This window comes from Bradyrhizobium ontarionense (genome assembly GCF_021088345.1).
Lineage (GTDB): Bacteria > Pseudomonadota > Alphaproteobacteria > Rhizobiales > Xanthobacteraceae > Bradyrhizobium > Bradyrhizobium ontarionense.
This window is the reverse complement of sequence record NZ_CP088156.1, coordinates 4,055,559-4,167,439: the sequence shown is the minus strand read 5'-3', so window position 1 is coordinate 4,167,439 and position 111,881 is coordinate 4,055,559. Positions and strand designations below refer to the sequence as shown.

107 protein-coding genes, 2 tRNA genes and 4 pseudogenes (2 of these 113 cut by a window edge) are annotated in these 111,881 nt (G+C 62.9%); 41 read left to right on the top strand and 72 right to left on the bottom strand.

Translation table 11 applies throughout. The annotated features are described in order from the left end of the window. A protein-coding gene (gene asnB, locus LQG66_RS18545) for an asparagine synthase (glutamine-hydrolyzing) (RefSeq protein ID WP_231327612.1) crosses the window boundary here: on the bottom strand, positions 1-108 show its 5' end (the start). It extends 1,758 nt beyond the left edge of the window; the window shows 108 of its 1,866 coding nt (coding positions 1-108); the start codon lies at positions 106-108; its stop codon lies beyond the left edge, outside the window. A gap of 99 nt (positions 109-207) precedes the next feature. After that, positions 208-1,275, bottom strand: a complete 1,068-nt coding sequence (locus tag LQG66_RS18540; RefSeq protein WP_231327611.1) for an LLM class flavin-dependent oxidoreductase — start codon at positions 1,273-1,275, stop codon at positions 208-210. 525 nt (positions 1,276-1,800) lie between these two features. Between LQG66_RS18540 and sbnA the strand changes: the two genes are divergently transcribed. The 3 genes from sbnA to thrC are packed head-to-tail and all read left to right on the top strand — an operon-like array spanning position 1,801 to position 5,201. Then, positions 1,801-2,910: a 2,3-diaminopropionate biosynthesis protein SbnA gene (sbnA, locus tag LQG66_RS18535; RefSeq protein ID WP_231327610.1), complete on the top strand. Its 1,110-nt coding sequence runs from the start codon at positions 1,801-1,803 to the stop codon at positions 2,908-2,910. Next, positions 2,911-3,912 carry a 2,3-diaminopropionate biosynthesis protein SbnB gene (gene sbnB / locus LQG66_RS18530; protein ID WP_231327609.1) on the top strand — a complete coding sequence of 334 codons (1,002 nt, stop codon included), beginning with the start codon at positions 2,911-2,913 and terminating at the stop codon, positions 3,910-3,912. It begins immediately after the preceding gene. Positions 3,913-3,947: 35 nt separating this feature from the next. Beyond that, complete coding sequence (thrC, locus tag LQG66_RS18525) at positions 3,948-5,201, top strand: threonine synthase (RefSeq protein WP_231327608.1); 1,254 nt, start codon at positions 3,948-3,950, stop codon at positions 5,199-5,201. A 249-nt stretch (positions 5,202-5,450) separates the two neighbouring features. On the opposite strand, the gene LQG66_RS18520 is transcribed toward thrC, so the two are convergent. Beyond that, the gene (locus LQG66_RS18520) at positions 5,451-5,738 is read right to left on the bottom strand and encodes a hypothetical protein (protein ID WP_231327607.1); all 288 of its coding nucleotides are present in this window, start codon (positions 5,736-5,738) and stop codon (positions 5,451-5,453) included. A gap of 252 nt (positions 5,739-5,990) precedes the next feature. Then, positions 5,991-6,205, bottom strand: a pseudogene (locus LQG66_RS18515) (helix-turn-helix transcriptional regulator). 1 nt (position 6,206) lies between these two features. Here LQG66_RS18515 and LQG66_RS37440 point away from each other — a divergent pair. Continuing rightward, positions 6,207-6,388 (top strand): annotated as a pseudogene (locus LQG66_RS37440) (conjugal transfer protein TraA); the annotation flags it as partial. 658 nt (positions 6,389-7,046) lie between these two features. On the opposite strand, the gene LQG66_RS18505 reads toward LQG66_RS37440, so the two are convergent. From LQG66_RS18505 to LQG66_RS18425, 17 genes are all read right to left on the bottom strand, one after another. Continuing rightward, the gene (locus LQG66_RS18505) at positions 7,047-7,490 is read right to left on the bottom strand and encodes a 2Fe-2S iron-sulfur cluster-binding protein (RefSeq protein ID WP_231327606.1); all 444 of its coding nucleotides are present in this window, start codon (positions 7,488-7,490) and stop codon (positions 7,047-7,049) included. A gap of 3 nt (positions 7,491-7,493) precedes the next feature. Continuing rightward, positions 7,494-8,048: a luciferase domain-containing protein gene (locus tag LQG66_RS18500; RefSeq protein WP_231327605.1), complete on the bottom strand. Its 555-nt coding sequence runs from the start codon at positions 8,046-8,048 to the stop codon at positions 7,494-7,496. Beyond that, a complete protein-coding gene (locus LQG66_RS18495) occupies positions 8,032-9,021 on the bottom strand; it encodes a 2Fe-2S iron-sulfur cluster-binding protein (RefSeq protein WP_231327604.1) in 990 nt (329 codons plus the stop codon). The genes LQG66_RS18500 and LQG66_RS18495 overlap by 17 nt, the downstream gene beginning before the upstream one ends. Before the next feature lie 57 nt (positions 9,022-9,078). Continuing rightward, complete coding sequence (locus LQG66_RS18490; protein WP_231327603.1) at positions 9,079-10,104, bottom strand: aromatic/alkene monooxygenase hydroxylase subunit beta; 1,026 nt, start codon at positions 10,102-10,104, stop codon at positions 9,079-9,081. Positions 10,105-10,125: 21 nt separating this feature from the next. Further along, positions 10,126-10,425 carry an MmoB/DmpM family protein gene (locus LQG66_RS18485; protein WP_231327602.1) on the bottom strand — a complete coding sequence of 100 codons (300 nt, stop codon included), beginning with the start codon at positions 10,423-10,425 and terminating at the stop codon, positions 10,126-10,128. A gap of 9 nt (positions 10,426-10,434) precedes the next feature. Continuing rightward, entirely contained in the window at positions 10,435-10,815 is a 381-nt protein-coding gene (locus tag LQG66_RS18480; protein WP_231327601.1) for a monooxygenase system ferredoxin subunit, read from the bottom strand. Then, positions 10,808-11,053 (bottom strand): toluene-4-monooxygenase system B family protein, encoded by a 246-nt coding sequence (locus LQG66_RS18475; protein ID WP_231327600.1) that lies wholly within the window; start codon positions 11,051-11,053, stop codon positions 10,808-10,810. The genes LQG66_RS18480 and LQG66_RS18475 overlap by 8 nt, the downstream gene beginning before the upstream one ends. Before the next feature lie 96 nt (positions 11,054-11,149). After that, on the bottom strand, positions 11,150-12,634 hold the full coding sequence (locus tag LQG66_RS18470; protein WP_231327599.1) for an aromatic/alkene/methane monooxygenase hydroxylase/oxygenase subunit alpha: 1,485 nt from the start codon (positions 12,632-12,634) through the stop codon (positions 11,150-11,152). Positions 12,635-13,093: 459 nt separating this feature from the next. Further along, positions 13,094-13,417, bottom strand: a complete 324-nt coding sequence (locus LQG66_RS18465) for a 2Fe-2S iron-sulfur cluster-binding protein (RefSeq protein ID WP_231327598.1) — start codon at positions 13,415-13,417, stop codon at positions 13,094-13,096. A gap of 16 nt (positions 13,418-13,433) precedes the next feature. Further along, positions 13,434-14,195 (bottom strand): SDR family NAD(P)-dependent oxidoreductase, encoded by a 762-nt coding sequence (locus tag LQG66_RS18460; RefSeq protein WP_231327597.1) that lies wholly within the window; start codon positions 14,193-14,195, stop codon positions 13,434-13,436. Beyond that, positions 14,192-14,809 carry an HD domain-containing protein gene (locus tag LQG66_RS18455; RefSeq protein WP_231327596.1) on the bottom strand — a complete coding sequence of 206 codons (618 nt, stop codon included), beginning with the start codon at positions 14,807-14,809 and terminating at the stop codon, positions 14,192-14,194. The genes LQG66_RS18460 and LQG66_RS18455 overlap by 4 nt, the downstream gene beginning before the upstream one ends. Then, positions 14,806-16,251 (bottom strand): aldehyde dehydrogenase family protein, encoded by a 1,446-nt coding sequence (locus tag LQG66_RS18450; RefSeq protein ID WP_231327595.1) that lies wholly within the window; start codon positions 16,249-16,251, stop codon positions 14,806-14,808. The genes LQG66_RS18455 and LQG66_RS18450 overlap by 4 nt, the downstream gene beginning before the upstream one ends. Positions 16,252-16,267: 16 nt before the next feature. Then, entirely contained in the window at positions 16,268-16,870 is a 603-nt protein-coding gene (locus LQG66_RS18445; RefSeq protein ID WP_231327594.1) for an HD domain-containing protein, read from the bottom strand. Positions 16,871-16,926: 56 nt separating this feature from the next. Continuing rightward, the gene (locus LQG66_RS18440; RefSeq protein ID WP_231327593.1) at positions 16,927-18,735 is read right to left on the bottom strand and encodes a PEP-utilizing enzyme; all 1,809 of its coding nucleotides are present in this window, start codon (positions 18,733-18,735) and stop codon (positions 16,927-16,929) included. A gap of 42 nt (positions 18,736-18,777) precedes the next feature. Continuing rightward, complete coding sequence (locus LQG66_RS18435; protein ID WP_231327592.1) at positions 18,778-19,857, bottom strand: PEP/pyruvate-binding domain-containing protein; 1,080 nt, start codon at positions 19,855-19,857, stop codon at positions 18,778-18,780. Positions 19,858-19,941: 84 nt separating this feature from the next. Continuing rightward, positions 19,942-21,198, bottom strand: a complete 1,257-nt coding sequence (locus LQG66_RS18430) for a cytochrome P450 (protein ID WP_231327591.1) — start codon at positions 21,196-21,198, stop codon at positions 19,942-19,944. A 199-nt stretch (positions 21,199-21,397) separates the two neighbouring features. Next, positions 21,398-22,897, bottom strand: a complete 1,500-nt coding sequence (locus LQG66_RS18425) for an AfsR/SARP family transcriptional regulator (protein ID WP_231327590.1) — start codon at positions 22,895-22,897, stop codon at positions 21,398-21,400. A gap of 1,070 nt (positions 22,898-23,967) precedes the next feature. Between LQG66_RS18425 and LQG66_RS18420 the strand changes: the two genes are divergently transcribed. Next, complete coding sequence (locus LQG66_RS18420) at positions 23,968-24,645, top strand: ParA family protein (RefSeq protein WP_231327589.1); 678 nt, start codon at positions 23,968-23,970, stop codon at positions 24,643-24,645. A gap of 115 nt (positions 24,646-24,760) precedes the next feature. Here the strand turns inward: LQG66_RS18420 and LQG66_RS37265 are convergent, their stop codons facing one another. From LQG66_RS37265 to trxB, 4 genes are all read right to left on the bottom strand, one after another. After that, positions 24,761-24,895, bottom strand: a complete 135-nt coding sequence (locus LQG66_RS37265) for a hypothetical protein (RefSeq protein ID WP_256460630.1) — start codon at positions 24,893-24,895, stop codon at positions 24,761-24,763. A gap of 210 nt (positions 24,896-25,105) precedes the next feature. Next, positions 25,106-26,029, bottom strand: a complete 924-nt coding sequence (locus LQG66_RS18415; protein WP_231327588.1) for a 4-hydroxy-tetrahydrodipicolinate synthase family protein — start codon at positions 26,027-26,029, stop codon at positions 25,106-25,108. A gap of 486 nt (positions 26,030-26,515) precedes the next feature. Then, positions 26,516-27,439: a LysR family transcriptional regulator gene (locus LQG66_RS18410; protein WP_231327587.1), complete on the bottom strand. Its 924-nt coding sequence runs from the start codon at positions 27,437-27,439 to the stop codon at positions 26,516-26,518. A gap of 7 nt (positions 27,440-27,446) precedes the next feature. Then, the gene (gene trxB / locus LQG66_RS18405) at positions 27,447-28,412 is read right to left on the bottom strand and encodes a thioredoxin-disulfide reductase (RefSeq protein ID WP_231327586.1); all 966 of its coding nucleotides are present in this window, start codon (positions 28,410-28,412) and stop codon (positions 27,447-27,449) included. A gap of 284 nt (positions 28,413-28,696) precedes the next feature. Between trxB and LQG66_RS18400 the strand changes: the two genes are divergently transcribed. Next, the gene (locus LQG66_RS18400; protein ID WP_231327585.1) at positions 28,697-29,176 is read left to right on the top strand and encodes an Lrp/AsnC family transcriptional regulator; all 480 of its coding nucleotides are present in this window, start codon (positions 28,697-28,699) and stop codon (positions 29,174-29,176) included. 127 nt (positions 29,177-29,303) lie between these two features. Here LQG66_RS18400 and LQG66_RS18395 read toward each other — a convergent pair whose 3' ends face one another. The 4 genes from LQG66_RS18395 to LQG66_RS18380 all read right to left on the bottom strand — a co-directional run bounded on the left by LQG66_RS18395 (position 29,304) and on the right by LQG66_RS18380 (position 35,414). After that, positions 29,304-29,708 (bottom strand): DoxX family protein, encoded by a 405-nt coding sequence (locus tag LQG66_RS18395; protein WP_231327584.1) that lies wholly within the window; start codon positions 29,706-29,708, stop codon positions 29,304-29,306. Between the two features lie 243 nt (positions 29,709-29,951). Beyond that, positions 29,952-30,428, bottom strand: a complete 477-nt coding sequence (gene greA, locus LQG66_RS18390) for a transcription elongation factor GreA (RefSeq protein ID WP_231327583.1) — start codon at positions 30,426-30,428, stop codon at positions 29,952-29,954. Between the two features lie 208 nt (positions 30,429-30,636). Next, on the bottom strand, positions 30,637-34,101 hold the full coding sequence (gene carB, locus LQG66_RS18385; RefSeq protein WP_231327582.1) for a carbamoyl-phosphate synthase large subunit: 3,465 nt from the start codon (positions 34,099-34,101) through the stop codon (positions 30,637-30,639). 152 nt (positions 34,102-34,253) lie between these two features. Continuing rightward, positions 34,254-35,414, bottom strand: a complete 1,161-nt coding sequence (locus LQG66_RS18380; protein ID WP_231327581.1) for an MFS transporter — start codon at positions 35,412-35,414, stop codon at positions 34,254-34,256. Between the two features lie 117 nt (positions 35,415-35,531). Between LQG66_RS18380 and LQG66_RS18375 the strand changes: the two genes are divergently transcribed. Beyond that, the gene (locus tag LQG66_RS18375) at positions 35,532-35,900 is read left to right on the top strand and encodes an ArsR/SmtB family transcription factor (protein ID WP_231327580.1); all 369 of its coding nucleotides are present in this window, start codon (positions 35,532-35,534) and stop codon (positions 35,898-35,900) included. A 42-nt stretch (positions 35,901-35,942) separates the two neighbouring features. On the opposite strand, the gene LQG66_RS18370 is transcribed toward LQG66_RS18375, so the two are convergent. Next, positions 35,943-36,019 (bottom strand) — tRNA-OTHER (locus tag LQG66_RS18370). An 87-nt stretch (positions 36,020-36,106) separates the two neighbouring features. After that, positions 36,107-36,811 carry a class I SAM-dependent methyltransferase gene (locus LQG66_RS18365; protein ID WP_231327579.1) on the bottom strand — a complete coding sequence of 235 codons (705 nt, stop codon included), beginning with the start codon at positions 36,809-36,811 and terminating at the stop codon, positions 36,107-36,109. A gap of 110 nt (positions 36,812-36,921) precedes the next feature. On the opposite strand from LQG66_RS18365, the gene LQG66_RS18360 reads away from it, so the two are divergent. After that, positions 36,922-37,449 carry a Dps family protein gene (locus tag LQG66_RS18360; RefSeq protein WP_231327578.1) on the top strand — a complete coding sequence of 176 codons (528 nt, stop codon included), beginning with the start codon at positions 36,922-36,924 and terminating at the stop codon, positions 37,447-37,449. A gap of 300 nt (positions 37,450-37,749) precedes the next feature. Here the strand turns inward: LQG66_RS18360 and LQG66_RS18355 are convergent, their stop codons facing one another. Both LQG66_RS18355 and LQG66_RS18350 read right to left on the bottom strand, forming a co-directional pair. Beyond that, entirely contained in the window at positions 37,750-38,202 is a 453-nt protein-coding gene (locus LQG66_RS18355; protein WP_231327577.1) for a DUF6691 family protein, read from the bottom strand. A gap of 7 nt (positions 38,203-38,209) precedes the next feature. Then, a complete protein-coding gene (locus tag LQG66_RS18350) occupies positions 38,210-38,632 on the bottom strand; it encodes a YeeE/YedE family protein (protein ID WP_231327576.1) in 423 nt (140 codons plus the stop codon). An 88-nt stretch (positions 38,633-38,720) separates the two neighbouring features. On the opposite strand from LQG66_RS18350, the gene LQG66_RS18345 reads away from it, so the two are divergent. The 3 genes from LQG66_RS18345 (at position 38,721) to LQG66_RS18335 (ending at position 42,067) form a co-directional block, all read left to right on the top strand. Next, entirely contained in the window at positions 38,721-39,047 is a 327-nt protein-coding gene (locus LQG66_RS18345) for an ArsR/SmtB family transcription factor (RefSeq protein WP_231327575.1), read from the top strand. Between the two features lie 188 nt (positions 39,048-39,235). Further along, positions 39,236-40,405 (top strand): ROK family transcriptional regulator, encoded by a 1,170-nt coding sequence (locus LQG66_RS18340; RefSeq protein WP_231327574.1) that lies wholly within the window; start codon positions 39,236-39,238, stop codon positions 40,403-40,405. Between the two features lie 141 nt (positions 40,406-40,546). Next, the gene (locus LQG66_RS18335; RefSeq protein WP_231327573.1) at positions 40,547-42,067 is read left to right on the top strand and encodes an ABC transporter substrate-binding protein; all 1,521 of its coding nucleotides are present in this window, start codon (positions 40,547-40,549) and stop codon (positions 42,065-42,067) included. A gap of 16 nt (positions 42,068-42,083) precedes the next feature. Here the strand turns inward: LQG66_RS18335 and LQG66_RS18330 are convergent, their stop codons facing one another. Next, a complete protein-coding gene (locus tag LQG66_RS18330) occupies positions 42,084-42,578 on the bottom strand; it encodes a PaaI family thioesterase (protein WP_231327572.1) in 495 nt (164 codons plus the stop codon). Positions 42,579-42,712: 134 nt separating this feature from the next. Then, positions 42,713-43,909, bottom strand: a complete 1,197-nt coding sequence (gene carA / locus LQG66_RS18325) for a glutamine-hydrolyzing carbamoyl-phosphate synthase small subunit (RefSeq protein WP_231327571.1) — start codon at positions 43,907-43,909, stop codon at positions 42,713-42,715. A 188-nt stretch (positions 43,910-44,097) separates the two neighbouring features. Here carA and LQG66_RS18320 point away from each other — a divergent pair, with 188 nt between their 5' ends. The 4 genes from LQG66_RS18320 (at position 44,098) to LQG66_RS18305 (ending at position 48,274) form a co-directional block, all read left to right on the top strand. Then, on the top strand, positions 44,098-44,553 hold the full coding sequence (locus LQG66_RS18320) for a GatB/YqeY domain-containing protein (RefSeq protein ID WP_231327845.1): 456 nt from the start codon (positions 44,098-44,100) through the stop codon (positions 44,551-44,553). Between the two features lie 273 nt (positions 44,554-44,826). Further along, positions 44,827-46,434 carry an acyl-CoA synthetase gene (locus tag LQG66_RS18315; protein WP_231327570.1) on the top strand — a complete coding sequence of 536 codons (1,608 nt, stop codon included), beginning with the start codon at positions 44,827-44,829 and terminating at the stop codon, positions 46,432-46,434. A 481-nt stretch (positions 46,435-46,915) separates the two neighbouring features. Next, positions 46,916-47,692, top strand: a complete 777-nt coding sequence (locus tag LQG66_RS18310) for a DUF2189 domain-containing protein (RefSeq protein WP_231327569.1) — start codon at positions 46,916-46,918, stop codon at positions 47,690-47,692. A 159-nt stretch (positions 47,693-47,851) separates the two neighbouring features. Next, positions 47,852-48,274: a hypothetical protein gene (locus LQG66_RS18305; RefSeq protein ID WP_231327568.1), complete on the top strand. Its 423-nt coding sequence runs from the start codon at positions 47,852-47,854 to the stop codon at positions 48,272-48,274. 36 nt (positions 48,275-48,310) lie between these two features. Here LQG66_RS18305 and LQG66_RS18300 read toward each other — a convergent pair whose 3' ends face one another. The 4 genes from LQG66_RS18300 to LQG66_RS18285 all read right to left on the bottom strand — a co-directional run bounded on the left by LQG66_RS18300 (position 48,311) and on the right by LQG66_RS18285 (position 50,561). After that, positions 48,311-49,186, bottom strand: a complete 876-nt coding sequence (locus LQG66_RS18300; RefSeq protein ID WP_345778951.1) for a DMT family transporter — start codon at positions 49,184-49,186, stop codon at positions 48,311-48,313. A gap of 90 nt (positions 49,187-49,276) precedes the next feature. Then, positions 49,277-49,789 carry an SRPBCC family protein gene (locus LQG66_RS18295; RefSeq protein ID WP_231327566.1) on the bottom strand — a complete coding sequence of 171 codons (513 nt, stop codon included), beginning with the start codon at positions 49,787-49,789 and terminating at the stop codon, positions 49,277-49,279. Positions 49,790-49,792: 3 nt separating this feature from the next. Beyond that, positions 49,793-50,254 (bottom strand): SRPBCC family protein, encoded by a 462-nt coding sequence (locus LQG66_RS18290; protein WP_231327565.1) that lies wholly within the window; start codon positions 50,252-50,254, stop codon positions 49,793-49,795. After that, the gene (locus LQG66_RS18285; protein ID WP_231327564.1) at positions 50,247-50,561 is read right to left on the bottom strand and encodes an ArsR/SmtB family transcription factor; all 315 of its coding nucleotides are present in this window, start codon (positions 50,559-50,561) and stop codon (positions 50,247-50,249) included. The genes LQG66_RS18290 and LQG66_RS18285 overlap by 8 nt, the downstream gene beginning before the upstream one ends. 132 nt (positions 50,562-50,693) lie before the next feature. Between LQG66_RS18285 and LQG66_RS18280 the strand changes: the two genes are divergently transcribed. Beyond that, positions 50,694-51,314: a LysE family translocator gene (locus LQG66_RS18280; RefSeq protein ID WP_231327563.1), complete on the top strand. Its 621-nt coding sequence runs from the start codon at positions 50,694-50,696 to the stop codon at positions 51,312-51,314. Positions 51,315-51,363: 49 nt separating this feature from the next. Here the strand turns inward: LQG66_RS18280 and LQG66_RS18275 are convergent, their stop codons facing one another. The 3 genes from LQG66_RS18275 to LQG66_RS18265 all read right to left on the bottom strand — a co-directional run bounded on the left by LQG66_RS18275 (position 51,364) and on the right by LQG66_RS18265 (position 53,059). Further along, positions 51,364-51,948, bottom strand: coding sequence for a Uma2 family endonuclease (locus LQG66_RS18275; protein ID WP_231327562.1), 585 nt, complete (start codon positions 51,946-51,948; stop codon positions 51,364-51,366). A 105-nt stretch (positions 51,949-52,053) separates the two neighbouring features. Then, positions 52,054-52,890 carry a PhzF family phenazine biosynthesis protein gene (locus LQG66_RS18270; protein ID WP_231327561.1) on the bottom strand — a complete coding sequence of 279 codons (837 nt, stop codon included), beginning with the start codon at positions 52,888-52,890 and terminating at the stop codon, positions 52,054-52,056. Between the two features lie 25 nt (positions 52,891-52,915). After that, the gene (locus LQG66_RS18265; RefSeq protein WP_231327560.1) at positions 52,916-53,059 is read right to left on the bottom strand and encodes a DUF1127 domain-containing protein; all 144 of its coding nucleotides are present in this window, start codon (positions 53,057-53,059) and stop codon (positions 52,916-52,918) included. Positions 53,060-53,145: 86 nt separating this feature from the next. Between LQG66_RS18265 and LQG66_RS18260 the strand changes: the two genes are divergently transcribed. After that, positions 53,146-54,555 carry an aminotransferase-like domain-containing protein gene (locus LQG66_RS18260; protein WP_231327559.1) on the top strand — a complete coding sequence of 470 codons (1,410 nt, stop codon included), beginning with the start codon at positions 53,146-53,148 and terminating at the stop codon, positions 54,553-54,555. Positions 54,556-54,660: 105 nt separating this feature from the next. Here the strand turns inward: LQG66_RS18260 and LQG66_RS18255 are convergent, their stop codons facing one another. Then, positions 54,661-55,464, bottom strand: a complete 804-nt coding sequence (locus LQG66_RS18255; RefSeq protein WP_231327558.1) for an N-formylglutamate amidohydrolase — start codon at positions 55,462-55,464, stop codon at positions 54,661-54,663. Positions 55,465-55,670: 206 nt separating this feature from the next. On the opposite strand from LQG66_RS18255, the gene LQG66_RS18250 reads away from it, so the two are divergent. The 6 genes from LQG66_RS18250 (at position 55,671) to LQG66_RS18225 (ending at position 63,407) form a co-directional block, all read left to right on the top strand. Beyond that, the gene (locus tag LQG66_RS18250; RefSeq protein WP_231327557.1) at positions 55,671-56,483 is read left to right on the top strand and encodes a transglutaminase-like domain-containing protein; all 813 of its coding nucleotides are present in this window, start codon (positions 55,671-55,673) and stop codon (positions 56,481-56,483) included. A gap of 55 nt (positions 56,484-56,538) precedes the next feature. Continuing rightward, positions 56,539-56,937, top strand: a complete 399-nt coding sequence (locus LQG66_RS18245; RefSeq protein WP_231327556.1) for a gamma-glutamylcyclotransferase family protein — start codon at positions 56,539-56,541, stop codon at positions 56,935-56,937. A gap of 135 nt (positions 56,938-57,072) precedes the next feature. Then, on the top strand, positions 57,073-59,094 hold the full coding sequence (gene dnaG / locus LQG66_RS18240) for a DNA primase (protein WP_231327555.1): 2,022 nt from the start codon (positions 57,073-57,075) through the stop codon (positions 59,092-59,094). A 412-nt stretch (positions 59,095-59,506) separates the two neighbouring features. Continuing rightward, entirely contained in the window at positions 59,507-61,618 is a 2,112-nt protein-coding gene (gene rpoD / locus LQG66_RS18235) for an RNA polymerase sigma factor RpoD (RefSeq protein WP_231327554.1), read from the top strand. Between the two features lie 117 nt (positions 61,619-61,735). Next, on the top strand, positions 61,736-62,002 hold the full coding sequence (locus LQG66_RS18230; RefSeq protein ID WP_231327553.1) for a hypothetical protein: 267 nt from the start codon (positions 61,736-61,738) through the stop codon (positions 62,000-62,002). Between the two features lie 463 nt (positions 62,003-62,465). After that, positions 62,466-63,407, top strand: coding sequence for a DUF817 domain-containing protein (locus LQG66_RS18225; protein ID WP_231327552.1), 942 nt, complete (start codon positions 62,466-62,468; stop codon positions 63,405-63,407). Between the two features lie 157 nt (positions 63,408-63,564). Here LQG66_RS18225 and LQG66_RS18220 read toward each other — a convergent pair whose 3' ends face one another. Next, entirely contained in the window at positions 63,565-63,801 is a 237-nt protein-coding gene (locus LQG66_RS18220; RefSeq protein WP_231327551.1) for a hypothetical protein, read from the bottom strand. 218 nt (positions 63,802-64,019) lie between these two features. Here LQG66_RS18220 and LQG66_RS18215 point away from each other — a divergent pair, with 218 nt between their 5' ends. Beyond that, positions 64,020-64,394 carry a thiol-disulfide oxidoreductase DCC family protein gene (locus tag LQG66_RS18215; protein WP_231327844.1) on the top strand — a complete coding sequence of 125 codons (375 nt, stop codon included), beginning with the start codon at positions 64,020-64,022 and terminating at the stop codon, positions 64,392-64,394. Between the two features lie 381 nt (positions 64,395-64,775). Here the strand turns inward: LQG66_RS18215 and LQG66_RS18210 are convergent, their stop codons facing one another. From LQG66_RS18210 to LQG66_RS18200, 3 genes are all read right to left on the bottom strand, one after another. After that, complete coding sequence (locus tag LQG66_RS18210; RefSeq protein ID WP_231327550.1) at positions 64,776-65,093, bottom strand: hypothetical protein; 318 nt, start codon at positions 65,091-65,093, stop codon at positions 64,776-64,778. A gap of 544 nt (positions 65,094-65,637) precedes the next feature. After that, positions 65,638-66,150, bottom strand: coding sequence for a hypothetical protein (locus LQG66_RS18205; RefSeq protein WP_231327549.1), 513 nt, complete (start codon positions 66,148-66,150; stop codon positions 65,638-65,640). A gap of 333 nt (positions 66,151-66,483) precedes the next feature. Then, entirely contained in the window at positions 66,484-67,428 is a 945-nt protein-coding gene (locus tag LQG66_RS18200; RefSeq protein ID WP_231327843.1) for an OmpA family protein, read from the bottom strand. 512 nt (positions 67,429-67,940) lie between these two features. Here LQG66_RS18200 and LQG66_RS18195 point away from each other — a divergent pair. Continuing rightward, entirely contained in the window at positions 67,941-68,747 is an 807-nt protein-coding gene (locus LQG66_RS18195; RefSeq protein WP_231327548.1) for a lytic murein transglycosylase, read from the top strand. Positions 68,748-69,636: 889 nt separating this feature from the next. Here the strand turns inward: LQG66_RS18195 and LQG66_RS18190 are convergent. Next, entirely contained in the window at positions 69,637-70,476 is an 840-nt protein-coding gene (locus tag LQG66_RS18190; RefSeq protein ID WP_231327547.1) for an SDR family NAD(P)-dependent oxidoreductase, read from the bottom strand. Between the two features lie 152 nt (positions 70,477-70,628). Between LQG66_RS18190 and LQG66_RS18185 the strand changes: the two genes are divergently transcribed. The 4 genes from LQG66_RS18185 to LQG66_RS18170 all read left to right on the top strand — a co-directional run bounded on the left by LQG66_RS18185 (position 70,629) and on the right by LQG66_RS18170 (position 73,516). Then, positions 70,629-71,036 (top strand): response regulator, encoded by a 408-nt coding sequence (locus LQG66_RS18185; protein WP_231327546.1) that lies wholly within the window; start codon positions 70,629-70,631, stop codon positions 71,034-71,036. An 18-nt stretch (positions 71,037-71,054) separates the two neighbouring features. Then, positions 71,055-71,411, top strand: coding sequence for a hypothetical protein (locus LQG66_RS18180; protein WP_231327545.1), 357 nt, complete (start codon positions 71,055-71,057; stop codon positions 71,409-71,411). 219 nt (positions 71,412-71,630) lie between these two features. Then, entirely contained in the window at positions 71,631-72,866 is a 1,236-nt protein-coding gene (locus LQG66_RS18175) for a GGDEF domain-containing protein (RefSeq protein ID WP_231327544.1), read from the top strand. Positions 72,867-72,886: 20 nt separating this feature from the next. Beyond that, positions 72,887-73,516 carry a peptidoglycan recognition protein family protein gene (locus LQG66_RS18170; RefSeq protein WP_231327543.1) on the top strand — a complete coding sequence of 210 codons (630 nt, stop codon included), beginning with the start codon at positions 72,887-72,889 and terminating at the stop codon, positions 73,514-73,516. Between the two features lie 81 nt (positions 73,517-73,597). Here LQG66_RS18170 and rpoH read toward each other — a convergent pair whose 3' ends face one another. Further along, positions 73,598-74,497, bottom strand: coding sequence for an RNA polymerase sigma factor RpoH (gene rpoH, locus LQG66_RS18165; RefSeq protein ID WP_231327542.1), 900 nt, complete (start codon positions 74,495-74,497; stop codon positions 73,598-73,600). A gap of 218 nt (positions 74,498-74,715) precedes the next feature. Continuing rightward, complete coding sequence (locus tag LQG66_RS18160) at positions 74,716-75,696, bottom strand: RluA family pseudouridine synthase (RefSeq protein WP_231327842.1); 981 nt, start codon at positions 75,694-75,696, stop codon at positions 74,716-74,718. Positions 75,697-75,727: 31 nt separating this feature from the next. Here LQG66_RS18160 and LQG66_RS18155 point away from each other — a divergent pair, with 31 nt between their 5' ends. Together LQG66_RS18155 and LQG66_RS18150 are read left to right on the top strand one after the other, a co-directional pair. Next, positions 75,728-76,066, top strand: a complete 339-nt coding sequence (locus tag LQG66_RS18155) for a hypothetical protein (RefSeq protein ID WP_231327541.1) — start codon at positions 75,728-75,730, stop codon at positions 76,064-76,066. 410 nt (positions 76,067-76,476) lie between these two features. Continuing rightward, positions 76,477-76,551: transfer RNA gene (locus tag LQG66_RS18150), tRNA-Glu, on the top strand. On the opposite strand, the gene LQG66_RS37435 is transcribed toward LQG66_RS18150, so the two are convergent. Next, complete coding sequence (locus tag LQG66_RS37435) at positions 76,511-77,215, bottom strand: tyrosine-type recombinase/integrase (RefSeq protein WP_425601344.1); 705 nt, start codon at positions 77,213-77,215, stop codon at positions 76,511-76,513. The genes LQG66_RS18150 and LQG66_RS37435 overlap by 41 nt on opposite strands. Positions 77,216-77,634: 419 nt before the next feature. Then, positions 77,635-77,892 (bottom strand): helix-turn-helix transcriptional regulator, encoded by a 258-nt coding sequence (locus tag LQG66_RS18145; RefSeq protein ID WP_231327540.1) that lies wholly within the window; start codon positions 77,890-77,892, stop codon positions 77,635-77,637. On the opposite strand from LQG66_RS18145, the gene LQG66_RS18140 reads away from it, so the two are divergent. The 6 genes from LQG66_RS18140 to LQG66_RS18115 all read left to right on the top strand — a co-directional run bounded on the left by LQG66_RS18140 (position 77,891) and on the right by LQG66_RS18115 (position 89,910). Further along, positions 77,891-78,220 (top strand): hypothetical protein, encoded by a 330-nt coding sequence (locus tag LQG66_RS18140; protein WP_231327539.1) that lies wholly within the window; start codon positions 77,891-77,893, stop codon positions 78,218-78,220. The genes LQG66_RS18145 and LQG66_RS18140 overlap by 2 nt on opposite strands. A 329-nt stretch (positions 78,221-78,549) precedes the next feature. After that, entirely contained in the window at positions 78,550-82,065 is a 3,516-nt protein-coding gene (locus tag LQG66_RS18135) for a helicase-related protein (RefSeq protein ID WP_231327538.1), read from the top strand. 88 nt (positions 82,066-82,153) lie between these two features. Next, on the top strand, positions 82,154-85,027 hold the full coding sequence (locus LQG66_RS18130; RefSeq protein WP_231327537.1) for a DUF1156 domain-containing protein: 2,874 nt from the start codon (positions 82,154-82,156) through the stop codon (positions 85,025-85,027). An 11-nt stretch (positions 85,028-85,038) separates the two neighbouring features. Then, the gene (locus LQG66_RS18125) at positions 85,039-88,335 is read left to right on the top strand and encodes a DUF499 family protein (protein WP_231327536.1); all 3,297 of its coding nucleotides are present in this window, start codon (positions 85,039-85,041) and stop codon (positions 88,333-88,335) included. 350 nt (positions 88,336-88,685) lie between these two features. Continuing rightward, complete coding sequence (locus LQG66_RS18120) at positions 88,686-88,991, top strand: hypothetical protein (RefSeq protein ID WP_231327535.1); 306 nt, start codon at positions 88,686-88,688, stop codon at positions 88,989-88,991. Between the two features lie 76 nt (positions 88,992-89,067). Then, the gene (locus LQG66_RS18115; RefSeq protein ID WP_231327534.1) at positions 89,068-89,910 is read left to right on the top strand and encodes a 2OG-Fe(II) oxygenase family protein; all 843 of its coding nucleotides are present in this window, start codon (positions 89,068-89,070) and stop codon (positions 89,908-89,910) included. A gap of 14 nt (positions 89,911-89,924) precedes the next feature. Here LQG66_RS18115 and LQG66_RS18110 read toward each other — a convergent pair whose 3' ends face one another. Beyond that, positions 89,925-90,863: a hypothetical protein gene (locus LQG66_RS18110; protein ID WP_231327533.1), complete on the bottom strand. Its 939-nt coding sequence runs from the start codon at positions 90,861-90,863 to the stop codon at positions 89,925-89,927. Then, a complete protein-coding gene (locus LQG66_RS18105; protein ID WP_231327532.1) occupies positions 90,842-91,312 on the bottom strand; it encodes a GNAT family N-acetyltransferase in 471 nt (156 codons plus the stop codon). The genes LQG66_RS18110 and LQG66_RS18105 overlap by 22 nt, the downstream gene beginning before the upstream one ends. Before the next feature lie 187 nt (positions 91,313-91,499). On the opposite strand from LQG66_RS18105, the gene LQG66_RS18100 reads away from it, so the two are divergent. Next, positions 91,500-92,399: a tyrosine-type recombinase/integrase gene (locus LQG66_RS18100; RefSeq protein WP_231327531.1), complete on the top strand. Its 900-nt coding sequence runs from the start codon at positions 91,500-91,502 to the stop codon at positions 92,397-92,399. Positions 92,400-93,466: 1,067 nt separating this feature from the next. Here the strand turns inward: LQG66_RS18100 and LQG66_RS18095 are convergent. The 3 genes from LQG66_RS18095 to LQG66_RS18085 all read right to left on the bottom strand — a co-directional run bounded on the left by LQG66_RS18095 (position 93,467) and on the right by LQG66_RS18085 (position 95,698). After that, a complete protein-coding gene (locus LQG66_RS18095) occupies positions 93,467-94,468 on the bottom strand; it encodes an SH3 domain-containing protein (protein ID WP_231327530.1) in 1,002 nt (333 codons plus the stop codon). Between the two features lie 18 nt (positions 94,469-94,486). Next, entirely contained in the window at positions 94,487-95,356 is an 870-nt protein-coding gene (locus LQG66_RS18090; protein ID WP_231327529.1) for a hypothetical protein, read from the bottom strand. 135 nt (positions 95,357-95,491) lie between these two features. Then, the gene (locus LQG66_RS18085) at positions 95,492-95,698 is read right to left on the bottom strand and encodes a hypothetical protein (RefSeq protein WP_231327528.1); all 207 of its coding nucleotides are present in this window, start codon (positions 95,696-95,698) and stop codon (positions 95,492-95,494) included. Positions 95,699-95,942: 244 nt separating this feature from the next. On the opposite strand from LQG66_RS18085, the gene LQG66_RS18080 reads away from it, so the two are divergent. After that, positions 95,943-96,464: a hypothetical protein gene (locus LQG66_RS18080; protein ID WP_231327527.1), complete on the top strand. Its 522-nt coding sequence runs from the start codon at positions 95,943-95,945 to the stop codon at positions 96,462-96,464. Positions 96,465-96,744: 280 nt separating this feature from the next. Then, a pseudogene (locus tag LQG66_RS18075) lies at positions 96,745-97,044 on the top strand (zincin-like metallopeptidase domain-containing protein); the annotation flags it as partial. 96 nt (positions 97,045-97,140) lie between these two features. Here LQG66_RS18075 and LQG66_RS18070 read toward each other — a convergent pair. The 7 genes from LQG66_RS18070 to LQG66_RS18040 form a co-directional block, all read right to left on the bottom strand. After that, the gene (locus LQG66_RS18070) at positions 97,141-97,875 is read right to left on the bottom strand and encodes a hypothetical protein (protein ID WP_231327526.1); all 735 of its coding nucleotides are present in this window, start codon (positions 97,873-97,875) and stop codon (positions 97,141-97,143) included. A 31-nt stretch (positions 97,876-97,906) separates the two neighbouring features. Beyond that, a complete protein-coding gene (locus LQG66_RS18065) occupies positions 97,907-98,578 on the bottom strand; it encodes a hypothetical protein (protein WP_231327525.1) in 672 nt (223 codons plus the stop codon). A 560-nt stretch (positions 98,579-99,138) separates the two neighbouring features. After that, entirely contained in the window at positions 99,139-100,662 is a 1,524-nt protein-coding gene (locus LQG66_RS18060) for a DUF2235 domain-containing protein (RefSeq protein ID WP_231327524.1), read from the bottom strand. A gap of 33 nt (positions 100,663-100,695) precedes the next feature. Then, positions 100,696-101,274: a hypothetical protein gene (locus LQG66_RS18055; RefSeq protein WP_231327523.1), complete on the bottom strand. Its 579-nt coding sequence runs from the start codon at positions 101,272-101,274 to the stop codon at positions 100,696-100,698. A 160-nt stretch (positions 101,275-101,434) separates the two neighbouring features. Further along, positions 101,435-103,204: a serine protease gene (locus LQG66_RS18050; RefSeq protein ID WP_231327522.1), complete on the bottom strand. Its 1,770-nt coding sequence runs from the start codon at positions 103,202-103,204 to the stop codon at positions 101,435-101,437. Between the two features lie 62 nt (positions 103,205-103,266). After that, a complete protein-coding gene (locus tag LQG66_RS18045; RefSeq protein WP_231327521.1) occupies positions 103,267-104,061 on the bottom strand; it encodes a hypothetical protein in 795 nt (264 codons plus the stop codon). Between the two features lie 15 nt (positions 104,062-104,076). Then, positions 104,077-104,976, bottom strand: a complete 900-nt coding sequence (locus tag LQG66_RS18040) for a S1/P1 nuclease (RefSeq protein ID WP_231327520.1) — start codon at positions 104,974-104,976, stop codon at positions 104,077-104,079. A gap of 378 nt (positions 104,977-105,354) precedes the next feature. On the opposite strand from LQG66_RS18040, the gene LQG66_RS18035 reads away from it, so the two are divergent. Then, positions 105,355-106,044, top strand: coding sequence for a ParB/RepB/Spo0J family partition protein (locus tag LQG66_RS18035; protein ID WP_345778950.1), 690 nt, complete (start codon positions 105,355-105,357; stop codon positions 106,042-106,044). A 63-nt stretch (positions 106,045-106,107) separates the two neighbouring features. Here LQG66_RS18035 and LQG66_RS18030 read toward each other — a convergent pair whose 3' ends face one another. The 8 genes and pseudogenes from LQG66_RS18030 to LQG66_RS17995 form a co-directional block, all read right to left on the bottom strand. Further along, positions 106,108-106,329 (bottom strand): transposase, encoded by a 222-nt coding sequence (locus LQG66_RS18030; RefSeq protein ID WP_256460629.1) that lies wholly within the window; start codon positions 106,327-106,329, stop codon positions 106,108-106,110. Positions 106,330-106,398: 69 nt separating this feature from the next. Then, on the bottom strand, positions 106,399-106,752 hold the full coding sequence (gene tnpB / locus LQG66_RS18025) for an IS66 family insertion sequence element accessory protein TnpB (protein ID WP_231327519.1): 354 nt from the start codon (positions 106,750-106,752) through the stop codon (positions 106,399-106,401). After that, positions 106,749-107,129: a transposase gene (locus LQG66_RS18020; protein ID WP_231327518.1), complete on the bottom strand. Its 381-nt coding sequence runs from the start codon at positions 107,127-107,129 to the stop codon at positions 106,749-106,751. The genes tnpB (LQG66_RS18025) and LQG66_RS18020 overlap by 4 nt, the downstream gene beginning before the upstream one ends. Next, positions 107,110-107,658 carry an IS66 family insertion sequence element accessory protein TnpA gene (tnpA, locus tag LQG66_RS18015; RefSeq protein ID WP_231327517.1) on the bottom strand — a complete coding sequence of 183 codons (549 nt, stop codon included), beginning with the start codon at positions 107,656-107,658 and terminating at the stop codon, positions 107,110-107,112. Before tnpA (LQG66_RS18015) ends, LQG66_RS18020 begins: the two co-directional genes overlap by 20 nt. 106 nt (positions 107,659-107,764) lie before the next feature. Next, positions 107,765-109,291: pseudogene (gene tnpC / locus LQG66_RS18010) on the bottom strand (IS66 family transposase). Between the two features lie 90 nt (positions 109,292-109,381). After that, a complete protein-coding gene (gene tnpB, locus LQG66_RS18005; protein ID WP_231327516.1) occupies positions 109,382-109,711 on the bottom strand; it encodes an IS66 family insertion sequence element accessory protein TnpB in 330 nt (109 codons plus the stop codon). After that, positions 109,708-110,604, bottom strand: coding sequence for an IS66 family insertion sequence element accessory protein TnpA (gene tnpA, locus LQG66_RS18000; RefSeq protein ID WP_231327515.1), 897 nt, complete (start codon positions 110,602-110,604; stop codon positions 109,708-109,710). Before tnpA (LQG66_RS18000) ends, tnpB (LQG66_RS18005) begins: the two co-directional genes overlap by 4 nt. 873 nt (positions 110,605-111,477) lie before the next feature. Then, positions 111,478-111,881, bottom strand: partial view of an FAD binding domain-containing protein gene (locus tag LQG66_RS17995; protein ID WP_231327514.1) — the end only. It continues 517 nt past the right edge of the window; 404 of the gene's 921 nt are visible here — the last part of the coding sequence; its start codon lies off the right edge, out of view — the gene reads right to left on this strand; the stop codon is at positions 111,478-111,480.

Sequence of the window (111,881 nt, the reverse complement as noted above, 5' to 3'; positions counted from 1 at the left end):
GCGATCGTCAGGGCCGCGATGGGCAAGCGTCTGCGTCATCGCCTCGATGACGTCGGACGAGACGCGCTGGTCGCCTGATATCCGGAAGATTCCGCAGATTCCGCACAATGTCGTGAGCCCAATAGCCGCGACGTCGACGCCGCCGCGATTCCAACCTTGCAGTTCAGTTCAGTGTCCATCGGTCCGAGCCGGCGCCAGGGGAGATGCCTAGGAGAATTGCGGCATCACCTCCTCGCCGAAGGTGCGTATCGACTCCATTGTAATCTCGTGGGGCGTGGTCCCGGTCTGCATCACCAGAATCAGCTCGTCGACTCCAACATCGACGAAGCGCTGGACCATCTCCCGCGCGGAGCTGGGATCGCCGATGATCGAGGAAAGCTGCGACTGCGGCGTGTTGCGCTGATCCATGAAGCGCTGCAGCTGATCGTCGGGAAGAAAGTCCCTGGAGATGTTGATCCTGCCGACGGGCCTGTTGACGCCGTAGTAATGCACCATGGCTTTCAGGAAGAAGAGCGCGCCCCGGAAGCCGTACTGGCAGGCCCTGCGGTCATCCTTGAGAACCAGCGTAGCCGGATTGCAGGCAAAATGATTGTTGAGCTGCCGGCCGAGCGGCTTCGCCCGGGCCATTGCCGCGCGATACGCCGACACCCTTTTTGCCAGCATCTCGTCCTGATAGATCGCCAGGTTGAGGGCGCCGAGACCGAGCTCGCCCACCTCCACCGCCTGCTCGGGCTTCGAGCAGGCCGCGAAGATCGGAGGGTGCGGCTTCTGCACCGGCTTGGGGACGATGCAGGTCGGTGGAATGTCGAAGAAGCGCCCCTTGTGGCTGAAGACATCCGTTTCCCACATCCGCGGGATCATTTCGACGGCCTCGCGCCACTGCGCGTGAAGACTGTCCGCGTCGATCTCGAAGGCCTCGCGCTCGACCCTGGTGCCGGATTTCGCCGTTCCCCAGTTCACGCGCCCCTGCGAGAGGATGTCGAGGGTCGCGATGCGCTCGGCGATCCTGATCGGATGATTGTAGCGATGGGGCAGCAGCGTGCAGCCATGGCCGATGCGGATCCGCTTGGTCTGCGCTGCAACGTAGGCCAGGAAGATCTCCGGTGCCGACGAGTGCGAATATTCATACAGGCCGTGATGCTCGACCCCCCAGATGCAATGATAGCCGAGTTCATCGGCGAGCTTCGCCTGCTCGACGCAATTGCGGAAGACCGCGACTTCCCTGTCCGGCGTCGGGTCGGGGACCTGCATCTCGAAGAACAATGAGAACTTCATTGTCAACGACCATCGGGTGAGAGAAACAGAACGTCAGAAGAGCAACAGTGGGAAAAGCGGACGAAACGCACGTGTGCCGGTTGCCGGTGGTTGATCTTGTAGATAATTGCAAATTGTCAAAATTGTCTATTTCAGGTTGTTTGGCAATGCGCATTGCTGCGCGTTGACTTGAATTTCCAATGAGTGACGGTTCGCGACCGGCAGCTGCAACGTACGTGAAGCTACGCCGGCCGCCGTGTTCGAATGCAGGCGATCGAAACATCGTTGCGACATCCTGCGTCGCGTACGCTGAGCAAATTACATAAATACATCTTTACGTTGTTATTGAACAATGCAATACTTTTGTGAAGTTGTGCTGCGAAGTTGATTGGTGGCATAGGCGTTCGGGCTTGTTTCAATTCAGATTTGTTTCAGTGAAGGCTGAGGGGAGGCCGCCTCTGCGCGAGGCTTTAACGGCCGGGGATTTGCCGCGTTCAACGTGTCTCAAAGTTCAACGTGTCTCGAATCAGAGTGAATAGTGGAAGCATGTCGATCCTCACCAATCCACTTGATCTGCTGGTACAGAATCTCTTCTTCGAACTTCCCGGACTGGTCGACAGGGGCCGCGTGGTTCTGAAGATGGAAGGCTATAACGTCACCGGATCAATCAAGATCAAACCCGCTCTGTTCATGATCGCGGAGCTGGAGCGGCGGGGACTGATCGAGCCGCATCGCTCGACCATCATCGAGTCATCTTCCGGGAATCTCGGCATCGCGCTCGCGCTGATCTGCAGCTTGCGCGGATACGCGTTCATCTGCGTGACGGATCCCAATGTCTCCGCGGTCAACCTGCGCAGCATCGAGGCCTATGGTGGCCGTACGATCATCGTCGATTCCAAGGACGCCAATGGCGGCTATCTGGAGACGCGGATCACATGCATCCGCGATCTCCTGCGAGACAACAGCGACTATGTCTGGCTGAATCAATACGCCAATGAGTTCAACGCGCGCGCGCACGAGGAATGGACGGCGCTCGAAATCCTCGATGAGATTCCGGAGGTGAGCCATCTCTATGTCGGCTCCGGTACGACCGGAACGGTCATGGGACTGGCAAGGCGTTTTGCCGAGCTCTCGCCTGACACGATGGTGGTGGCGGTCGAGCCGGAAGGATCGGTGACGTTCGATCCGAACCGGAAGGGACGGCGGCTGATCCCGGGGATCGGGACCAGCCGGCGGCCGGAGCTGGCCGATCCCGAGCTTCTGGACCGCATTGTCTACGTCCCCGAAATCGATGCCATCAGGATGTGCCATCGCCTGGCGCGGCGGCAGGGGCTGCTTCTGGGCGGATCGACCGGCTCGGTGCTGGCGGCAATCGCCGCCGATGCAGCATTCTTCGACGCCGATAGCACCGTCGTCGCGATCTCTCCCGATCTCGGTGACAAATATATGGATACCATCTATTCGCCGGACTGGGTCAGGTCATCCTACGGGACCGGCGCCACCATGCCCGATGATGGCCAGGCGCCGTTGCCATGCGAGCCATTGAAGGAGATCGTGGCGCGGCACAGCCGTGAAGTGACGATCATCGCAAACCGCTGTCGGGAGGTTGCGAGCTATCGGCGCGATCAGGCGAAGCAGCAGCAGACGGGGACGTAAATGGACTCGCGACAGCGCTTCGACGTGATCGGCGGCCCGGCGATCTCCGCCATCCTGTCGGAGAGCAAGCCCGAGATTCTGGCGCTCGTGCGCGATACCTATTTGCTTCATCACGCAGCCCGGACGACCAATCCGGACAGCTATTTCTTGCGGTTCGACGACAAGCCGACGGCCCGCATCATCGCACTGCCCGCACGCTTGCGCGGCGCGGACGACATCGCCGGCATCAAATGGATCGCAAGCTTTCCGGAGAACAGGGACATTCCGCTCGCGCGCGCCTCGGCGGTGGTTGTGCTGAACGACATGGCCACCGGCTTTCCCTATGCGTGCCTCGAGGGATCACAGATCAGCGCGGCGCGGACGGCGGCCTCGGCGACCCTGGCGGCCGGGATCCTGCATCGCGGCAAGCGGGCGGAACGGGTTGCCGTCATCGGCGCCGGTCCGATCGCGAAGACCATCGTCGACTTCATGCTGGCGACGGGATGGAGCGTGGAGCAGTTCCAGGTGCACGATCTGATCGCCGCACGTGCGCGGGAGCTCTGCGAGAGTCTGCAGCAGTCAGGAATGCGGGCCGAGTCCGCAGCCAGCGCGCGGCATGCGATCGAGGGCGCGGATCTCGTGGTGTTCGCCACCACCGCCGCCAGGCCCTATATCGACGATCCCGCGCTGTTCACGCCGGAGCAGACCGTGCTCCATGTGTCGCTGCGCGATCTCGGTGTCGACGTCATCCTGTCGGCGCAGAACGTCGTCGATGATGTCGAGCATTGCCTGAAGGCGCAGACGTCGGTCCATCTCGCCGAGCAACGCACGGGGTCGCGGTCTTTCGTGAACGGAACGATCGGTGACCTGATCTCCGAGCGCCTGCAGCCCGACCGCAGCCGGGCCCGGATATTTTCTCCGTTTGGCCTTGGCGTCTTGGACATTGCACTCGCGCACTTCGTGCATGAGCGCGCGGTCGCCGGCGGACGCGCGCGCATGATCGACGACTTCTTCGTTTCTTGATTACGAGGTCGCAGGGGCGTCGTGAGCGGATCGAGATGCAGGGACCGGATCGGGCGCGTCACGCCAATCGTCTTCGTTGGAAACAGGCGAATTGCGTCGGCTGTGGGCGATGGCATGACATCGGTCCGGACAGCAGCCTGTGTGATTGCGCGAAGCAGGAGAACCTGTCCGTCAGCTGCGACCTGCAGCCGGCGACGCGTGCGGCCCTGCTGGCGAGCGTGGAGGACAACGCGCAGTCGCTCTGGCGCTACGCACCGCTGCTGCCCGTCGATCGTGCTTTTGGCACCCGGCTCGGTGTCGGCTGGACCCCGCTCTATGATTTCGGCGACTATCGCGGAACGCGGTTCTTCCTGAAGGATGAGGCCCGCAATCCCAGCGGGTCGCTCAAGGATCGCGCCAGCGAGGCCGTCGTTGCGGTCGCGGCGGCGCATGGCGTGACCGATGTGATCGTGGCCTCGACCGGGAATGCGGCTGCATCGCTGGCCTGCATCGGGGCTGCCGCCGGCATCAAGGTGACTGTGCTGGTTCCGCGCACCATTCCTGGCGCCAAGCTCACCCAGATCATGGCCCATGGCGCCTCGATCTATCGCGTCGACGGAAGCTACGATGATGCCTATGCGCTGGCCCGGACGGTTTCGCTCGCGAAGGGACTCTATAATCGCAGCACCGGGCTCAATCCGTTCACGAGGGAAGGCAAGAAGACCTGTGCGTTCGAAATTGCCGAGCAACTGGGATGGCAGGCGCCGGACTGGGTGATCGTCCCGACCGGCGACGGCAATATCCTGAGTGGCATATGGAAGGGCTTCCATGAGCTGGTCGCGCTGGATCTGTTGTCCTCCATGCCCCGCCTGGTCGCCGCCCAGTCCGCCGCCTCGGACCTGATCACCAGGCGCTTTGATCCGGAATGGGCCAGGCATGCGAACAACCCGCCGCACCATACGATTGCGGACAGCATCACCGTTGCACAGCCGCGCGATCTGACCGCGGCGCTGGCGGCGCTCTCGGCGTCCAGGGGCACGGCCGTTGCCGTCGATGACGACGAGATCGTCGCGGCGACACGGATGATGGCGTCGCGCTTCGGCGTGTTCTGCGAACCATCCAGTGCGGCGGGATTTGCTGCCTTCGAGCGCTTGCGGGAGCGCGGCGTCATTGCGCCGCAAGACCGCGTCGTTTGCCTGTCTACGGGAACCGGCCTGAAGGATTTGAGGGCGGTTCCCGCACCGGACAATTTGCCGGTGATCTCCCCTGATGCGTGGCAGGAAATCTCGATCGGCGGAGACAGGCAATGACATCGTAGCTGAAGCCACTGCACTGAAACCAATACAATGCAGCCAATACAGAGCTAGACGCGATCGACCGACAAAATGCGCCGGTGGAACGAAGTCGCAACGAAATAGACTTTGCCGAAATGCAGTGCAGCGACCGATCGCCACGATGACATGCGCGACAAATTTCCACGCCGCACGTCGATGTTCTGCAACAACTTGCTACATTTTCTCTGCAGCGTGTGATGTGCAGCGTGGCGCCGATCGCACCGATCAGCTCCGGCCCGCCGCGAGCGCGTCGCGTTGAGCCTTTTCCTTGTTGACCAATTTGTACTCGGTCTTGGCCTTGGCCTTCTGTTCATCCTTGGCTTTCGCCTTGTGCTCGGCCTTGGCCTTGGCCTTGTGTTCAGCCTTCGCCTGAGCCTTGTAGTCGGCCTTGGCCTTGGCCTTGTACTCGGCCAGCGCCTTTTTCTTTTCTGCGTCCTTGTACTGGGCCTTGGCTAAGGCCTTTTGCTCTTCCAAAGCCCGCTCTTTTGCATCGTCCTTAGGATCTTTGGCCACGTCTGCCTCCTCGGAATCGGTTTGAACGGAATGCCTCGTAACGTGTGACAAAGTAGCTATTAAGATAAAACGTGTCAACGCGATGTGTTGCAACCTGTGATGAATGTTCGCCGGAATGTTGAAGTTGCGCAATCAGGCCATCGATGCTCTCGAGGCTGATCCTATCAGACGGCAAAGCCATCGTCTGCGTGCCAGCCTTTGCGGCCTGCCGCGGCCCGGCCCACGGCCTCTTGGAAGGACAAGTCACAGGGCTCACCGGACTTCCTCGAACTCCGTTCGGACGCCATGCGACTGGATCTGGGATCCACCGGTTGATGTCGGATTCATGCCAGCTGGTCCCGTTGGTGCTGATTTTGAGCTGAGCCGGGAACGTGCCCTCGGCGATCTCGCGGGAGATGGTGGACCGGGACAGCCCGGTCCTTGCGAGGACGGGTTTTCAAACGGATGATACGGTCTGGTTCGCGCATGGCCAATCAGGATCGTCTTGTCCGCCACCTGTCGCGCGATCGCGCCAAGGATATGACCTCGGACTACGGGCGTGCCGATCCGGTACGGCATTATGCCGAACGGCGCGGGTCACCTTCTGCGAGCGCGTGGCCGAGATCGTGTGCAAGGTCGTGCCGGAAAAGCTGCGCGACATGTTCCACGGCCGATGTGGGGGAGCACACCAGGCCGGTCGGCCATCACAGTCGCTGCGGTGCGGCGTAGATCGTGCAGCCACCAATCCAGTAGCGGAGTCGTCGTCTCACCCGCCCTTGCGATCGCTTGACGGTTGGCGAGTAAGCGGGCGTCCAGCATGGCCTTCGACTTCGACCATCCAAGAAGCCACGCTCTTGGTCGCCCGTCCGGCGCGGGTCGTCCCCAAAAACATGCTCTCGGCGGGTTCCGGGGATGGTCCAAACGCGCTTAGACGAGTCGAGTTCGGCCCAACGCATTCCGCCAACTTCGTCCCTGCGTTGGGCTGTCAGAATGAGCAACTTTACGATCCGTCCATAGTCGTCATCATTCGAGCCCACCAAACTGTACCAGCAGGATCAAGAACTTATACGAAGTTGAGCAGCCGACGGCCTGGAATAGCCCCCTGGCAACCGCGGCGGTTCGAAGATGGCGTCGGCTCTCGATCTACTCTTGATCACCTGCAATGGTGTCGAGCCGTTTCCGCCGATCGGCGCTCAGTCGGGGTGAAAATCGACACAAGCCTTCGAACCGGATTGGTCGCTCGCCGGCAGAGCACGAATCTGAGGGGCGGACGTTCGAATTGTTCCAGCGCGCCCGATGCGATTCGAACGTGTGACCTTCGCCTTCGGGCTAAGGATCGTCACGTGCTTCGATCCGCGCTGCGGCCCGTCCGCGGCGGAACCGGAAGCGTGCGCCGGGCGGATAGGCCCGTGCCAGCCGATTGTGCTCGATCCGGTGCTGCATCATGTCTCTGCGGGTCTGACGCTCATCCTGGCTCAGGATCAGATCCGAACGTGGCTTGGTCGAGCACAGCAGCAGAAAGCCGGCTTCGACGTCCTCCGGATACACCGTGAGCGCGTCGGAGCGATCGACATCGCCCGCCAGTAGGCGCGCTGCGCAGGCGATGCACCAGCCCTGCTCGCAGATGTAGGGACTGTCGATGCCGGCATCGAGCATGCCGTAGAGCAGATACTCGTCGGCCGCCGCGTCGAAGCTGACAATGCCATCCGGCCGTTCGAGCCGGATGCGAAACCGCGTGGCGCTGGTTTCATCGCTCGTGGTCGTGTTCGGCATCGCTCACCACCGGCTGTCGGGCAGCGCGACCTCGCCGATGCGGCCGCTCGCGTAGCAATGAGCGGCCGCGATGATGCGCGCGACCACGGCGAGCTCGTGTGAATCCCGCGGCGTGTAGATGACGAGGCTCTGCGGCGGCACGGCGCCGGCCATGTAGCGCGCGAACGGATGCACCGTGCCCCAGCCCTTGGCCGCGACCTTCTGTGCCCATTCCGGCCGCAAGGTCAGGTGCAGCGATCCGTCGAGGCGAATGATGAGCCACACCGGCGCGAACACAAAGGCCTCAGGCTGGCCCATGGCATGGAGGTCATCGAGCGCGAAGGCGCGGCCTGCGGCACTCAGCGGCGCAGCGACCTCTTCGACTCCGGCCAGCGCGCCTGCGCATGATGCGAGCTGCGCGGCGTATCCGGCAGGTGAGGGGTCGTCGAGCTGGTGGCAGGGCCATGTCGGTGCGAGCCGCGGGGCGGCACCTTGGCGCGTGGCGAGACGGCGCAACCCCGGCGCCATCGCCCAGATCGGTGGCGCGCTGCGCAAGCTTGCCCTAGCCGAAGGCGTCATAGTGAACCTGCGTGATCGGAACATCGGCGCTGCGCAGCAGTGATTTGACGGCGCCGACCATGACCGGCGGGCCAGCCACGTAGAATTCTGCCGCGGTCGGATCGGCGATGGTTGTCCTGATCGCATCGGTGACAAAGCCGGCCGCATGCGGCCAGCCTGACGGCGCGTTTTCGACCACTGCTAGATAACGCGCCTGGGGAACGCGCGCGATCGCCGCTTCCAGCATGTCGTCGGCCGCGAGATCGGCCGGCGTGCGCGCACCGTAGATGACATCTACAGGCGATCCGAAATCGAGCTGCGCCTCCGCTGCCTCGCGCATCATCGCCAGAATCGGCGCGACGCCCGTGCCTCCAGCCACGAACACCTTGCGGCCCGGCTTGCGTCGGAGCGTACAGGTGCCGAAAGGGAGCTCGATCGTGATGCGCGCGCCAGGACTCAAGCCTGCAAGCACATTGCTGCCTTTGCCGTCGTCGTAGCGCTTGGCAATGAATTGCAGGACGTTGCTGCCCGGCAGATTGCACATCGAATAGCTGCGGCGCAGGTCCACGCCGAGTTGCAGGATCGCATACTGACCCGGCCGGAAGTCGATCGGCTCGATCGTCTCGAAGCTGAACTGGCGAACCTCCGGCGCGAGATCGACGACGTCGCGCAGGATCGCCTGTTGCTCGACGCAACGGGGCACTGGCGCCGACCATTCGCCGGGACCGCGCGCGATGGTGACGTCCGAGATCGCGCGGGACTGGCACGCCAGGATGCGGTTGCGCCGCGCGTCGCGCGGATTGACGGCCGGCGCACCGGGAAAGATCAGATCGACCTGGCCGTTGACGAGGGTCACCTTGCAGGCGCCGCAACTGCCCCAGCCGCATTCGTAAGGCAGCGCAACGCCCCCGCGTCGCGCTGCCTGAAGGATGGTTTCGTGGTCGGCGGCATCGATTGCGACACCGTCGGGCTCGACGCGAAGTTGCCGGGTCATCAACGCCATCCTTTCGGCCTGGGCGGTCAGCGCAGCGCGCCGATCGCACCCGCCAAACTACAAGCCGCAATCCGCGATCAGCCGCGCCTGGGCCGTCATGGTTCGCTCGAGGATCGCCTGTGCACCGTCCGCGCCTGGCGCGGCCGAAAGTGCCTCGCTCAGGCCGCGCGCGGCGCGTTCGCCGAGCGGCATCCACTTCGCGACCCACTCCCGCAGCAGAACCGCATGCGCGGGGACCTTGCCGGTGGCGTAGCGCACCAGGGCCTTGGTGGTCTCGACGGCATAGGCTTCGTCGTAGTTGCGGAAGTCGTCGTGCAGCAGCGCCAGCAGGTCGTCGTCGTTCGCCCGTGCCAGATCGGCGATCTCGCGATTGAAGACGTGATCGAAGATCGGCCGCAGCACCAGATTGCGAGAGACGAACGCTTCGCCCCAATCGTAGGCGATCAGCTGCTTCTCGATCAGCTCGCGCAGGCCCTGCCATTGCGGCGCCAGCGTCCAAATCGTCCGCGTGATGTCGCTGTCGGCGAGCTCCGGGCGTCCGGTGTCGAGCGCGAGCGCCTTCGCCAGATAGGCCTGGCGCTGCACGCGGCGCATTTCATTGCCCATCTGGAAATAGAAGGTGTTGGTGACAAAGGCCGACGGCGCCATCTGCGCGACATAGGCGGCGCTCATCTGCATCGCATGGCCGGGAAACCGCACCGGCAGATAGGCTTGGCCGAGGAAGTCGAGCCACGCCGCGGAAAGCTTGCGGGAGCTGTCCTGGCGTTCGAATTCGTCGATCAGATTGTCGCAATAGACCTCGCGATCCTTCTGATCGGTGACATAGCGGCGATAGGTGTAGGTGAGGGGATCGCGATAGCCCTCCCAATCGTCCAGCGTGAGCTTCGAGCCTTCACGATTCCTGAGATAGAACTGGTTGATCGACCAGTTCTCGGACAGCTCGAACGGTGCCGGCGCCCGCCGGAAATGGCTGTGGAACTTGTAGGTGACGGCCTCGTATTCCGAAGGCAGCCGGCGCTCCGTCCACAGGCTCCAGGTCTTTTTCTGCTTGCGCGCAGCCGGCTTCGCGGTCATTGCGGTCATGACGTGTCCTCCCGGGATTTTCTATGTGTGGATGGTCCAGACCCACTCGTCGTCCATCGATTCGAGCCGTCCACCGAACGACACCAGGCTCGGCTCGATCTCGGCGAGCCGGAACGGTCGCCCCAGCGCGGCCTGCATGCTCTTCTGCGTCAGGCGGAAGTTCCGGTCGGCCTGGACGCGGACGTAGCCGCCGCGGTCCTCGATGACGATCTCGACGTCCGGATTGTCCTGCTCGCTCGCCGCGATCACGGCGTCGATGATGTCTTCGTCGACGCCTCTGATGACGGGGCCGACCAGTTTCGGTGCTGCTGTCATGGTCATGAGCTTGTCCTATGCGTCCTGCTCGGTCTTGTGGCGCAAGCGGCGCAGCCGGCCGTCGTTCGGCACGCCGACCAGAATGGCTTCGCCGTCTTTCTTCACCGCGTAGCGGAAAAGCCGGCAGTCGCGCGGGTTGAGGCCGCGGCCGTCATCCATGCTGAATTCCCATTCATGGGCCGAGCAGGTGATGGTGCCGGCTTCGAAATCGACCTTGCCGTCCGCCAGCAGGATCTCCTGATGCGGGCACATGCCCTGGAAGCAGCGCAGCTCGCCGCCCGGCAGATGCACCACGATCACCTCCTCGCCGTCGACCTCGACGCTGATGAAATCGCCTTCCCAGAGATCGTCAAAGGTTGCGACCTGCCTCCACGTCACATCGGCATCGTCAGACATAGGCCACCTCGATCCAATCCATCGGCTGGATTCCGGACTGCGCAATCGTCATCGCGGATGGCAGCTCCTTGCCGTTGTAGTAGACGGATTTTGACGCGTTCTTCTCGGCGACGCGCAGTCCGACCGTGTGCTGGGCGACCTTGTCGGCCACGATGCTCATGCTGTCGCCGTCGTCGACGGGGATCAGCAGGACGACGAAGTCGCCGCGGAAGTTGGCTTGGAGCGGGAACAGGGCCACGCTTACCTCCCATGTCTGTTTGTTGTGTAGGCTGGGCGAGCCGCTCGTGAGCGGCGCCTCTCTACGTGATGCTCGTTCGTCGCGGCCGCGGGCGGCTCACTCGGCCGCGAGGCGAGATGCGCCATTCCAGGCATAGTTTTGCGCGTCGTTGCCGGCCACGTCGGGCGTGATGCCCATGTATTGCAGCGCGCCCTCCAGCGTCGGCGGCTGGATATGACCGGCGAGGAAGCGGTCGACCACCGAGAGATGGGTGTCGTAGCGCTCCGGCTGGCTCTTCCACACCCATTCGCAGACCTCGCAGCAGAAGTTCAGCTTGCGCCCGTTGTGCGTGGTGATGCGCGGCGCCTTGCCGATGCTCGGGCTGCAGATCGGGATGTGGCAGCAGTTGCAGACGATCGGCAGCGTCGCCGGATAGGTCTTCTCGATCTGGCCTGCGCGGACATTGTCGTCGATCACGTCCCACAGCTTGCCGAACCGGTCGTTCCAGCCGGGATATTTCTGCTCGAGCCAGTCGCGCTCGGCGGTGGACACGCCCGCGTCCGGATTCCACCATACCGTCGGTCGCCAGAACCAGACGCCCATGTGATAGGCGTGATGGACCCAGTCGAGCTCGGGCAGGAAATGCTCTTCCCAGTACCACGGCACGTTCATGCCGAGATCCTTGAACTGGTCCATGAACTGGCGACAGATCCAGTCCTGCATGAACTCCTTGAACGACATCGTCCGGCTTTCCAGCGGCGTGTAGTAGTCCATGGAGATACCGGTCAGCAGCGCGAACAGCTTCCACGATCGCCAGAACATCTGGTCGACCATCTTCTGCGCTTCGGCCTTCTTGCCGTTGTTGATCATGATCTTCAGCGTCGGCTCGCCCTGCTGCGAATGCCGCGCCTCGTCGGTCTGGATCGAGGAGATCAGCGCGCCGAACTCGATGTCGCCGACATGCAGCGCATCGGAGGCCATGCCGAGGAACTGCAGGTTGGTGAATCCGGTCTCGAAGGTGAAGGTCAGCTGGATCGCCGTCGACACCGCATCATTGGCGGTGAACATGTCGTCGAACAGGCTGCGCGCCGCGATGACGCCCCACTCGTTGGTGTGCATTGCCTTATGGGCCCAGTCGAATTGCGGGTCCTTAGCCAGCAGGCAATAAGGGAAGTAGATCTGCGCCTGGCCGTGGCGGCATTCGTCGAGCGTGCCGAACGTAGCCATGTTGCGCCAGGCGGCGGCGCGGCCGAACCGGGCCATGCGCGCCTCGCCGATCGAGGCGAAGTATTCCGGAACCGGAATGGCGCCGTAATGCGCCTTGATCGCCGACTTCCAGCCGGCGTCGAGATTGTCGTACAGATTGGAGCGCGCGATGGTCGAGCGGATCGAGTAGATGCCGTCGTCCTTGCCGGCCTGGTTGTGAACGTATTCGCGGTAGGTCAGCTTATACGGCTCGTCCCAGCCCCACCACTGCTCGCCATGGATGCCGAAGCTCTTCGAGAGCTCCTCGGGAAAGACCTCGTCCTCGCTGACATAGGAGAAAGCCCAGTTCATGTCGCGGGCTGTGTCGTAATAGTCCCGCCGCTGCAGCTTCGGCATGCGTTGCTCCTCCCGAGCTATGTGATCGCGTTCGTTCTTCTTGGTTGCGTTCCGCGCCGCCGCTCTTGGATGGACGGACTTTGCGCGGCTCGTGTCGATGACGTACGATCTTCAGCAACAGAGGCGGAGAGATCGTTGCTCGATGCATTGAGGGCCAGTCTAGGGGACGTTCTTTGGTTTTTCTTTGGTCGCGATCGCGCGCGCAAATCGCCACGCAACAACGGACTTGCGATCGAGTGCGGACCCGTGCGTACGGCCACGCAAGCGCGCAGATGATCGATGCGGTGCGGAAGGAGGATCGACTATGTCGGACGTCAACGCTTCGGTGTCGTGCTTCAAGCGAGAAGCTCGATGCGCCTCATGACCGAAGCTATGAAAGCGCCGCGAGGTACGCTTTAGCCTGCCGCGCCGCCGACAAACGACGGAGTGGACGCGAGGCCAGCGCAGGCTTGCCGCTGATCAGCGGCTGCGGCCGACGACGTGCAGCAGGAGGCCGTCCAGCGCCTCGGTGATCGGGATCTGGCAGGCCAGGCGGCTTTCGGCGCGGACGTCCGCGGCCTCGAACTCGAGCAGGTCGGCCTCGATGTCACCAGCCGGGCCGACGCGATCGAGCCAGGCCTTGTCGACGTGGCAATGGCAGGTGGCGCAGATGCAGGAACCGCCGCATTCGCCGATGATGCCGTCGACGCCGTTGCGCTTCGCCGCCTGCATGGCGCTCTCGTCGGGCTCGGCATCGACGAGACGTTCGGTGCCGTCGGGCTCGATGAAGATGATCCTGGGCATGGGTCGTTGCGTATCCCTAGATGAACTGCCGGCCGCCATCGACGATCAGGGTCTGGCCGGTGATGAAGGCCGCGGCTGACGAAGCGAAGAACAGTGCGCCGCCGACCATGTCGTCGACGTCGGCCGCGCGCTTCAATGCGCCGCGGGAAACGCCATATTCGGCGGCGTTCTCCATCAGGCCGAGGCTGGCCTCGGTGAGCGTGAAGCCGGGCGCGATGACATTGACGGTGATCTTGTCGTCGCCGAGCTCGCGCGCCAGAGCGCGGGTCATCGCGATGACGGCGCCTTTCGACGACACGTAGTGAAGCCACATCGGTGAGCCGCTCATGACCGTGGCGGACGAGACGTTGACGATCGCGCCGCCGCCGGCGCGCCGCATCAGCGGCGCGGCCGCCTTGCTCATCATCCACACGCCCTTGACGTTGACGCGCATCACGCGATCCCACTCGGCTTCGGGGATCGCCTCGAAGCTACGGCGCGCGAGTCCGGCATAGATAGCGGCATTGTTGACCAGCACGTCGAGGCCACCCATGCGCGCAAGCGCGAATTGTGCTAGCGCCGTAGTGGACGCCTCGTCGGCGACGTCGACCTCGGCCGCGTGCGCCTTGCCGCCGCGGTCGCGGACCAGTCGCGCGGTGTCCTCGGCGCCGCCAAGACGGATGTCGGCGGCGACGACCTCGGCACCGGCCGCAGCGAAGGCGAGCGCAAATCCGCGGCCGAGCCCGCCGGCGGCGCCGGTGACGATGACGCGCTTCCCTTGCAGTTGGATCGGACTCATGCGGGAACCTCGATGTGCAGCAGATCCGTCATGAACGCGGATGCGACGCCCTCCGCGATCAGCGCCTGGGCCATGGTCGTACCGGCCTCGGTCAGCATCGATGGCAGCACGAAGCTCTCCAGCATCGCGAGCGTCTCCTTTGGCGGCGTATCGAACCAGCCGCCGATCGTCGCGACCCCATGGCCGGTGAAGCGCCACAGCTTGTCGGCATCCTTCATCAGCGCATCCTCGCGCGAGATCGCCTTCTTGCGGGTGTCGTGGCCGTCGATGATCGCCAGGATGGTCTCGACCTGCAGCCCAGGGATCGCCAGCCGTGCGAACGTTTCGGCCGCGATCTTCACACCCTCGATCTCGTGGGCGCGCTGCAGCTCGGGATATCTGGGATTGGGGCCGACGGCGGCGGCGAGCTGCTCGGGCGGGAATTTCTTCCAGCCGACGTCGTGCATGAGGATCGCGGGCAGCACCACGGAGGCGTCCGCGTCGGGATGGATCCGCAGCAGCGCCTGGCCGAGACGATAGGAGATCAGCGTATGTTCGTCGTTCGAGCGCACGTCCAGCCACGGCCGCGCAGCAAGCCAGATCGGCAGATCCTGTTCGCGCAGAAAATGCGTCATCGCAGCTCCGCGTCGTAGCTGAGATAGATCGTCTTGTATTCGAGATAGTCCTCGATGCCGTAGCGGCCCTTTTCGCGGCCGATCCCGCTCTGCTTCATGCCGCCGAACGGCGCGCGCTGGTTCGATCGCTGGATGTCGTTGACCCAGACCGAGCCGGCTTCGAGGCGCTCGGCCAATGTCAGCCCTACCGCGAGGTTGCGCGAGAACACGAAGGCCGCCAGGCCATAGACCGTCGCATTGGCGAGCCGCAGCGCTTCAGTGCGGTCGTCGAATGCGGCAACGCCGAGCACCGGCCCGAACGTTTCCTCGGTCATGACGAGAGCGGAAGGATTGGCATCGGCAATTACCGTCGGCGGCAGGAACCAGCCCTTGTCGTAGAGGCCGCCAGTCAACCGGGCTCCGCCGGTCAGCACGGTCGCGCCGAGGGCGCGGGCGTCCGCAATCTGTCGCTCGCTGTTGCGGTAGATCTTCTCGTTGACCAAAGGCCCGAGCGCGCAATTCGAGGTCAGGCCGTTGCCGATTTCGAGCTGCGCGACCTTGCCGGCGAGCGCGTCGAGGAACGCCGCATAGGCGGGGCGCTCGACATAGACGCGATTGACTCGGTAGCAGAACTGACCGGAATTGGCGAAGGCGTGACGGGCGATCGCCGCAGCGGCTGCGCCGATGTCGGCGTCGGCGCAGACGATGGCCGGACATTGGCCGCCGAGCTCGAGCGTGACGCGCTTCATCGTTCCTGCTGCCGCGGCGGCAATCGCCTTGCCGGCCCTGGTGCCGCCGGTGAAGGCGATCTTGCGCGGCGTCGGATGCTCGATCATCTGCATGCCGAGGTCGGGGCCGCGGCCGGTCACGACGTTGAAGCAGCCGTTTGGATAGCCCGCCGTTCGGAACAGTTCGGCGAGCCGCAAGGTCGACAGCGGCGTGTCCTCGGCAGGCTTGGCGACGACGGTGCAGCCGGCCATCAGCGCGGCGCCGAGCTTGAAGCAGAGCAAGGTCACCGGATAGTTGAACGGCGTGATCGCGACCACGACGCCGACCGGCTCGCGCGTGATGATGATCTTCTCGCCGGCCACGCCCGTCAGCGGCATCTCGGCGTGCAGGCGCAGGCCTTCTTCGGCATAGACGTCGAGCAATTCGGCCGAGCGCTGGATTTCGCCGATCGCGCCCGCCAGCGGACGGCCGAGCTCCCTGGTCAGCAGACGGCCGAGCTCCTCGGCGTTCGCGCGCATCAGCTGCGCCGCAGCCTTTTGCAGGCGCGCGCGTTCGGCGACGGGTGTCGCCTTCCAGGCCTGGAGCGCCGTCTCGGCCGACCGGATCGCGGCATCGACATCCGCACGGCCCGCATCCGGAACGCTGTCGATCGTCTCGCCGGTCGCCGGATCGAGAACGTCGAAGGTCGCTCCGCCTTGGGCTGCAACCCGGCGGCCGTCGATGAACATGTCCATGTCCGCCGTCCGTTGTTCAGATCAGGTCGAGCATCAGCGCTGCCCGGGTCTTGTTCAGCGCCTCCTCGGCCATCAGCCGTCCGGCTTCGGTCTCGAGCACGGCAAGCTGGGTTGTCAGGCGCGACGCATATTGGCGCGGCGTCATCTTGAACCAGTCGCAGGCAACCGCGACGCCCGTGGTCGTGTAGCGCCACAGCTTGTCCGCGTCGCGCACGACCCGGTCGTTCAGCGAGCGCGGGTAGGGGCGGGTATCGTGGCCATCGATGATCTCGCCGACCGCGACGATCACCGGCTCCGGCCAGTCGGCCTGCTCCAGGACCTCGCGCGACATGCGAACGCCTTCGCTTTCGTGCAGAAAGCGCACGTCGGACTTCATCATGTTGGCGCCGAATCCCTTCTCGATGATGTCCTTCATGTCGATCGAGTACCAGCCGATATCGTGCAGGATGATTGCGAGGGAGACGATGTCCTCGTCTGCATCCGGATAGTGCGACAGCAGCTTGCGGGCGTAGGCATAGGACAGCGGAATGTGGACGTCGTTCTTGCGCGCGCGCATGTACGGCTCGCTGATGCGCCATACCTCGTCATAGCGATTGCCGACGTCGGACTTATCGAGCATTGCAGTATTCCATATGCGGCAGCAGAGGCCGGCCCTGCCGGCCTCTGCTGGTTGGTTCAAGACAGAATGGTCACTTCGCCGGTCGAGCCGTTGACGCGCAGCATCTGCCCGTTCTTGATCGAGGAGCTTGCGCGCCCGGTGCCGGTGACGGCCGGCAGGCCGTATTCGCGGCACACGATCGCGGCGTGGGACATCATGCCGCCGATGTCGGTGACGATCGCGTTGATCTTGCCGAAGATCGGCGCCCAGCTCGGCGCGGTGACCGGCGCGACCAGGATCTCGCCCTGCTCGATCTGGCCGAGCTCATCGGCCGAGCGCACCACGCGGGCGCGGCCCTCGACGATGCCGGGCGAGGCCGCCATGCCGGACAGCTTGGTCGTGTTCGCAGCGCCATCGAGCCAGCGGCCAATGCTCTCGGTGGTGATGCCCCAGAGCATGATCGTGAACGGCTCCGTGATCACATCCGGCGGATTGTTGAGCGCGGGCTGCGGCGGCGTCGTCGCGAGGGCGGCCAGGATTGTCTTGCGACGCTCGATCTCCGGCGGCCAGTAGGTCGGACCGATCGCGGGTGCGCCGACCGCCCAGCCATTGCCGTAGTCGAACAACGCGTCGCGGACTTCCTGACGGTTGAGATAGAACAGGTCGTCGGCGTCCTTCCAGAAGCCGGCGTCACGGAAGATGGCGCCGAGCTCGCGCATCTTGCGCCAGAACACGCTCATCGACCAATGCTCGATGTAGAAATTGTGGTTCTCGACATAGGGGAAGACGGTGCGGGCGAGCCCGAGCTTGCCCTCGAAGGCGGCGCGGGCGTCGGCATCGAGCAACTCGGCATATTCGGACGTGATCCGGTCGCGCTCTCTCGCGATGGCCTCCGTCGGCCGGTCGATGTCCTCGCCCCGCTGCACGCGGACGACGTAGTCCCTGATGTAGCCGAGCGGGATATCGAGATGCTCGATCCAGTACTTGTCGGTCGAGTAGAAGCCGTTACCGGAGGTGAAGTTGAACCAGGGATCCTGGGCCTCCTTCCAGGCCTTCAGCCATTCGGCGCCGTTCGGCGCACGGCCGACTGCAGCAAGTGCCTCGTCGACCGATCCGCTCTTCAGGGCATCGGCGACACCGAGCTTCACGGCGAGCTTGGCGAGCTTCTTCAACTCGTCGTCGGGACGGAACAGGTCCACCTCCACGCCCTGCACCATCTTGGCGATGGCCTGGTCGGGAATGGTGGGGAACTGCCCCTTCATGAAGCTGAAGAAGTCGAGATAGGCGGCGTAGCCGAGATTCAGGAACTCGAAGTGATACTGCCAGGTCTTGTAGAGCAGCTGGATCGCCCGATCATAGGTCTCCATCAGCGCGTAGGTGTTGTCGAGGCCGACGCCCCCCGTGATCCACTCCAGCGGCACGGCTTCGGGCAGCGGCTCGAAGTTGAGCGCTTCGAGATCGGCGATGTTGGCGCGAACCTTCTTGTCCCAGTTCGCCAGCAGGCGGTCCCAGTTCTGGAAGTAGTAGCCGGCGCGCTCCATGAAATGCGGCACGCGGCCGCCGATCAGCTCGGGCGCGACGGCGACCGGGCTCATGTAGCAATAGCCGTTGTGAATGCGGTATTCGACGCCGTTGGCCGGCGGGATCAGATAGTGCCGCGTGTTGTACTGGCCGAGGCACTTGACCGCGAACTCGACGGTGACGGCGTCGAACGGCTTGAACGGGCTTGGCCAGTGCTGCGAGTCGCAGAACCAGAACTTGCCGTCCTCCTTGTCGCGCAGGCTGTTCTGGAACTGCAGATAGTAGGGATAAAGCTTTTCCCAGCCCTCGGCGCCGACAGGAGTCTTCAGGTCATAGGGACTTGGGAATTTCGCATGCGCTGTCATCGTCGTTTCCCCTCGTTTTCTCTGTTGTTCATTAGGTGATGCTCACCGCTTGGCCTGAACCGGGGCCAGCAGCGTTCCCAGCACGCCCGCGATCCCGGTTTCATAGATCGCGCTCGTTTGCTTCTTCTTCCGGCTCCAGACGGTTTCCGGCCGGCTCTGCAGCGCGACGAGATTCTCGTCCTCGGGGAGATCGGCATCGATCGCCCATTCGACGTCCTGTGGGCAGCCCATGCTGCGCTCGAGCGACTTGGCGAGCCTGGCGACGGCGAGGACCTGCGCGTTGGTCAGGGAGGGCAGGGTGCGACGTTCCGGCGCGATCACGCGCTCGACCGTGCGGCGCTCGGCGCGATCAGCGACGAGCTCGAAATCCTTCTCGGCGATCCGTTGTTTGATCACCTGGAGAAGCACCTTCTCGACGACAAAATTATCCGGCGTAATTTCGCCGGAGACCACGGGCTCGCCGAGCCCGAAGGCGGAATCGATCACGATCTTGGTGCGGTCGCCATTGATGGGATCCAGCGTCATCGCCACGCCCGCGGCGGTGGCATTGACCATCTTCTGGACGCCGACCGACATCAGCACGTCGATCTGGCCGAGCCCGTTCTCGGCGCGATAGGAGATCGCGCGGGCATTGAACAGGCTGGCCCAGCACGCCTTGACCTTCTCGACCACGATGTCCTCGCCGACCACCCAGAGATAGGTGTCCTGCTGGCCGGCAAAGCTGGCATCGGGCAGGTCTTCCGCTGTTGCCGACGAGCGCACCGCGACCGGCAATTGGCCGTCGGGCGACATCCGGCGATAGGCCTCGCGGATCGACTGCTCGACCGAGCCCGGCATCGGCTGCGCGATGATTGCGTCGCGGATCTCGTGCGAAAGCTTCTCTTCGTCGTCGACATCGTCGAGCACGATCCGCGACAGGCGCTCACTGATCGTCGCCTCGAGCCCGTTGCTTCGAAGATGCAAGGCGTAGGCGTCGGTCGCGACCGCAAATCCCGCCGGCACGCGCACGCCTTGTGCGATCATGCGCGCCAGGCTTGCGCATTTTCCGCCGATCCTCGGGAAGTCGTCTTCGCGTGCGGCTTCGAACGGCACGATGAAAGATGCGGCTGCGTTGGCGCCCATGCGTCTGTTCCCCACCTTGTGGTCCGGATCGATTCCGGACTTGTTGTTGCTTGTGAAACGCGTCCTGCTGACGAACGTGTCGCGTCAGGTGACGTCCCATTCGATCCGAAGCGTGGTCGGCACGCGAAACGAGATGTTGTGAACGAAGTCGATGGTCTGATCCGCAGCCAGCCGGAGGCCCGGAAGCCTGCGTGTCAGCTCGCCGAGCGCGATCGCGAACTCAATGCGGGCGAGTTGTTGTCCGACGCAGGTGTGGATGCCGTAGCCGAAGGCCAGATGGCTTCTTGCGTCGGTGCGCCGGACGTCGAAGCGGGTCGGCTCGGAGAACACGGACTCGTCGCGATTGGCGGAGCCGATCAGCAGGAGGATGTTGGAGTCCTTCGGCACCGGCACACCGCCGATCTGGGCGTCCTTCAGGGCACGCCGGCGCCAGGCCACGATGGATGGGCTGAAGCGCAGCGATTCCTCGACCGCATTCGGAATGAGCTGGGGCTCCGCGATGATGGCTTCCCAGTTCTCGCGCCGCTGCAGCAGCTCGCGCATGCCGTTGGCCATCAGCGTCGTCGTGGTCTCATGGCCGGCGAACAGCGCGCTGTAGAGAACGCCGGCGATTTCCTCGTCGCTGATCTCGGCGCCCTCCTTCTGCAGCCGGACCAGATCACCCGGAAGATCGTCGGTCGGATCGTCGTGGCGCAGGCGAACGAGCTCGCGGCAGTAGTTCCAGTATTCGACCATGTTGCGCGCATGCTCGACCTGCTCGTCGTCGCTGAGGTCGCCCCAGGTCAGCAGCGCGCGGCTCACCGCCCATGACTTCACGCGCGGCACGTCCATGTTGGGGATGCCGACCAGCTTGAACAGCACCAGCGCCGGGACGTCATAGGCGAATTCGCGGAAGAAGTCGGCATGTCCGCGATCGGCAAAGGCATCGATCGCCTGGTTGACGATCGCCTTGATCTCCGGCTCGATCGCCCTGAACCGGCGCGGTCCGAAGCAGCCCTGGACGAGCTTGCGGATGCGGGTGTGATCTGGCGGCACGCGGGCCGACAGGCCGGAATAGGCGGTGAAGCCGCCCTCGCGCATGATGCGCTTGCCTTCGTCGCACATCGGGCGAAGCGGCGCCTGTGCATTCTCCGATGAGAACGTGCGCCAGTCTTCGAACACCGCCTTGATGTCGGCGTGGCGCGCGACGACGTAATATTTCAGCTCGTTGGAGAAGAAGACCGGTGCCTCAGCGCGCGCCCATTCGTAGAACGGGAACGGATCGCGCATCTCGAAGGGATCGAAGTCTTTTGCGGCGTCGCCATAGGGACACCGCGCCAGCTGAGCTGCCGAACCTGGCATGTCGTCCTCCCATTCGCCGCTCTCGACGGCGACATTGTTATGGGCTCACTCTAAGCGGCGGCCTTTGGGTTTTCTTTAGCTTGTAACTCTATGATAATTTTGAAGAAAATGTAGAATTTGCCGAGGGTTGTGCCGTTGCGCCGTGTTCGCCGGGCAGGTCGTGCACCGACCAGCTTTGGCTCGTGGCGAACGAGCGTTCTCAAGCCGTCAGCTTGCGATGCAGCTCCTGAAGCGAGGCGCTCTTCGGCCGGTTGTCGAAATGCTTGAGCGAGTCGAGATAGAGCTTGAACTGGCGGTCGATCGCCTCGCGCCGTCCTTGCGCCTTGAACACCTGCATCGCCTCGGCATGCGCCATCTCGCACAAGGGATCAATCGCGAGCGCCTTCTGGCAATGCGCGAGCGCGGCCGAGTAGTCGCTGCGTTCGAGATAGATGCGCGCCGCGTCGCGCTGTACCTTGAAGAACATATCGCGCAGCCAGTAGCGCTTGCTCCAGCACCAGTCGCGCTCGCCATCATCGGCGTACTCGACCGGAATGTCTTCGAACAGGTCTCCGGTGTAGAGACGATCCGCCGCCTGCAGGCAGATCAGCGCCTCGTCGCTGGCGCCGGCCTTGATGTGTCCCTGGGACTGGCGGCACAGCTGCTCGAAGGTCGAGATGTCGAGCCAGCTGCGCTCCGGCGGCACCAGCACGTAGCGCGAGCCCTCGCGCCGGACGTAGTTGCGGCCGCCGTCGCGTCGGTCGGACTGGCCGAGCGCCAGCCGAAGATAGCGCACGGTGTGATAGAGGCGGTTACGCGCAGCCTCGATGTCGTCGGCGTTGGGCCAGAGCAGATCGGCGAGTTCATCGGTACCGGCGCCGTGGCCGCCCTTTTGCAGCAGATAGGCGAACAGCGTCTTGGTCTTGCGGGTCGCGCCGCCCGGCGGGTCCCAGTTCACTTGGCTGCCGTCGTTGCGATAGATCCGCAAGCGTCCGAAACAGCGGATCTTCCAGCGGTCGCGGCTGTCGAGATAAACAGTGCCGGGCTCCTCCGCCGATCGGCGCAGCAGCCACATCGGGTCGGCGCCTTCGGCCGCGTGCAGGGCCGCCGCCGATGTGCCGATCCGCAGCTCCGGCGCGATCGCGCCGAGCCAGAAATCCACCTGCTCGCGCAGCGCGCCGCGCGTCTGCAGTCGCGACGGGAGCCAATGCGGGTTGCTGACCAGTCCGCTGCTGGTGAGAATTTGCGGATGGCCGCGCAGCGCGACGAGCAGCTGCTCGTCGATCAGCACCCGACGGTTATAGAGCGAGGCGATCGAGAGCTCTGACTGCTGGGCGAGCGCTTCCGCAAGTGCGGGCCAGCCCTCAAAATTCGCTGTCGCCGAGTTGGTCTCCAGGCCCCAGCTCATGTCCACGACGAGCAGGGCCGGTCCTTCATCGCGGGTTGGCGACACCCACTTCTCGATTCGGCTTGCGACGTCGCGAAACGAGATCGGCACCCGCAGCAGTGCCATCTCGACGAAGCTCTTGCCCTCCACGAATCCGGTCTTGTTGATGCGTCGTCCGAGCTTCTCGACGCGCGCGACCGCGTTTGCGTCTGCCGCGATCACGAAGATCCGGCGGGGTCGTGCAACGGTCTGGTAAAGCTTGAAGAAGTCCGCAAAGAGCAGTTTTTGCTGCGTCGCGAATAGCGCGAGGTTGACACTACTGTTCTCGGCCATGAGCACTCACCCGCTCCAACCTCATCATTGGAGGCGGCAGACGAGCGGTAGTCTAAGAGCGGCCGTCCGAAACATGCAAGGCCTTGTTTCGCAAGCATTCCTCACGAACCTTGAAGTGGTTGCCGCCCTCGTTCTCGACAGCTGCATTTCCATCCTGATCGCGAGCTCGAGCTGCATGTGGGCATCGCGAGTTGGCCCTGGAGCCGCGGCATGCGGCACGTCTGATCGTTCGACGTCGTGTGCACGACGCTGATTGCATCGCGCGGGCGCAATCATGCCCCCCGTATTTCAACGGATATATCGCCGGCATTGTCTTCGGCTTCAAATTCGCGAGCGAACGCGGCGCGGCTTGATAGAACTTCCGACGTTGAGCGCCAGCTTGCGAATCCCGCCTCCTTCAATCACATTTGCGGTAGCGAGGGGAGGAAACCATGAGGGGGGTAGGCTTCGGTTCAGGCGTCGCCGCTGTGCTGGTCGCGACAGCTGCGCTGTTAGTGCCCGGAGTAGCATCCGCCTATACCGCCGAGCAGGAGCAGGCGTGCACGGGCGATGCCTTCCGGCTTTGTAGTTCCGACATTCCAGATGTCGATCGCGTGACTGCCTGCATGGTTCGTCGCAAGGCGGAGCTGTCACCGCCGTGTCGCGCCCAGTTCGGACCACAGCCGCGCGAAGCCGCGAGTTCCGGGCGCGTGGACAGGCCGATGAGCATCCGTCCCGCTGTCGCAAAGAAGTCGGCGACCACGCGTGCGGGTGAGACCAGGAGAGCAGGCCGCCCGGACGCGACCGAGTGATTCATCTTGCCGCATCAGGCAGCACTCGAAAGAGCTCGATGAGCGGACCAGTTCGGTTCGCGCGTCGTTTGCGCAGCCTCAACATGCAAACGCGATCGGGCATGACCGGATGTTGTCGAACAATGCGGCCTGATCCGCCGTTTTCCTCGTCTCGGTGTGACTCAAAAACCAATGCGTTTCAGCAATCAGGGGTTACGCCTTAATGATCGCTAAATTTATCTTCCGCGAATCAGCGCGCTGATTCATTTTCGCTGCCGGGGTCAATCTGGAGGCCAAGGTATGAACGTTATTGTTTTCGCTTCGCGTAAGGGCGGATCAGGCAAGAGCACCCTGGCCGCCCATCTCGCCGCGCAGATCAAGTCGAGCAAGTCCTGTCTGCTGATCGATGCCGACCCTCAGGGGTCGCTGACGCTGTGGCACAAGCTGCGCGGCACCAACGAGCCGCCGATCAAGACGGCCGTGAACTCGGTGAGCGCAATCGTGTCCGCCGCGCGCCGCGACGGCGTTGAGTGGGTGCTGATCGATACGCCGCCGACCATTTCGGCCGTCGTCGAGGATGCGATCAAGAACGCGACCATGGTCATCATTCCGGCCCGTCCCGGTGTGTTCGACGTCAACGCGGTTCAGGAAACCATCCAGACCTGCCGTGCCGCGCGCAAGCCCTACGCGGTCGTGCTCAATGGCGCGCCGGCGCGCCGCGACGATGCCGAGAGCCCGATCGTCACCATCGCTCGCGAGGCGCTGGCGAAATTCAAGGCACCGGTGTGGGGCGGACAGATCACCAATCGTGCGGATCTTCTGATGGCGCTGGGACAGGGCGAAGGCGTGCGCGAATATTATGCGGAAGGCCGTGCGGCTGCCGAGATCGCCCGGCTGTGGGCTGCGATCGAGCGTTCGGTAAGGGCGATTCGCGGCACGGTGTCGGCCAATGGCGCCATGCACAAGCAGGCAGCCTGATCTCAGCACGGGGATCAGCATGCACGCGCGGGGTTCCGCGCGTTCGTCGTGTTCGGCCGGTCCGTCAACCGGTCGAATTGGAGCATGATTAGGCCTTCCAGATCGCGCGGCGGGGTCAGGCGATCATCAGAAGATAGATGGCGATTGCCGGCGTCAGGGTCAGGATCACGGACCAGATCCCGACCGCCCAGACGATGTCCTCGACGCTGAATCCCTGCTGGTCAGGGTATGGATGATCCTGCAAAGCCACGACGTCCCCGCGTTCTCAACGTTTTCAACATCGATAGCGGAATGTCTTTAAGAAGCTGGCTGCGGACTGCGGTGCATTTTGGTTGCGTCCGTTAGCCCGGATTAACCACGGGGGTTTCGGTCCTCGCCTGCGCAGCCAGCGCCGCCGGCTCTGCCTTCGCCGCTCCCGATCGGGTCAAGGGGCGAGATGGAGCCGACGATCGCGTTCGGATCAGGCGACGCGAGGCTGCACCTCCCGCTGCACACGGCGTTCGATCTCCTGATCCAGCCGGGCAGCGAGCTCGGTGCTGACCTCCACCATTGGCAGCCGCACCTGCGCGCTTGCGATCACGCCGGTCCGAGCCAGCCAGTACTTGGCCGGCGCCGGGCTCGGCTCGGTAAACAACAGCCGCGTGAGATCTTCGACCTGTGCCCAGCACGCTGCCGCAGCGTCGTGTCGGCCTGCCTTTACGTGCTGGAGAATCGAAGCGAACGTTTCGGTCTCCACATGAGCCGAGAGCAGGATGGCGCCGTCGGCACCGGCCTGCAGGGCGTCGAAGCTCTGGGCGTCTTCGCCGGTCAGGATGCGAAAGCCGGGTGGACGGCGTGTGATGAGATCCCGCGTCTGCATGCGGTTGGCGCAGCAATCCTTGAGCCCGACGATCGCCGGATGTTCGGCGAGCTGCAGCAGGGTCTCGTTGTCGAGCCCGACGGCCGAGCGATAGGGGATGTTGTAGAGCACGATCGGATGAGCGGCGCGGTCGGCCAGCGCCAGGAAATGAGCGAGCAGGCCGCGTTGTGATGGACGGACGTAAGGCGGGCTCGAGATCAGATAGAGGTCGATCGGCCATGATGCGGTCCGCTCGAGCGCATCGATGAGATCGGAGGTTGCAGCCCCGGCGAGGCCGAGGCAGATCGGCAGCGGCCGCCCGACCGCCTCGAGCTCGGTGCGCACCGCACTGACCAGCCGCAGGCGTTCGTCCCACGACAATGCCAGTCCTTCACCCGACGTTGCGCCCAGCACGAATCCGTCGATCGGCTGAGCCGCGTAGTGCCGGACCAGCTTGCGCAAGGATGGTTCGTCGAGCGCGCCATCTGAAAAGGGGGTGATCAGCGGCAGCCAGAGGCCGTGCAGTTGTGCGCGAGGGTCGGTCATGGTCCATCTCCTTGGGTGTGATTGCCGGAGACGAGACGCAAAAAAAGCCCCGTCCTTGCGGCGGGGCTTGGTGATGCGGCGGTGAATTCCGAAGATTCTAGCGCGCGCGTCCACATGTCCCCGGGAGGGGAGCTTTTTTCGACGACAGCTTGGCGTGCGACGATGTGGACATGATCCTACATGCGCGGTGTGAGGCGGGCTGTCAACGCCGCGCCGCGCCGGCGCAAGAAATAGTTGGACAAAAAAATAGCCGGGCCCAAAGAGCCCGGCTGGAGGTACTGGCCAACGCGGCCGACACAATCACCTTCAAGAGGGATCACCTTCAAGAGGGATTTCTGAGCGCTTGCGCCACTGGAGGAGGGGGACAATGCGCAACGCCAACGCTCAGCACGGCTGCAGTATGAGCTTCGGAGCAGCATTGCGGCAACCATGCAAGCCGCATGTCAGACATGCACAATGTCAGATCACACTGGTGAGATGACAAGGTCAGGCCGGCCAGCGCTGGGCTTTGCTCACGACAAAGTCACGGAACACCTGAACGCGCGCGACCGTCTTCAATTCCTCGGGATAGACGAAGTAGGTGTCGAGCTGAATGGAGTCCGATTCGCCGAACAGCTGCACCAGACGGCTATTTTCCTCGACGAGGTAATCGGGCAGCGCGGCGATGCCGAGACCCTGCTGACAGGCCCGCACGAGGCCCAAGATGTTGTTGACCCTGAAATAGGCTTCGCGCGGACCGGAGCCGTTGCGGCCGGCTTCGACCAGCCAGTTGCGGTTCTGCAGATGCGGGGCCACCTGGCCGTCGGCCAGCGTGATGATGCGGTGATCGTCGAGCTCGTCGAGGGTCCGTGGCGTACCGAACCGCTTGATGTATTCGGGCGAGCAGTAGGCATGGAAGCCCATCGCGAACAGCTTGCGCTGGATCAGGTCGGGTTGGGTCGGCTTGCGGGTGCGGATCGCAACGTCGGCCTCGCGCATCGAGAGGTCGAGCTCCTCGTCGGTGACGATCAGTGTGATCCTGATCTCCGGATAGAGCGAGGTGAACTCGCCGAGTCTGGGGATCAGCCAGTTGATGCCGACGCCCGGCGTGGTCGTCACCTTCAGGTCACCGCTCGGCCGTTCGCGGCTGTCGGTCAGTTTGGCGCGCGCCGCCTGCAGCTGCATGAAGACGTCATGCGCGGTCCGGAACAAGAGGTCGCCTTGCTCGGTCAGGATCAGGCCGCGCGCATGGCGATGGAACAGCGAGACGGCGAGCTCCTGTTCGAGGGCGCTGACCTGTCGCGACACCGCCGATTGCGACAGCCCGAGCTGCTCCCCGGCATGCGTGAAGCTGCCCGCTTCCGCCGCTGCGTGAAACACCTTCAGCTTGTCCCAATCCATATCCGTAAATCCATCCCGTGATCGTGGCATCGTGAGTTCATTCCGCAGCGGCGCGTTCGCTCGCGGCGTGGGCGAGGAAGCGTTCGGCTTCGAGGGCGGCCATGCAGCCCATGCCGGCGGCGGTGACCGCCTGCCGATAGGTTTCGTCGGCGACGTCGCCGGCGGCGAACACCCCGGGAACGGAGGTCGCAGTGGACCCCGGCACCACCTCGACGTAACCGGAAGGTTTCAATTTCAGCTGGCCGGCAACCAGCTCCGTTGCCGGCGCATGGCCGATCGCAACGAACACTCCGTCGGCTGGCAGCTCGGATACCGCGCCCGTCTTGACGTTCTTGAGCCGGACATGCGTGACCTTCGACGGCGCGCTGGCGCCACAGATCTCGTCCAGCGCGCTGTCCCATACGACCTTGATCTTGGGGTGCTTGAACAGGCGCTCCTGCAGGATTCGCTCGGCGCGGAAATGATCGCGGCGATGCACGACCGTCACCGTCGACGCAAAATTGGTCAGGAACAGCGCTTCCTCGACCGCGGTATTGCCGCCGCCGACCACGACGACCTCCTTGCCGCGATAGAAGAAGCCGTCGCAGGTGGCACAAGCCGAGACGCCGAAGCCCTTGAACGTCTCCTCCGACGGAAGGCCGAGCCAGCGCGCCTGGGCACCGGTCGCCAGGATCACCGTCTCCGCAAGATAGACGTCGCCGGAATCGCAGGTCAGGCGGAACGGACGTTGTCCAAGTTCCAGCTTGGTCACCAGGTCGGTCTTGATCTTCGTGCCGACATGGATGGCCTGCTTCTCCATCTGCTCCATCAGCCACGGACCCTGGATGACGTCGGCGAAGCCCGGATAGTTCTCGACGTCGGTCGTGATGGTGAGCTGCCCGCCCGGCTGGATGCCCTGGATCAGCACCGGTTCCAGCATCGCTCGTGCCGCGTAGATCGCGGCGGTGTAGCCTGCAGGGCCTGACCCGACGATGACGACTTTGGCATGGATCGGAGCTTGCATAGGGACGGTAACTCGCTCGAAAGGGGGAGATTTGCGACGCAGCGAGCGGAATGCGCAGAGAAACGCCCCGATGCCCCATCGAAAATGTCAAATCGAAGTCTAAGCCATCTGGCCAGCCATGCAAGAATTGCAACGCATCTCGGCGAATTTTCCCTTCACGACGAGGTCAACAGGGGAAATCTAAAGTAATAAAATTGCGCAAACCAACCGGCCTGCGCTAAGAGAGTTGCCATCCGCTCCGGGGGCCGCGCCTCCGCCCGTTCCCGCCAGCCCCCGCAATTCCAGTGTCCAAGAATCTTGATGAGATCGATCTCAAAATCCTGAGCGAGATCCAAGCCGATGGCAGGATAACCAATGTCGAACTCGCCAAGCGGGTCGGCATTTCGCCGCCGCCTTGCCTGCGGCGGGTGCGGACGCTGGAGGAGGAGGGCTACATCACCGGCTACCGGGGTCTGCTCGATCCACGCAAGCTCGGTTTCGATGTGACTGTTTTCGCGTCGGTCCACCTGTCGAGCCAGGCCGATGCCGATCTCAAGGCGTTCGAGGAGTTCGTTCGGGCCGAGCCCCTGGTGCGGGAATGCTGGATGCTGTCCGGCGAGGTCGACTTCATCTTGAGATGCGTGGCGCCGGACATGGCGACGTTCCAGGAGTTCGTGACGCACCTCACCGCGGCGCCGCACGTGCGCAATGTCCGCACCTCGCTGGTGCTGCACAATTCGAAATACGAGGCCGCAGTGCCGCTCGACGTGAAAGCGCGGAGCTGATCTGGCCGCTATTCCGGGGCAGCCCCGCAAGGTGCTGAACCCGGAATCTCGAGATCGTAGAGCAAGTTCTAGATTCCGGGGGCGGTGCGGTCGCTTCACCCCGGAACGGCAATGGAAAAAGCGCGAATCACATCTTCTTCCGCAGCATCGCGTCGAGGCTGATCGGGCCGCCGCCCGCCGTCGCGAGGTACAGGCAGGAGAAGCAGAACGCGATCGCAGCGGTGCCATTGTTCAGGAGCGGCAGCCACACCGGCTCGCCCGTCTTGAACATGTGGCCGAGGAAATAGGCCGAGGCCATTTCGCCGGCGAGGATGAAAGCGACGGGACGGGTAAACAGGCCAGCCAGCAGCAGGGCGCCGAGCACGAGCTCGATCAGGCCCGCGGTATAGATCAATGGCGGCACGTTGGCGAAGTACGGGATCGCCGGAAATTTGAAGATCTTCGCCACGCCGTACTGAAACAGCAGCAGGCCCGTGATGAAGCGGAACAGGCTCAGCGCCAGCGGCTGATATCTGGAAAGCATATGCTCCATGTAGTCATCCCCCATGTTCAAACTTGAGACAGTATCGCAATTGCTAGCGCAATAGCGGAACTGCGTCACCGGAAGGCGGTGCCGCAACAGATGAATTACGCGTGTTCTCGCCGCATTGCAGCCATATGTGGCTGCTGGCAATCGCTAGTTGCGCCGCGCAAGCGCGCCGTGACGATGAACGCGACAATAAAAAAGGCCGCGCAGGAGGCGCGGCCTTTCGGCAGAGATCGGCAGCGCGCGCGCTCAGCGCCACTCGACCTTGGCAATCTCGTAGGACTTCGCACCGCCCGGGGCCATGACCTCGACAGACGTGCCCTTCTTCTTGCCGATCAGGGCGCGCCCGAGGGGGGAGGTGATCGAGATCTTGCCCTTCTTGGCGTCCGCTTCGACCTCGCCGACAATCTGCCAGACCGCCTTCTTCTCAGTGTCCTCGTCGATCAGGGTCACGGTCGCGCCGAACTTGATCGTATCGCCCGACAGCTTGGTGACGTCGATCACGTCGGCGCGCGCGAGCTTGTCCTCGATCTCGGCGATGCGGCCCTCATTGTGCGACTGCTCTTCCTTGGCGGCGTGATACTCGGCGTTCTCAGACAGGTCGCCATGCGCGCGCGCTTCGGCAATGTGTTCGATGATGCGCGGACGGTCCACCGACTGACGCTGCTTCAGTTCGATCTCCAGCGCGGCGTAGCCCATCGAAGTCATGGGAACCTTTTCCACCATCTCTTCTCGTCCTTCAGTCGCGCGGGCAACGGCGCGCACGATCAGCATGTTCACAATAGGTCTTTGCCGCTCAAAGCAAAGTCTGAAAGGCAGATCGCCGGCCCGTCGAAGGCCGGTACAACATCGAACGGCGCGGCGAGTTCCTGCCGAGAGGCTTTATTGCCGATTGTTGCCAATCGCTTAGCGTGCGTTCGCCCGCTGGTCGCGATTAGTTTTCGGAAAAGTAACTCTGCAGGGTGCGAACCTCAAGGTCCCCGCCGAGATAGGCGCGGATACCTTGTGCGGCCGCAACGGCACCCGAAAGAGTGGTGTAATACGGCACTTTATGCAAGAGGGCAGCGCGCCGCAGCGAGCGGCTGTCCGCCAGGGCCTGGGGACCTTCGGTCGTGTTGAAGACCAGCTGGATGTCGCCGTTGGTGATGGCGTCCACGATGTGGGGCCGCCCTTCCAGCACCTTGTTGATCTTCTCGGTCGGCACGCCCTGATCGGTCAGAAAGCGCTGGGTACCGGAGGTCGCGACCACCTTGAAGCCGAGTGCGTGCAGCATCCGCACCACCTCGGTGATGCGGGCTTTGTCGCTCTCGCGCACCGACACGAACACCGTGCCCTTGCGCGGCACCCGTGTTCCGCCGCCGAGCTGGCTCTTGGCAAAGGCCACCGCAAACGAACGGTCGATGCCCATCACCTCGCCGGTGGAGCGCATCTCCGGGCCGAGCACGGTGTCGACGCCGGGGAAGCGGGCGAAGGGGAAGACGGATTCCTTGACGCCGACATGCTTGAGGTTGCGCTTCTTGAGGCCGAAATCCGCGAGCTTCTCGCCGGCCATGATTCGCGCCGCGATCTTGGCGACCGGCGTGCCGACCACCTTGGCGACGAAGGGCACCGTGCGCGAGGCGCGCGGATTGACCTCGAGCACATAGATCGTGCCATCCTTGATCGCATATTGCACGTTCATCAGCCCGACCACGTCGAGGCCGAGCGCGAGCTCGCGGGTCTGTCGCTCCAGCTCGGCGATGGTGGCCTCGTCGAGCGAATGCGGCGGCAGTGAGCAGGCGGAGTCGCCGGAGTGGATGCCGGCCTCCTCGATATGCTCCATGATGCCGACGATGAAGGTGTCCTTGCCGTCGGAGAGGCAGTCGACGTCGATCTCGGTGGCGTCGGACAGATAGCGGTCGAACAGCAGCGGGTTCTTGCCGAGCACCGTGTTGATCTGCCCGGTCTTGTCGTTCGGATAGCGCGCCTTGACGTCGGCCGGCACGAGTTCCGGCAGCGTGCCGAGCAGATAGTCGCCAAGCTGATTGTCCTCGCGGATGATCTGCATGGCACGGCCGCCGAGCACGTAGGACGGACGCACGACGAGCGGGAGGCCGAGATCGGCCGCGACCAGCCGGGCCTGCTCGACCGAATAGGCGATGCCGTTCTTCGGCTGCTTCAGGCGCAGCTTGTCAAGGATGCGCTTGAAGCGGTCGCGGTCCTCGGCGAGGTCGATGGCTTCCGGCGACGTGCCGAGGATCGGCACGTCGGCTGCCTCCAGCGCGCGGGCGAGCTTCAGCGGCGTCTGGCCTCCGAACTGCACGATCACGCCGTGCACGGTCCCGTTCTTGCGCTCGGTGGCAATGATCTCCAGCACGTCCTCGGCCGTCAACGGCTCGAAATACAGCCGGTCCGCGGTGTCGTAGTCGGTCGACACCGTCTCCGGATTGCAGTTGATCATGATGGTCTCGTAGCCGGCGTCGGCCAGCGCGAAACAGGCATGGCAGCAGCAATAGTCGAACTCGATGCCCTGGCCGATCCGGTTCGGCCCGCCGCCCAGGATGATCACCTTCTTCTTGTCCGACGGCGCGCTTTCATCGGCGAGGTTGCCTGCGAACGGCGTCTCGTAGCTCGAATACATATAGGCCGTGGGAGAGGCGAATTCGGCGGCGCAGGTGTCGATACGCTTGAACGCCGGGCGCACGCCGAGCGCATGCCGTTGGGCGGCAATTTCGGCCTCGGTGGTGTTGGCAAGCACCGCGAGCCGCGCATCGGAGAAGCCCATCGCCTTCAGCGTGCGCATTCCGGTGGCGTTCGGCGGCAGGCCATACCGGCGCACCTTGTCTTCCATCTCGACGATGCTGCGCATCTGCGAAAGGAACCAGCGGTCGATCTTGCAGGAATTGAAGATCTCTTCGTCCGACCAGCCGAGTCGCATCGCCTGCGCTACCTGCAGGAGGCGGTTCGGCGTCGGTGTGCCCAGTGCTGCGCGGATTGCGTTCTTGTCGTCGCCGCGGCCGAGGCCATCGATCTCGATCTCGTCGAGACCGGTCAGGCCGGTCTCCAAACCGCGCAGCGCCTTCTGCAGACTCTCCTGGAAGGTCCGGCCGATCGCCATGACCTCGCCGACCGATTTCATCGACGTCGTCAGCGTGGTCGACGCGCCCGGGAATTTCTCAAACGCAAAGCGCGGGATCTTGGTGACCACGTAATCGATGGTCGGCTCGAAAGACGCCGGGGTGGCGCCGCCGGTGATGTCGTTGGCGATCTCGTCCAGCGTGTAGCCGATCGCGAGCTTGGCCGCGACCTTGGCGATCGGGAAGCCGGTCGCCTTGGAGGCCAGCGCCGAGGAGCGCGACACGCGCGGATTCATCTCGATCACGACCATGCGGCCGTCGGCCGGGTTGACGCCGAACTGTACGTTGGAGCCGCCGGTCTCCACCCCGATCTCGCGCAGCACCGCCAGCGAGGCGTCGCGCATGATCTGGTATTCCTTGTCCGTCAGCGTCAGCGCCGGCGCGACGGTGATCGAATCGCCGGTATGCACGCCCATCGGATCGAGGTTCTCGATCGAGCAGACGATGATGCAGTTGTCCTTTTTGTCGCGGACCACCTCCATCTCGTACTCCTTCCATCCGAGCACTGATTCCTCGATCAGCACTTCGTTGGTGGGGGAGGCGTCGAGACCACGTTCGATGATGTCGAGATATTCTTCCTTGTTGTAGGCGATACCGCCGCCGGTGCCGCCCATGGTGAAGGACGGGCGGATGATCGCCGGAAGGCCGATCTCGGACAGCGCCATCAACGCCTGGCCGAGCGCATGCTCCTGGTAACGCTTGCGCCGCTCGTTTTCGCCGAGGGTCCATTGCCGGTCGAGCTCGTCGCGCTCGGCACCGGCGAGCTTGTCGCGCTCGGCGTGATATTTGTCGCGGTACTGCTTCTTCAGCGCCGAGGCGTTGGCGAGCCGCGACTTCGGCGTCTGCAGCCCGATCTTCTCCATCGCGTTGCGGAACAGCTGACGGTCTTCGGCCTTGTCGATCGCATCCGCCGTGGCGCCGATCATCTCGACGTCGAACTTCTCCAGCGTGCCTTGCCGGCGCAGCGACAGCGCGCAGTTCAGCGCGGTCTGCCCGCCCATGGTCGGCAGCAGCGCAAAGCCGCCGGGGATGACGTGGCGTTCCTTCTCGATGATCCTGGCGACGATCTCCGGGGTGATGGGCTCGATGTAGGTCGCGTCGGCCAATTCCGGGTCCGTCATGATCGTGGCCGGATTGGAATTGACGAGGACGACGCGATAGCCCTCCTCCTTCAGCGCCTTCACGGCCTGCGTACCGGAATAGTCGAATTCGCAGGCCTGGCCGATCACGATCGGACCGGCGCCAATGATCAGGATGGTCGAGATGTCGGTTCGTTTCGGCATTCAAGCTCACGGGCTGGAATTGGGCACAAAAAAAGGGCGCGCGTATCGCGCGTCCCCTAAGGCCAAGGCGCGATCAGTCCTCGCGCGCGGCCGGTTCTTAGACCAGTTTCCGCTGAGCGAAAAGGGCCTTACACCTCCATCAACGGGCAATTTTACGCCAGTTTGAGCCGCTCCCGCCGGCGGCGCAGGCCGAGCACCGCAAGGCCGGCCGCGACACTGAGGCCACCGACCCAGCCGAGATCGGCGGGGGCGGAGCTTGAGAGCACGATCCCACCGAGCGCGCCGCCGATCGCGAAGCCGAGATACATGAAGGAGGAATTGAGCGACAGCGCGACCGTTGCGGCCTGGGGCTCGATCCGGATCAGGCTCGCCGCCTGGGCCGGAAAGAAGCTCCAGCCACAGATCCCCCAAGCGAAGATCGGGAACAGCACGAGATAGCGGCTCTGATCGGGGCCGACCGTCTTCAGCGTCGCCGACAGCAGCACCAGTGCCGTCGCCATGCCGGCAAGGGCCATCGCCATCGTCGGAACCGGCCCGAGCCGGTCGGCGAGGTGACCGCCGAGCATGTTTCCGACCGCGGCGGCGGAGCCGAATACCAGGAGCGCCATGCTGATCTCGCTCGCACTGAAGCCGATGCGCTGCAGGGGAACCGTGAGATAGGTGAACACGGTGAGGCCGCCGATTGCCCAGAACGTCGTCGTCACGACCGCGTAGACGACGGATTCGTGGCGAGCGACGGCGAGGCGGTCCGCAAAGCTCGCGGTTGCCGTCGGCAGGTTGCGGGGCAGGCGCAGCAGCACGCCCGCCAAAGCCAGGGCGCCAAGCGCTGCGACGAGCACGAAGGTCGCCCGCCACGAGACTTGATTGCCCACAATGGTCCCGAGCGGCACGCCGATGACGGTGGCCACCGTCAGTCCGGACGTGACGAGCGCGACCGCGCGGCCGCGCCGCTCCGGCGCAGAAATCGCAACCGCAACCCCGATCGCTGTCGGCGTACAGAGCCCCGCCCCCAGTGCCATCAGCACGCGTGAGACCATCAGCAGCGGAAAGCTTGGGGCGATGACGGCGAACAGGTTGCTGACGATGAACACCGACAGGGCCAGGACCAGCGCCGTCTTGCGGTCGACATTGTTGAGCAGCACCGCCAACACCGGCGAGCCGATCGCATAGGCCAGCGAATAGGCGGTCACCAATTGTCCGGCGGCTGCGGCGGAGATGCCGAGATCGGCCGAGATCGCCGGCAGCAGACCTGCGATCACGAAGGCCTCGGTCCCGATCGCAAAAGTCGCCAAGGCAAGCCAGAACACCCGCATCGCGATCCTCACAAAGTTCAATATTCGTTGAACTATTGATCGACGGTAGCTGCTTGTCAATTGGTTCAATAAATATTGAACATTGTGGCTGAGCGGGCCACACCCTATGATCTTGCCATGAGCAGAGCTCCGCACCATCCGACCCGTGACCAGATCGAACTGCCCCTGCTGCTGGATTGTCTGAGTGATCCGATCCGGCTCTCGATCGTCTATAGTCTGGCCAAGCAGGACCAGGCCGCGGCCGAAATGCGCTGTGGCGACTTCAACGCGCTGAGTGGCAAGTCGAATCTCGCCTATCACTTTGCCAGGTTGCGCGAGGCGGGACTGATCCGGACCCGCATCGCCGGGACGACGCGCTTCATGCAGCTGCGGCGGGATGATCTGGAGGCGCGTTTTCCAGGCCTGTTGGACGCCATCATGTCGGCCGCGGCGCGGGATGCCGAGCGGCTACAACTGCCGGATTGCGAGATCGTGACGGAGGGATGAGTTCTGGATTCAGGCAGGCACGCGACGGGGCGCTGCGGAGATTGGAGGCCCGGCCTGGACTTGAACCAGGTTCAAGAGCGTTGCACCGCTCTTCGCGTCGTAGCTTCCGCCACCGGGCCGAGGCGATCTTACCTCTCACGGTCGTGTGAGCCAGCGCGTGTTGCAGTTAACCCTAATTGTATTGCCGGATATGCCGGTCTTCTGCTTCAAGCTCCGCTGACGACGGGTCTCGCCACGAAGGTCATGCGCCAGGGATTGTAGCCGATATTTTTCGGCGCCCGGACGGCGCTGAAGCCGGTCTTCCCAAGCTTGGCCATGATGTCGGCCTCGCTGTAGCGCTGGAGGCCCACCTTGGTCCGCAATTGCCGGTAATCGGACAGGGCGGTCGCCACCAGCCCGACCAGCGCGTCCTTGAGGAAGCCGTTGCGCCCAGCGAAGATCAGCAATGCGAGCACGTCCCTGGCCATGCCGACCTCAGGGCGCAGGATGTCGCCGAGAACGAATTTTCCCGAGGGCTTCAGCAGTCGCCGGATTACGGCGAGCGCCGCATCGAACTCGGTTTCCGTCATGTATTGCGCGACCGAGTTCATGATGACGAGGTCGATCGACCCCTCCTGCATGCTGCGCAATTCGTCGAGCGCGCGCACGCGGATCTTGGTGCTGGGGGCAAAGCGCGCGATCAGCCGGCCGCGCACGCCCGGTGCCGGCTCGGCCAGGATCAGCGTCATGCAGGATTCGGCAACCTTGGCTGCGGATAGCGCCTCGCCGCAGGAATAGTCGAGCACGACCGCATCCGGCGACGGAATATAGCTGACGATGTCGCGCGCAATCACCTGGAAGTGCAGGTCGCGATGCAACTTGCTCGCATAGATCGTGTGCGTTGAATCGTAATAGTCGATCCAGTCGTCCATGGCGCAGGTTCCGGCGAACACAGTTCCTTGAATGGAACTGGAGAGGTGAGCGAGCGTTAACGGGTCCGATCACCCGTGTCCATTGCTGCTTCTAACAGGAAGGTTAAGCCGTGAGTAAAGCAAAGACCGACAAGACCGCACCCGAGCTCGATACCCCGACCGATCTGTCGCCGGACGCCGTGAACAAGATTTCGGCAGCGCTGAACACGTTGCTGGCCGATGCCTTTGCGCTCTATCTCAAGACCAAGAATTTCCATTGGCACGTCAGCGGCCGGCATTTTCACGACTACCACGAGATGCTGGACGAGCAATCGGACGCGATCTTCGCCACCACGGACCAGCTCGCCGAGCGGGTGCGCAAGCTCGGTGGCACCACGTTGAAATCGATCAGTCAGATCAGCAAGCTGCAGACCATCAAGGACAACAACGAGGAGTATGTCCCGCCGCGTGAGATGCTGCGGGAGTTGATGGAGGACAACAAGCACATCGCGGCGGCGATGCGCAAAGCCCACGGGCTCTGCGACGACAATGATGATCCCGCGACCGCCGGTCTGCTCGAAACCTTCATCGATGAGACCGAACGCCGCACTTGGTTCCTGTTCGAGGCTAGCCGCCAGGAAGGCAGCAACGCGGCGTAATTGCGCGGTCGGGCGTCAACGCTGACGCGCCACGATCGACGGCGCCTCTGCGCGCTGCTATTCGAAGAGCCGGTCCGCCCGGACGGGCCGGCTCTTCGCCATACATCGGCGGGAGGTGATGTCGGCCGCCGCCGATGAGGTCCAACGTGCATCCGCCTCCCGAGCCAAACAACGAGCCGGGCGCGAGCTCGGCATCATCGCTGACGGTGTTGGCGGCCGGATCGAGACCTGACGTCGAGCTTCAACGACAGGTCGACCGGTTGTCGGATATTTGGACCTCCGTCGGATCGCTCATCGTCATCATTCCGGGAGGGCCGCGGTGAGCGACGGCTGGCGGCTCGCGAGCATGCGGGCTGCGGCGATTCCAATCATCATGGCAACTACGAATAGGACGATCGCGGGCGAGCCATAGCCGAGCGCCACGAAGGCCGGGCCTGGGCAGATGCCCGCCAAACCCCAGCCGATACCGAAGACGGCAGGACCCGTTGCGATCCGCCAATCCAGGGTCGGCGGGGGCGGCAGGTGGAAGCGGTCGCCGAGAAGAGGACGCTGGCGCCGGAAGACGAGCCGGAAGCCCGCGAGGGTGACACCCACGGCCCCGGCCATCACGAGAATGAGGCTGGGGTCCCAGCCGCCGGTGCGGATCGCGGCGAGATCGAGGAAGTTCAACACCTTCTCGGGGTTTGACATGCCGGACAGCAATAGCCCGAGCCCGAACACGATGCCGACAATGAACTGGATCAAAACGGTCATGGCCGCCTCACATCACATGCCGGACGAGGAAGGTCGTCGCGACCGCGGTGGCCATGAACACCAGCGTGGCGACAATCGATCGCGGTGACAGGCTGGCGATGCCGCAGACGCCATGACCGGAGGTGCAGCCGTTGCCCCAGACCGCGCCGAAGCCGACCAGTAGCCCGGCTGCAACGAGGGCGATCGGGCCGGCCTCGAGCGTGAGCGGCGGCAGGCTTCCCGTCGTGACGCGAACCACCAGTGTCGCGACGACCAGCCCGGCCACGAAAGCGAACCGGCCGGCGACCGCACCGTCCCAGGGCGGCAGCATCTGCGCGGCAATTCCACTCACGCCGGCGATCCGCCCGGTCAGGCCCATCAGCATGACCGCTGCGACACCAATGAGAGCGCCGCCAGCGAGCGCGGTAAGGGCTGTAGACTCTGTGATCATCTCGCGCTGATTCCTTGAAAATTCAGCCGGTTGCAATCAAGTAGCGTATGCATTATTTCTTATATGCGAACTTCATAAAGTAACAATCATGACAGCTCGGGTCGCGCGCAACGCCAAAGCCGCCTCGGTGGCAGGCCTCGAAGACAAAGCGGAAGAGGCCGCGCGCCTGCTCACGGCCATGGCCAACCCGAAGCGGCTCATGGTGCTCTGCAACCTGATCGAAGGCGAACGCGCCGTGGGCGAGCTGGCCGAGCAGGTCGGCCTGCGACAGGCGGCGTTGTCGCAACATCTCGCCATGATGCGGGCGCTCGACCTGGTCGCGACGCGGCGCGAGGGCCAGACCATCTACTATCGACTGGCGAGCCACGAAGTCCGCGAAATCCTGCAGACGCTGTATCGGCTGTACTGCGCCTGATCAGAGGGCGGCAGGCGGCTCCGGTCCGCGAGACCACGAGAATATCCTTCCCAGCGTCGCAATGGCGCGGCGGCGCCTTTGCCGCGACAAGCCTCTCATCTTCGCCGCACGGAAAGCCGACCGGTTGACACCCGCGTCGTCGCTGGCTAGCATCGTTACAATAAGTAAGAATGACGCGGGAGGAGGGTGTGCGGCTCATTCGTAGTCGGCGCGATACGAGATCTGCGATCCTCGGCTATCTCTGGTGCTCCGGCGGGTCCTTCAGGCCCGAACTGGCGCAGGGGGTTGCACTCACCGAAGCCAGCATCTCACGCATCATTGGTGATCTGAAAGCCGAGGGCGTCATCCAGGAGACGCGGCGGGCGGCGCCATACCGCGGCGGTCCCAGCCTCTTCATCGCGCTGAGCAACGATCTCTCCGTTGCCGCGATCGAGATTTCCAACAATTGCCTGTATTCCGCCGTCGGCACGCTGGCGGGTGAAACGCTCTATTCGGTGCGGTACGACCTGCCGGACGGTCTCGGGGCTGCTGAGGTCGAGGCGACGGCGACACGCGCGATCTGCGACCTCGCGGCCTGGGCCGCGCAGCGCGGCATCACCCTGGAGCAATTGGCCGTCTCGATTCCCGGCTACGATCCCGACCTGCGCGCCAGTCCCATCATTGCGCTCGATGCCGCCAGGCTGTCCGATGTCCTGCAGCGCAAGCTGCCGGACACGCCGGTGTGCTTGACCAACTCGATGGTCGCGCGCGCCGTGGGGCATCGGCTGCGGATGGGCACGGGCTTTATCGGCGGCTCGTATTTCTTCGTGTTCGTGGGTCATGGCGTCGGCGCGGCCATCGTCGATGAGCTCGCGGAAAGCGGTGACGTCGAAACCTGCGAAATCGGTCACGTCGTGATCGACCGTCGCGGCGGCGTCTGCCGCTGCGGGCACGTGGGTTGCCTCGAAACCTATGTGTCGACCGTTGCGCTCGCGGGCATTCTCGAGGTGCAGGAAAGCGACCTGATTGGCCACGGAGATCGCTGGCCTCACGAATATCGCATCTCCGCAAAGGCTCGGGCGGAGATCAGGTCGCGCCTGGGCCGGCTGGGTCTGGCGATCGGCAACGCGCTCAACCTGAACCGCCAACGCAACGTCGTCATTGCGGGATGGCCGGCGGCTCTGCCAGCCGAGGATCGGGCGCTGATCATGGACGCCATCGGTCAGTCGCGCCTGGGGGGTCTGCATGGAATCGCGCTCACCTTCTCCAATGCGAGCCTGGGGCGCGAACCGGTCTCAGGATTGGCGCTGGCCGCCTTCTCGTTCATCCGGCGCAGCGGCGAACGTCGCGCTTCGGGACGGGAGACGATCTCGAACTGACACAAGTCGGCAGCTCTTCACGTCCGACAATATGGGAGGGAGAACATGAAACTAAGCCAAGCCCTGATAATCAAAGTCCTGATAATCAAAGCCCTGGTCATCCAAGCCCTGGCAGGCTGTCTGCTCTGTCTGACGGCCGCCTTGCCCGCCACGCTCGCGAGCGCCGAAACCGTCCTGAAGGTGAAGCCGTCGGGAGACCTCAAGGTTCTCGACCCGACCATTGCCGCCGATTCGGTCGCGCGTAATTTCGGTTACATGATCTACGACACGCTGTTCACGGTCGACGACAAGCTCCAGGTCAAGCCGCAGATGGTCGACACCTGGACCACGTCCGCAGACCGCAAGCTGTGGACCTTCAAGCTGCGTGACGGGCTGAAGTTCGGCGACGGGCAGAGCGTAACGTCCGACGACGTCGTCGCCTCGATCAAGCGCTGGAGCCAGAGCGATGCGATGGGGCAGATGTTGAATGCCCATGGCGCGTCGTGGGAGGTCGTGGACGCCAGGACCTTCAGCCTGACGCTGACGGAGCCATGGGGCTTCGTGCTCGACGCGCTCGCCAAGCCGGGCGCGCCGGTGCCCTTCATCGTTCCGGCTAAGCTCATCGCCAGCACTCCTGCGGGCCAGCCGCTCGCGGATCAGACGGGCTCCGGCCCCTTCATCTTCAAGAAGGATGAATGGGTGCCGGGCTCCAAGCTGGTGTTCCTCAAGAATCCGCACTACGTGCCGCGGGCCGAGCCGCCGGCGGGACTGGCGGGCGGCAAGGTCGTCAAGTTCGATCGCGTCGAATGGCTGATCATTCCGGACCAGCAGACGGCGCTCGATGCGCTGAAGAAGGGCGAGCTTGATATCGACGAGGACATTCCGACCGATCTCGTTCCGGTCGCGAAGGCTGCCAGGAACGTCGTCGTGTCCAATCAGGACGAGATCGGCGTGGCGCAGCAGATCCGCCTGAACTCGATCCAGCCGCCGTTCGACAATCCCGCGATCCGCAAGGCCGCTCTCCTCGCCATCAATCCGCAGGACTTTATCGATGCCTGGGGCGGCGGTGACGGCGGCCTCATCACGGCGTGCAAGTCGTTCTACATCTGCTCATCGCCCTACTATACGGAAGCGGGCTTCCCGTCGTTCGATCTCGAGAAAGCCAGGACGCTGTTGCGCGAGGGCGGGTATGACGGCACCCCGGTGGCGATTCTCGACGCCTCCGAGAACGCGCAGATCCACCCCGCGAGCCTGGTCGCCGAGCAGCAGCTCAAGGCAGCCGGGTTCAAGGTCGACGTCCAGGCGATGGACTGGGCGACGGTGGTCAGCCGTCGCACCAAGAAGGAGCCGGTGACGCAGGGCGGCTGGTCGGTGTTCATCTCCGGCCCCGGCGGTCTCGACATGATGCTGCCGATCAGCCATCTCGGGCTGCGATCGAATTGCGACAAGGCCTGGTTCGGCTGGCCGTGCGACGCAGAGATCGAAAAGCTGCGCGGCGCGTTCGGCGACTCCTCCGACATCTCCGAGCGCAAGGCGCTGGCCGAGCGGATCCAGCTGCGTGCTGCGCAGACGGTGCCCTATATCCCGATCGCAGTGGCCTACCAGTCTCGTGCAGCGCGCGCCGATCTGACCGGGATTCTCAATCCGCCGGCTCCCGTCTACTGGAACGTGGCCCGCAAGTGAGCCAACAACGAGCGAGCTAAGCCTTCGGCAGCTCGAACACCAGGCAGGTCGTCGTCGCGTGGGCCAGCAGGCGGCCCTGCGTATCGGTGATGCGCGCTTCCGCCGTGGCGGCGCGGCGTCCGAACGACAGCGTCTTGCCCTCGGTCCGCACCGCGCCGGTGGTCTCGGTCATGGCCTTGATGAAGGAGATCTTGAACTCCAGCGTGGTGTAGCCGCTGCCCTGTGGGCACATCGTCTGCACCGCGAGACCCATGGCGGAGTCGAGCAGGATCGCGGCGTAGCCGCCATGCACCGAGCCGATCGGGTTGTAGTGGCGCAGGCCGGGCACGCTGTGCATGACCACCTGGCCGGCCTCCGCCGTGCAGTCGAACGGTTGGACCGTCTGCATGATCGGCGGCTGCGGCAGGGTGCCGGCAAAAACACCGCGCACGAAATCGAGACCGGGCATCGAGGCCAGCACTGAGAGCGGCACCACGCCGAATTCGCTTCCGCTCGTGGTCGTGTCGTTCATGCCTGCGTTCTCCAATGAATGATGACCATCATATACAGACGTCGGCCGTCTGGCGAGCCCGGAGACGGATCTGCCTGACCAAAAAAATGCCCGGGACGAGGCCCGGGCATTCGATCTCGATCAGCCGACCGGGCTCACGCCGCGCTGCGCTTCTTCTCGCGCATCAGCTCGGCAAAGCGCTGGAACAGATAGTGCGAGTCGCGCGGGCCGGGCGAGGCTTCCGGGTGGTACTGCACCGAGAACACCGGCTTGCCCTCGAGCGCGATGCCGCAGTTCGAGCCGTCGAACAGCGAGATGTGGGTCTGCGTCGCGCCCGACGGCAGCGTGTCCTGGTCGACCGCGAAGCCATGGTTCATCGAGGTGATCTCGACCTTGCCCGTGGTCTCGTCCTTCACCGGATGATTGGCGCCGTGATGACCCTGGTGCATCTTCTTCGTCTTCGCGCCGACGGCGAGCCCCAGCATCTGGTGGCCGAGGCAGATGCCGAAGGTCGGCGTGCCCGACGAGATCACCTGTTGAATGACCGGCACGGCATATTTGCCGGTCGCCGCGGGATCGCCGGGGCCGTTGGACAGGAATACCCCATCCGGCTTCAGGGCCATGATGTCCTCGGCCGAGGTCGTCGCCGGCACCACCGTGATCTTGCAGCCGACACCGGCGAGCAGGCGCAGGATGTTGCGCTTGATGCCGTAGTCGATCGCGACGACGTTGAATTCCGGCTTGGTCTGCCGGCCGAAACCTTCATTCCAGACCCAGGGCGTCTCGTCCCAGGTGAAGCGCTGGGCCGAGGTGACCATCGGCACGAGGTCCATGCCTTCGAGGCCCGGCCACTCCCGCGCTTCCTTCTTCAACGCGTCGAGATCGAACTGCCCGTCCTTGGCATGGGCGATCACGGCATTCGGCATGCCCTTGGAGCGGATCAGCGCGGTCAGCGCCCGCGTGTCGATGCCCGACAGGCCGATGATGCCGCGGGCGCGCAGCCACTGGTCGAGATGGCGGGTGGCGCGGTAGTTCGACGGTTCGGTGATCGCGGTGCGCAGGATCACGCCGCGCGCGCCCGGCGTCGCCGCCATGTTCACCGTCTCGATATCCTCGTCGTTGGTGCCGACATTGCCGATATGCGGGAAGGTGAAGGTGATGAGCTGGCCGGCATAGGAGGGATCGGTCAGGATCTCCTCATAGCCGGTCATTGCGGTGTTGAAGCAGACCTCGCCCACGGCGTGGCCTTCGGCGCCGAGGCCGTAGCCTTCCAGCACCGTTCCATCGGCGAGCACGAGGAGCGCGGTCGGTTTATGGTCCGGCCAGGCGGTGTCAGTATCGATGTGTGTCATGAGGCCCCTACATAGTGACCCCGGCGGCCGGCGTCAAAGCAGGAACCGGTGGATTCACATGCGAGATCGGCTTGTTTTCGGCTGACATGGCCCACACCGTCCGCGGTTGGAACGGATGTAGAACGGGTTGTTTCGCGATCGGGAACGGCCTAGATCAACCGCCAACGATCTTTCGAGAGGACGAGACCATGCTGCGCGACGACATCAATAATGCGGTCAAGGAGGCCATGAAGGCCAAGGACGAGCGCAAGCTGTCCACCCTTCGCATGGTCAATTCGACCCTGAAGAATGCCGACATCGCCGCGCGCGGAGACGGCAAGCCGCCGCTCGAAGACGCCGACATCCTCGCCGTGCTGCAGAAGATGATCAAGCAGCGCCAGGAATCGGTCGAGCTCTACGAGAAAGGCGGCCGCGCCGAGCTCGCCGCCGCCGAGCGCGCGGAGATCGCGGTCATCTCGGCTTATCTGCCGAAGCAGATGAGCGACGACGAGGTCAAGGCGGCCATCTCCACCGCCGTCGCCGAGACCGGCGCTGCCGGGATGAAGGACATGGGCAAGGTCATCGCCGCGCTGAAGGCCAAGTACACGGGTCAGATGGACTTTGCCAAGGCGAGCGCGCTGGTGAAGGCGGCGCTGTCCGGCTGACGGTCGCCGATTGATGCGCGACGAACTGGCCGCGTGAGCGGTGTGCTTCCTCTCCCCGTTCTTACGGGGAGAGGGCTGGGGTGAGGGGCAGCCACGCCAGTGATGCATGTCGTTAGACCTGTATCACCTCACCCGGATTGCATCTTCGATGCAATCCGACCTCTCAGCGCGAGCGACGCTCGTCGCGCCCCCGCATCCGCCTTCGCTCTGCGAGCTACGGCGGACACGAGCGGGGAGAGGTGAACAAACAACCGAGAGGGAAACGCCTCCGCCATGCTCAAGGAAACGTCCGACTACGACCGGCTCTATAGCGACTTCCGCTGGGACATCCCGGCGCAGTTCAACATTGCGGTTGCGACCTGCGACCGCCACGCCGACGGCTCCGAGCGCCTTGCGCTGATCGTCGTCGAGGAGGACGGCGAGGCCCGGCGCGTGTCGTTCGACGAGCTGCGCGCGCACTCCTGCCGCTTCGCCAATGTTCTGAAGGCGGATGGTCTCGCGCAGGGCGACCGCGTCGCCGTGTTCCTGTCGCAGTCGCTGGAGCTGCCGGTCGTCCATCTCGCGGCGTTCCGCGCCGGTCTCGTCTCGGTGCCGCTGTTCACGCTGTTCGGCGAGGACGCGCTGCAGTTCCGCCTGCAGAACTCCGGCGCCAAGGCGCTCGTCACCGACGCCGTGGGTCTGGCGAAGCTCGCGCGCATTCGCGACCAGTTGCCGGAGTTGAAGACGATCTACGTCACGGACGGCGGCGGCAACGGCGCCAAGCCATTCTGGCCGACGCTGGAGTGCGCGTCCGATCAATTCCCGACTGTCGCCACGTCGAGTGACGATCCCGCCATCATCATCTACACCTCCGGCACGACCGGAAATCCAAAAGGCGCGCTACACGCCCATCGCGTGCTGCTCGGCCATCTGCCCAATGTCGAGATGGTGCACGGCTTCCTGCCGAAGCCCGGCGACGTGATGTGGACGCCGGCCGACTGGGCCTGGATCGGCGGGCTGTTCGATGCGCTGTTTCCGGCCTGGTATCATGCAGTCCCCGTGATCGGCTATCGCGCCAGGAAGTTCGTGCCTCAGGCTGCCATGCAGCTGATGGCCGACTACGCCGTGCGCAACGTGTTTCTGCCACCGACCGCGCTCAAGCTGATGCGGCAGGCCAACGTCAGGCACGAGGGCGTCAAGCTGCGCAGCATCCTGACCGGCGGCGAGTCGCTCGGCGCCGAGCTGCTCGGCTGGGTGCGCGCGACCTTCGGCATCGATGCGCACGAGATCTACGGCCAGACCGAATGCAATCTCGTGGTCGGTAACAATGCAAAGCTGTTTCCGATCCGGCCGGGCTCGATGGGCAAGGCTACCCCCGGCTTCGAGGTCCTGATCGTGAACGAGAAGGGCGAGGCGTTGCCGCGCGGTGTCAGAGGCATCATCGGCGTGCGCCAGCCTAATCCCTGCACCATGATCGAATATTGGCGCAATCCGGAGGCGACGCGGACAAAGTTCGCCGGTGACGTGCTCCTCACCGGTGATCTCGGCACCCAGGATGAAGACGGCTATTTCTGGTACGCGAGCCGCGAGGACGACGTCATCACCTCGGCCGGCTATCGCATCGGCCCGGCCGAGATCGAGGACACGCTGCTCAAGCACCCCGCGGTGGCGCTCGCCGCCGTGGTCGGCATTCCCGACCCGGTGCGCACCGAAGCGGTCAAGGCCTGGATCGTGCTGCGGCCGGGCTTCGTTGCAAGTGACACGCTGTCGCGAGAGATCCAGGACTTCGTCAAGGTGAAGCTCGCCGCGCATGAATATCCGCGCCATGTCGAATTTACCGACAGCCTGCCGATGACGGCGACCGGCAAGGTGCTCAGGCGTGAGCTGCGGGCGCGGGGGTAGGATTCTCGTTCGTTTGAACGCGATGGAGCCTCCACGTCGTCATGCCCGGGCTCCGTCCCGGGCATCCACGTCCTTCCCAGGATGCCGAACGACGTGGATGGCCGGGACGGAGCCCGGCCATGACGGTGTGGAGGGAGCCGAACTCAAAGTTGGACCGTCATATGCGATCGCCCTGCCGCTTGCGGGGAGAGGCCGGATTGCATCGAAGATGCAATCCGGGTGAGGGGGGTACAGGTCTGACAACACGGATCACAGGCTGTGGCTGCCCCTCACCCCAACCCTCTCAGCGCGAGCGAAGCTCGTCGCGACCCCGTGAAGAACCGGGAGAGGGAGCGGACTGCCTGTGCCGCGGCAGATCGTATCTCTCATTGAGGCATTTGGAGGCCATACCATCGTCCTCCTGCCCACAAGTTGAAATTGAAATCGCGGCCCTCCCGCTGTTAGCATCGGCGCAAGGAATAACAGTCAGGAGGGTACGCCGATGACCGCATCCGTCTCGGGACGAACCGATCCCGTGGTGCGCCGCATCACCACGGCCGACATTGCCGAGGCCTTGACGCAAGGCCTGCGCGATTTTCAGGCTCGGCCGCTGTTCGGCCTCGCTTTCGGGCTGATCTACGTGCTTGGCGGTATCAGCATCGTGCTGTGCGTCACCGCCTTCGGCATGGTCTATCTCGCTTATCCGCTGGCGGCGGGTTTTGCATTGATCGGCCCGTTCGTTGCGATCGGGCTGTATGAGGTCAGCCGCCGCCGCGAGCTCGGCCAGCCCATCTCCTATGGCGGGATCTGGCGCACGATCACCTCGCGCAGCGAGATCGCCTGGATGGCGTTCGTCACCGTGTTCTTCTTCGTGATCTGGATGTACCAGATCCGGCTCCTGATCGCACTTCTGCTCGGGCTCAACGCCTCGTTCTCCAGCTTCAAGGAATTCATGACGGTGGTGCTGACGACCAACGAGGGCCTGCTGTTCCTCGTGATCGGAAATCTCGATGGCGCCGCGCTGTCGCTGATCCTGTTCTCGCTGACCGTGGTGTCGTTTCCGCTGCTGCTGGAGCGCGACGTCGATTTCGTGACTGCGATGATCACCAGCGTGCGCGCGGTCGTGACCAGTCCGGGGCCGATGATCGGCTGGGCCGCTGTCATCACCGTGCTCTTGATTGTTTCGGCGCTGCCATATTTTCTCGGCCTGCTCGTCACCGTGCCGGTGCTGGGCCATGCGACATGGCATCTCTATCGCCGTATCGTTGCGCCCGCCTGACGCGAAAGCGCGGGCACGACTTGATTGCATGTTCAGCCCGGCGGCCGGGTTGATGGCGACCGACTAAGGTCCCATGGCGGGCACGGGCGGCGCCGCCTAGGATGCACGCAAAATGCGGCTCGGCGGCTGTCCGGCCCGCGCAATATCGGGGGAAGGACGATGCCGGACAACATCGCGCTGTTTGCCACCATCATCCTGCTGCTGCCGATGTTCTATATGCTGCTGGCTGCGCCGGCCTTCCTGCTGGTGAGGCTCGACATCGTGCCGGTGACGCGGCTCCTACGTGGCATGTTCGACTCCTACTTTGTGGCCTTGGCGATCGCGGGCGGGATCGGCATGCTCGCGGTCCTGGCGGACGGCCGTCCGATCCTGGCGCTCGGGATCGCTCTGATCGCCGCCTTTGCGCTGCTGTCGCGCCGCTGGTTTCTGGAGCAGATGGACGCGCGCATCCGCGACCGGGATTCCGGCGACGTGACAGCCGTTCGCCGGCTGCGCTGGCTGCATTGGGGCGGCATGCTGAGCAATGCGGTCCAGGTCGGTGCCGTGCTGGCGTACATTCCCCAGATCGCCGCGGTATCTTAGACGCTGCTATCTCTCGGGCGCCTCGATCTCGGAGCTTCAGCCCAGCTTGGGCTTGCGGTCGTTGCCGACAATGTCGGCGATCACAGCCGTCATCACCAGCGCGCCGCCGGCGAGCGCGCGCCCGCTCGGGAGCTCTGCAAAGGCGAGCCAGACCCAGAACGGCATCAGCGGCGTCTCCAGAGTGGCGATCAGCGATGCTCGGCCTGACGGCAGCAGCCTGACGCCAAGCGAGAAGAACGTGAGTCCGAGCGCGACCTGAAATAATCCGAACATCGCCAGCGTGCCGATGTCGAGCGCCGAGACGGCAAACAGGTCATGCGCGAATGGAACGCTGATCGTCGCACCGAGCACGTTGGACACGGCCGCTGCCGCCACCATCGGCGTATCCTTGTGCCTGCGCATCGCCACTGTCATGGCGGCAAAAGCCAGCATCATCACGACGGCCAGCCCGACCGCACGATAATCAGCTGCTGTGACGGCGCCGCTCACCGTGACCGCGATGCCGCTGAACGCGACGAGGCTCGCCAGCATCGTCGCAATGGAGGGCGCCTCGCGTAGCCACAACCAGGCGATCGCCGTCGTTGTGAAGGGCTGGGCGGCGATGACGATCGCGACATTGGCCGTGCTCGTCAGTTGCAGAGCCGGGATGAATGCCAGCATCGCGAGGGCCGAGAGGCAGGCAACCAGCGCGCCGCCTGCACCCAATCGGATGAGGCTCCTCGCTCCATGCCAGCCTTGAGCAAGCACCAGAAACAACGCGATGAAGCCGCCGCCGAACAGGCCGCGCCAGAACAGGATGGTCCAGGAATCGAAGTGCAGCAGCCGAGTGAAGAACGGTGCGGTGCTCCAGGCGATCGCAGCTGCAGCCACGAGCGCAATGCCGGCACGATGTTGAGATTGAACGTCTGGCATCAGGCCCCGACGGGAGGCAGGAAGACTTTTCGTGTCGTCACGATCCCACGCTGCTCAGGGCATTGACAAGATCGATCTCGGCGGCCGCCATCACGGCACCTCGATCCCCATCGCCTTCAACGCCGCGAGCATGCGCGTCGGCGGCGCCATCTTGATCGCAAGCGGCTTGCCGGTTTCGAGCACGCTCTTCAGGCTCGACAGGATCGCTGGCCAGCCCTGGCGTCCGCCGGACAGGATGTCGTCGGAGAGTGGCCGCTCATGCGATTCGGTCATCGTGAGCCGCACGGTGTCGCCGGCCGGCTCGATCTCATAAGTGACGAGGGTCCGCCCGAGCGCGTCGACGAGCCCCGGCCAGTTGACGTCCCACGTCACGGTCAGCCGCTGCGGCGGCTCGCAGACGATCACCTCGCCGCTGATATGCTCGGAGCCATCGGGCGCGCGCACGACGAAGGCGCCGCCCGCCCTCAGTTCGGCTTCGACGGCGAAGCCGAAGAAGTATTGCCGGCTGAACTCGGCCGAGGTCAGCGCCTGCCACACCTTCTCAGGGCTGGCGGCGATGTAGATCGTGTAGACGGTGGCGGGCCTGAACTTTGCAAGATCCATCGCTCAGACTCCCTTGCCGAGCGCTGACATCGGGATCGCCAGCGCCGTTCCGGTCTCCAGCAGACTTTTTAGGCCGGACATGATCGCGGGCCAGCCGTTGGAAACCGCATCGAGCAATCTCCCCGCCCCTTCGAAGCCTTCATGTGTCAGGGTCAGCTTGACGGAGTTGCCGTGCGGTTCGATCGCGAACACGACCTTGGTCGGCTGCTCGTTGCGAAACTCGTCTTTCAGGATGTGCTGGAAGGTGTAGGAGAGCCGGCGTGGCGGATCGAACTCCAGAATCTGGCCGACATCCGTCGTCATCCCATCGGTCACCAGCGCGAACGGCGAGCCGACGCGCCAGTCGGAATGCAGTTCGGTGCCGAACCAGTAGCGCTTCGCGAATTCGTTTGATGTCAGCGCTTCCCACAACTTCTCGGGCGTCGTCGCGATATACGTGACGTAGACGAATTCGGGCTTACTCATCGCGCTCCTCCAATTGCCGCTTCAACGCGCTGAGCGCGGCGAGTTTGCCGCGCTCGAATTTCTTGATCCAGCGCTCCCCGATGTGATGGATCGGCACCGGATTGAGATAGTGCAGCTTCTCGCGGCCATGCCGGATCGTCGCGACCAGATTGGCCGCTTCCAGAATGGCAAGGTGCTTGGTCACGGCCTGTCGCGTCATCGCGAGGCCGTCGCAGAGTTCGGTCAGGGTTTGCCCGTTCCGCGCGTGGAGCCTGTCGAGCAGGGCGCGTCGTGAGCCGTCCGCAAGCGCCTTGAAGACATCGTCCATGATCTCGAGAATAGGCAACCAATCGGTTGCGTGTCAAGTCAGCAGTATTCGGCTTCGCTGGTGCTGGGGCGAGACTTCCATCGGTCGACATGTCGTGCATTAGTAAGGGCCTCATTCGCACCGAGGCGCCTCATGTCCCTGCAAGTCTATCTCGCTTTCGTCGCCGCCTGCATCGCGCTGGCGCTGCTGCCCGGTCCCGTGGTCACGCTGTTGATCGGCAATGGCCTGCGCCATGGAACCCGCGCCGCGCTGATCAACATCGCCGGCGTGCAGACTGGGCTTGCGATCGCGATCGGCGTCGTTGCCGTCGGCCTGACGTCGCTGATGGCCACCATGGGCTACTGGTTCGAATGGGTGCGGTTGATCGGCGCCGCCTATCTGGTGTGGCTCGGCGTCCAGCTCATCCGCTCACCGGTCGAGGGCATCGCCGCGGGCGAGGCGCCGCCCCTGCCGCCGCGCGGCGGCTTCTTCCTGCAGGGTCTGCTGGTGCTGCTGTCGAACCCCAAGGTGATGGTGTTCTTCGGCGCGTTCCTGCCGCAGTTCATGGACATGAGCCGGGATCACGTGCCGCAGGTCGGACTGCTCGGCGTCACATTCATGGTGATCGGGGGCCTCACCGACGCGGTTTATGCGCTGCTCGCCGGCCGCGCGCGCAAGCTGTTCTCGGCAGAGCGCACGCGGCTGGTGTCGCGCCTCTCCGGCGGCTTCATGATCGGCGGCGGTCTGTGGCTGGCGCTGACGCGGGCACGGTGAGCCCGCCTTCAGCCCTCGGCTCATGTTCGGTTATGGGCGCCTCGGACGTCTATTCGACGAGGCGTGGTCGCGGGCGGAATTCCAGGCCCGCATAAACGTCACGCAGCTCGAGTATGACGTTTAGCTTGTCCAAGTGAATGACGGCATCGAGTCCCTTCAGCACGACGTCCGTCCACGCGCCGCCTGCATCGCGTGAATATAGGTGCGCGTTGGGACTGTCGGTGTCGATGAACAGGATGTCGTCGAGGCACGGCAGCGCCTGATATTCGGCGAGCTTGACGGTCACGTCGAATCCGCCGGTCGTGGGTGACAGCACCTCGACTAGCAACGCCGGTCGGTCTGCGACCAGCGAATCCTCATCGGGCTTGCCGCAATCGACCCCCAGATCCGGCATGCGACGGGTCGACGGGGTGGTGACGACATAAGTATCGCCGGTGAAGGTTTGGCACGGACCATTTCGGGTTTGCGCGTGCAGCGCCGCCGTCAGGTTCACCACGATCGCATCGTGTCGGCGCCCGGCGCCGGCCATCATGACGACCTCGCCATCGACGAGCTCGTAACGTGCGTCCTGTGCCGTCACCCAGGAGAAGAACTGCTCGGGCGTGACCGACGCCGGATCGACCTTGATGTTCATGCAGGAATGCCTGTTTCGCCCAATTATAGGCGATGCAGTCGGTCAGCGGAAGCATGGCTCAGGGGCAGCATCGCCGCCTGCCGATCCCGCCGCGCCGACCGGCCGTTACAGGCCGATCGTACCCTTCACCACCGGCGCGACGGCGCCGCCGATCCAGATTGTGTCGCCGTCCTGCGCGACATGGACGCGGCCGGCGCGGCCGAGGGCGGTGCCCTGGGACGCGACATAGTGCTTCGGAGCAATTCCGGCGCCGACCAGCCATTGCGCCAGACTTGCATTGAGGCTGCCTGTGACGGGGTCCTCCGCGCCGCTCCAGGTGAAGGCGCGAACCTCGTAGTTGGCGTCACGTCCATCCCTTGCGGGGTCCCACGGCGCGACGACGCCGACCGGCTGTTGCGACAGGGCCTGAACGTTGAACCTGATGTTCAGCACATCCTGGCGCGAGTCCATCAGCACGCCGATCCAGCCGGGACCGTTGTCGGCCCACTGTACGGCGCGCATCGCCTCCGGCTTCACGCCGAGCGCGGCGGCGATTTTCGCCGTGAGCTCGGCATCGACGGCGCCTGAGCGGCGCAGCGGCGGCGCCGCGAAGGCGAGTCGGTCACCGTCGCGCTTGATGCGCACGAGACCCGCGCCGCATTCCTGCACCACGTGCTCTCCCTTCGGGCGGCCGCCGAGCGCAAGCCAGACGTAGGCCGAGCCGAGCGTCGGATGGCCTGCAAAAGGCAGCTCGCGCTGCGGCGTGAAGATGCGCACGCGGTAATCAGCGCTCGGATCCTGAGCACGTGACAGGAAGGTCGTCTCGGACAGGTTGGTCCAGTTGGCGATCGCCCGCATCGCCGCATCGTCGAGGCCGTCGGCCTCGGCGATCACGGCAAGCGGGTTGCCCTTGAACGGCACCGCGGAGAACACGTCGACTTGATGGAATGGAAGCGTCGGCATTGCTGTGTCCTCCTCGAGGTCGTTCTCAGTCGCGCCAGAACGGCTTGTTGGCCTCTTGCTGAACAACCATCGGATCGAGTCCGCAGTCGCGCATCTGCTCGGCGTCGAGCATCGCGAGCTCGGAGCGCCAGAACAGGCGCTGCAGCCAGAGTTGCGGAGCCTGGAGCAAATTGCTCTTTCCGTGGGCAACTTGCGGAGTTGCCCAACGCTGCGCCAGGGAATATGCCATGTGTCACCTATTGCTCTTCAATTGCGTTGTTCGAAGAGCAATTACGCAGTACATATCTCGGTGCAATCGAAACATTGCTCTCGGTGCAATATAGCATGAATGTGTCGTATACGGCCCTGGTTGACGACATTTCCGAAGACATCGCCAGCGGCCGCCTGAAGGCCGGCGACCGGCTGCCGCCGCAGCGCCAGTTCGCCTATGAGCGGGGAATTGCCGCATCCACGGCAGCCCGCGTCTATGCCGAATTATTGCGCAGAGGCCTCGTGGTGGGCGAGGTCGGACGCGGCACCTTCGTCGCGGGGCAGGCGGCGCCGGTGCCACCGTCGTTGCGGCTGGAGCCGTTCGACGGCCGCATCGATCTCGAGTTCAATTTTCCGACACTGCCCGATCAGGCGGCAATGATCGCGAAATCGATGGCGGTCTGGCAGCGGCCGGAGAAGCTCGCGCCGGTGCTCGCGCCGATCACGCAGCGCCGGCTCGCCGAAGCCGGTCGCACCGCTGCGGCGTTTTTCGCAAGCGACCGGTGGCGCCCGCGCGCGGAAAACTTCGTCTTCGCCGGTAGCGGGCGGCAGTCGCTGGCTGCGGCGATCTCGGCGCTGGTGCCGGTCGGCGGCCGGCTCGGTGTCGAGGCCGTCACCTATCCGATGATCAAGGGCATCGCAGCGCGGCTCGGCGTCACCCTGGTGCCGCTCGCGATGGACGGCGAGGGCATCCGCCCGGATGCGCTGACCAAGGCGCATCGCAGCAGTGCGCTCAACGCGATCTACATCCAGCCGGTGATGCAGAATCCGCTCGGTCTGACGATGAGCGAGGCGAGGCGCGAAGACATCGTTCGGCTCGTGCGTAAGCACGAGCTGATGATCATCGAGGATCTGGTCTACGGCTTTCTCAGCGACCAGGTCTCGCTGGCGACGCAGGCCGAGGAGCGCGTCGTCATCGTCGACAGCCTCGCCAAGCGGCTCGCGCCCGGCATTGCGGTGGGCTTCCTCTATGTGCCGTCAGCAATGCGCGAAAAATTCGCTGCCACGGTACGCACGGGTGCCTGGTCGGTGACGTCGCTCGCGCTGGCCGCCGGCATGGGGCTGCTGGCCGACGGCACCGCGGCCGAGATCACCCGGCGCAAGCGCGCCGATGCACTGGTCAGGCAGGCGATCGTCGCCGAATGTCTCGGCGGCCATCACATCGAGGCCGATCCCCGCTCCTACCATGTCTGGCTGTATCTGCCGGAGGGCTGGCGCGCCGAAGCCTTGACGGCTGCGGCCGCGCGCGCGGGCATCGCAATCACCCCGGCGAGCGCCTTCGCCGTGGCCCACGGCCATTCACCGAACGCGGTGCGGCTCGCGCTGGGCCTGCCGAGCCACGATGATCTCAGGACGGCACTGTGGCGGCTCGCCGGCCTGCTCGCGCATCACGACTCCTCCGATATGACGGAGTAGCGAGCTAGAGCATGATCCGGAAAAGTGGAAACCGGTTTTCCGAAAAGATCATGCTCAAACAAAGAGATGAGATCATGATGCGATTCCGCGGAATCGCATCATGATCTAAGCGAGGCCTTCGCTGCGCAGCTTGATCTCGATCTCGCCGAGGATGCGGATCAGGCGCTCGGCCCAGCGCTGCTGCCCCTCGGGCTCGGCGATCTCGTCCTGCCGGATCTCGATGCCGGATGTAATGAGGCCGCGGGCCTCGCCATGCACCGGGATGGTGTAGTCGGTGCCATTGCCGACCGCGTAGGGCTGGTTGTCGCCCACGACGAGATCGGGCTCGGCTCGCAGCGCCGTCAGCAGCAACGGCGGCAGGATGCGGTCGTGCTGATACAGCGTGCCGATGTGCCAGGGCCTCGCGATGCCGGCATAGACCGGCGTGAAGCTGTGCAGCGACACCAGCACGGTCGGCCGTCCCAGGGCCTTGCGTTCATCGAGCACGGCGGTGATGCGGTCGTGATAGGGATCGAAGACATCGCGGCGCCGGAGCTCGACGTCCTCGTGCGTCAGGCCCTCATTGCCGGGGATCGTCGTGCGCTCGCTGATCATGGGAATCGAGTTCGGCGCCTTCGGCGAGCGGTTGCAGTCGATTACCAGCCGCGAATAGCGCTGCGCCAGAAGATGCGCATCGAGCGCGCGCGACACGGCTTCCGCCACGCCTGCGATGCCGATGTCCCAGGCGATGTGCCGCTCCAGCTCGCTCTCATCAAGGCCGAGATCGCCGAGCGCCCGCGGCAGCAGGCGGCCATAGTGATCACTGGTCAACAGGAACGCAGACGTTCCACCGACGTTGTGCTCCAGCACGGGCGGAACTTCGTCCGGCTGAAGGAGTCGATGAGTGTTGCTTGTGCCGGACGTGGTCATGCTGTCTCTCGTTGCTGCATGAAGCGGCAGACCGATCTCGAATTGAGCAGAAGGATGAAGATTTGGCCGGCGGGCATCATGTTGGTCGCCCGAACGATGCTGATTCTGGCGATCATTCACAAGACAGAAGTTCGCAATGGGCTTACGGTCCACGGTGATGACGAGGCTGGCACAACGTGCCGCCCGCACGGGGCGAGGGAGACTTCATGCTGATCAAGGTTGGATTCGAGATCGCCTATGCGGCCCCGGCGGCAACGCCGATGGTGATCATGCTGTCGATCCACCCCTCGCGCTTTGCGGACATCGTCGGCACTGAGACGATCACGACCGAGCCCAAAGTGCCGATCAAATTCTACAACGACAGCTTCGGCAATCTGTGCGGACGGTTGGTGGCGCCGGCCGGCGGCGTCACCTTCCACGGCAGCGCCATCGTCTGCGACAGCGGGCAGCCGGATGTGAGCAATCCCGGTGCCCAGCAACTGCCGATCGAGCAGCTGCCGGACGAACTGCTGCTCTATCTGATGCCGAGCCGCTATTGCGAGACCGACAAGCTGGCCGAGGTCGCCTGGTCGTTGTTCGGCAGCGCGCCGGCGGGGTGGGCGCGCGTGCAGGCGATCTGCGACTTCGTGCACCGCCACGTCACGTTCGGCTATGAGCACGCCCACGCCATGAAGTCGGCGCACGACGTCTATCAGCAGCGCGCCGGCGTGTGCCGCGACTTCGCCCATCTCGCGCTGACCTTCTGCCGCTGCATGGGCATTCCGGCGCGCTACTGCACCGGCTATCTCGGCGACATCGGCGTGCCGCCGGATCCCGCGCCGATGGATTTCTCCGGCTGGTTCGAGGTCTATCTCTCGGGCCGGTGGTACACGTTCGATGCCCGCCACAACGCCGCGCGCATCGGCCGTGTCCTGATGGCGACCGGGCGGGACGCCGCCGACGTCGCGCTGTCCACGAGCTTCGGCCTGATGACCTTGACCAAATTCCACGTCATCAGCGACGAGATCGTGGCCGCCTGAGCGGACCCTCTTGTGGCCGCTTCGCTTCGCGCGCGATCGCCGCTATAGACGAGGCATGACCTCCGACCTGCTCTTCGTCTACGGCACCCTGATGCGCGGCTTCGACCATCCGATGGCGCGGCTGCTGTCGGCCAATGCCGACTTCGTCGCGGAGGCGAGCTGTCGCGGCCGGCTCTACCGCATCCAGCATTACCCCGGCCTCGTGCTGTCGGACGACGCGGCCGAGCTGGTCCACGGCGAGGTGTTCCGGCTGCGCCAGCCGGAGCCGATGCTGCGCGAGTTCGACATGTACGAGGCCTGCGGCGAGGGTTTTGCCGCGCCGACCGAATATCTGCGCCGGCGTCTTGCCGTCACGCTCGCCGGCGGCAGCGCCTGTGAGGCCTGGACCTATGTCTACAACTGGCCGGTCAATGAGGCGGCGCGGATCGTCTCGGGGCGGTTCCTGGCGCCGTAGCCCATTGCTTCGCGCGCCCTGGAATGACGGCACCTGTGTAAAGACGGGATAAGTCGGATAAGCCCCGCGATTGCCGGACTCATCAAGCCCGCCCATATATGCCTACTCGATTGGCACAGGACCACCGCCCCGCCCATGGCCCGCTTCACGCCGGAATTTCTCGATGAGCTGCGCGCCCGGCTTCCGGTCTCGGATGTCGTCGGCAAGCGCGTCAAGCTCAAGAAATCGGGGCGCGAGTGGAAGGGCCTGTCGCCGTTCCAGCAGGAGAAGACGCCGTCCTTCTACGTCAACGACCAGAAGGGCTTCTATCACGACTTCTCCTCCGGCAAACACGGCAACATCTTCGACTTCGTGATGGAGACCGAGGGCTGCAGCTTCCCCGAGGCCGTCGAGCGGCTGGCCGGGGTCGCCGGTCTGGCGCTGCCGGCGGTGACGCCGGATGCGGCGCGCCAGGAGCGGCAGCGCAAGACGCTGTACGACGTGATGGAGCTGGCGGCGAAATTCTTCGCCGACACCTTGGCCTCGCGCCACGGCGCGCGGGCGCGCGGCTATCTCGCCGACCGCGCGATCCTGCCGCAGACGCAGCTGCAGTTCCGCATCGGCTATGCATCGCCGGATCGTTTCGCGCTGAAGGAATATCTCGGCGCCCAGGGCGTGCCCGTGCCCGACATGGTCGAGGCCGGGCTGCTGGTCGCCGGCGACGACATTCCCGTGCCGTACGACCGCTTCCGCGACCGCGTGATGTTCCCGATCACCGACCTGCGCGGCCGCGTCATCGCCTTCGGCGGCCGCGCGCTGCAGAAGGACGTGCCGGCGAAATACCTGAACTCTCCCGAGACGCCGCTCTTCCACAAGGGCGACAATCTCTACAACCTCCCCAGCGCCCGCCAGGCCACGCATAACGGCGCGCCGCTGATCGTGGTCGAGGGTTATGTCGACGTCATCGCGCTGGTCGCGGCGGGCTTTGCCGGCGCCGTGGCGCCGCTCGGCACCGCGCTGACCGAGAGCCAGCTTGCGCTGATCTGGAAGATGGTCGACGAGCCGATCCTCTGCTTCGACGGCGACCGCGCCGGCCAGAAGGCGGCTTATCGTGCTGCGGATCTCGCTTTGCCGCATCTCAAGCCCGGCAAGAGCCTGCGCTTCGCGCTGCTGCCGGAAGGCCAGGACCCTGACGATCTCGTCCGCTCCGGCGGCCGCGGCGCGGTCGAGGAGGTGCTCGGTGTGGCCAAGCCGCTCGCCGAGGTGATCTGGTCCCGCGAGACCGAGGGCGGCGGCTTCACCACGCCGGAGCGCCGCGCCGCGCTGGAGGCCCGGATCGGCCAGCTCACCACCGGCATCGGCGACGAGGTGGTGCGCCGCTATTACAAGCAGGACCTCAGCGAGCGGCTGTACCGGGCGTTCGCGCCGGAGGGCGGCGGCCGAGGCTATGGCCGCGGCTATGGTGCCGAATCAGGACGCCGCTTCGGCGCCCGCAGTCCCGGTTCCGGACAGTCGTCGGGGCGGTTATCCACAGGGGGCGGCGGCAACGGCCGCCGCGGCGGTCCGCCATCCACAGGGCCGGGCCTCGCCCGCGGACCCTACCAGGCCGCGAGCCCGCAGCTCGCCATGAGCCCGATCATGCGCGGCCAGCGCTCGGCGATCTCGCGCCGCGAGGCCCTGATCCTGCAGTGCCTGATCAACCACCCCTGGCTGCTGCACGACCATCTCGAGGAGGTTGCAGCACTCGAGCTGGCCCACCCCGAGGCGCACAAGCTGCGGGCTGCCGTCATCGCCGCCTTCGCCCATGACCATCATCATTCGCCGGATCCGGACGAGCAGGCCGAGAAGATGCGTGCCGATCTGGAGAAAGGCGGATTCACCGAGCTTCTTCAACGGGTTGAACGGGCGATCACGACCGCGGCGGTGTGGGCGACCAAGTCGGGGGCGGCGCGCGATGACGTTCTTGCGACCTGGCATCAACTCGTCGCCTTGCATCGGCAATGGCACTCATTACTTAGGGAATTGAAGGATGCCGAGGTGGCGCTGGGCGAGGAGCCGAGCGAGGCCAACATGGGCTGGTTGAGGGACTTGAAGGCCAGGATGGCCGAGGTGGACGGGACCGAAGCGCTCATCGAAGGCTTCGGTGAATTGTCCGGTCGCTTCAATCGTAGTGTGTAGACCCGCCGCCCGGCGCCCTGCCGCGACTGAGCACATTTCGCCGCATTCCGGCCGCCTCGGTTCCGGGATGCGCAAAAGGACTCGCCAAACCCATGGTTTGGCTGCAAAAACAGGGTTAATCGAAGTTTAAGACGTCCGGAGCATTTTCCTGCGAGTGAGGGGTCGGTTTCGCTGTCGGACACTACGCCATGTTTCGGGCGTCGGATTCGATTGCAAAACCGGTATCGGTTTTGCAAGAAACGCGCGCCGGTCCGAAAACAGGACGACACCAGCGACAGAGATCAAGGGGTGGCGACGTCTTAGGTGCGCCGCCCTTTCCGCGTCGACAACAGTTTGAGTAGAGCAGGCGGGCGCCGCGATGCCAAGGGCGAAGTTGCCACAGGCGGAAGCGGGCGCGTTTCGGGAGCAATGAATGGCCACGAAGGCAAAGACGCTGCAGGTGAAGGACAAGGAAAAGGACGACAAGGCCGCCGACGCTCCCGAGAAGGACGCCGCCGATGCGCCTTCCCCGTTGCTCGACCTGTCGGACGCCGCCGTCAAGAAGATGATCAAGCAGGCCAAGAAGCGCGGCTTCGTGACCTTTGATCAGCTCAACGAGGTCCTGCCGTCCGACACCACCTCGCCGGAACAGATCGAAGACATCATGTCGATGCTCTCCGACATGGGCATCAACGTGACCGAGGCCGAGGAGGCCGACGAGGCCGAGGAGAAGGACGACGGCGAGGACGAGACCGACAACGAGCTGGTCGAGATCACGCAGAAGGCCGTCACCGAGGTCAAGAAATCGGAGCCCGGCGAGCGCACCGACGATCCCGTGCGCATGTATCTGCGCGAGATGGGCACCGTCGAGCTGCTGTCGCGCGAAGGCGAGATCGCCATTGCCAAGCGCATCGAGGCCGGCCGCGAGGCGATGATCGCAGGGCTGTGCGAAAGCCCGCTGACCTTCCAGGCCATCATCATCTGGCGCGACGAGCTCAACGAAGGCAAGATCTTCCTCCGCGACATCATCGATCTCGAAGCCACCTATGCCGGCCCGGAGGCCAAGGGCGGCATGAACCCGCAGATCGCGGCACCCGTGCCCGGTGATGCTGATCCCGCCGAGGGCGGTGCGGTGCAGGCCGCGGTCGCGCCGCCGGCGGCGCCGCCGCAGCCGACCCCGTTCCGCTCGGCCCCGACTGGTGCGCCCGACGCCGTCGAGAAGGATCCGGCCGAGGCTGCCGCCGAAGCCGACATGGACGACGACGAGTTCGAGAACCAGATGTCGCTCGCCGCCATCGAGGCCGAGCTGAAGCCGAAGGTGGTCGAGACCTTCGACAAGATCGCGTCCGAGTACAAGAAGCTGCGCCGCCTGCAGGAGCAGGACATCGCCAACCAGCTGCAGAGCGAGTCGCTGTCGCCCTCGCAGGAGCGCAAGTACAAGAAGCTCAAGGACGAGATCATCGTCGAGGTGAAGTCGCTGCGCCTCAACCAGGCCCGCATCGACTCGCTGGTCGAGCAGCTCTACGACATCAACAAGAAGCTGGTCTCGTTCGAGAGCCGGCTGATGCGCCTTGCCGATTCCCATGGCGTGGCGCGCGAGGACTTCCTGCGCAACTACCAGGGCTCGGAGCTCGATCCGCGCTGGCTCAACCGCGTCTCGAAGCTGTCCGCCAAAGGCTGGAAGAACTTCGTCCATTACGAGAAGGACCGCATCAAGGATCTGCGCCAGGAGGTGCAGTCGATGGCAGCCCTCACCGGTCTCGAGATCGGCGAGTTCCGCAAGATCGTGCACTCGGTGCAGAAGGGCGAGCGCGAGGCCCGTCAGGCCAAGAAGGAGATGGTGGAAGCCAACCTCCGGCTCGTGATCTCGATCGCCAAGAAGTACACCAACCGCGGCCTGCAATTCCTCGATCTGATTCAGGAAGGCAACATCGGCCTGATGAAGGCGGTCGACAAGTTCGAGTACCGCCGCGGCTACAAGTTCTCGACCTACGCCACCTGGTGGATCCGGCAGGCGATCACGCGCTCGATCGCCGACCAGGCCCGCACCATCCGCATCCCCGTGCACATGATCGAGACGATCAACAAGATCGTCCGCACCTCGCGCCAGATGCTGAACGAGATCGGCCGCGAGCCGACCCCGGAGGAACTCGCCGAGAAGCTCGGCATGCCCCTGGAGAAGGTGCGCAAGGTCCTCAAGATCGCCAAGGAGCCGCTGTCGCTCGAAACCCCCGTGGGTGACGAGGAGGACAGCCATCTCGGCGACTTCATCGAGGACAAGAACGCGATCCTGCCGATCGATGCCGCGATCCAGTCCAACCTGCGCGAGACCACCACGCGCGTGCTGGCCTCGCTGACCCCTCGCGAGGAGCGCGTGCTGCGCATGCGCTTCGGCATCGGCATGAACACCGACCACACGCTGGAAGAAGTCGGCCAGCAGTTCTCGGTGACGAGAGAGCGTATTCGTCAGATCGAAGCGAAGGCGCTGCGGAAGCTGAAGCATCCGTCGAGGTCAAGGAAGCTGCGGAGCTTCCTCGACAACTAATTCCGATCGTCATGCCCGGGAAGACCCGGGCATCCATCGATTTGAAGCGGCGGGCCGAAAGGTCCGCCGTTGACTTTTGGGAATGTCGCTAGCGATCGATCGAACAAGGAGTTTTCGATGTCGTCGGCTCTCTTTGCCACCATGCGCCTGCTCGACACGCTTGGTCTCCACTTCTTCATCGAACGAACGCGACCAGATACGATCCGGCTTTCGGTGACGTTGGTCGGTGAGCGGCTCGAGATCGATATGTTCGAAGATGACCATCTCGAATTTAGCCGCTTTCGCGGCAACGAGAGTGTCGAAGGTGGCTACGAGGAGCTGATGCTTTTCCTGCAGGCTCAGGCAGATCACAGTGAGAACTCTGCGAGTACGAGCATCCGCTAAGTATTCCTGGAGCCCGTATCGTAGTCGTTGATGACGTCACTCGAACGTTTCTGTCATTGCGAGCGCAGCGGAGCAAATCCAGAGTCACGCATGTCACTCTGAATCGCTTCACTCATTTGGTCCGTATTCGGCGCGACCAGATTTTCGTAGCGATTGGTAGGGTGGGCAAAGGCGCATGGCGTGCTGTATCGGTGCGCATTCGCTGAGTGCGCCGTGCCCACCGATTACGGGCGCTGCACCTGATGGTGGGCACGCGCCGCCTACGGGCGGCGCTTTGCCCACCCTACGGCGCCGGAGCTGAGCCACTTCATCTTCGGGAGTCGCGCTGGATCGTTGGTGCAGAAAAGTCAGCCTTCGCACGTCCGCACCTGTCCGCGCTGCGACGGGAAGAGACGGAACTTTACGCTGACGCGGAATGAAACGCGGCTGCTAGTCATCGGTGTCTTCACCGATCCGGCCTTCCATGCAGCACGACGAAATCTTATCATCGGCTCCCCACGCTTCCGCCAGCGCCGCCGCGATCTGGGCGCCCCTGCGCCCCTTCATCGCGGCCGAAGCGCGGCTTGCAGCGCGCGCAGCCAAGGCGCCCTGGATCGCAGCCCTCTACGAATTCCTCCGTTTCGGCGTGAAGCAGGGCTGGGCCTGTCTGTTCGGCGGCATCGCGGTGGCGTTGATGCTGCTGACGTGGCGGTTCTATCCGGCCAACGCACCGCTCGCGCGCTACGACTTCCTCTTCCTCTGCATGCTCGGCGTTCAGGCCGCGCTGCTCGCCACAAAGCTGGAGACCTGGGAGGAGGCGAAGATCATCCTGATCTATCACCTGGTCGGGACGGTGATGGAGCTGTTCAAGACCGCGACCGGCTCCTGGATCTATCCCGAGCCGAGCCTCATCCGGATCAGTGGCGTGCCGCTGTTCTCCGGCTTCATGTATTCCTGCATCGGCAGCTATCTCTGCCGCGTCTGGCGGCTGTTCGATTTTCGCTTCACCGGCCATCCGTCGCGGCGCTGGTTGATGGCCTTAAGCGCTGCGGTCTACCTCAACTTCTTCACCGACCACTATGGGCTCGATATGAGGCTCGTGCTGTTCGGCTGGGCCGCGCTGCTGTTCGCGCCGGCGACGGTGCACTTCAAGGTCTGGCGCGTGCACCGCTCAATGCCGCTGCTGCTGGGGCTTTTCCTGGTGTCGCTGTTCATCTGGCTGTCGGAGAACATCGGCACCTTCACGCGGGTCTGGCTCTATCCGCAGCAGGCGCACGGCTGGGCCATGGTGTCGCCCGCCAAGCTCGGCTCATGGTTTCTGCTGCTGATCATCAGCTACACGCTGGTCAGCCTGATCAACCGGCCGCGGGCGATGAACGTCAGGGAGAACGCGCTCCTGTCGGAGCGCCAGAAGCAAGCCGCGTAGTGCGCTGCCGTAGGGTGGGCAAAGGCGCGTGCACGGTGTTCCGGCTGGCGTCGGTGTCGCGCGCCGTGCCCACCGAGTTTCGCGGCAGGCAGCTGATGGTGGGCACGCGCCGCCTGACGGCGGTCGCTTTGCCCACCTTACGAAGCCGTGGGCTGGCCTACTTCTTCTTCGCGCCGACGCGCTCGAGGGACTTGATCTGAAGCGGCGGGCGGCCGGACTTTTCCGCGATCTCGCGGTCCTGCTCCATGATGAAGCCGCGCGCCGGCTCGTCGCCGTCGAGGCCGCCGAGCAGCTCGGCCGGGACGCGCCGGTTGGAGCGCTGCGAGCCGTCCTCGTAGGTGACGTTGAAGAAGGCGAATTCGCCTTTGGGATTGGTGCCGGGTTTTTTCGCCATGGATGGCGCTTTACGGCGGCAGGGCGCACCCGGTCAATGCCAGAAAATGCTTATCCGCCGCCCGAATTTGACTTTTTCGTCATATGGTTTTCGCGGAATCGGCCGGGCGCCCGGTGGGATCGCGGGCAGGCCAGGCGGCTTTCGAAAACTCCTCGATTTTGCCGGATGAAGGTGCGTTCATCGCGGCCCCGAACCTGCGATGATGCCTCTCCATGTCGATGCCCCAACTCACGGTCTGGTACAACACGCGCTGCCCGGTGTGCGACGCCGGTATCGACTGGCAGCGCAACAAGCTGCTGGCGCTGGTGAAGTCGGGGCGGGTCGCGTTCAAGGACATCAACGCCGAGCCGGAGGCGCTCAGCGCCTACGGCGCCGGCGTCGATGACGTCCGACGCCGCCTTCATGCGACCGACGAGGAGGGGCAGCTGACGACCGGCGCCGATGTCGCGTTGCTGCTCTGGGCGCTGACACCCGGTGAGGGCTGGCTCGCCACGCTGTTCGGCAACCGCCTGGTGCGGCCGCTGACGCGGTTCGGCTACGACCGCTTTGCGGATGTGCTGTTCGCCTGGAACAAGCGGAAAGGGCACTGGTGAGGGGGGAATGCCGGTTGGGCCGCCGCTGTCGCAGCGAGACCGGTGAGCTCCCCTCCCCCTCTTGCGGGGAGGGGTCGGGGGTGGGGGTCCACGAGTCGTGTCCTATGTGAGGAGCGCTCGAAATTGAGGACGTCAGTGCTCGCTTTGCATCCGGCCGCCGCAGCCGAGCCGCTCGGCGGGTCAAGCGCTGTCGGACCGTATTCCGTCCTTCCCGAACATTGGCGGCCTGGGAAAATCGAAGGCGCAACTCACGACGTTCAGCGCTTGCGGACCCCCACCCCCGACCTCTCCCCGCTGCCGACAATCGCTGCGCGATTGCGGCGTGGGGGAGGGGAGCTCACTGCCATCGGGGTGATATCTCGAAGGGGTGATATCTCGACTCTAACGCCGCCGCGCCTTCACCCGTGCGTGTGCCCGGGTGCCGCCGCGATGATCGTCGTCATCGTCACCGCTGCCGAGCGCCATGATGGCCGTGCCCATCGCGGTCGAGCCGAAGGTGACGAAGAACGAGCCCAGCAGCAGGCCGATCGCGACGCCGGGCGAGTGATCGGAGAAGATGAGATGGCGCAGGCCCCAGGGATCGAGCACGAGCAGGCCGCCGACCAACACCACGGCCATGCCGAGGCCGAGCGCGAGGTTGATCGCGAGCAGGCGAAACAAGGGCACCTGGAGCAGTCGGCGTTGTTGGTTGGGCTGCATCGGCGATCTCCCAGGGGATCGTGAACGACGATGGGAATGGTAGCATCGATGGCGGCAGGCTCAAGGCCGGAGCCGCCCGATAACGACATGGCTGTGTCGTCCTGGTGTCACGTCGGTTTGGGCCAGGGCAGGGACGCACGAGGTGATGTGGCAGCGGCGCGTGTCCGCCCAGGCCGCGATCCAACAACCGGCGTCGTCTGCGAAGGGCCCGGATGACAGGCGCACGCGCTTTCCCCTTGCTCCGTCATTCCGGGGCGCGTGGGCGCGACGAAATCGCGGAGCGATTTTGACGCGATCGCGCGAGCCCGGAATCCATGACCACAGGCAGACACGACCGGACGCCGTGGCCTATGGCTCAGCTGACCAACTCCGGCCTGCGAGTATGGATTCCGGGCTCGCCCGCTCCGCACCACATCAGCTTCGCTGATGTGCCACTCCGCGAGCGCCCCGGAATGACGGAGCAGGAGGAGAGTGCGAGCGCCTCAGAATGATGAACTCGTCCAGACCTGCGCCTCGGCCTCCAAACCTCAACCCGCTGCCTGTCTCACGCCGCCTCGCCCTCGGCGACGCCGTGCTGCCTGGCGATCACGGTCTGCCAGACGCTGGCGATGGCGCGCTGGGTCTCCGGTGCGATCAGGCAATGGCCCTCATTGTCGAAGCCGCAGAAGCGTGCCGAGGGATCGCGCCTCGCCTCGATCAGCGCCTTGTTGATCATCTCCAGCGAGGCCATCACCTGGCCGATGTTCTGCAGTCGCGTGTGATGCAGGATGTCGATCAGGCGGAACATCATGATCGGCGGCTGGCCCATCGCGATGCCGGGCCGGCCGAACTCGAAGAACACGTTCACCGCCGGCAGCAGGCCCTGGATCTGTGCCAGAATCTTCGCCGCATCGTCAGTCGTGCAGGCGACGAGATGCGCACCCTGCACGGGGAGCGCGGGCGCGGGCGGCGCCTCCGGGCCGAGGCCAAGACCTGCCAGCACCTGATGCTCGATCCAGCGCCGCACCTCCGGTGGCGCCGAGCGGATCTGGTCGGCGGAGAGGGTTATCCCGATCATGCGTCATCTCCTTTTGCCTCAGCTTAGAAAGCGACGATGGCGCGATCTTGATCCGGATCAAGCGACCGCCCGGACACCTTGCCTCAGGCACCCGCTTCAGGGCAGGGCGATCCCATATGGCGATCTTTGTTTTGCGCCCGTCTGTTTCCAAGTCGTCATGGCCGGGCTTGACCCGGCCATCCACGTCTGTTTGTCCTGGACAGAAAGGCGTGGATGCCCGGGCCTTCGCCGCGCCGAAGCGGCTTCGGCCGCGCAGGCGGGTCAAGCCCGGGCATGACGGAGTGGAGAGATCTGGGCACAAGCCTAAATCCTCATATGCGATCGCCCTGCGCTTCACGGCGCCACCAGCTCGACGCGGCGGTTCAGGGCGCGGCCGGCATCGGTCGCATTGCTGCCGACCGGAGCCAGCAGGCCCACGCCCGCGGTGCGCAGCCGCGCCGGCGCGATGCGGAAGCTCCTCGCCAGCTCCGCGGCAACGGCCTCGGCCCGCCGTCGTGACAAATCGAGATTGTAGTCATAGCTGCCCTGGTTGTCGGTGTGGCCGACGATGAAGACGTTCAGCTGCGGCTGGCCGGCGAGCAGCTGCGCGATCTGCTCCAGGGTCGGCCGGCTTTCCGGCCGCATGGTCGCCTTGTCGGTATCGAAATAGAGGCCGTACAGCGCGATGTGGCCCTTGTCGCCGAGGCCCTTCGCCATCTCGGCGGCGCTGACCATCTTGTTCTGCATCGCGCCCAGCTCGGCGATGGTGAGCTGGGCGGTGATCTGCTGATTGTTCTGGCTGACCAGCACGCTGGCATAGATCTCGCGGCCATCAGTGGCCTTGCGGCCGGCGAAATAGCGGTAGTCGAAGCCGTCGACCCACATCTGCGGCACTGGCAAGAGGTCGATCGCCTCGGTGAAGGGGATGGCGCCGCAGGGATCGGTGTCGCAGGCGAGCAGCGTCTCGAAGCCGGCCTTGGCGAGCTGGTTCTCGAAATTGCGCGACACTTCGAGGATCGACGGACCCGGCGCGGTGCGATACGCGATGCGGGTGATGCGGCCTTCCAGGCGCCGTTCGTCGGTCGCCTTGCCATCCTTGAACGGAGCCGCCTGCAGCCGCACCGCGTCGAAATCCTTGGCGACATAGCCGGTGATCACGCTGCCTGCGAAGCGGCCGATGCCGGGGAAGTCCCTTGCTCCCGCCACATCGCCGGGCTGGGCGGTCGCGGGCGCTAAGGTGTGACAGAGCAGAGCCGCGACCAGGGCCGCTTGCGCCCATGCACCGGGCCGAAACGTCATTCTCATGGGGACCTCTCCAGTCAAAAGGGCAGGGCTATCGCATATGACGGTCCAACTTTGAGTTCCGGCTCCCTCCACACCGTCATGGCCGGGCTCCGTCCCGGCCATCCACGTCGTTCGGCATCCTGGGAAGGACGTGGATGCCCGGGCCTTCGCCGCGCCGAAGCGGCTTCGGCCGCGCAGGCGGGACGGAGCCCGGGCATGACGACGTGGAGGCAGCGTAGCGAAACGACTCAGATCTTCATATGCGATAGCCCTGAGGCAAGGGGACCAACGTGTGTGCGTACAGAAGGGCGCAGCTCGATCGGCACGCGCCGAAGGAACGCGCTTTCGACGGAGGCCACGTCTTGGATGAGTGGCGGCGAGGCCGCGTTGCGTTCAAAGCGGCGAAGCAGGATGCGGATCGCTGACGATCCCTGCCGACTGGCCTGCCACGGCCAAATCGGGCATTGTGCTTGCCTCTCGGCGCCGGCCCGCCGTCATCATGCTCTCACGCAGGGATCTCTCTTCTCATGCTGATCTTCCGCTCGCTCATCGTTGCTGCCAGCCTCGCGTTTGCCTCGCCCGCTCTCGCCGCGCGCTGCGGCGGCGACTTCAACACCTTCATCGCGAGCTTCTCCGCGGAAGCGCAGAGCGCCGGCGTCTCCGGCGGCGTGGTCAGCCAGTCGCTGTCGGGCGTGACGCTCGATCCGGCCGTGCTCTCCTTCGACCGCCGTCAGCGCTACACCTTCAACAAGAGTTTTGAGCAGTACGTCTCGACCCGCGTCGGTCCCGGCCGCATCAATGGCGGCCGCGCCATGCTGCAGCGGCATGCGGCGCTGCTGTCGCGCATCGAGCAGCAGTACGGCGTGCCGCGCCAGATTTTGATTGCGATCTGGGGGCTGGAGACCGATTTCGGCAAGGGCGACATGGGCAAGCTGCCGGTGATCCGCACCCTGGCCACCCTGGCGCATGACTGCCGCCGCACCGAGCTGTTCCAGACCGAGCTGATGGCGGCGCTCAAGATCGTCGAGCGCGGTGATCTCACCCTGCGCGACCTGATCGGAGCTTTTGCCGGCGAGATCGGGCAGACCCAGTTCCTGCCGTCGTCCTACATCAAATACGGCGTCGATTTCGACGGCGACGGCCGCGTCGATCTGCGCCACTCCACCGCGGACGTGCTCGCCTCGACCGCGAACCTGCTGCACACCAACGGCTTCAAGATGGGGGCGTCCTACGAGGAGGGCTCACCGAATTTCGAAGCCATGCGCGAGTGGAACAGGGCCGTGATCTACCGCAAGACCATCGGCTATTTCGCCGATCAGCTGATGGGGCGGTAGCGCGCTGTTGTTAGCACACGCTGTCATGCCCCGCTCCCGGGTCTCGCCTCCGGCGAACCCGAGGACAGGCTCCGGCGGGGCATCCAGTACGCCGTGACGTCTCGGTTCAAGCACGGCTGCTAGTGGCCGCTTGGTCGCCGCTATCCGCGGACGACGATCAGGGCACGTCATTCCGGGGCGCGCCAACGGGCGCGAGCCCGGAATCCATAACCACAGGCAGACGTGGTGAGACACGGCTGTCGCTCCAGCTCTCGCCAAGCCAACATTCGTGGCTATGGATTCCGGGCTCGCACCGCCCACGCAAGATCGCTTCGCGATCCTGCGCGTCGGCGCGCCCCGGAATGACGACCAGATAGAGCGGGCCGCATATCCGCCATGCGCAAACTGCCCGTCGTGTTAGTTTGTCGCATGATGAGCGCTTGCACCGTCGGGCAAATCAGAAGCACATTTCCTGATGTCCCAGCCCGCCGGAGGGGCGTTTCGCGATCGTCACGAGGCGCGGGCTTGGGATGCGATGGGCGCAGTGGTCCGCAGCGTGGCTTTGTCCGCGCCGACGAACGGATCGATGCGCACGCCGAAATCGTGGCGTCCCGATACCCCGATGCTGGTATCAACTCACGACGAAGCTTCGCTTCGCGTGGGGATGGTGGCCAACAAGCCCGGCGCACCAGGGAGACCACGTATAAGGCGTCAAACCATTGCGCAGGGAGGGCCGGGTCTGTCCGGCTGAACCTGTGGTAACCGCCGCGTGCATTTTCTTTCGCACGCGGGCCGCAGGCCTCAGCCGAGGCCTGGCTCTCCCTGCGCCCTCCATCTCATGAGGGCGGCGATTGGCAAGACTCGGACGCATCACGCGCCGCGAGAACGATCTCGCCTGACGCGTCTCAGCTCACTGATCCCTCGCCGCCGCCTTCTCCAGCCGCTTCGCCATCACTTTCCAATACGTGCCCGGCATGAACCGCTGCAGCAGGTCCAAGAAGCGCGCGTCACCGCCAATCAGGATGCGCGGCTCGTTGCGTTCGATGCCTTGGATGATGCGCAGCGCGGCGTCGCGCGGGCTGGTCTTGGCGATCCGCTCGAAGCGCTCGATCGACTGGACGCGGCGGGCATTGTCGGTCATGCCGATCCCCGCGCGGGCGTTGCGTGCGATTGCGGTGGCGACGCCGCCGGGATGCACGACCGACAGCCTGACCGGGCTGTTGGCGGCGGCAAGCTCGTGACGCAGGCTCTCGGAAAATCCGCGCACGGCGAACTTGGCCGCGGCATAGGCCGACTGGCCGGGCGGCGCGATGATGCCGAAGATCGAGGACAGGTTGACGACATGCGCCTCGGCCTGGCGCGCGAGATGCGGCAGGAAGGCGCGCGTGCCGTGCACGACGCCCCAGAAATTGATGTTGAACAGCCACTCCATCTCGGCCTGGTCGATCTCATGGAAGCCGCCGAACAGCGCCACGCCGGCATTGTTGATGACGATGTTGAGGCCGGGATGGGCGCGGATCGCGTCCTCGGCGAATTGCGCGATGGCCGCCGGATCGCTGACGTCGAGCCGGTGCGTGGTCACCTTGCGGTCCTGCGCGGCGAGCTCGCGCGCCAGGCTGGCGAGGCCCGCCTCGTCGCGATCGGCGAGCGCGAGATTGCAGCCGCGTGCGGCCAGCTCCGTTGCCAGCGCGCGGCCAATGCCGCTGGCGGCGCCCGTGACCGCCGCCGCCGCTCCGTTGATTGCCGTCATCGCTGCATCTCGCCCTTGTTCTCGGTTCCATCAGCCGTTCCAAATTTTCCGGTCACTTTGCGTCACTTTTCCGCATTGGAACCGAACCATCCGGCGGCTTTGCTTTTAACCTACGTCACTTACGCGACGATGGAATCTTTGGAGGTGTTTGCATGGGACAGTCGCAGCCCTTTCGCGCAACGGCGCTGATCGTGGAAGACGATCCGACACAGTGCGAGATGATCGCTCTGCTGCTGGAGGAGAGCGAGTACGACGTGATCACGTGCGAGAGCGCCGAGGCGGCTGAACTGGTGCTGAGCAAGCCTGGCCACCGCGTCGTGCTGCTGATGACCGACGTCAATCTCGCAGGTCGCATGAGCGGCGTCGAACTCGCGCACATCGCGCGGGCGCGCCATCCGCACCTCAACATCGTCGTCACCTCCGGACGGCCGCTGTCGCAGCCATTGCCGGGAAATGCCAAGTTCTGGGCCAAGCCGTGGGCGCCGCTCGACGTGCTGCGTGAGGCCGAAATCACGCTCGAGCGCACGCCGGAGCTTCGGAGGAGGTTCGGCGAGGCGTAGGATCCGCTTCGGATCCCCTTGACGAACCGGCGCGGCATCCCATTTCTGGAAATGCGAATGGAAGGGGCGGCGGCGGGGCAATTGAAAGTGCGCCGCGAGGAGAGACCGGGTGGAAGCCGCGCTCCCACCCGGGAGTGCAACTACTTCTTCTTGGCAGCCTTCTTGGTCTTCTTCGCCGCTTTCTTGGTCGCCTTCGCGGCCTTCTTCGCTTTCTTCGCCATGGAATCCTCGTCAGGAGTTGATGGATTGCAACGCGACTTCGAGGCCTTGCCGGCGGACGGCCACCTGAGCTCAGGCCTCGGGAGACGATCCCAGCAGATTCGCGAAGCTCTGCCTCACGCTGTCACCAGGGCGCGTCGCCTTATCCACAGCTGATGCATCGATTGCGCGGTGCGAGGTTCGCAGATGCGGCCGGGCAGGGTTAACGGCGGGCAAATACTGTCTTCATTGATTCAAAACCAAGGCGCAATCTTGGTTGCGGGATTGAGGAGCCGTTAAGCCCGCCGCGGCCATGTTACCGCGAACCACAGGGAAGGTCATGAGAGCGGCGTTGCTGAACATCGGGGACGGGACTTGCGAAGTCCGGCGATCGGGATGCTGAACGTTCCGACGCTGTGGACCGCCTTCGCGATCAACTTTCTCGCGCTGGGCCTGATCTGGGCCTACGTCATGCGCAGCTATCCCAATCTGGATTCGGCCCGCTTCTGGACGGCGTCTGCGTTCGTGTGTGCGCCGGCAGCGATGCTCGCGCTGGCGCGGTTCTATTTTGGTTCGCTGCTCCCGCTGCTGGCCGGCGCCGCGCTGTTGACCTTCGCGATCTGCCTCGCGGCAATGGGCGTGGAGCGCTTCTACGGGCGAAAGGCGTCGTGGCGACTGAGCTTCGCCGTCGTCGGTCTGACCTGTGTTTCGATCGCATTCTTTCTCTACGTCTACGACAACAGCCCGCTGCGGATCCTGTGCTACTCGATCGGCCAGGCTGTGCCGATGGCTGTCATCGCGCGGCTGGTGCTCGATTCCAGACGGGGGCCGATCAATCCCGGCGCGCGGCTTGCCGGCCTGCTGTCGGTGCTGATCATCGCGGTGTTTGCCGTAAGGGCGGCTGGGAGCTTCATCGGCGTCGATTTCAACTTCAGCCGTTCCGGCATCGGCCAGGCCGCGGCGGTGCTGCTGCTGATCTTCCTGTCGATGTCGCTCAATTTCGGCTTCCTGCTGATGGCGGTGGATCGATTGCGCAACGAGGTCGCTGATCTTGCGCTGCTGGACGATCTCACCGGCGTCGCCAACCGTCGCCATCTGATGCAGCGCCTCGCCGAGGAATGCGCGCGTGCGGAGCGGTCCGGCCGGCCGTTCGCGTTGCTCGTGATCGACCTCGATGGCTTCAAGCTCATCAACGACAATCATGGGCATGCGGCGGGCGATGCCTGCCTGCAGCATTTCACCCTGATGGCGCAGACCCGGCTGCGCCCCGGCGACATGCTGGCGCGCACCGGCGGCGACGAGTTCTGCATCGTGCTGCCGTCGTCTGGCGTGCGCGAGGGCGAGATGATCGCGCGGCGCATCCTGCAGGTGTGCCGTGACGATGCAGAGGCCTGTGCCGGTGCCGACGTTCCGATCGAGGTGTCGATCGGCGTCGCCGAATGGACCCAAGATGTCGGCGCGTTCCCGGACCGCCTCATGGCGCGGGCGGACCAGGCGCTGTATGCGGCCAAGAAGGACGGCAAGAACGGCTATGCCGTCTATCAGGGCGAGCAGGAGACTCCTGCACTGGCGCCCGACCAGATCGAGGCGATGCTGGCACCCGAACCTCGTCAGGGTGCGGCTGTCGAGTGAGCGGTGCTATCGTCCCGGCCATGAAGCCGATCGCTCTCTCCGTTCGCGCAGCGCTTGCGCTGCTCGTTCTCCTTGTCTCTCTGCCGGTTTCGGCCGAGGACCTCGCCGCGCTCGCCCGAGCATCCGGCACGCCCGATATCCCCGGGCTGAGGATGGTCTGGCTCGCGCCCTGGGGCGACGTCACAAAAGCCCATCCCTGGACCAACATCATCGTCCACCAGACCGAGGGGCCGGCGGGGTCGGCGCGGGCAGGGGCGCTGGCGCAGGCCAAAAACCCCAAACGACGCGGCGTCACCCTGTGGGTGGAAACCGACGGCACGGTGTATTGGGCGGTCCCGGAAACCATGGTGACCTTGCATGGCGACGGCGCCAACCGCAACGACAACCGCTATATCGACAACGCTCCGACGTACCGCAAGGTCGTGCGTGACAATTCCATCGGCGTGGAGTTCGCCGGCAACTATCCCGACGTCACCACGCCCGCCACCGCGGCCCAGGTCGCAGCCTGGCGGGTGCTGTCGAAGGTGCTCCGGCTGCGCTACGGCATTGCCCGCGAGCGGGTCTATGCGCACAACTGGATCGATTACAAGGACGCCCGCTATTGCGAGGGCTGCGCGCTCGCCGAGCTCGCCCGCGCCGCCGCCGACTGATCATTCACATAACAAGAAGCCGGCGTTTCCGCCGGCTCCAGTCGCTTCCAAAAAGACCACCTTCAAAGCAAAGCCGCGCCGTTAGTGCGCGGCCTCCAGCGTGGCCGCCTCCTGCCGGGCAATCGCGCCCTTGACGGCCGACTGCACCTTCTCGAAGGCGCGCACCTCGATCTGGCGCACGCGCTCGCGCGACACGCCGAACTCGGCGGCGAGATCCTCGAGCGTCATCGGCTCGTCGGCCAGACGCCGCGCCTCGAAGATGCGGCGCTCCCTGGCGTTGAGCACGCCGATCGCGCCGTTCAGCGCCTGCCGGCGGTGGTCGTACTCCTCGTGCTCGGCCATGATGGCTTCCTGGTTGGGCGAGTTGTCGACCAGCCAGTCCTGCCATTCGCCCGCTTCGCCGTCGTCGCGGATCGGCGCGTTCAGCGAGGCGTCGCCGCCGAGACGGCGGTTCATGTCGACCACGTCCTGAGCGGTCACGCCGAGGCGCTTGGCGATCAGCTGGACCTGATCCGGATGCAGATCGCCTTCATCCAGCGCCGAGATCTTGCTCTTCGCCTTGCGCAGGTTGAAGAACAGCTTCTTCTGGTTCGCGGTCGTGCCCATCTTCACCAGCGACCAAGATCGCAGGATGTACTCTTGTATCGACGCCTTGATCCACCACATGGCGTAGGTGGCGAGGCGAAAACCCTTCTCGGGCTCGAACCTCTTCACAGCCTGCATCAGGCCGACATTGCCTTCCGAAACGACTTCGGATATCGGCAAGCCGTAGCCGCGATAGCCCATGGCGATCTTGGCCACGAGCCTGAGATGGCTGGTTACGAGTTTATGCGCTGCGTCGCTGTCGTCATGCTCGCGCCAACGCTTGGCGAGCATGTACTCCTCCTGCGGTTCCAGCATCGGGAACTTGCGGATCTCGGAGAGGTAGCGAGCAAGTCCGGATTCTCCATTGAGAACCGGCAGTGTAGCTGTACGGGCCATCGAGCGCCCTCCAGTTGGTTCAGGCCCCCGATAGCGGCGGGCCAGGCAAACGGTCGCTTGGTTAAAGCCGTCCGGTTTGCGACGTTCCATGCGTCGACCATTCGACGCAGACGCAACATACACTAAAACAGGGCCCCCGTGGAAGGATTCCGGGGGTCACGTCCCCGTGTGGCTGCTATAACCGATTGGCATGCTTGCGGTTTTCTGAACGTCCTGCGTCATAGCGCCGCTTCCAGGGCGCCCCTGAGGCGCAAAAGATCCTCCGGAAGCTCCGATTCCCAGCGTAGAACTTCTCCTGTCCGCGGGTGCTCGATTATCAGGAGATAGGCGTGCAAGGCCTGCCGGCCGAGCGCGCTCAGTGCCGCTTGCGCTGCTGTCGCCAGCTGGCTCGCCTTGGTCTTGAAATGCGGGCCATAGACCTGATCGCCAAGAAGCGGATGGCCGAGATGGGCGAGGTGCACCCGGATCTGGTGGGTGCGGCCGGTCTCGAGATGGCAGGCGATCAAGCAGGCGACCGGCTTGCCGTCGCGTCCCGCAAAGCTCTCCTGCACCTCATAATGCGTAATGGCCTCGCGGCCGCGCGGCCGCACCGCCATCTTGTCGCGCGCATGCGGATGGCGGTCGATCGCGGCATTGATGGTGCCGTGCGGCCGGTGCGGCAGCCCCCACGCAAACGCCAGATAGCCGCGCTCCATCGCGCCGGTGCGGCCGTGATCGGCGAACTGTGCGCTGAGCGAGGCGTGCGCCCGGTCGTTCTTGGCCACCACCATCAGCCCGGTGGTATCCTTGTCCAGCCGATGCACGATGCCGGGCCGCTTGACCCCGCCGATGCCCGACAGGCTGGCGCCGCAATGGGCGATCAGCGCGTTGACCAGCGTGCCGGTTTCGTGGCCGGCGGCGGGATGCACGACGAGGCCAGCCGGCTTGTCGATAACGATGATGTCGTCGTCCTCGTAGACGATGGTGAGCGGGATGGTCTCCGCCGCCGGCTCGGCCGGCGCCGCCTCCGGCACGTCGATTGTGATCGTGTCGCCGGCGCCGACATGATAAGCGGGGTCGCGAACCGCGCCCGGACCGATCGCGACCTGGCCCGCCAGGATCAGCGCCTTCAGCCGGGACCGTGACAGCTCCGGCAGCCGGGCCGCGAGCACGCGATCGAGCCGCGGCGAGCCTTCGTCGCCGGCGACCGTCACCGTCATCAAGCCGCTAGGATTTGAAGTCGAGATGTCCATGAACCCTACCCTGGCGCCCGAGCCGTCGTCGCCCGAGCAAGCCCAGCTGATGGCGCGGCTGCGGCGCATGATGATGATCGCGGGCGTGACCACCTCGGTCGCGATCGCAGTGCTTCTGGTCGCCATCGGCTACCGCCTTTTCCGCGGCGATGGAAGCACAGCTTCTGGCCCGGACCTCACCGCGATGCTGCCCAAGGGCGCCCGGATCGTTTCGACCGGCACCGCCGGCGACCGCCTGGCGGTCACGCTTGAGGTCGGCGGCACCACCGAGATCCGCACTTTCGATGCCAAGACCTTGAAGCCCACGGGCCGCTTGCGCTTCGCCGTGGAGCCGTAAGGGCAGGGGCTTTCGGCCCGACGTGATCCGAAATGGGTTGATATCCCGTATCTCGCGGCCCCCTCGGTCTCGCGCCTCCCCCGGTTGCGGGGGAGGTCGCATCGCATCGAAGATGCGATGCGGGTGGGGGAGTTCTCTCCATTCGCACCGCCGTCGCGGCGGCCCCCACCCCAACCCTCCCCCCGCAAGCGGGAGAGGGAGCCCACCGCCGCTTTGGCCGGCTCTCTCGATCCCATCATGGTTACGCCCTCGCCACCCGGGCAGTCCGTTCCCCTCCCCCTTGTGGGGAGGGGCTAGGGGAGGGAGCCCACACGGGGAAAGACCCGTGGGGCACGACACCCACACCCCCACGAAATTTCCATCCCCCGTCTTGCGGCGCGGCGATTTCGAGGCTATGCGGTTCACCTCACGCTCCCTTCGTCTAGCGGTTAGGACGCGGCCCTCTCAAGGCTGAAACAGGGGTTCGATTCCCCTAGGGAGCGCCATTTTCCACGCTAAGCTATTGATCTCTAAGGCTTCATCGGTGGAGTTTGCCACTTCCCTGATTGGCGGTTTGCCAATTTGGTTTTCGGACTGTCGCTGGATCGCCTGTCTCGCCAGCCGCTCTTGGTCAGCCGCGCGCGTATAGCGCTCTACCTCTGCCAATGTCTTGTGTCCGGTAATCGCCGCAATTTCGCTTGCAGAGCATCCGGCCTCGGCCAGCCGTCGCGCGGCAGCTTTCCGGAGCCCATGGGCTTTGCACCGTTGCGGGAGCCCTGCTTCCCGGATCGCGGCCGAAATCATCTGGCCGAAGCCCTTCACGGAGAACCGCTCGCCATAAGCCGTCGCCAGGATTGTCGGGTGACCGCGGTTCGCAGTCGAAAGGACGCGATCCAGCGCCTCATGGATCGGAATGGTGAGCTTCGCGGCAGTCTTTTGCTGGGCAACGCGGATCGCATCTCCCGAAATGTCTGCCCACGTCATCCGATAAACGTCTGAGCCACGTTGGCCTGTGTAGAGGAGCAGCGCGAAGGTCAGGCGTTCCCTTGTGCCTTCCGACCAGTGGCGCTCGAAGACCGCTATCTCGCTTTCATTCCAGGTATGAATTTCCTTCGACTTGTATCCCCGCACGCCGGCAGTTGGATCTCGATCTGTCCAGCCCAGTGCCATCGCGTAGCGGATCAGGGTTCGGATCCGCTTCAGCAAGATGATGCCTGCGCCCGGCCTGTCGGCCATCTTGCCGATGACGACGTCGACGTGCGCTCGGGTCATTTGATCGACACGCCGATGACCATGTTCTTCCAGGAAGCCGTCGATCACTCGCCGATAATTGGTGCGGCTGGACGCGGACAGCGAGCGATACTGTGGAGAGCCATAATAGAGGATTGCGAGTGCGGCGAAGGTCTTGGGGGCGGCTGCCCGTCGTAGCTCAGCAGGCTTTGGCCCGTTGGCCAACAGCGCCGCGTATGCGTCCATAAACTCACCACAGCCGGGCAAGCCGGGAAGGGGCGTCCGCCTTCCATCGCGGCGGAAGTAGTAACGCATGCGGCCCTGACGATCACGAAATGCGTGAACATACTTCAACCGGATTACACCACGTCCGCCCATGTATCGGATCCTTCGCTCTCTCCTTCATGAGGAAGAGCCTTGAACGCTGCGCGCAGCTCATCGACGTCCCAGACAAAGCGTCGGTCAATTCGTCGAGGGCGCGGCATCCGAGCTTCTTTGACGAGTGCGCGGAACTTACTTGCTGAGACGCCGATCGCCGCAGCCGCCTCGATTTCGCCAAGACCAAATACAACTGGCAAAAGTGGCAATATGTCGATTCGCGAGGGTGCGCGCTTCATGGTTTCGGTCGAGGTTGCTCAAAGACTGGCGGATTGGGCTCCCGCCAATCTGGCAAACCCGTATTCTGTATTGAATGTGCCGGTCGCTTTGATCGTAGAATTGAGGAGCTTCGAGTGCGCTTCGGCTAGGCCGCGGCAGGTCGACCGGGTGCGCGAGGCGATGCGCACCAAGCAGCTGCCGGGAGCCCCTGCGCAGATGGATCTGTTCGGCCCGAGCGACGACGACATCCGCAAGCAACATGTGCGCGAGCTGCGCCAGTTCGAGGCCGATCGCCGGCCTGGGACGGCAAGCTGCTGCGGCTGCACAGGAGCTGGACAGCGAGCTTGAGAAAGTCCGCCAGGGCTATGAGGTGCAGGCGCGCCACCTGGAGCCGGCCGGTCCCGTTTATCTCTGGCCGGCGACGAACCGCGCACGACGGTGACTTTCATTCCCAACCGGACGAAACTTCGGAATGGCTGAATTATCTGCAGCCCGAAGGGCTGGTCGTCGGGGCCAACGTGCTGAGCGAGACCGGGGTCGCCCCGATCCGTCAGACCTCCATTGGTTCTGGAAATCCAAACCCGGGCGTCAAAGATCCCTGTCGATGGATGTCCGCGGGGCAGCGCCGGAACGACATAAACGTGATATCTCGTCGCCAGGAGGCGGGAGCACTATCTATGCTGGTTTTGGAGAAAGTCGTTGCGGGATCGAAGATTCGCGGGGTGGCGGGCCCGGCGGTCGTCGAGGTCGTGCGCGTCCAGTGGATCGGTTCGGATGCCCTGAACCTCGTTTACAGAGGCGCAGACGGTCCGGCAGAGGTGCTGCTCTATCGCGATTCGGAACCTGGCCTGGAGCTGGTCCAGGCCAGCCGAGCCTTTAGCTTCGACGGCGACGGGGAGGCCTTTCGAGTGGCTTCCGAGGCGCAACGAATCAGGCTGGCTCATCTCTTTGACCCCTATCTTGCCGTCCACAGCTCCCGAATCGAGCCGTTGCCGCACCAGATCACAGCCGTTTACGGCGAAATGCTGCCGAGACAGCCGCTGCGCTTCCTCCTCGCCGATGATCCTGGCGCCGGCAAAACAATCATGGCCGGGCTCTTCATCAAGGAACTGATCATTCGTGGTGACCTGGAGCGCTGCCTCATCATCGCGCCCGGCAGCCTGGTCGAGCAGTGGCAGGATGAGCTGAAGGAAAAATTCGATCTCACCTTCGATATCGTATCGCGAGAGCAGATCGAGGCCTCGGTCACCGGGAACCCCTTCATCGAGCGCAATCACCTGATCATGCGGCTCGATATGGCTGCACGCTCAGATGCATTGCAGGCCAAACTGCAGGCCGCACCAGAATTCGACCTCGTGATCTGTGACGAAGCGCACCGGATGGCCGCGAGCCTGTTCGGCAACGAGGTGAAATATACGAAGCGCTACAAGCTCGGCCAATTGGTCGGCGGCCGCGCTCGCCACTTTCTGCTGATGTCGGCAACGCCGCATAACGGCAACGACGCCGACTTCCAGCTTTTCATGGGGCTTCTCGACGCCGACCGGTTCGAAGGACGCCCGCGTGAGGGAGCGCGCAAGGTCGATGTGTCCGACCTCATGCGGCGGCTGACCAAGGAGGAACTGCGAAAGTTCGATGGCTCGCCGCTGTTTCCTGAGCGCAAGGCATCCACGATCCAATACCAGCTCTCGGACCTCGAAGCGCAGCTGTACGCGGCAGTCACCCAATACGTCCGCAATGAGATGCGCAACCTCAACGATCTCGGAGACGATAAGCGAAGGAACAATGTTGGCTTCGCTTTGCAGATATTGCAGCGGCGCTTGGCTTCCTCCCCCGCGGCGATCTATCGCTCGCTGCATCGTCGCCGCGAACGGCTCGAAGCCCGCTTGGCCGAAGAGCGCATCATCGTTCGAGGCGGCCGGCTGCAGAAGCAGGAGCAATTTCCCTCCGTTCTGGACGATGACGAAGATCAAGACCTCGATGAAGCCGGTGGTGCCGAACTGGAGGATGCCGAGCAGCAGATCGCGGATCGCGCAACTGCAGCCCAGACCATTCCCGAGCTTGAAGCCGAATTGGTTGTCCTGCGCGAGCTCGAAAGACTCGCTGATCAACTTCGTAAATCCGGTCAGGATGCCAAGTGGCGCCAGCTTGGCGAAATCCTCGACAAGCCGCCGATGGTGGACGAGGCGACGGGCCTGCGTCGCAAGCTTCTGATTTTCACGGAGCCACGCGACACGCTCGAATACCTCGCGGACAAGATCAGGCAGCGCATCGGCAAATCCGAGGCCGTGGTCGTCATCCATGGCGGCGTCCCCCGTGACGTGCGCAAGGCCAACATTGTGGCCTTCAACGACGATCCCGAGGTTCGTGTCCTCGTTGCAAACGATGCCGCAGGCGAAGGCGTCAATCTGCAACGTGGCGCACATCTGATGGTCAACTACGATTTGCCATGGAATCCGAATCGGCTGGAGCAGCGCTTCGGGCGCATCCACCGCATCGGCCAGACGGAGGTCTGCCACCTCTGGAATCTTGTCTCAGCCGATACGCGGGAAGGTGAGGTCTACGGTCGGCTGCTCGAAAAGCTGGAGAGAGCTCGCGAGGCGCTGGGGGGACGTGACAGCGTCTATGACGTGCTCGGCGAGCTGTTCGAGGGCAAGCCGCTGCGCGAGCTGCTCATGGAAGCCGTACTTTATGGCGACGACCCCAAGCACAAGCAGAAGCTATTCACGGCGGTCGATGGCGTTGTCGACACGGAGAAGATCGAGACGCTGATCCGCGAGCGGAAGTTGACCTCGGAAGGGCTCGATCCGCGAACTGTCACGGAGATCCGGGAAAAGATGGAGCGTGCTGCGGCGCGACGCTTGCAGCCGCATTACATCCGCGCCTTCTTCGAAAGGGCATTCGTGCGGCTCGGCGGCCAGATCCGGCGGCGTGAGACCGGACGCTATGAAATAGCCCGCGTCCCTGGGCGTCTGCGCGACCGGGATCGATTTGCCGGTGGCGTTGTGCCAATCGCCGAGCGCTACGAACGCGTTTGTTTCGACAAGGGATATCGCGACACGCATAAGCCGCAGGCCGCGATCATCACGCCGGGCCACGGGCTGCTCGATGTCACGATCGCCGTTACCCTTGAGGAGGCGGGCGACGTCCTGAAACGCGGCGCCATCCTGGTGGATGAAGCCAACGAGGATGGCCGGGGCCCCCGCGTGCTTGTCACGCTGGAGCACGCGATCCGCGACGGCCGCCCGGGCCGCAATGGGCAACCGAGCATCGCGTCCCGCAGAATGCAGTTTGTTATGCTCGACGAGCATGGCAACGCCCAGGATGCCGGTCCGGCACCCTATCTCGATTTTCGACCCCTCCAATCTGGTGAGATCGATGCCGCACGTCAGCTGCTCGAAGCCGACTGGCTCAGGGACGACATCGAGAAGAAGGCGATGCATTTTGCGATCGCCCATCTCGTGCCGGAGCACCTCAGGGAGACGCGCGAGCGCAGGCTCGCGGAGGTGGATCGGGTGGAGGGGGAGGTGAGGGCGCGGCTCAAGCGCGAGATCAATTTCTGGGATGGCCGGGCCGAGGAACTGGCCCTCAAGGAGCAGGCTGGCAAAGGTGGCCGGCTCAATTCCGGCAATGCGCGGGCGTACGCGCAAACGCTCACGGAGCGATTGGACCGGCGGCTGCGGCAACTTGTCGAGGAGCGCGACATCCAAGCTCTGCCGCCGCAGGTCAAGGGAGCGGCCTTCATCGTGCCAATAGGATTGCTGAGACCCAGGACAGCCCAACCGCCTGACGGCTTCGCGGAAGATGCGCTTGCGCGGGCCGAGGTCGAGCGTCTTGCGATGCAGGCGGTGTTCGCGGCCGAGCGCGCGCTGGGCCGGGAGCCGATTGACGTGTCGGCAGCAAAGGTTGGCTACGATATCGAAAGCCGAGACGCCGTCACCGGGCACCTGCTCTTCATAGAGGTGAAGGGACGCATCGAGGGCGGAGACACGATCACGGTCACGACCAATGAGATGATTGTGGCGCTGAATGCCGAGGAACACTTCGTCCTGGCGATCGTGCCTATTACTGCAGAAGGGGTCGCGAACCAGCCGATATACGTGCGCAAGCCCTTCGATAGCGCGCCAGCGCAGGACGTTTGCGCCACGATCTTTCACCTCGATAAACTTATGAGTCGCGGGACGGCGCCATGCTGAGACGAAAGAGCGCCAAGAATTCGCAAGCCACATTTTGGACCGCGCTCGCGAATTTCAATGGCGGGTCATTTCACGAGGAACAGAGTTGATGGCTGTAGCCGCAAAGACCAGAAAAAAGCTCATCGAAGTCTCGATCCCGCTGGAGGTGATCAACCGAGAGAGTGCGCGAGAGAAATCCATACGCCATGGGCATCCGTCTACACTGCATCTGTGGTGGGCGCGGCGTCCACTTGCAGCGTGCCGCGCGGTACTGTTTGCGCAACTTGTCGACGACCCGAGCTCATGCCCGGAGGAATTTCCGACCGTCGAGCTACAGAAGGCCGAGCGCGATCGGCTCCACAATCTGATTGAGCGTCTGGTGCCATGGGAGGCATCCACCAACGAGGTCATTCTGACCGAAGCTCGCTACGAGATTGCTCGATCAGTGGCCCGTGGGCGGGGCGAGGTCCTACCTCCGCTGGGGCAGATGAAGCCGCAAGCGATCATTGAGTATCTGCAGAGCAACGCGCCACCGGTCTACGACCCGTTCTCGGGTGGTGGCTCGATCCCGCTCGAAGCTCAACGGCTCGGTCTCAAGGCAACGGGGTCGGACCTGAACCCTGTGGCCGTTTTGATCGGCAAGGCGTTGATCGAGTTTCCGCCAAAATTTTGCGGCCGTAAGCCGGTGAATCCAGAGGTTAATGAGCTGCATCAATGGAAGGGCGCCCAGGGCCTCGCAGATGACGTCCGCTACTACGGCCGCTGGATGCGTGCCGAGGCCGAGAGGAGGATCGGTCATCTTTATCCCAAGGCAAAGCTGAAGGACGGGAAGGCGGAAGCCACCGTGATCTCATGGCTGTGGGCACGCACGGTGCCCAGCCCAGATCCACGCGCGAAGGGCACGCACGTGCCTTTAGCCTCCTCGTTCGTGCTGTCAGCGAGACCGGGTCAGGAAGCGATAGTTAAGCCGGTCGTCGACCGCGCTAAGATGACGTGGGTATTCGAGATCGATGACAAGCCGACCAAGTCGGACTTAGAAGTAGCGCAGGTAGGTACGGTCGATCGACGGGGGGGCGTTTGCCTACTGACAGGCACGCCTATGCCGTTTACGCATATTCGAGCGGAGGGCCAGGCCGGGCGCATGGGCGTACGGCTCATGGCGATCGTCGCCGAGGGTTCCAGGGCTCGCATTTATCTGCCGCCGAACGACGAGCACATCAATGCTGCCTTGGTCTCTCCCCCCGAGGTACCGGAGCTGGAACAGGACTTGCCGGACAATCCTCGGGATTTCAAGACGCCGAATTATGGCATTTCACGGTGGAGAGATTTATTCACTCCGCGTCAGCTCACAGCTCTGGCGACATTCTCCGACCTTGTGAAAGAGGCGCGAGGGCAGGTGCTGGCGGACGCGAAGAAGCATTGGTCCGGCGCCTACGCCGACGATCTTCGCCGTCTCGCCGATGGCGGTCTAGGCCCTGCGGCTTATGCAGATGCGGTGACAACGTATTTGGCGTTCGCTGTCGACAAAGTGAGCGAGGGAAGTAACACAATTTGTACGTGGAGCGCTCTTCCTACAAAGCTTCACGTGGTGAGTGCTTTCGGTAGACAGGCAATGCCGATGGTCTGGGATTATGCGGAAGCTAATCCGTTTGCAACTTCGTCGGGCAATATTGAGCGAATGACTGTTTTGGTTTCCAAGGTTCTTGATACGGCATTGATTGCAACTGATGTTGCAGGAGCTATTGAACCGAAAAATGCCAGCGAGAATCGATTTGGCGAAGGTCTACTCATCTCAACTGATCCACCGTACTACGACAACATAGGTTACGCCGATCTCTCTGACTTCTTCTACGTGCGGCTTCGACAGACGCTGGGTGATGTTCACCCAGCGTTGTTTCGTCGTGTGCTAACGCCCAAGAAGGAGGAGCTGATAGCTACCCCGTATCGTCATGGTGGTAGAGATGAAGCGGAGGCGTTCTTCTTGAACGGAATGAAGCTTGCGCTGCGAGGCCTTGCTGCGGCAACGGAGAGTTCTCCAGTGACGATCTATTATGCATTCAAGCAATCTGAGGCTAGTGAGGATGGCATCACCTCGGCCGGCTGGTCGACCTTCTTGCAAGCTGTTACCGATTGCGGACTGGCAATCGATGGAACATGGCCGGTTAGGACAGAGCGCGCGGGAGGATTTCGCAATAAGGAGGCCAACGCCCTTGCGTCATCCATCGTCCTTGTGTGCCGTCGCCGCGAGACTTCAGCGTTAACAATCACCCGCGCCGACTTTGTGCGTGCGTTGCGACGCGAGTTGCCGGAGGCGCTTGCCGAAATACGTCGTGCTGGTGTGGGTCCAACCGACATTCAGCAGGCCGCGATCGGCCCGGGCATCGGGGTCTTCACGCGCTACGCGAATGTGCTTAACACCGATGGCACATCCATGATCGTGAAAGATGCTTTGAGGCTCGTCAACCAGGTGCGCGAGGAAATCACTTCGTCGGCTGACGCTGATTACGACAGCGAAACCCGCTTCGCGCTAGATTGGTTTGCCGCAAAGGGGTTCGAAAATGGCAAATCGGGTGATGCCATCGTTATGACAAATGCGGTCAACGTTTCGTTGAACGGTATGAACGAGGCCGGCTTCTTTGAGGCGCGTGGAGGCGCCGCCCGTCTGCTAAAGCGTGACGAATTGCCAGACGACTGGGAGCCGGTAAGGGCCGGCCGGGCCACTGTTTGGGAAGCTTGTCAGCACCTCATCAAACGGCTCAGCGCAGAGGATGGCGGCATCGAAGCTGCCGCGGCCCTGTACAATTGCCTGGGCGCGCTAGCGGAGCCTGCCCACGCGCTCGCCCGCCGCCTTTACGATATCTGCGAGCAAAGGCAATGGGCTTCCGAGGGCCGATTTTACAACCGGCTTCACCAGGAATGGGATGCAATCGAGAAGCGCGCGGCTGCGTTGGCGGAATCCAGCTCCGACCTGTTCAGCCGTTGAGAGGGATTGCCATGAGTGGTTTCGGCTCCAACCAGCGCATCAATCAAGCGCTCCTCCTGCTGACCAAGGTCTTGCAGCCTTATGTCGAAAAGCGGATGCGCGATGCCTATCGCGGCAACTGGCAGCAGAACCTGTCGGTGGCTGACGGCACCGACCGATCGAAGCCGCTCGACGCTTACGCACTGTTGAAGACCATGGTCGACAACTGGCAGCACGCATTCCGTGATGGACTGAAGCCTATCGTGCGCAATCACGTCTCGCTGGCTCTTGCCGCGCGGAACGACATGGCGCATGCCAGTGGTACGATTGCGGACACCGACGCAATCTCGTACCTCCGTTCCATCCAGGCAGTGGTGGACGCGATCGAACCGAAATCGGTCGCGGGCATCAAGGCGTTGCTCGACGACCAGACCAAGGCGATGGCCGAGGCCATGGGTGTGACGACCGAGGTGGCCGCCAAGACGATCGCGGCCCCACAACAGCAGACACTCGATCTCGTTGACAGCAAATACAGTTGGAAGCCGTGGCGCGACGTGTCGCCACCTCATGCCGATGTGATGGCCGCACGGTTCCAGGAAGCGGAGTTTGCGGCTGATCTTTCGACCGTGGCGCGGGGGGAGGGTGCTGAGACTTACCGCGATCCCCGCGAATTCTATCGCATCACTTATATCACCGGCGGCTTGCGCAAGGTCTTGCAGAGCGCGATTGAGCGGCTGGCCGGCAAGGGCGGCGATCCCGTGATTGGGCTGCAGACCTCGTTCGGTGGTGGCAAGACGCACACCATGCTGGCGCTCTATCATCTGGCGAGTGCCAAGAACCCCGAGACGCTTCCAGGTCTAGCCGACATTTTCAAGGACGCGGCTGTGGCAACACTGCCGATACGTTCGAGGCCGGTCGTATTTGTCGGTACGGCGGCTGGTGCCAATCAGCCGTTCACAGTCGAGGGCGCGCGCACGGTCAAGACCCTTTGGGGTCTCATCGCGGTAAAGCTCGGTGGCTGGAAGGCCTACGAGACTATCAAGTCATCGGACGAGGCGCGAACCAATCCCGGCTCTGACGCGATGATCGCCATTTTGAAGCAGGCCGCTCCTTGCCTCATCCTCCTCGACGAGGTCGTCGCCTACGCTCGGAATCTGGAAGGCATCTCGTACGACGGCTTCGTCTCGTTCCTGCAATCGCTGACCGAGGCCGCCAGTGCGGTACGTGGTGTGCTTGTGGTCGGCTCGCTGCCCGAGAGCGGCGCCGAGGTTGGCAACCAGCGCGGACGCGAGGCACTGCTGGCGTTGGAGAAGGTCTTCGGCCGTGTGCAGTCGGCCTGGTCTCCGGCACAGGGCACGGAAACATATGAGATCATCCGCCGCCGCCTGTTCCAGGAACTCGACCCCGAAGGTGAGAAGGCGCGTGACCAAGCCGTCAAGGCGTTCACGAGCTACTATAGAAACAACGCGGGTGAATTCCCGAGCGGCGTCCGCGAACGCGCCTACGAGGTTCAGTTGACCGCCTCATACCCTGTGCATCCCGAATTGTTTTCGATGTTGCAGACCGACTGGGCAGGCCTCGAAAGGTTTCAGAAGACCCGCGGCGTTCTCAAGATGATGGCGCAGATCGTCTATCGGCTATGGCGCGACGGACATGCGGCGCCAATGATCCTGCCGGGCGACGTGCCGCTGACCGATGATAAGGTTCGTACCAATGCCCTCGTACCGCTTCCGACTGGATACGACGCGGTAATTTCCAAGGAAGTTGCCGGAGACCTTTCGAAGTCGGCGCAGATCGAGGCGCGATCTCCGGCGATTGGAAAGAACAGGGCGGTGACCCGTGCGGCGACAGCGCTGCTCATGGCCACCGCGCCCCACGGTTCGACGAACAAGGGAATGGAAATTGCCCGTCTCCGGCTCGCCTGTGCGATTCCCGGGGAGCAGCCCTCCCAGTTTTCCGAAGCCCTACGGCGGCTTGGTGAAAATGCGGCATACCTCTATAGCTCGGGCGAGAATTACTGGTTCTCGCCGATCGCCTCCCTCAACCAGGAGGCCGAAGACCGTGCCAAAGCAATATTGAGCGACGACGTCGAGGAAGACATCATTACCTTGATCCGCACAGAGGAGCGGCACAAGGGAACCGGCTTTCTGCGTGTACACGGAGCGCCCGACGATCCTCTCGGCATCGATGATGCCTATGAAGCCGCGCTTGTGCTCCTTCCGCCATCGGCATGGCAGCGGGGACGCGACCCGGATACCCCGGCGATGGCGCTCGCGGCCGACATTGTTGAACATAAGGGGCCAGGCCAGCGCCGAAATCGAAATCGGCTCGCCTTCTTGGCTGCCGACCAGGCAACTCTCGAAGATATCCAGAACGTGGTCCGCAAGAAGCTCGCTTGGGCTTCCATCGTGCGGGATGCACACGGCGTTCTGCAGTTGCCGCCGGCGCAAGAGGGTGATGCAAGAAAGAAGCTCGGCGAACAAGAGGCTGCGGCTCTTAATGCGGTGCGTCGTGGGTGGAAGCACTTGTTGTTGCCTCAGGAACCCCATCCCGGAAGCTCGTACGCGGCGCGTGGGTTTGATCTCGAACCCGTTGCACTGACCAATCGTGGCAATGACCCGGTACCATTGGCTCAACTGGCGTGGAAGAAGTGCGAGGACGATGGACTCATCGTTGCGCGCCTCGGGGTCTTGGACAACGACCTCAGCAAGGTGTGGCAGCCGAACCAGCCGCATGTCGCCGTGCGGCAGTTGCGCGACTGGTTTGCGCAGTTTCCCTATCTCTCGAAGCTGCGCGAGCCGCAGGTCTTGGCCAAAGCGATAAGCGAGGCATTGGCGCGCTCTGACGCCAAGTACGCAATCGCAGAACAGTTCGATGAGGCCAGGGGAGAGTATGTCGGCCTAAGGCTCGCGCAGTTGGTTACCATCGATCTCAACTCCGACGTTCTGCTGGTTCGCCGCGAGGCCGCAGAGGCGCAACTGGCCAAGCAGGTGCCGCAGACACCTTCGCTTGGCGCCGGCAACTATGTCGAGATTGCCACAGGGCAGCCATCTCCCTCTGGTGCCTTGCCAACGAGTCCAACACCGGCCGCTCGTCCGCGGCGCTTCTATGCCAAGGTGACGCTCGATCCCAACCGTCCAACGCCCCAGATCAGCAACATCGCGCAGTCGATTCTCAGTGAGCTGGACCGAGCGCGCGGAACGACAATCACGCTCGTGCTCGATATCGCCGCCGATACGGTCGACGGCTTCTCGGAGGATATCGAGAACATTGTCCGCGACAACGCCGCGAGCCTGCGTATCACCGACTTCGGGTTTGAGAAGGAATAGGAGCGTTCGGCAGAGTTGGATTTATTCATATCTGTCGCGCCGCTTTCCTTTCTGCTGGAGATCACGCCGAAAAGCTCGACCGGCTTCTTGATCGCCGAGGAACGCTCGGTAGCGCCAGCTCTCCCTCTCCTGATGAAGATCGGATCGGGCAGGTTCGTCATCTCCCTCGCGTGTGCCAGTTATGCTGGTTCGCAGATCTAATATAACTCGCTCTCGCGCTGCACACCGACCACGAACATAATCTTAGCCTGGATGAGCAGAGGCCGAAGCCCGGAGCCGTCGCGACATCCGGATTCTCGCGAGGCGCACGGGAGAACCCCGAGGTCGCTGTTACCGACGGCGAAAGGGCGTTGGCTGGCGCTCATCCGGGCTGCGAATTGATGCTCTCGCGACATGCCGTACCCCATAGCCGTCGCGGCTCTATCTCTCGGCATCGGCTCGCCGGGCCGCGGCCCGAAGCTGGTGTTTTTGCGCTGCCGACCTTGCTGTCGGGAACTGAGGCGCTGTCGCGTGGGAGCCAGGATGATCTGGTCGATCCGTATCTGACGGCGCTGTCCTATTTTAACGCGCCGGGCGAGCTCGGCGGTGCCCGCCGCACCGTTGATGACGAGGCGCAAGGCTTGCCCATATGCCGAGGAGAGGTTATCCAAAATTAGTGGTTGAGGGATTGTCTTTTGCTCTCAAAGCGATAGCATAGAGTGCATTTCAATGAAACATAACTCGGAATTATGTATGCCTTCCGACGTCCCGATAAGTGAGGAATGCATCGACGAGATTGAGAGGGAGGGGTTTGCTATCCTGGAAGTCCCGGATGCATTCCAGGAACTCATAAAGCCGGCCTTTGAAGCGGGAGATCGTTTCTTTGAAGCCGATCTAACCAGTAAGCTTCGCGACCGACTTCCTTTTGATAACGGCTATCGTCCCTACGGGACTGAATACTCCGCCTCAAGCAGTCACCCCGATGAGGTCGAATCGTTCACGGCGAGCTACCGTATACCCAGCCCAAAGAGCAAGCTGTCTCCACTAGGAAACTCGCTGCACATGGCAATGCTGCCAATCTTCGACAGCTTTGAGCGCGTAGCAGAAAACATTGCCTCAAGACTCGCAGTCCGATTTGGAAACTACGACAATCAGACAGATCTTCTCGGCTCGTTCAAAAAATGGTCTTTGCTTCAATTCAACTACTCGCGGCCATCTCTCACGAAAGCTGATCTTATAAATGACTTACACGAGGATGGTTGCCTTCTTACGGTTATGTCAATCGCCGAAGCGGGCCTCGAACTTCAATCGGGGAGCGACTTCAGGCCAGTAACGCCTTCGGGACGACATATTCTAGTCATGGCAGGCGAAATTATGTGGCTTATGACGGCCGGAGCGATCAGACCAGCCTACCATCGAGTTCGAAAGATTGAAGCGTACTCAAGCCGCAGGTCAATTCTTTTCTTTGCCGACATGAATCCAGCCCGATGTCGTCCTTGGCGACTATCTGACATTAATCGAAGCGTGAACATTGGCGATCGAGTGCTGAAGAACTCTAAGCGCTTCGGTCTCTCGGAATGGATTTCTGACCAATAGCGGCCATCGGATCATTACGCCAAGCTCAACGCTTTCGCCTCCGGTAGGGCTGGGCGCCGCCGTCCAATTTTCCTTTGCTTACCCGCATTCCCGCCCCAGGGCAGATCACACAACTGCTCCCAGTTCGGAACGCACGCGAGTCGCCGAATAATTTCGTCGTGGGAAAGTGACAGCGAATACAGCCTATAGCGATCACGTCGAGCTAATGTCCCAGGCGCCAGCTGAAGTTTGAATCGCTGTAATAGCTTGTCACCTTCTTCTGTCGCGGCTAGCGCAAATACCAAAGCGCTTGAACGTCCATAATATCTATCCAAATACTTCAGCAGCGCCCAAACGAGAACGCTCGCACTACGCCGCCCGAGGTACGATTCGGGTTGCTTGGCGGCAATGCCGGAAACGAAGACATATTTGCACGCTTTCATCTCAGCCGGGGAGAGAACGTCCTCGTGGGTGATCTGACTTTCTGTTACACGGCCCTGCAGAAGGGACTCTCCGAATGTCTCACGTAGCGGAATGACATCGAAATACCCCATGAATTGACCCTGAAGGTCAGTCAAACACGATAGAATGAGAGGGTTCTTTACGCGGAACTGCTCGAACGTTGCTGCCTCGATTGTAATACTGCCCGAGTAGCATTCTTCGGCGAGTTCACTCGCCTCTGTCGCTAGCTTGATGTCACACGGGCAATGCAAAATGTATGAAGTGGACTGCTCCGCAGGCCCGATAACATCGTCAACCGCGACTTGCGGAATTCCGAGATTCCGAAAGTGAAACGTTCCTGACAGAATAAATGCCACGAAGGCTAAAGCCGATGTACCTAAAAGTCCGAAATGTACGTCGACGATTCCCAGAACAGCCGAGATGCTGCCGATGATAGCAACCGTGGTTGCTAGTATGGACAAGAGCGCACGCTTCTTGAGCGCCAGGACGATCAGCCGACGCGCTTTTCCCATAGGATAAAATCCTGGCGATACCAATGATCCGGTATGGTGCAAATCTGCCGGAATCCATTATCAGCAAGTCTTGCCTTAGACTCCACATTATCAGTCCGTGAATCGCACCATAGCTTGTGCACTCCCATTGAGAGCGCGCGTCGATCGAGCGCCTGCAAGAGCTGATCACCGATTCCTCGTCTCCTGTAGACAGGATCTACGCCAAACCAAGACAACCAGATCGTCTCATCATCCAAATTGCTTATGACGAATCCGACAAGGCTAGTATTGAAGCGCGCGACGAGGATCGAACTTGAATCTATTGACGCACTCTGACGAAGTCGATTGGCGGAGTACTTGGATATCTCCGAGGTCTTTGCTCTTTCATTATAGTACGGCAGCGCGTCGACAATCGTCCGGAACAAGGCGCTGACGCGCTCCGGTTCGTCGCTATCGTCGGCTATCGACATTGGTGCAATGACCAACTCTGCAACTGCGGCTGTGTGCTCCAGGATGATAATTCCGAGTTATGTGCTCTTACGGCGCCCGGCTCTCCTGCTTCTGATACTCGCGAATTAACCACTCGCCTTGGTACAACCTCACGACAGTGACGCCTTTCAGTCTGCCCACGTAGAATTCGGAAGCTGGAGGAGTGGCATGCAAATCAGGGTGGCGGTCGAGGAATTCATGCGATATTGTGCCTTCGAACGGCAGCTGTCGGCTCATACGATCGAGGCGTATACCGCGGATCTCGGCGAGCTGCGGCGGTTCTTGCCGGATGATGCGCTCGTGGCATCGATTACTGAGCAGACGTTGGGCTACTATCTCGTCGAATTGCTCGAACGTAGAAGACTTGCGTTTGGCACTGTGCGGCGGCGTTTCGCCTGCTTGCGGGCATTCATGAAGAGGCTTGCCAAGACAGGGGTTGTTGTGGACCCGTTTGTGAGGTGGCGGCTACAACTTCCCAAGCGCAAGCGGCTGCCGCGATCCTTGACGCGCGGCGACGTGTCCGCGCTACTCTCGAGCTTCGACGAGCTGAAGCAGGGGACGCCACGCACGCGTCATGCGTTCACAGCCGCGCGATTAATGATTGCAACAGGGGTGCGCGTTGGCGAGCTGTGCAGGATCGCCGTTCAGGACTTGGCCTCGGATGGGAGCTCGATCCGGATCTACGGAAAAGGAGCGCGCGAAAGGGTGGTTTACGTCTCAGACGCCTCGCTGCGGTGCGACATGGTCGAGATGCTCGCTTGGCATCGTGAGAGCGGAAGTCTTTCGGGAAATCTGTTCCTGAATAGCCGCGGTGCGCCGATGAGGCCGCAATCGATCCGGCTAGCTTTGCGGCGCCATCGTCGGGACGGAGAACGTCGGGTTACACCACACATGCTCAGGCACACGGCCGCAACCTTGCTGATCGAGCGCGGAGTCGATATCCGTTTCGTGCAGAGGTTGTTGGGTCATTCTAGTATTGCAACCACTGAAATCTACACCCACGTGTCGGACGAGGCTTTGAGGTCCACTCTGGAACGAGCCGATGTTTTGAGACAATTGGCCGCTTGAATTCTGGGTGTCGCGTCGCACCGGCGTCCGAATGGTTAGGGATCATTGTTTCCAGGACCAGAGCATTGTCACGATTTACGAAATATCTAAGCGCTGGACGTCAACTACTAAAGCCCGACCCCCACGCGAAACGAGAAGCAGAATAGGCGTATTGGACGTCACCATCTCTGTGTCGCCGTATGGTGACGACTATGGTGCGAAAACGCAGGGCGGCCTTTGATTGGAATGCCCAAGAAAAATTGATTCCGATGGGAATTCGAGATGTTAGGCCTGCAACCAGACCGTTATGAGCGGGCCCGCTTGTTCGAAGGTCTCGGAGAACGTTGACGTTTTTCGTGGCGTTGCCTAACGATCGTCCACGGTGTAGCGGTGGTCAATCGGTGGTTCGAATCATTAAGAGAGGCCCTTAACTTTCTTAGGTCGGTCATGGGTCAAAGGCGGCCTATCGGTCCCCCGACTGCTTACTTCCGGTCAAGGTCCGGAAGCCGAGACCGGAACTTCCGGGACGTGCCATAAGCGGGCATCGTGGCTCAGTATTTCGCCGGCGAGGTGCCGCCTAAGGTGAACCTCTGTTTGGGAATGGTCGCTAATTTGGGCACCTTATCGACTTAGCCGCGGGCCGGCCTCCAGGGTAGCCGATATCGGTAAATGCCAAATCTTTCGGTTAGCCGTGTTGGCTTAACCGGTGTAGCGAAACATTGATTCCTTTCCGCAGTTGCCTTTCGACTGTTCTGCTGCGAAAACCCAACGCAACTCGCCCTTAAATTCTCCAGACATATCTCCTGTTACAGCTGTGCTGAAGCATTCTTGAGGGAGGTGCTGTAATTTCTGCCAAGAGCTGCTGCTTAGAAACTTTCAGCGCGAGGGCACCTCAACGGATTCGGCTGAGCCCTGATCCGACGAATGTAGGCGAAGGTCGAGGGTTCTTGTGCGCAGCGTGACGCAACCAAGAAAGCGCCCGCCTGCTCCCGCAAAAGAGCCGCGTCCTTCGGACGGAGCCGGTGATGGCTGAGTTGCTCAATACGTCACCGAGGCCGCCATTGAGCCGATCGCAATCTTAGGTGAGACTAAAAATCCTTCCAGTCGGCGGTACGGTCCGGATCACATTGACTGGCGGTGGGCTTCTTGCAGACCTTTAGCGATGTGATCGGATGAATTTCCCACAGTGAAAAGCGCTTGGGCTGCCCGCTAAGCGGATTGTTCGCATCGCCGTTCGTCACATGCATATTGTCGTACAGCAGCGCTCCCTCGATTAGGAGCACTTTGCCTCGCAGTGTCGCCAAGTCGGCCGCTGTCCAGTTATCCGGCCGATTCTGGGGGATCATCTCGACCACGATGCCATCGAATTCGCTGCCGTTCTTCTTCTCGGTGACGGAGATATGCAGGTCGTTGTTCTCTTGGCCCTTGAGATTGCAGTTCACGGACTCGCCCGTGTTTGCATGCGGCTTGCCCTCGGACAGGAAGGCCACGAGTCGGACCAGAGATCCTTCACCCACGGTCCCCTCGGCTGTATCGATACTCTTGATCTTGTCTCGATCGGCAGGTTCTATCTCGGCGCCCTGATCGACGCGCTCCTCGGCTGCGCTCTGGAGCTGGGAGAAAGTATCGAAGGTTACGGTGGTGACCGGTCCCTCCGGCGGCATGGTCCGCTTGATCCGGTTGATCGCGCCGTGGGCGCTGTCGGGCGCGGCACAGCCGGTTGGCTTTCTCGCGGTGCAGACCTTTATGGTCTCCGGAGACACACAGGGCTGTGCTGATCCCTCGAGTGCAATGCTGGACAGGTCCGGCTTTACGAGCGACTTGACATCCGCAGCCAAGACCCAGCCACTTGGGCCTTTCGGCGCAATAACCCGCACATATTTTCCCTTGCGATCGCCTCTCACCCAGCGCAAGTCGGTGTTGGGCTCGATCATCCTTGAGGCACTTGCCTGAGCGCTCGGAGCCGTCTTGAGGGCGGTTTTCTTGTTGGTGGTTACTTGCCCAAGAGCAGGAATGTCTTCTTCTGCCATGACGGCCGTCGTGAAGCCCATGAATGCGATGGAGGAAGCAATCAGCAAGGAATATTTCATATTAAGCCCCCGAATGATTTAGCGTGTTGAAGTGATCCGCTCGATTTGTGCCCGCAGATTGTCGGCATGGGCCGTCTGAGCCTCGTCGACGGCCGTCGGCTTTGATCGCCCAATACGGCTGCTTTTCCGGAAATCGACGGCGGCGTTCAAAAGTAGCCCTGCGCGCGATCCTCCACTCATCACAGCTTCGCGCCGCTCTGCCGAGACCTGGTCGGAAAACGCTCGCAGGCTATTGGTATCGAAAGGGATCTCGCCCCGGTCGACTGTCGTCGACTTGCTGCCGTCGACCTGGAGCTGGAACAGGTGCCGGGATTGCGGGTCAAACCACGAAAGATAGCCGCCATCCAGCACTTCGCGCGGGCCGCGCACCTGTCCCGAATAGCTGTAGCGCACGCCGCCGCTCTTCACCGGGTCGAAATAGTGGGGCGTATAGAAATCAGAGACCAGGACCGAATTCACGGAATAGGCGAATTTCGACGACTGGCACGGATCGCAGACCTCTATGAGGTATTCGACCCGCCCTTGGCCGGGCTTCAGCGAGTTGCCGGCGCGCGTAAGCGTGCCCTGCGGATCGACCAGCATTTCGAGCACTTCGTGGCTCATGAACACCGTCCAATTGTTGGTCAAGCCAACAAGAGCGAAGGGTTGCTTGTCGTCGTCGCGTTTGTGCAGTCCCGCCGCGCCGTTCGGCAATTCGTCCTGCAGCAACACATGCCAATAGCCGACCGGAACGTCCTCCAGCCTGTCGAAGGCATCGACCGTGGCGTCCACATTCCAGAGCGGACCGAAATCGCGCGAGACCTGTTTCTGAATCGCGGCAGACACCGGCGCCAATTGCGCCAGCGAAACGTCCCTGGTGAGAGACACCAAAGCGATATGCGACAGCATGCGACAGCCCCAGGTGGTGACAGGCTATGCCTTTTCTTTGAAAAAATCGATAGTTGTATCGAGGCGGCATTGGTTATTCTGGTAGAGGCCGATGGCTTGCGAGCCGGCGCAAGCCATCGGCAAGACCTCGCCCGGTCAGCGGACAGCGACCGGGCTTACGCTGTTGGTCTTGGGCAGGGCATCTTTTGAGGTTGCCATGACAATGGCCTGCGACACGAAATCCAGCACTTGAAGCGACCGCGCCTCCTCGATGCTGCCAAGCTGCGGTCTTGGAATATAGAAACCCTCGCCATTCAAGAAGACCTGGACGGTGGCATTGGCCGAGAAGCCGCGCTGGACCACGAACAAGTCGACGAGGCGTGCTTACCCTCGTTCACGATGAAGAGCTGGGGTCTGTATTGCTGGACCGAGTAGTGTTGCGCTGCGATCCACTCACCCAGGTAGTACTGCATTCCTTCGCGAGTTCGAGTTGACTCGCGGTGGCCCTTCTCGAGAAAGCGAAGCATTCGAAGCGTATACTGAAATTTGTTCATCGAACAGAATTCGCGCGCCGTATTGAGAGTCTCGGGCCATTGAGCGTGAGATCGTGCGCCTCGCAATCTTCATAGGCGAGGTTGGCATTTCGGATTTTCGGCGCGCCATGGGTCAGCTTGCTCGCGAGGACATCCGATTTATTCCCGTGATTGCTTGCGCCTTTGCCGATTGGAGAAGATGTTTCAAACAGTTTCTCCCCGACCATATCGCGGGTGGGAAAAGCAGCATGTTGGGACGCTTTGGACCGATATCGAACCTATTTGCGCGTATCCAATTTGCTTTTGCGTTCGATATGATTCATCCGGACGTTTTGACGGCCGTGGATAAGCTTCGAGGCTATCGGAACAAGATCGCCCACACATGGGACCACGAAGCACTGCCCGATTTCGCGGGAACACCGCTCCGGAATATAGAGGATTTGGAGGGTGCGCTCCTTCACATCGACATCAAAGATGGAGGCGATGGCGACCTGTCGGCTGAGGGATCGCTCCGCCTGCGAACGGTATGGCTTCTCGGCAGACCATTTTATGAACGAGGGTTCTACAGTCTGGCCATGAAACATCTGACCGGGTGATGCCCTCGTCTTTGACAGAGGTCGAAAGAGACGAGAAACTGAACGTAGTTCAACTGACGAGGCGGTCATGAAAACGAGCTGGCACGTAGCGACCGCAGCTGAGGCGATAGCCGCCGCGCATCACGGCGCCGTTGACGCATGGTTGGAGCGTCATAAATCACATACCGTGTTGTGCTTGGTCCAATTTAAGGACGTTTCCAATGACGCCATGCCGCGTATCTATCTCGCGTGGCCCAGGCGCACGGCATAATGGGCGTTATGCCGATATCGGCATAACGGTCACTGGACCCGCCATGAAAGTCGGTTGAACCGCGACTTCGGCCGCGAGCGGTTTGGCGATAAAGGTTACGGCATGGAGGAGCTGGTTGCCGAGCTTGCTTCGGCGTTCATCTGCGCCGACCTCGATCTCGCCTTGGAGGGAAGGGACGACCACGCCGCCTATATCGCCTCTTGGTTCAAGGTGCTGAAGAACGACAAGCGCGCGATCTTCACGGCAGCCTCGCATGCCCAGCAAGCGGCGGGTTATCTGCATGCGCAGCAGCGCGAGGGCGGCGGAGATCTTCAGGCCAGCGCCGCCTGACGATGCGGGGCAAAAAATGCCGCTGCGGCTTGAGCCGCGGCGGTAATTGGCCGTGAGGCCAATTCGTGTCTGATGGCGCAAGATGCTTACGAAGGCCTATGCGCCGCCTATCGGAAAGCGCGCATGCTGCAGGTCAGCGACGTCCAGGATCAGGCGGTAGAGCCGCTCTATGATCGCTTCGGTCAAAGGTAGCATCGCAAGCGCCGTTAAGATCAGCTGGCGGTTCCGTTCGGGATGGCGTTCCGCGGAGTAGGTCACTGTGTCATTCGTGGTGTTCAGTTGCCCGAACATGAAATTATGTCCGAGCGCGTTCGGATGGCAACGCTCCGAAAGGCTGTCATAGTGCCCGCGAAACCCCTCGGCCCGCTTATCAAATTTATCGATGTAGCCAAGGATATTGCGCGCCTGAAGTTCTGGCGTTTCGCCCGTCAATACGGCGTCGCGGGTCGCGAAGATTCCGTTCTGGGCGAGCGCGTCGAGGCCCGCGAGATCTTCGGCCGCCAACAGCTTGCATATCTCCTCCAGCCAAGCGAAGATGGCAAAGCTCTCCATGACGGCGCGGGCCGCAAGAATGCAGGCGAGCGTGCTCTTGGCGTTCCACGTCACCGCGACGCCGTCCATTAGCGCGACAATCCGGTGCAGTAGCGCATGCTGGTAGGTGGCCAGCTTCCAGGCAAGTTTGGATCGCGCAAACGGACCCGCGACGTTGATTTCAACGGCGCGCAGAGCTTGGAGGCGTCCGACCGAGGCGTTGAGATATTCCATCAGCTCCCGATCCTTGTCAGGGATGCCATCCTCGATCATCATCAGGGTTGGTGTGCGCAGTTCCAAGGTTCATACCTCGCGGCCCGGAGGGAGCTCTCTAAGAGGCTTCGCGCTGCGCCTCAACTCTGGCGCGCCGGCAGGCAACGGGCGAGCGGAACGCCAGACCGAGGAACGGCGTCCGCCCATAGAAAGTCAGCAACCAGGCTGAATGAATATCCTCCGTCTCGATGACCGCATAGCGATACTCCAGAATGTCGTCCTCGGCATGCGCGGCAGTCATTTCCTCAAGGAACGCCGGCGACATGGCGAACCGATGAATATCCGCGAAGACCTGGTCATCAGATAAGGGGGACAGCAGACCATGGTGATAACAAAGCCCTCGCACGACTTTTCTCACGATCCGGAGCACCCGCTCGTCGCGTCCCGGATAGATGATGTGCCGGGGCCCCCCGGCGGTCTCGACGGGCTCGATCTTGCGCGCGAGATCTCTGACACGGCGTAGCCCGTCGGCATGGTGAAAGCTGCGCCAGACCTTGCCCTCCCAGAGCTCCCGAACCGCTGCGTTTGGGTCGCCGGCGACCATCAAGACATTACGGAAGTGGGGCTCATCATCCACCCAGCTTGCGTTACACCGCGTGCAGGCGGGCACCTTGATCCGTTGAAAACGGGATTTCGCTTTGGAGCCGGGATAGAGCGCCCGCGAGACGACATGGTCGTATGTGGCGGCCTCCTCTCCGCAGTAAGCGCAGCATTGTTTGGGTATCTTCATCGTCCGCCCGCTGTTGACATTCGACTCAGCCGGAACTCACGGCTCAAGTCTGCCATAGGCGTTCAGAGGTGCAAGAGACCTACACCGGCTTTCCTCCGCAGATGTACGACGGCGATTCTACGCCAAGCCTCGGCAGCGAATTTGCATGAAGGTGAAGGCAGACGAAAGCCTGCCTTCGGGGTGTCAGAACCTTGCGTTGAGCGTAGCGGTGTGACGTCACGATGCCGCCTTCCGACCCTATGGGCGGCGAGGCGTCGTCGGGGCTATGCGCAGGCATGGCTCTGGATGTCCAAGCCTCACGGCCAAAGGCCGTCGTGCGACGTTCTTTCCAATTCGGATGCCTGGCGCCGCTCTGGCTGATTTTGTCCGGTGAATCTCCCGGACTGCATCTCAAGCGACCGGTCATGAACGGCCGGCCAGGCTACTTCAGTCGGGGCGAGCAATCGGCAACAGACCTGGCGCATCGATGACGCTGCGTTACCGTGATCAATGAGATCTTCCGGCAATACGAACAGCACCTGATCGGGCTGCGCCGCTCGGCTCGGTAGGGTGGCAGCGGATCAAAGGCGGCCCGGATATCCAGCTCTCTCCCACTTCAATTCGATGTTATCGGCTACCGAGTGGAGTACGGCCGGCGGCTGGTTCCCGTCGAAGCAATGCCGGAAATCTACATGAACGCGCATATTTTCGGGACGATAGGCGGCTATCCGGTCGTAGAGCAGAACCTCGGTTGCCCGGAAACGATCATAGACGGATTTGTGCATCGGGGAATTCGAGAGGCCCGTCGCTTCGTCGGTCGGGATGGTCCGGGCGCCGAGCTTCAGGAAGCCGCCCGCCTGCTCGTTGTGTTGCGGCCCGGCTGGATCGGGAGAGAGACGCAGTACATTGCAGTCGTGCTTCAGACCATCGGGGATCATGCAGGCCCCTGCTACCATCCAATTGAGGGCAATATCCGACAGGCGCGCCTCGTTCTCCAGGTAGCCGCCGCCGATATCAGCATGGACGCCGGGAAACCACACCTGCTCGAAGAAGATATTGCCGAGAGCATCGCGCGTGTAGGTCCGCGAGCTGTCAAGGGGATTCCACCTCACGCGCGCGAAATCTGCCCGGTTCTCATCGATCGAGATGGCGTGCTTGGCGTAAGGCACGTTGGGATTTAGCGTCGTGTCGTAGAATTTGTGCTTGCGTGGCGCAAAGTGGACAGTGGCAAGCCGTTTCCAGAAGCCGTAGTTCGGGAGGGCTGGCGCCATCTTGAGGTAATTCTTCAGGAACAGGGCTACGGCCGTCACGATACCAAGATAGCTGATATCGCGGGTCAGCCGGCCTGCCCACGGCCACGAGGGCTCGATCCATGAGCCCAGCACATGAAGGCCAAAAAGAACCGCAGCCCCAGCCACAAACACTACGGGGCCAAGATATTTGTGGCCAAGGGCCGCCACCGTATCGAACACTCCGATGAAATACGGAAACACATTTGCCTGCTCGACGCCGTTCACAGTCGCTGAACTGCCATACTGCTCGCGGAACTGACGCGCGATCGCGCTGCGCGTATCAAGCAGAAACTGGCGGTACCAGTGATGCGGCGTGCGCGCATAGGACGGGCAGAACTGGTAGACATCCTTCACCGCATGCTCGGCAAGTTTCTGTAGACTGGCGGGATCGCGCCTGAGAGGCGAGCCGTCCGGCATGTGTCGTGGAATGCCACATTGCGCGATCACACCCGCGAGGGACCGCACAGTATACGCGCCACGGCTGAAGCCGATCAGGAAGATGCGGTCGCCTTCAGTGTAGAGGCTCAGGATCGCGGCATAGCAATCGACGATGTTGCGGGTGATGCCGAGGCCCGTCGCCATGCTCAACAGGTTATAGATCGTGCGCATCCAGCCGACTTTGAAATGGCCGCCGTCCGCTGCCGAACCAAGGCCGGGGTCGTAGAAGGCCACCTGCTCGGCGGGATTGATTTTGGTGTCAGGACCGACGCGGCACGCGCGGTAGAGCTTGTAAACGTTCGTCCTGGCTTCATCGAAATGGATGCCGCCGGCCTGGCCGGTGCCGTCGGAAAAGATTACGATATTCTTTGGCATCGCACATCATCTCCAAACGTACGGATTGTTTATTTATGAGGATCGCTCGATCATCCAATCGGTCGCAGCCAAGACGAGGAAGACTACCAGGCCAAACAGCGAGCCGATAATAAAGACCAACTTGCCTACGGTGAAAGTGCTGGCGATCGATGCCTCTCCGGTGCCGATCGCGCGATCGGGGCTCAGCAGCTGGATCAGAGCAATATCCTCCGCCACGTCGAAAATGAGGTAGAGAAACGAAGCCGACCAGCCGATCCAGCTGACCCCCGTCAAGAATGGTTGTGACGGCAGGTATGGCGTTATCCAATGCCAGAGCAGCGCACTGAAGAGCCCGAGCGCCACCGCGAAGCCGATATCGATGCGTAGCACTTTGTCTCGATAAATGCTCAGAGCTGTCTGCCTGGCCTTCGTGTCTGTGTCGAGCGCCCGTAACCGGAATGCAATCAGCTGATCCGCGCTATAGCCTCGTGTCCGCTCGGGAACACGTAACGGAGCTACGGCCCTGTCCACCGATAATCGCGGCGTGCGGTTGAGGAAATGAAACGCGACCGTGAGCACCAAGCTTAACATCAGCCAGAGCCGGTCATCGATTCCCAAAAGAATGCCGGACATCGTGAGTTCTCCGCTGCCGACCTAAATCCTCGGGCCGGTGGCTGCATGTTTATGCGGGATAGGTGACTTCATGCTTGTCCACAGGCTAAGATTGTTGTGGTCGCTCTCGTCTCGACCTGAAGTACGGTCTCGGTAGATTTTGATATGCTCGGGGCGAGACTTAGTGCGTTGCCTTCAAATCCGGGGCGAGTGTCTTGGCAGGGATGCCGACCGCTAGCACCAGCTGCCCACGGTTTAAGAATTCGCCGATGTCGAGTAGGCCGAGCAATCTGCCATCTGGCGCAAATACGGGGCTGCCGATCATTCCCGGGCCATACGGGACATTGAGATCAAATCGGCCCAGATCGTCATCATCGCCAACGCTACTCCAGCTTGGAAGCTGCTCGGCCCTGGAGACCCGGCGGTCATTGTTATCGATGCCGTCGGGGACACGCTCTCGAGGTCCAAAATACAAACCACTTGTCCGCCGCAGATATCCCACCACGTAGAGTTCGCGGTTTCGATCTGGATCGTCCAGGGATGCATCGGTGATTGATGGTAGCGGAAGCGTTGCCTTCAAGCCGGGGACGGTGAGGCGCACGAAGGGGGAGTCCTCCGCAATTCGGCTTACCTTCTCCACCCTATGCGTCTCGAAGATCTTACCGCAGCTAATGAGTTGGATCTCCATCTCGGCAGGTATCTCGGCTGCCGGCCCTCGCCGCGGAAAGACGGTGACGGCTGTTTCATCAGACAGGATGATTCCGGAAGTGACGACTGGCGCGCCTTTGCGCTCATAGATGATCCGAACCACGTTTTGAAATTGGGAGCGAACCGCATCGGGAATGCCGCGCTTCGATGCGCCGGAGGGTGGCGGAGGGCAATCGTCCATAAGACGATGCTGGAAATATTGGGCATTCACGATTTTTCGGTCGGAGGCATCGGGTGGAAGCCCCTTCAACCAGTCTATTCCATCGCCAGGTGACCGAAATCGTCGAGCTTCCAGCGCGTAGAGACCAATGATATCGACCAGCGAGTCGATGGTTGCGCTTGAGGCTGGCGTCAGATTGATCTTCTCATCTCCCACATATCGCTGCAGGCCCGAAAGCGACGAGTAGATCAGCCGGTATTCGGGACTCGCGAGCGCCGCCGCCTTGTAAGTGTCCTTCAGAAAATCGACATCGTCTTTGTATTTTTGCTTGTCGAACTCGTAAGGCGGAAGCGAGTCGAGCGTGCTACGGATATAGAGGAGGCGGGCGACGCGGCAGAACTCGCCAAACTTCACGCCAAAGTCCGAGGTGCCTTCCTTCCATTGCGACCAGATCATATAGCAGGCGATCCGAAAGGCCGTATTCGTATCGTTTTCGATCCCGCCAGCAACCAGCGCCGGAACAGGACGTGCCTGTTCTTTGCCGGCGCTCGTCGGCGCGGTAACGAAGACGCGCCGTGAGTTGTTGCTGCTGAAAATGGATGCAGTCAGCTCTCGCGGCGACGGAGTTATCACGCGCCCGAGAGCGGTGACGAGGTTCTTGACGTTAACCCCTTCGACGGTGATCTCAAGCTGCTGCAGCTCATTGCTCTTGCTGCCGAGTTCGACCACCTGTTCGTTTTGAATCACCGGCAAACGGCCAGCGGTGTCCGATTCATCCTTCTGGTCTCGCCGTTCGCCCTCCATCTTGAAACGCTCGGCCTCCTGCTGAATTAGCCTCACGATCAGATTGTAAAACTCGAACGTCTCTCCCCGAATCTGCTGGCCGAATTCTGGTTTGCGGGCTCCGTCGGCATAGTACTCGAAATCGCCGAGAGTGATGCTGCCGGTCTGCCAGGTCGCCATGACGCTCTTGGCGAGGATGGCGATGACAATGCAGGCCAGGGCGGAGTAAGCCAGGCGCGCCAACGTGAATTGCTCGGCCAGTTGAGACGCAACACCGCTCACCCAATCGAGTGCATGCATGACGATACTCACCGTGTTCCTGAAAGCGCGCTTTACACTCTCGCTGCTGCTTGAGCTCATGTTCAGCCCTTACAGGCTCCGGCATTTCCGGCGGCTACGCCAGTCTCGAACAGTCCGGGTGCGGCCGGCATAGCGTCAAACAGAACCGCGATCTGTCGAGCAATCCCAAAATTCGATGCGGCGACGCGCTTCTCATTGATCGCGCGGACGATATCCCATTCATCATGCGAGCCGTAGCTGTAAGCGACCGAGGCCCGGAGCCCGTAATAATCGCGGAACGCTCGACGATCGACCTTCTTCAGTTCGGGATCAGTTTTCACGGCGGCGTCGTAGAAGGCTTCAAGCTTCTCAAGATCTGCCTTACCATCGAACGCGAAATGGCGCGCGAAATCTGACGGGCCCGCGAAGTACACGAAATCGAAATCGCCAAGGCCACTCGATCCCTCAAGGACATTGGTCCACATTAGCATATAGTCAGCGCCGGCCGCACCGGGCGGCAATGTCACCGTGGTGCCGGCCGTATTCAGAAGCCAGGCCGCATGGACGCCGAGCCGGTCCTCAACCCGCTCCTTGATCTCGGCCGCGATCTTGACGTTCTCGCCAAAATAGCTTCCCGCGACTGTCGAGATTGGTATGCTCAGATAGCCAATTGCCTTACCCTTTGCGCGCTCCGCCGCGATCATCGCCCTAATGTCGGCAATATTCTGCTGAATCGCTCCGCGGAGTTCGGCGTTGACGCAATAGCAAAAGCCGCCTCGCGTGCATTCAGTGACCTGCTCAGCGCGGGCCGGGCCCGCCGGCGCTGCGAATGCCAGTCCCCAGACCGCGGCCCGTAGAGCGTTTTGCTTCCATCCCATCCTGTATTGCTCCCCTTAAGGACAGGCATCGGCGTTACGCAGTGTCTCCTTGAGAAGACGGACTAGGCGGAGGGCTGCGATTGCAAGCTGTCGGTCCACGATTGGCAGTGCCTTGTCGTAATAGGCCCGGCCAAGCACGTTATCCGCCGGAATGTCATAGACCATCGGGACATACCTGTGGGCCTCCAGCGCCCAATCGGTCGGCGTCCCACCATCAAGCGAGCTCGTATCGCGTCCATTGAGCCAGCCGGTCTGAAGGCGAGTCACATAGGCCCCCCAGTTATAGACCGTGTGCATGATGAGCCCGGTATCCCAGAGCGCGTGGAGCTTTACGTTCGGCTGATCAAAAAAGGTAACGAGGACCTTGTTGCCGCCTTGATCGTCCGTGCCGTCCGCGTTGAACCGTGTTTCGACATGCAGGGGCTGGTGGATATCGCCTACGAAATGAATCAGAAACTTAAGGGCATCGCCGCGCTCACCGAGAGACTTCGAGCAGTCCGTAACATCAGCGCGAAAGCGAGCGATTGCATGAATGATGCAGTCGCCCTTTTCCGGCTTGCAGTCACGGGTCGGATCGTAGGCGTTCTGATCGAACGGAATATCAACGAAATGCCAGCTGGCGCTGTCAGGGTGTGTGGCCCGGTAATCATCAGCCCAGCTAGCAACCGACGGCATGGAGACGCCCCCGAGGAGGATCTTGACTTTGCGGAGAGTCTCGACATCCAGCCGGCGCTCAGCCAGTTCGGCGATGATCGAGTGCCCCTCCTGACCCCAGGCAAAGGCTCGATTGACCGGACATGCAATCAGGATGAAGACCTGAAGACTCAGAAGCGTCCATCGGACAAGGGGGAGGCAATGCTGCTGGGAATAGCTCGACATGATCGCGACCGCGTTACCAAAATATTGCGCGCCCAAATAGGTTCGTCGTCCAACGTCCAGATCAAACGCTGGCCCTAGCTTGGCCGCGCCGCGTCGAATAAGCCTGCGAGCTTCGCCGGCATTTAGTCGTGCTATGGCCGCGAAGGCGGGCAGCCAAAATCAACATAAAGTTGCAACAGAGGGAGACTATCAAGCGGCTCGTACTTTTGTAAATAGCGCATCTTGTGGTTTGCGAGCGGTCGGCATCGCAAAGCCGCGGCCAGGGCTTAGGGCGCTGCCCTCGGCGCGGCGCAAGGGCAGGCCTCGCGGATTTTGGCTCCCTCGCGCTGCCGCGCGGCCCCCAAAAACGTTGCTGCGCAACCTCCCTGTCTCTTGCGCCTTGCACATCCGCTGCTCGCCGCGAGGCAGGGGTTCATGGCGGCTCTTTGCCGCGCAGAACCCCGAACCAAGGAGAAAATCATGAGCAGCAGACAGAACATTCCGGCCACCGGCAGCAACCTCATCATGGTGCCGCTGGCGAAACTGAAGAACTCGCCGAAGAATGTGCGCAAGATGCCGCATTCACTCAGCGAGATCGACGCGCTGGCCGCCAGCATCGCCGCGCTCGGCATGCTCCAATATCCCATCGTCGAGCCAGAGACCGATGCGAAGGGCAAGCCAACCGGCGCTTACCTCGTCAATGCCGGTGAGGGGAGGCGGCTTGCCCAACTGCTTCGCGCCAAGCGCAAGAAGATCAAGAAGGACGAGCCGATCCCCTGCATCTTGGACATCACCCACAACGCCACCGAGATCAGCCTCGCCGAGAACGCCGTTCGCGCCAGTATGCATCCCGCCGACGAGTTCGAGGCCTTCGCCGAGCTGCATAACGAACAAGGCATGAGCGCCGAGGATATCGCGGCGCGTTTCGGCGTCACCGCCGCTGTCGTCAGACAGCGGCTGAAGCTTGGAGCCGTCAGTCCCGCCCTGCTCACGCTCTACCGGGGCGAGGAGATGAATCTCGATCAGCTCACCGCCTTCGGCATCACCGACGACCACGCACGGCGGGAGGAAGTCTGGCAAAGCCTGGCGCTGAACATCTCAATGATTCCCAATGCCGCCTGCTGAAGACCAAAAAGCTCCAGCGTCGACCCCGACCGCCGTTGTTGAGGCGCACGCCGGGTATCAGCTTTATCGAATCCACCGCCTGAGCCGGCGAACGGCACAAACCCGCTGCTTGTGCTCATTTTGCGTGCGTAGGTCCTCCAGACCGAGTACAAACTGGTCGGGGTCGATGCGTTCGGAGCTGCGGTCGAACTGCATTCGCTGCAGCTGTTTGATGATGGACTTGAGGCGCTCGATCTCAGTTTCGCGGTGATCGATGGCGGCCGCAATGTCGCGCAACAGCTGCATGTCCGACGGTACTCGAACACGCTGATTCGTAGAAGAATCACAAACCAATTCCGCACTAGGTTTTGCAGATCATCCTGCAATCGCCGGCTTCCAGACACGCTCTGGCGCGCGCCAGTCGATGCCTTCGATCAGCATCGCGAGCTGCGCAAGAGAGAGCGTCACGGTGCCTTCCGCATCGCTGACGCGCGGCCATACGAAGCCACCTCGGTCAATTCGTTTAGTGAACAGGCAGAGCCCGTTGCCGTCCCAAAAGCGGATTTTCAACATCGATGCCTGCTTGCCGCGGAAGGCAAAGAGATGGCCCGAGAACGGGTCCGTTTTCAACGTGTCTTGGACCAGCATTGTGAGCCCGTCCATGCCCTTCCGCATGTCGGTGTAGCCGAGCGCCAGATGTACTTTCACTCCTGCGGGAACGATCATCATGGTGCAGTCTCCTTGTTCTCGACATGCGCTCGGACAACCTCAGGATCAGTGCCCGAGGGCGCAAAGACGCTACGCCCATCCGACAGTTCAACGGTCATCATGCCGTCGGGCGCTTGCAAGAGATCGTTCAATACGAGCTGGTCGGAGGATGCTCCGGCAAGCGTCACCGCTGCAAAAATTGCCTTCGAGCGCTTGCCGAAGCCGAACTGGACGCGCCAACGGAACAACATGCTCGTGACGATGCCGTGGAGCCGGCAGAGCTCAGCGGCGGACGTACCCGGAACGTCGGACTCACGCACGATCGCTAGCTTTTCCTCATCCGTGAACCGGCGCCGGTTCGCGCGCCCATCACGTGGCTCATCTGTCAAGTGGCTCATCTGTCAAGCTCGTTTCGCAGTTGGGCTCCTTAGTAGCGCTGCTTACGACAGTGCTAACGGCGGGCCGGGCGGAGGGATGAAGATGGGCGCGCCAGTCGATCGTGACCTCACCAACGTCCAGTCGGTCACGCCATTTGCGCAGCGAGTGCGGCGACAGCTGCATCGCGGCAGCATAGGCGCGGAGACCCATTCCGCTCCCGTTCAGCGCCTCGACATGCATCGCCCAGAACGCCTGAGACGCCTGATTGCGCACATCCGAGGTGACGGTGAACCTGCGCTGCTTCTGCTTTCGGAGCGCCTTTTCTCGCTCTTCCCGGGCGCGCTCGCGGCGCAATTCCGTCTGATATTTCTCAAGCTTAAGCGCAGTCTCGTTGCCGGCCAACCGCTTCAGCCAACGCCGCAGAGTGTTCTCGGTCAGGCGTTGTTGCTGGCAGTATTTGCGGATCCCGAGACCGCTTCGACGCCATGCCCCGATGTGCAGCGACCACCATTCGCGTCGCGCTTTGTTTTCGAAATGTCCGGATCCCACCGGAGATTCTCCACAGCAGCAGAGAACTCGAAATGGAGTGACAACATAGGAGGAGGAAGGTGTGCAGAGACCGGACGGTTGTAAGCGTCCGGCCGCCGCACAAGCCTCAGGGCTTGACATGATCAGTCAGCTTCCAGCTCCACGGCAGCAATTCGTCGAGACGGTTGGCGGGATGTCCATCGATCATCCGCTGCAGTACGTCTCGCAGGTAGCCGTAGGGCTCGACGTCATTCAGCTTGCACGTCGTGATCAGCGAGTTAATGACCGCCCAACGATGTCCGCCACCGTCGCTGCCGGCGAACAGGTGGTTCTTGCGACCGAGCGTGACAGGACGGATCGCCCGTTCGACCGGATTGGTTTCGAGCTCAATCCGGCCGTCGTTCAGGAAGCGTGTAAGTCCGTGCCAGCGCGAGAGCGCATAGCGGATCGCTTCAGCGAGCTTGCTGCGGCCGGAGACCAGGCGGAGCTGGGCATCGAACCAGACATTCAGCGCGTCGACGATCGGCTTGGAGAACGTCCTGCGTTCGGCAAGTCGGGTGGCCGGCGACTGGCCGCGGATGCGCGCCTCGATGGCATAGAGCTCGCCGATCCGGCGCAGGGCTTCTGTTGCCACGGGGGACGCCGTGGCTTCGGCCACATCGTAGAACTTGCGTCGCGAGTGGCTCTAACAAGCTGCGAGCGTGATGCCCTCTTTGTCGGCCAGCTGCTCGAAGCCGGCGTATCTGTCGACATGCAGGATGCCCTTGAAGGCGGCAAGATGTGCGACCGGTCGCTCAGCCTTGCGATCCGGAGCGAACAGGTAGATGGCAGCCGGAGGTTCGGGGCCGCTCGAGGGCCGTTGCTCGCGCGCGTACACCCAGAGCCGTCCCGTCTTGGTTCGTCCGCGGCCAGGATCAAGCACCGGGATCGGCGTGTCATCGGCAAAAAGATGGTTGGAGGCGAACACGTTCTTGCACAACCGTTCGTGCAAGGCCTCGAGCCACCAGCACGCGCCGCCAACCCAGTCCGCGAGCGTCGAGCGGCAGAGATCGACGCCATGACGGTCGAAGATCTGCGATTGCCGATAGAGCGGAAGGTGATCGCAGTACTTGCTGATCAACACGTGCGCGAGCAGCGCGGGCGTCGCCAACCCGCCAACGATCAGCCGTTCCGGCGCACCGACTTGCGTCACCGTGTTGCAGGCACGGCATGCGTATTTGGGACGCGTGGTACGCACGACGCGAAGCTGCGCCGGGATCCAATCCAGCATCTCGCTGACGCTCTCGCCAATCAGATGAAGAGCACCGCCGCAGCAGCCGCAGATCCGACTCTCCACATCGAGCAGAACGTCTTCCCGCGGCAGATGATTGGGCAGCGCACGACGTCGCGGCGGAGATTTGGCTTCCGGAGTGATCTTCGGTTGCGCTTCCTCTATGCGGCCAATGTCGCTGTCGAGATCCTCCAGACCGAGTGCAAACTGGTCAGGGTCGATGCGTTCGGAGCTGCGGCCGAACTTCATTCGCTGCAGCTGTTTGATGATGGATTTGAGCCGCTCGATCTCGGTGTCGCGATGGTCGATCGCGGCGGCAATGTCGCGCACCAGGCGCTGCAGAAGCTCAGGATCGGATGGGAGATCGGTGAGATCGAGCTGCATGTCCGATGGTACTCGAACATGCTGATTCGTAGAAGAATCGCAACTCAGTTCAGCACTACATTTTGCAGATCACCCTGCAATTGCAGGCTTCTAGACACGCTCTGGCGCACGCCAGTCGATGCCTTCAATCAGCATCGCGAGTTGAGCTGGTGTGAGTGTGATCGAGCCGTCATAGCCCGCCCTCACTGGCCACACGAAGCCACCCTGGTCGATGCGTTTCGTGAACAGACAAAGCCCGTTTCCGTCCCAGAACAGGACCTTCAGTATCGATGCCTTCTTGCCGCGGAAGGCAAACAGATGACCGGAGAACGGGTCTTTCTTCAGCGTCTCCTGGAGCATTGCAAGCCCATCCATGCCCTTGCACATGTCGGTGTAGCCGAGCGCCAGGTGCACTTTCACGCCTGCAGGAACGAACATCATTGTGCGGCCTCTTTGCTCTCGATCTGCGCTCGAACGGCGTCCGGATCGCTGCCGGCGGGAGCGAAGACACGCCGTCCATCGACGAGGTCGACGGCAACTATGCCCTCCGGTGGACGCACGAGATCGCGCAGGGCGCGCGCTGCGGGCATGTCGTCGGGCAACACGACACGGGCGAGCTTGGAGCGCTTCTTTTGCGCGATGCCGAACTGCGCGCGCCAGCGGAACAGCAGCCCGGTGACGATGCCGTGCTTGCGCGCGACGGCAGAGACCTTGGCGCCTGGTAGCTCGGTTTCCTTGGCGATCGCGAGCTTTTCCTCGTCGCTGAAGAAGCGCCGAACCGGTGCCGGCGGCGCCGCCGGATCGCCGATTTCGGCGGCTGTCAAGCGGCGTTCGGGCTGTGAGTTCCTAGCACTAGTGCTAACGGCCGGTCGGGCGGAGGGGTGAAGATGGGCGCGCCAGTCGATCGTCACCTCGCCGGCGGCCAGTCGGTCGCGCCATTTGCGCAGCGAATGCGGCGACAGCTGCATCGCCGCGGCATAGGCGCGGAGCTCCATCCCGCTCCAGTTCAGCGCCTCGACATGCATCGCCCAGAACGCCTGAGACGCCCGATTGCGCACATCCGAGGTGACCGTGAACCTGCGCTGCTTCTGCTTTCGGAGCGCCTTTTCTCGCTCTTCCCGAGCGCGCTCGCGGCGCAATTCCGTCTGATATTTCTCGAGCTTAAGTGCAGTCTCATTGCCGGCCAGCCGCTTCAGCCAACGCCGCAGAGTGTTCTCGGTCGGACGTTGTTGCTGGCAGTATTTGCGGATCCCGAGACCGCTCCGACGCCATGCTTCGATGTGCAGCGACCACCATTCGCGTCGCGCTTTGTTCTCGAAATGTTTGGATCCCACCGGAGATTCTCCACAGCAGCAGAGAACCCGAAATGGAACGACAACACACGAGGGGGAAGGTGTGCAGAGACCGGACGGTTACTTGCCGACGTTCGATGGCAAGATAAAAACGCCTCTCCGTGGCGTAGAATCGGCGGTCGTAAGTCTTTGTACTCACTTATCACAGAATGGCACTGCTCCAACACGTACAGTGTTGCTAGAAGAAGAAAGAGCTTAGAGATCAACGTCCCGAATGGCACTAATCGCAGCTTAGCGAACTGGATCGTAGAGTTGGGACATACCTAGCCGTGCGCGCATGAAAGGACGCTGCAGGGCCACCACCGGGGTCCAGCCAAGGCGCGCGCCTTCAGCGCAGCTGGCGAAGCGAATTAACCGGCATTGACCAGGTCTCAGCTGCCCAGCCCCTTGCCGTGCAGGTGCTGATAGCTTCCTGTGAGCGGGGCTGGACTGGTCAAAATGCGAAGCCGCCCAGTAGGTCAGCTTACCGATGGAGAACAGAAGTTATCCAAGCCAATTCGAGGTGACGCGATGAACCTAAAGCCGACGTTTGCGGCCACACCAGCGGATATCCGCTTCCAACCCCATTGCGGACGTGGCTCTTACGGAAATCAGGCGAGATAACAATTCTATTGGGACATGTCGGCGCAGGACGGCAAGAGCTTGATCAGATGCACCCCATCTCGCGGTAATCCAACAAGGGCGCGAATCAATGCAAGCTCACCGCTTGCAGTTCGTCGCTCCCGGCGTTGGCCATTGTGGCTTCGTGGCTGCCGGCCAACACGATGGGCAACGGAGCGCGCCCGGCGACGACGCCGACCGGTTCCCGGCCATTAGCAAGATCGGTGTCGACGTCTCCTCCACATGCGCCACCGATTAGTCCGAGAGCCGCTCCAGCACGTCGCGCACCAGCCCTTGCATAAGATCGAGCTTGTAGACCGTCATCGGCAATGGTTTGGCACCCGAGCTTGCCGCTTTCGCCGCTTCTGCGATCGATTCCGCACTAGCAATCTTGCCAATGAGCTGGACTTCTACCGCGGTGAGGCGAAGCGGCACGGGCGCGACGCCGCCTGCAGCGAGACGCACGAGCTGGAACTTGCCGTTGGCGATCACAACGCGGGCGCAGAGTTCCACCAGCGGCCATTCCGCATAGGTCCGGCTGATCGCCCGTTTGTAGGAAGCGCGCTCGCCCTCGAGCGGAGCAGGAAGCGCAATGCTCTTGATCATCTCGCCCGCTGCGAGTGTATGATCGGCGTGCGAGACGGAGCCGTCACCGAGCA

What these genes read in the sequence shown, in the direction of transcription:
- LQG66_RS18420 (WP_231327589.1), top strand. Translation starts at nt 23,968, where the DNA reads ATGAACGTTATTGTTTTCGCTTCGCGTAAGGGCGGATCAGGCAAGAGC.
- LQG66_RS18410 (WP_231327587.1), bottom strand. Translation starts at nt 27,439, where the DNA reads ATGCCACGATCACGGGATGGATTTACGGATATGGATTGGGACAAGCTG.
- LQG66_RS18500 (WP_231327605.1), bottom strand. Translation starts at nt 8,048, where the DNA reads ATGACGCCTTCGGCTAGGGCAAGCTTGCGCAGCGCGCCACCGATCTGG.
- dnaG (WP_231327555.1), top strand. Translation starts at nt 57,073, where the DNA reads ATGGCCCGCTTCACGCCGGAATTTCTCGATGAGCTGCGCGCCCGGCTT.
- LQG66_RS18030 (WP_256460629.1), bottom strand. Translation starts at nt 106,329, where the DNA reads ATGCAGCTGTTGCGCGACATTGCGGCCGCCATCGATCACCGCGAAACT.
- LQG66_RS18195 (WP_231327548.1), top strand. Translation starts at nt 67,941, where the DNA reads ATGCTGATCTTCCGCTCGCTCATCGTTGCTGCCAGCCTCGCGTTTGCC.
- tnpB (WP_231327519.1), bottom strand. Translation starts at nt 106,752, where the DNA reads ATGATGATCGTTCCCGCAGGAGTGAAAGTACATCTGGCGCTCGGCTAC.
- LQG66_RS18380 (WP_231327581.1), bottom strand. Translation starts at nt 35,414, where the DNA reads ATGCGGGTGTTCTGGCTTGCCTTGGCGACTTTTGCGATCGGGACCGAG.
- LQG66_RS18315 (WP_231327570.1), top strand. Translation starts at nt 44,827, where the DNA reads ATGCTCAAGGAAACGTCCGACTACGACCGGCTCTATAGCGACTTCCGC.
- LQG66_RS18350 (WP_231327576.1), bottom strand. Translation starts at nt 38,632, where the DNA reads ATGATCACAGAGTCTACAGCCCTTACCGCGCTCGCTGGCGGCGCTCTC.
- LQG66_RS18365 (WP_231327579.1), bottom strand. Translation starts at nt 36,811, where the DNA reads ATGGACGACTGGATCGACTATTACGATTCAACGCACACGATCTATGCG.
- LQG66_RS18465 (WP_231327598.1), bottom strand. Translation starts at nt 13,417, where the DNA reads ATGCCCAGGATCATCTTCATCGAGCCCGACGGCACCGAACGTCTCGTC.
- LQG66_RS18320 (WP_231327845.1), top strand. Translation starts at nt 44,098, where the DNA reads ATGCTGCGCGACGACATCAATAATGCGGTCAAGGAGGCCATGAAGGCC.
- carB (WP_231327582.1), bottom strand. Translation starts at nt 34,101, where the DNA reads ATGCCGAAACGAACCGACATCTCGACCATCCTGATCATTGGCGCCGGT.
- LQG66_RS18305 (WP_231327568.1), top strand. Translation starts at nt 47,852, where the DNA reads ATGCCGGACAACATCGCGCTGTTTGCCACCATCATCCTGCTGCTGCCG.
- LQG66_RS18175 (WP_231327544.1), top strand. Translation starts at nt 71,631, where the DNA reads ATGCTGAACGTTCCGACGCTGTGGACCGCCTTCGCGATCAACTTTCTC.
- LQG66_RS18220 (WP_231327551.1), bottom strand. Translation starts at nt 63,801, where the DNA reads ATGGCGAAAAAACCCGGCACCAATCCCAAAGGCGAATTCGCCTTCTTC.
- LQG66_RS18375 (WP_231327580.1), top strand. Translation starts at nt 35,532, where the DNA reads ATGAGCAGAGCTCCGCACCATCCGACCCGTGACCAGATCGAACTGCCC.
- LQG66_RS18280 (WP_231327563.1), top strand. Translation starts at nt 50,694, where the DNA reads ATGTCCCTGCAAGTCTATCTCGCTTTCGTCGCCGCCTGCATCGCGCTG.
- LQG66_RS18155 (WP_231327541.1), top strand. Translation starts at nt 75,728, where the DNA reads ATGAACCCTACCCTGGCGCCCGAGCCGTCGTCGCCCGAGCAAGCCCAG.
- rpoH (WP_231327542.1), bottom strand. Translation starts at nt 74,497, where the DNA reads ATGGCCCGTACAGCTACACTGCCGGTTCTCAATGGAGAATCCGGACTT.
- LQG66_RS18185 (WP_231327546.1), top strand. Translation starts at nt 70,629, where the DNA reads ATGGGACAGTCGCAGCCCTTTCGCGCAACGGCGCTGATCGTGGAAGAC.
- LQG66_RS18205 (WP_231327549.1), bottom strand. Translation starts at nt 66,150, where the DNA reads ATGATCGGGATAACCCTCTCCGCCGACCAGATCCGCTCGGCGCCACCG.
- LQG66_RS18295 (WP_231327566.1), bottom strand. Translation starts at nt 49,789, where the DNA reads ATGGATCTTGCAAAGTTCAGGCCCGCCACCGTCTACACGATCTACATC.
- LQG66_RS18255 (WP_231327558.1), bottom strand. Translation starts at nt 55,464, where the DNA reads ATGACCACGTCCGGCACAAGCAACACTCATCGACTCCTTCAGCCGGAC.
- carA (WP_231327571.1), bottom strand. Translation starts at nt 43,909, where the DNA reads ATGACACACATCGATACTGACACCGCCTGGCCGGACCATAAACCGACC.
- LQG66_RS18135 (WP_231327538.1), top strand. Translation starts at nt 78,550, where the DNA reads ATGCTGGTTTTGGAGAAAGTCGTTGCGGGATCGAAGATTCGCGGGGTG.
- LQG66_RS18250 (WP_231327557.1), top strand. Translation starts at nt 55,671, where the DNA reads ATGCTGATCAAGGTTGGATTCGAGATCGCCTATGCGGCCCCGGCGGCA.
- LQG66_RS18300 (WP_345778951.1), bottom strand. Translation starts at nt 49,186, where the DNA reads ATGCCAGACGTTCAATCTCAACATCGTGCCGGCATTGCGCTCGTGGCT.
- LQG66_RS18045 (WP_231327521.1), bottom strand. Translation starts at nt 104,061, where the DNA reads ATGGGATGGAAGCAAAACGCTCTACGGGCCGCGGTCTGGGGACTGGCA.
- LQG66_RS18415 (WP_231327588.1), bottom strand. Translation starts at nt 26,029, where the DNA reads ATGACCGACCCTCGCGCACAACTGCACGGCCTCTGGCTGCCGCTGATC.
- LQG66_RS18225 (WP_231327552.1), top strand. Translation starts at nt 62,466, where the DNA reads ATGCAGCACGACGAAATCTTATCATCGGCTCCCCACGCTTCCGCCAGC.
- LQG66_RS18035 (WP_345778950.1), top strand. Translation starts at nt 105,355, where the DNA reads ATGGCGGCTCTTTGCCGCGCAGAACCCCGAACCAAGGAGAAAATCATG.
- LQG66_RS18310 (WP_231327569.1), top strand. Translation starts at nt 46,916, where the DNA reads ATGACCGCATCCGTCTCGGGACGAACCGATCCCGTGGTGCGCCGCATC.
- LQG66_RS18395 (WP_231327584.1), bottom strand. Translation starts at nt 29,708, where the DNA reads ATGGAGCATATGCTTTCCAGATATCAGCCGCTGGCGCTGAGCCTGTTC.
- LQG66_RS18245 (WP_231327556.1), top strand. Translation starts at nt 56,539, where the DNA reads ATGACCTCCGACCTGCTCTTCGTCTACGGCACCCTGATGCGCGGCTTC.
- LQG66_RS18115 (WP_231327534.1), top strand. Translation starts at nt 89,068, where the DNA reads ATGCCTTCCGACGTCCCGATAAGTGAGGAATGCATCGACGAGATTGAG.
- sbnB (WP_231327609.1), top strand. Translation starts at nt 2,911, where the DNA reads ATGGACTCGCGACAGCGCTTCGACGTGATCGGCGGCCCGGCGATCTCC.
- LQG66_RS18490 (WP_231327603.1), bottom strand. Translation starts at nt 10,104, where the DNA reads ATGACCGCAATGACCGCGAAGCCGGCTGCGCGCAAGCAGAAAAAGACC.
- LQG66_RS18505 (WP_231327606.1), bottom strand. Translation starts at nt 7,490, where the DNA reads ATGCCGAACACGACCACGAGCGATGAAACCAGCGCCACGCGGTTTCGC.
- LQG66_RS18055 (WP_231327523.1), bottom strand. Translation starts at nt 101,274, where the DNA reads ATGTCCGGCATTCTTTTGGGAATCGATGACCGGCTCTGGCTGATGTTA.
- LQG66_RS18470 (WP_231327599.1), bottom strand. Translation starts at nt 12,634, where the DNA reads ATGCCGAAGCTGCAGCGGCGGGACTATTACGACACAGCCCGCGACATG.
- LQG66_RS18450 (WP_231327595.1), bottom strand. Translation starts at nt 16,251, where the DNA reads ATGGACATGTTCATCGACGGCCGCCGGGTTGCAGCCCAAGGCGGAGCG.
- thrC (WP_231327608.1), top strand. Translation starts at nt 3,948, where the DNA reads ATGCAGGGACCGGATCGGGCGCGTCACGCCAATCGTCTTCGTTGGAAA.
- tnpB (WP_231327516.1), bottom strand. Translation starts at nt 109,711, where the DNA reads ATGATGTTCGTTCCTGCAGGCGTGAAAGTGCACCTGGCGCTCGGCTAC.
- LQG66_RS18455 (WP_231327596.1), bottom strand. Translation starts at nt 14,809, where the DNA reads ATGACGCATTTTCTGCGCGAACAGGATCTGCCGATCTGGCTTGCTGCG.
- LQG66_RS18190 (WP_231327547.1), bottom strand. Translation starts at nt 70,476, where the DNA reads ATGACGGCAATCAACGGAGCGGCGGCGGCGGTCACGGGCGCCGCCAGC.
- LQG66_RS18100 (WP_231327531.1), top strand. Translation starts at nt 91,500, where the DNA reads ATGCAAATCAGGGTGGCGGTCGAGGAATTCATGCGATATTGTGCCTTC.
- LQG66_RS18160 (WP_231327842.1), bottom strand. Translation starts at nt 75,696, where the DNA reads ATGACGGTGACGGTCGCCGGCGACGAAGGCTCGCCGCGGCTCGATCGC.
- LQG66_RS18200 (WP_231327843.1), bottom strand. Translation starts at nt 67,428, where the DNA reads ATGACGTTTCGGCCCGGTGCATGGGCGCAAGCGGCCCTGGTCGCGGCT.
- LQG66_RS18495 (WP_231327604.1), bottom strand. Translation starts at nt 9,021, where the DNA reads ATGACCCGGCAACTTCGCGTCGAGCCCGACGGTGTCGCAATCGATGCC.
- LQG66_RS18090 (WP_231327529.1), bottom strand. Translation starts at nt 95,356, where the DNA reads ATGCTGTCGCATATCGCTTTGGTGTCTCTCACCAGGGACGTTTCGCTG.
- LQG66_RS18485 (WP_231327602.1), bottom strand. Translation starts at nt 10,425, where the DNA reads ATGACCATGACAGCAGCACCGAAACTGGTCGGCCCCGTCATCAGAGGC.
- LQG66_RS18445 (WP_231327594.1), bottom strand. Translation starts at nt 16,870, where the DNA reads ATGCTCGATAAGTCCGACGTCGGCAATCGCTATGACGAGGTATGGCGC.
- LQG66_RS18050 (WP_231327522.1), bottom strand. Translation starts at nt 103,204, where the DNA reads ATGCATGCACTCGATTGGGTGAGCGGTGTTGCGTCTCAACTGGCCGAG.
- LQG66_RS18110 (WP_231327533.1), bottom strand. Translation starts at nt 90,863, where the DNA reads ATGGGAAAAGCGCGTCGGCTGATCGTCCTGGCGCTCAAGAAGCGTGCG.
- LQG66_RS18345 (WP_231327575.1), top strand. Translation starts at nt 38,721, where the DNA reads ATGACAGCTCGGGTCGCGCGCAACGCCAAAGCCGCCTCGGTGGCAGGC.
- LQG66_RS18275 (WP_231327562.1), bottom strand. Translation starts at nt 51,948, where the DNA reads ATGAACATCAAGGTCGATCCGGCGTCGGTCACGCCCGAGCAGTTCTTC.
- trxB (WP_231327586.1), bottom strand. Translation starts at nt 28,412, where the DNA reads ATGCAAGCTCCGATCCATGCCAAAGTCGTCATCGTCGGGTCAGGCCCT.
- LQG66_RS18290 (WP_231327565.1), bottom strand. Translation starts at nt 50,254, where the DNA reads ATGAGTAAGCCCGAATTCGTCTACGTCACGTATATCGCGACGACGCCC.
- LQG66_RS18170 (WP_231327543.1), top strand. Translation starts at nt 72,887, where the DNA reads ATGAAGCCGATCGCTCTCTCCGTTCGCGCAGCGCTTGCGCTGCTCGTT.
- LQG66_RS18065 (WP_231327525.1), bottom strand. Translation starts at nt 98,578, where the DNA reads ATGAAGATACCCAAACAATGCTGCGCTTACTGCGGAGAGGAGGCCGCC.
- LQG66_RS18540 (WP_231327611.1), bottom strand. Translation starts at nt 1,275, where the DNA reads ATGAAGTTCTCATTGTTCTTCGAGATGCAGGTCCCCGACCCGACGCCG.
- LQG66_RS18095 (WP_231327530.1), bottom strand. Translation starts at nt 94,468, where the DNA reads ATGAAATATTCCTTGCTGATTGCTTCCTCCATCGCATTCATGGGCTTC.
- LQG66_RS18130 (WP_231327537.1), top strand. Translation starts at nt 82,154, where the DNA reads ATGGCTGTAGCCGCAAAGACCAGAAAAAAGCTCATCGAAGTCTCGATC.
- LQG66_RS18105 (WP_231327532.1), bottom strand. Translation starts at nt 91,312, where the DNA reads ATGTCGATAGCCGACGATAGCGACGAACCGGAGCGCGTCAGCGCCTTG.
- LQG66_RS18140 (WP_231327539.1), top strand. Translation starts at nt 77,891, where the DNA reads ATGGTTTCGGTCGAGGTTGCTCAAAGACTGGCGGATTGGGCTCCCGCC.
- LQG66_RS18060 (WP_231327524.1), bottom strand. Translation starts at nt 100,662, where the DNA reads ATGCCAAAGAATATCGTAATCTTTTCCGACGGCACCGGCCAGGCCGGC.
- LQG66_RS18430 (WP_231327591.1), bottom strand. Translation starts at nt 21,198, where the DNA reads ATGCCAGGTTCGGCAGCTCAGCTGGCGCGGTGTCCCTATGGCGACGCC.
- LQG66_RS18230 (WP_231327553.1), top strand. Translation starts at nt 61,736, where the DNA reads ATGTCGTCGGCTCTCTTTGCCACCATGCGCCTGCTCGACACGCTTGGT.
- sbnA (WP_231327610.1), top strand. Translation starts at nt 1,801, where the DNA reads ATGTCGATCCTCACCAATCCACTTGATCTGCTGGTACAGAATCTCTTC.
- LQG66_RS18020 (WP_231327518.1), bottom strand. Translation starts at nt 107,129, where the DNA reads ATGAGCCACTTGACAGATGAGCCACGTGATGGGCGCGCGAACCGGCGC.
- LQG66_RS18270 (WP_231327561.1), bottom strand. Translation starts at nt 52,890, where the DNA reads ATGCCGACGCTTCCATTCCATCAAGTCGACGTGTTCTCCGCGGTGCCG.
- LQG66_RS18215 (WP_231327844.1), top strand. Translation starts at nt 64,020, where the DNA reads ATGCCCCAACTCACGGTCTGGTACAACACGCGCTGCCCGGTGTGCGAC.
- LQG66_RS18145 (WP_231327540.1), bottom strand. Translation starts at nt 77,892, where the DNA reads ATGAAGCGCGCACCCTCGCGAATCGACATATTGCCACTTTTGCCAGTT.
- LQG66_RS18440 (WP_231327593.1), bottom strand. Translation starts at nt 18,735, where the DNA reads ATGACAGCGCATGCGAAATTCCCAAGTCCCTATGACCTGAAGACTCCT.
- LQG66_RS18330 (WP_231327572.1), bottom strand. Translation starts at nt 42,578, where the DNA reads ATGAACGACACGACCACGAGCGGAAGCGAATTCGGCGTGGTGCCGCTC.
- greA (WP_231327583.1), bottom strand. Translation starts at nt 30,428, where the DNA reads ATGGTGGAAAAGGTTCCCATGACTTCGATGGGCTACGCCGCGCTGGAG.
- LQG66_RS18460 (WP_231327597.1), bottom strand. Translation starts at nt 14,195, where the DNA reads ATGAGTCCGATCCAACTGCAAGGGAAGCGCGTCATCGTCACCGGCGCC.
- LQG66_RS18125 (WP_231327536.1), top strand. Translation starts at nt 85,039, where the DNA reads ATGAGTGGTTTCGGCTCCAACCAGCGCATCAATCAAGCGCTCCTCCTG.
- rpoD (WP_231327554.1), top strand. Translation starts at nt 59,507, where the DNA reads ATGGCCACGAAGGCAAAGACGCTGCAGGTGAAGGACAAGGAAAAGGAC.
- LQG66_RS18210 (WP_231327550.1), bottom strand. Translation starts at nt 65,093, where the DNA reads ATGCAGCCCAACCAACAACGCCGACTGCTCCAGGTGCCCTTGTTTCGC.
- LQG66_RS18435 (WP_231327592.1), bottom strand. Translation starts at nt 19,857, where the DNA reads ATGGGCGCCAACGCAGCCGCATCTTTCATCGTGCCGTTCGAAGCCGCA.
- LQG66_RS18355 (WP_231327577.1), bottom strand. Translation starts at nt 38,202, where the DNA reads ATGACCGTTTTGATCCAGTTCATTGTCGGCATCGTGTTCGGGCTCGGG.
- LQG66_RS18285 (WP_231327564.1), bottom strand. Translation starts at nt 50,561, where the DNA reads ATGGACGATGTCTTCAAGGCGCTTGCGGACGGCTCACGACGCGCCCTG.
- LQG66_RS18425 (WP_231327590.1), bottom strand. Translation starts at nt 22,897, where the DNA reads ATGGCCGAGAACAGTAGTGTCAACCTCGCGCTATTCGCGACGCAGCAA.
- LQG66_RS37435 (WP_425601344.1), bottom strand. Translation starts at nt 77,215, where the DNA reads ATGGCACTGGGCTGGACAGATCGAGATCCAACTGCCGGCGTGCGGGGA.
- LQG66_RS18480 (WP_231327601.1), bottom strand. Translation starts at nt 10,815, where the DNA reads ATGTCTGACGATGCCGATGTGACGTGGAGGCAGGTCGCAACCTTTGAC.